General features: G+C 71.6%; 113 protein-coding genes and 1 pseudogene (2 of these 114 only partly in view). 45 read left to right on the forward strand and 69 right to left on the reverse strand.

Translation table 11 applies throughout. The features are described 5' to 3' along the window. Positions 1-87, reverse strand: the 5' end (the start) of a protein-coding gene (locus QRX60_RS00785) for a class I SAM-dependent methyltransferase (RefSeq protein ID WP_285998865.1). The gene continues 726 nt to the left of window position 1, outside the view; only the first 87 of its 813 coding nucleotides appear in the window; it begins with the start codon at positions 85-87; its stop codon lies off the left edge, out of view. A gap of 110 nt (positions 88-197) precedes the next feature. On the opposite strand from QRX60_RS00785, the gene QRX60_RS00790 reads away from it, so the two are divergent. Continuing rightward, positions 198-1043, forward strand: a complete 846-nt coding sequence (locus QRX60_RS00790; protein ID WP_285998866.1) for a VOC family protein — start codon at positions 198-200, stop codon at positions 1041-1043. On the opposite strand, the gene QRX60_RS00795 is transcribed toward QRX60_RS00790, so the two are convergent. From QRX60_RS00795 to rpsB, 6 genes are all read right to left on the reverse strand, one after another. After that, positions 1031-2350 (reverse strand): MFS transporter, encoded by a 1320-nt coding sequence (locus QRX60_RS00795; protein ID WP_285998867.1) that lies wholly within the window; start codon positions 2348-2350, stop codon positions 1031-1033. The two genes, QRX60_RS00790 and QRX60_RS00795, sit on opposite strands and share 13 nt — an antisense overlap. A gap of 80 nt (positions 2351-2430) precedes the next feature. Next, positions 2431-3483: a phosphatidate cytidylyltransferase gene (locus tag QRX60_RS00800; protein WP_285998868.1), complete on the reverse strand. Its 1053-nt coding sequence runs from the start codon at positions 3481-3483 to the stop codon at positions 2431-2433. Then, positions 3483-4040 (reverse strand): ribosome recycling factor, encoded by a 558-nt coding sequence (gene frr, locus QRX60_RS00805; protein WP_155545327.1) that lies wholly within the window; start codon positions 4038-4040, stop codon positions 3483-3485. The genes QRX60_RS00800 and frr overlap by 1 nt, the downstream gene beginning before the upstream one ends. A gap of 49 nt (positions 4041-4089) precedes the next feature. Then, complete coding sequence (gene pyrH / locus QRX60_RS00810) at positions 4090-4833, reverse strand: UMP kinase (protein WP_072480944.1); 744 nt, start codon at positions 4831-4833, stop codon at positions 4090-4092. 153 nt (positions 4834-4986) lie between these two features. Then, on the reverse strand, positions 4987-5802 hold the full coding sequence (tsf, locus tag QRX60_RS00815; RefSeq protein WP_285998869.1) for a translation elongation factor Ts: 816 nt from the start codon (positions 5800-5802) through the stop codon (positions 4987-4989). Between the two features lie 92 nt (positions 5803-5894). After that, a complete protein-coding gene (gene rpsB / locus QRX60_RS00820; RefSeq protein WP_285998870.1) occupies positions 5895-6767 on the reverse strand; it encodes a 30S ribosomal protein S2 in 873 nt (290 codons plus the stop codon). A gap of 751 nt (positions 6768-7518) precedes the next feature. Between rpsB and QRX60_RS00825 the strand changes: the two genes are divergently transcribed. After that, a complete protein-coding gene (locus QRX60_RS00825; RefSeq protein WP_285998871.1) occupies positions 7519-8016 on the forward strand; it encodes a M23 family metallopeptidase in 498 nt (165 codons plus the stop codon). On the opposite strand, the gene QRX60_RS00830 is transcribed toward QRX60_RS00825, so the two are convergent. The 18 genes from QRX60_RS00830 to ffh form a co-directional block, all read right to left on the reverse strand. After that, positions 8017-8865: a FliA/WhiG family RNA polymerase sigma factor gene (locus QRX60_RS00830; RefSeq protein WP_285998872.1), complete on the reverse strand. Its 849-nt coding sequence runs from the start codon at positions 8863-8865 to the stop codon at positions 8017-8019. It lies immediately after the preceding gene. 109 nt (positions 8866-8974) lie between these two features. Continuing rightward, the gene (locus tag QRX60_RS00835) at positions 8975-9958 is read right to left on the reverse strand and encodes a tyrosine recombinase XerC (RefSeq protein WP_285998873.1); all 984 of its coding nucleotides are present in this window, start codon (positions 9956-9958) and stop codon (positions 8975-8977) included. Positions 9959-10061: 103 nt separating this feature from the next. After that, positions 10062-11201 carry a DNA-processing protein DprA gene (gene dprA, locus QRX60_RS00840; protein WP_285998874.1) on the reverse strand — a complete coding sequence of 380 codons (1140 nt, stop codon included), beginning with the start codon at positions 11199-11201 and terminating at the stop codon, positions 10062-10064. A 176-nt stretch (positions 11202-11377) separates the two neighbouring features. Then, entirely contained in the window at positions 11378-12889 is a 1512-nt protein-coding gene (locus QRX60_RS00845; RefSeq protein ID WP_285998875.1) for a YifB family Mg chelatase-like AAA ATPase, read from the reverse strand. Beyond that, positions 12889-13266, reverse strand: coding sequence for a YraN family protein (locus tag QRX60_RS00850; RefSeq protein ID WP_285998876.1), 378 nt, complete (start codon positions 13264-13266; stop codon positions 12889-12891). Before QRX60_RS00850 ends, QRX60_RS00845 begins: the two co-directional genes overlap by 1 nt. Before the next feature lie 268 nt (positions 13267-13534). Further along, positions 13535-13858: a DUF2469 domain-containing protein gene (locus tag QRX60_RS00855; RefSeq protein WP_003096226.1), complete on the reverse strand. Its 324-nt coding sequence runs from the start codon at positions 13856-13858 to the stop codon at positions 13535-13537. After that, positions 13855-14697: a ribonuclease HII gene (locus QRX60_RS00860; RefSeq protein WP_286003465.1), complete on the reverse strand. Its 843-nt coding sequence runs from the start codon at positions 14695-14697 to the stop codon at positions 13855-13857. Before QRX60_RS00860 ends, QRX60_RS00855 begins: the two co-directional genes overlap by 4 nt. A 91-nt stretch (positions 14698-14788) precedes the next feature. After that, entirely contained in the window at positions 14789-15727 is a 939-nt protein-coding gene (gene lepB, locus QRX60_RS00865; RefSeq protein ID WP_285998877.1) for a signal peptidase I, read from the reverse strand. A gap of 31 nt (positions 15728-15758) precedes the next feature. Further along, positions 15759-16127: a 50S ribosomal protein L19 gene (rplS, locus tag QRX60_RS00870; RefSeq protein WP_155545319.1), complete on the reverse strand. Its 369-nt coding sequence runs from the start codon at positions 16125-16127 to the stop codon at positions 15759-15761. Positions 16128-16294: 167 nt separating this feature from the next. After that, a complete protein-coding gene (trmD, locus tag QRX60_RS00875) occupies positions 16295-17041 on the reverse strand; it encodes a tRNA (guanosine(37)-N1)-methyltransferase TrmD (RefSeq protein WP_285998878.1) in 747 nt (248 codons plus the stop codon). A gap of 4 nt (positions 17042-17045) precedes the next feature. Further along, positions 17046-17750, reverse strand: a complete 705-nt coding sequence (locus tag QRX60_RS00880) for a hypothetical protein (protein WP_285998879.1) — start codon at positions 17748-17750, stop codon at positions 17046-17048. Beyond that, the gene (gene rimM / locus QRX60_RS00885; RefSeq protein ID WP_285998880.1) at positions 17747-18259 is read right to left on the reverse strand and encodes a ribosome maturation factor RimM; all 513 of its coding nucleotides are present in this window, start codon (positions 18257-18259) and stop codon (positions 17747-17749) included. Before rimM ends, QRX60_RS00880 begins: the two co-directional genes overlap by 4 nt. A gap of 22 nt (positions 18260-18281) precedes the next feature. After that, entirely contained in the window at positions 18282-18521 is a 240-nt protein-coding gene (locus QRX60_RS00890) for an RNA-binding protein (RefSeq protein WP_003103110.1), read from the reverse strand. Further along, on the reverse strand, positions 18518-18961 hold the full coding sequence (rpsP, locus tag QRX60_RS00895) for a 30S ribosomal protein S16 (protein WP_043780385.1): 444 nt from the start codon (positions 18959-18961) through the stop codon (positions 18518-18520). The genes QRX60_RS00890 and rpsP overlap by 4 nt, the downstream gene beginning before the upstream one ends. 171 nt (positions 18962-19132) lie before the next feature. Further along, on the reverse strand, positions 19133-19936 hold the full coding sequence (locus tag QRX60_RS00900) for a CPBP family intramembrane glutamic endopeptidase (protein ID WP_285998881.1): 804 nt from the start codon (positions 19934-19936) through the stop codon (positions 19133-19135). A gap of 101 nt (positions 19937-20037) precedes the next feature. After that, on the reverse strand, positions 20038-20763 hold the full coding sequence (locus tag QRX60_RS00905; protein ID WP_285998882.1) for a CPBP family intramembrane glutamic endopeptidase: 726 nt from the start codon (positions 20761-20763) through the stop codon (positions 20038-20040). Between the two features lie 146 nt (positions 20764-20909). Then, on the reverse strand, positions 20910-21986 hold the full coding sequence (locus QRX60_RS00910) for an amidohydrolase family protein (protein WP_285998883.1): 1077 nt from the start codon (positions 21984-21986) through the stop codon (positions 20910-20912). Further along, entirely contained in the window at positions 21983-23518 is a 1536-nt protein-coding gene (gene ffh / locus QRX60_RS00915; protein WP_285998884.1) for a signal recognition particle protein, read from the reverse strand. The genes QRX60_RS00910 and ffh overlap by 4 nt, the downstream gene beginning before the upstream one ends. 218 nt (positions 23519-23736) lie before the next feature. Here ffh and QRX60_RS00920 point away from each other — a divergent pair, with 218 nt between their 5' ends. Both QRX60_RS00920 and QRX60_RS00925 read left to right on the forward strand, forming a co-directional pair. Then, complete coding sequence (locus tag QRX60_RS00920) at positions 23737-25527, forward strand: ABC transporter ATP-binding protein (protein ID WP_285998885.1); 1791 nt, start codon at positions 23737-23739, stop codon at positions 25525-25527. 10 nt (positions 25528-25537) lie between these two features. Further along, a complete protein-coding gene (locus QRX60_RS00925; RefSeq protein WP_285998886.1) occupies positions 25538-26002 on the forward strand; it encodes a MarR family winged helix-turn-helix transcriptional regulator in 465 nt (154 codons plus the stop codon). Between the two features lie 278 nt (positions 26003-26280). Here QRX60_RS00925 and ku read toward each other — a convergent pair whose 3' ends face one another. Next, on the reverse strand, positions 26281-27153 hold the full coding sequence (ku, locus tag QRX60_RS00930) for a non-homologous end joining protein Ku (RefSeq protein ID WP_285998887.1): 873 nt from the start codon (positions 27151-27153) through the stop codon (positions 26281-26283). 52 nt (positions 27154-27205) lie between these two features. Then, positions 27206-27574, reverse strand: a complete 369-nt coding sequence (locus tag QRX60_RS00935; protein WP_285998888.1) for a hypothetical protein — start codon at positions 27572-27574, stop codon at positions 27206-27208. A gap of 122 nt (positions 27575-27696) precedes the next feature. Here QRX60_RS00935 and QRX60_RS00940 point away from each other — a divergent pair, with 122 nt between their 5' ends. The 6 genes from QRX60_RS00940 (at position 27697) to QRX60_RS00965 (ending at position 33493) form a co-directional block, all read left to right on the forward strand. Next, on the forward strand, positions 27697-28284 hold the full coding sequence (locus QRX60_RS00940) for a TetR/AcrR family transcriptional regulator (protein ID WP_285998889.1): 588 nt from the start codon (positions 27697-27699) through the stop codon (positions 28282-28284). A 22-nt stretch (positions 28285-28306) separates the two neighbouring features. Next, the gene (locus QRX60_RS00945) at positions 28307-29059 is read left to right on the forward strand and encodes an SDR family NAD(P)-dependent oxidoreductase (protein WP_285998890.1); all 753 of its coding nucleotides are present in this window, start codon (positions 28307-28309) and stop codon (positions 29057-29059) included. Between the two features lie 421 nt (positions 29060-29480). Then, positions 29481-30785, forward strand: coding sequence for a GGDEF domain-containing protein (locus QRX60_RS00950; RefSeq protein WP_285998891.1), 1305 nt, complete (start codon positions 29481-29483; stop codon positions 30783-30785). Positions 30786-30856: 71 nt separating this feature from the next. Next, positions 30857-31459, forward strand: a complete 603-nt coding sequence (locus tag QRX60_RS00955; RefSeq protein WP_285998892.1) for a TetR/AcrR family transcriptional regulator — start codon at positions 30857-30859, stop codon at positions 31457-31459. Further along, positions 31456-32118 (forward strand): VC0807 family protein, encoded by a 663-nt coding sequence (locus QRX60_RS00960; protein ID WP_285998893.1) that lies wholly within the window; start codon positions 31456-31458, stop codon positions 32116-32118. Before QRX60_RS00955 ends, QRX60_RS00960 begins: the two co-directional genes overlap by 4 nt. Beyond that, entirely contained in the window at positions 32111-33493 is a 1383-nt protein-coding gene (locus QRX60_RS00965) for an FAD-dependent oxidoreductase (protein WP_285998894.1), read from the forward strand. Before QRX60_RS00960 ends, QRX60_RS00965 begins: the two co-directional genes overlap by 8 nt. A 10-nt stretch (positions 33494-33503) precedes the next feature. Here QRX60_RS00965 and QRX60_RS00970 read toward each other — a convergent pair whose 3' ends face one another. From QRX60_RS00970 to QRX60_RS00980, 3 genes are read right to left on the reverse strand one after another with little or no spacing between them, the layout of a single operon-like run. Beyond that, positions 33504-35816, reverse strand: coding sequence for a [protein-PII] uridylyltransferase (locus QRX60_RS00970; RefSeq protein ID WP_285998895.1), 2313 nt, complete (start codon positions 35814-35816; stop codon positions 33504-33506). A gap of 11 nt (positions 35817-35827) precedes the next feature. Then, on the reverse strand, positions 35828-36166 hold the full coding sequence (locus QRX60_RS00975; protein ID WP_086855863.1) for a P-II family nitrogen regulator: 339 nt from the start codon (positions 36164-36166) through the stop codon (positions 35828-35830). Then, positions 36163-37551, reverse strand: a complete 1389-nt coding sequence (locus QRX60_RS00980) for an ammonium transporter (protein ID WP_285998896.1) — start codon at positions 37549-37551, stop codon at positions 36163-36165. Before QRX60_RS00980 ends, QRX60_RS00975 begins: the two co-directional genes overlap by 4 nt. A 173-nt stretch (positions 37552-37724) precedes the next feature. Here QRX60_RS00980 and QRX60_RS00985 point away from each other — a divergent pair, with 173 nt between their 5' ends. Next, a complete protein-coding gene (locus tag QRX60_RS00985; protein ID WP_332845820.1) occupies positions 37725-38576 on the forward strand; it encodes a putative RNA methyltransferase in 852 nt (283 codons plus the stop codon). Positions 38577-38600: 24 nt separating this feature from the next. Beyond that, positions 38601-39227: a (2Fe-2S)-binding protein gene (locus QRX60_RS00990; protein ID WP_285998898.1), complete on the forward strand. Its 627-nt coding sequence runs from the start codon at positions 38601-38603 to the stop codon at positions 39225-39227. Positions 39228-39233: 6 nt separating this feature from the next. On the opposite strand, the gene QRX60_RS00995 is transcribed toward QRX60_RS00990, so the two are convergent. From QRX60_RS00995 to QRX60_RS01015, 5 genes are all read right to left on the reverse strand, one after another. Then, positions 39234-40091 carry a sigma-70 family RNA polymerase sigma factor gene (locus QRX60_RS00995; protein ID WP_285998899.1) on the reverse strand — a complete coding sequence of 286 codons (858 nt, stop codon included), beginning with the start codon at positions 40089-40091 and terminating at the stop codon, positions 39234-39236. A gap of 105 nt (positions 40092-40196) precedes the next feature. After that, entirely contained in the window at positions 40197-40634 is a 438-nt protein-coding gene (locus QRX60_RS01000) for a PPOX class F420-dependent oxidoreductase (RefSeq protein WP_285998900.1), read from the reverse strand. Positions 40635-40696: 62 nt separating this feature from the next. Then, positions 40697-41110: a VOC family protein gene (locus tag QRX60_RS01005; protein ID WP_286003466.1), complete on the reverse strand. Its 414-nt coding sequence runs from the start codon at positions 41108-41110 to the stop codon at positions 40697-40699. A gap of 20 nt (positions 41111-41130) precedes the next feature. Next, entirely contained in the window at positions 41131-42429 is a 1299-nt protein-coding gene (locus QRX60_RS01010; protein WP_285998901.1) for a serine hydrolase, read from the reverse strand. Positions 42430-42469: 40 nt separating this feature from the next. Continuing rightward, positions 42470-42919: a DUF3887 domain-containing protein gene (locus QRX60_RS01015; protein ID WP_285998902.1), complete on the reverse strand. Its 450-nt coding sequence runs from the start codon at positions 42917-42919 to the stop codon at positions 42470-42472. Between the two features lie 356 nt (positions 42920-43275). Here QRX60_RS01015 and QRX60_RS01020 point away from each other — a divergent pair, with 356 nt between their 5' ends. The 4 genes from QRX60_RS01020 to QRX60_RS01035 all read left to right on the forward strand — a co-directional run bounded on the left by QRX60_RS01020 (position 43276) and on the right by QRX60_RS01035 (position 46210). Further along, positions 43276-44562, forward strand: coding sequence for an O-acetylhomoserine aminocarboxypropyltransferase/cysteine synthase family protein (locus QRX60_RS01020; RefSeq protein ID WP_285998903.1), 1287 nt, complete (start codon positions 43276-43278; stop codon positions 44560-44562). Next, a complete protein-coding gene (locus QRX60_RS01025) occupies positions 44559-45035 on the forward strand; it encodes a CoA-binding protein (protein ID WP_285998904.1) in 477 nt (158 codons plus the stop codon). The genes QRX60_RS01020 and QRX60_RS01025 overlap by 4 nt, the downstream gene beginning before the upstream one ends. Before the next feature lie 35 nt (positions 45036-45070). Beyond that, positions 45071-45826 carry an MBL fold metallo-hydrolase gene (locus QRX60_RS01030; protein ID WP_285998905.1) on the forward strand — a complete coding sequence of 252 codons (756 nt, stop codon included), beginning with the start codon at positions 45071-45073 and terminating at the stop codon, positions 45824-45826. 210 nt (positions 45827-46036) lie between these two features. Next, positions 46037-46210: a hypothetical protein gene (locus QRX60_RS01035; RefSeq protein WP_285998906.1), complete on the forward strand. Its 174-nt coding sequence runs from the start codon at positions 46037-46039 to the stop codon at positions 46208-46210. A gap of 42 nt (positions 46211-46252) precedes the next feature. Here the strand turns inward: QRX60_RS01035 and alc are convergent, their stop codons facing one another. Together alc and allB are read right to left on the reverse strand one after the other, a co-directional pair. Then, positions 46253-47275 (reverse strand): allantoicase, encoded by a 1023-nt coding sequence (alc, locus tag QRX60_RS01040; protein ID WP_285998907.1) that lies wholly within the window; start codon positions 47273-47275, stop codon positions 46253-46255. Between the two features lies 1 nt (position 47276). After that, a complete protein-coding gene (allB, locus tag QRX60_RS01045) occupies positions 47277-48605 on the reverse strand; it encodes an allantoinase AllB (RefSeq protein ID WP_285998908.1) in 1329 nt (442 codons plus the stop codon). A 131-nt stretch (positions 48606-48736) separates the two neighbouring features. Here allB and QRX60_RS01050 point away from each other — a divergent pair, with 131 nt between their 5' ends. From QRX60_RS01050 to QRX60_RS01075, 6 genes are all read left to right on the forward strand, one after another. Next, on the forward strand, positions 48737-49279 hold the full coding sequence (locus QRX60_RS01050; RefSeq protein ID WP_285998909.1) for a helix-turn-helix domain-containing protein: 543 nt from the start codon (positions 48737-48739) through the stop codon (positions 49277-49279). 79 nt (positions 49280-49358) lie between these two features. Next, positions 49359-49838 carry a 2-oxo-4-hydroxy-4-carboxy-5-ureidoimidazoline decarboxylase gene (gene uraD / locus QRX60_RS01055; protein WP_285998910.1) on the forward strand — a complete coding sequence of 160 codons (480 nt, stop codon included), beginning with the start codon at positions 49359-49361 and terminating at the stop codon, positions 49836-49838. Beyond that, positions 49835-50152 (forward strand): hydroxyisourate hydrolase, encoded by a 318-nt coding sequence (gene uraH / locus QRX60_RS01060; protein ID WP_284743569.1) that lies wholly within the window; start codon positions 49835-49837, stop codon positions 50150-50152. The genes uraD and uraH overlap by 4 nt, the downstream gene beginning before the upstream one ends. Positions 50153-50155: 3 nt before the next feature. After that, on the forward strand, positions 50156-51037 hold the full coding sequence (gene pucL, locus QRX60_RS01065) for a factor-independent urate hydroxylase (protein WP_285998911.1): 882 nt from the start codon (positions 50156-50158) through the stop codon (positions 51035-51037). Positions 51038-51092: 55 nt separating this feature from the next. After that, complete coding sequence (locus QRX60_RS01070; protein WP_456298882.1) at positions 51093-51671, forward strand: TetR/AcrR family transcriptional regulator; 579 nt, start codon at positions 51093-51095, stop codon at positions 51669-51671. 115 nt (positions 51672-51786) lie between these two features. Next, complete coding sequence (locus QRX60_RS01075) at positions 51787-53370, forward strand: glycoside hydrolase family 27 protein (RefSeq protein ID WP_285998912.1); 1584 nt, start codon at positions 51787-51789, stop codon at positions 53368-53370. Between the two features lies 1 nt (position 53371). On the opposite strand, the gene pucD is transcribed toward QRX60_RS01075, so the two are convergent. Genes pucD through QRX60_RS01095 form a run of 4 tightly spaced genes read right to left on the reverse strand, consistent with a single transcriptional unit; the run spans position 53372 to position 58282 of the window. After that, positions 53372-55627 (reverse strand): xanthine dehydrogenase subunit D, encoded by a 2256-nt coding sequence (gene pucD / locus QRX60_RS01080; protein WP_285998913.1) that lies wholly within the window; start codon positions 55625-55627, stop codon positions 53372-53374. Beyond that, positions 55624-56964 carry an 8-oxoguanine deaminase gene (locus QRX60_RS01085; RefSeq protein ID WP_285998914.1) on the reverse strand — a complete coding sequence of 447 codons (1341 nt, stop codon included), beginning with the start codon at positions 56962-56964 and terminating at the stop codon, positions 55624-55626. The genes pucD and QRX60_RS01085 overlap by 4 nt, the downstream gene beginning before the upstream one ends. Beyond that, positions 56961-57428 (reverse strand): (2Fe-2S)-binding protein, encoded by a 468-nt coding sequence (locus tag QRX60_RS01090; protein WP_285998915.1) that lies wholly within the window; start codon positions 57426-57428, stop codon positions 56961-56963. Before QRX60_RS01090 ends, QRX60_RS01085 begins: the two co-directional genes overlap by 4 nt. Continuing rightward, on the reverse strand, positions 57419-58282 hold the full coding sequence (locus QRX60_RS01095) for an FAD binding domain-containing protein (protein WP_285998916.1): 864 nt from the start codon (positions 58280-58282) through the stop codon (positions 57419-57421). The genes QRX60_RS01090 and QRX60_RS01095 overlap by 10 nt, the downstream gene beginning before the upstream one ends. Positions 58283-58418: 136 nt before the next feature. On the opposite strand from QRX60_RS01095, the gene QRX60_RS01100 reads away from it, so the two are divergent. Both QRX60_RS01100 and QRX60_RS01105 read left to right on the forward strand, forming a co-directional pair. Beyond that, positions 58419-59750 carry a PucR family transcriptional regulator gene (locus QRX60_RS01100; protein ID WP_285998917.1) on the forward strand — a complete coding sequence of 444 codons (1332 nt, stop codon included), beginning with the start codon at positions 58419-58421 and terminating at the stop codon, positions 59748-59750. 8 nt (positions 59751-59758) lie between these two features. After that, a complete protein-coding gene (locus QRX60_RS01105; protein WP_332845821.1) occupies positions 59759-60247 on the forward strand; it encodes a MarR family winged helix-turn-helix transcriptional regulator in 489 nt (162 codons plus the stop codon). On the opposite strand, the gene QRX60_RS01110 is transcribed toward QRX60_RS01105, so the two are convergent. After that, on the reverse strand, positions 60244-60570 hold the full coding sequence (locus QRX60_RS01110) for a DoxX family protein (RefSeq protein ID WP_285998918.1): 327 nt from the start codon (positions 60568-60570) through the stop codon (positions 60244-60246). The two genes, QRX60_RS01105 and QRX60_RS01110, sit on opposite strands and share 4 nt — an antisense overlap. Positions 60571-60626: 56 nt before the next feature. On the opposite strand from QRX60_RS01110, the gene QRX60_RS01115 reads away from it, so the two are divergent. Next, on the forward strand, positions 60627-61820 hold the full coding sequence (locus QRX60_RS01115) for a DUF2786 domain-containing protein (RefSeq protein ID WP_285998919.1): 1194 nt from the start codon (positions 60627-60629) through the stop codon (positions 61818-61820). Positions 61821-61861: 41 nt separating this feature from the next. On the opposite strand, the pseudogene QRX60_RS01120 reads toward QRX60_RS01115, so the two are convergent. After that, positions 61862-63048, reverse strand: a pseudogene (locus QRX60_RS01120) (DUF6986 family protein). Beyond that, positions 63048-64625 carry a malate synthase A gene (gene aceB, locus QRX60_RS01125; RefSeq protein WP_285998920.1) on the reverse strand — a complete coding sequence of 526 codons (1578 nt, stop codon included), beginning with the start codon at positions 64623-64625 and terminating at the stop codon, positions 63048-63050. Before aceB ends, QRX60_RS01120 begins: the two are co-directional and overlap by 1 nt. A 113-nt stretch (positions 64626-64738) precedes the next feature. Here aceB and QRX60_RS01130 point away from each other — a divergent pair, with 113 nt between their 5' ends. Then, the gene (locus tag QRX60_RS01130; protein ID WP_285998921.1) at positions 64739-65515 is read left to right on the forward strand and encodes an IclR family transcriptional regulator; all 777 of its coding nucleotides are present in this window, start codon (positions 64739-64741) and stop codon (positions 65513-65515) included. Here the strand turns inward: QRX60_RS01130 and QRX60_RS01135 are convergent. Next, on the reverse strand, positions 65512-66012 hold the full coding sequence (locus tag QRX60_RS01135; protein ID WP_285998922.1) for a GNAT family N-acetyltransferase: 501 nt from the start codon (positions 66010-66012) through the stop codon (positions 65512-65514). The genes QRX60_RS01130 and QRX60_RS01135 overlap by 4 nt on opposite strands. A gap of 146 nt (positions 66013-66158) precedes the next feature. Here QRX60_RS01135 and QRX60_RS01140 point away from each other — a divergent pair, with 146 nt between their 5' ends. Continuing rightward, on the forward strand, positions 66159-66647 hold the full coding sequence (locus QRX60_RS01140; protein WP_285998923.1) for a hypothetical protein: 489 nt from the start codon (positions 66159-66161) through the stop codon (positions 66645-66647). Here the strand turns inward: QRX60_RS01140 and ftsY are convergent. Continuing rightward, positions 66644-67921, reverse strand: a complete 1278-nt coding sequence (gene ftsY, locus QRX60_RS01145; protein WP_285998924.1) for a signal recognition particle-docking protein FtsY — start codon at positions 67919-67921, stop codon at positions 66644-66646. The two genes, QRX60_RS01140 and ftsY, sit on opposite strands and share 4 nt — an antisense overlap. Before the next feature lie 139 nt (positions 67922-68060). Between ftsY and QRX60_RS01150 the strand changes: the two genes are divergently transcribed. From QRX60_RS01150 to QRX60_RS01165, 4 genes are all read left to right on the forward strand, one after another. Continuing rightward, entirely contained in the window at positions 68061-69269 is a 1209-nt protein-coding gene (locus QRX60_RS01150; RefSeq protein WP_285998925.1) for an anhydro-N-acetylmuramic acid kinase, read from the forward strand. Positions 69270-69284: 15 nt separating this feature from the next. Next, positions 69285-70853 (forward strand): sodium:solute symporter, encoded by a 1569-nt coding sequence (locus QRX60_RS01155; protein WP_285998926.1) that lies wholly within the window; start codon positions 69285-69287, stop codon positions 70851-70853. An 83-nt stretch (positions 70854-70936) separates the two neighbouring features. Continuing rightward, positions 70937-71437, forward strand: coding sequence for a DUF3455 domain-containing protein (locus QRX60_RS01160; RefSeq protein WP_285998927.1), 501 nt, complete (start codon positions 70937-70939; stop codon positions 71435-71437). 133 nt (positions 71438-71570) lie between these two features. Then, positions 71571-71792 (forward strand): hypothetical protein, encoded by a 222-nt coding sequence (locus QRX60_RS01165; RefSeq protein ID WP_285998928.1) that lies wholly within the window; start codon positions 71571-71573, stop codon positions 71790-71792. On the opposite strand, the gene smc is transcribed toward QRX60_RS01165, so the two are convergent. Together smc and QRX60_RS01175 are read right to left on the reverse strand one after the other, a co-directional pair. Continuing rightward, entirely contained in the window at positions 71789-75391 is a 3603-nt protein-coding gene (smc, locus tag QRX60_RS01170; protein WP_285998929.1) for a chromosome segregation protein SMC, read from the reverse strand. The genes QRX60_RS01165 and smc overlap by 4 nt on opposite strands. Before the next feature lie 169 nt (positions 75392-75560). Beyond that, positions 75561-75848: an acylphosphatase gene (locus QRX60_RS01175; RefSeq protein ID WP_285998930.1), complete on the reverse strand. Its 288-nt coding sequence runs from the start codon at positions 75846-75848 to the stop codon at positions 75561-75563. Between the two features lie 222 nt (positions 75849-76070). Here QRX60_RS01175 and QRX60_RS01180 point away from each other — a divergent pair, with 222 nt between their 5' ends. Beyond that, entirely contained in the window at positions 76071-76646 is a 576-nt protein-coding gene (locus tag QRX60_RS01180) for a hypothetical protein (RefSeq protein WP_285998931.1), read from the forward strand. Positions 76647-76750: 104 nt separating this feature from the next. Here QRX60_RS01180 and QRX60_RS01185 read toward each other — a convergent pair whose 3' ends face one another. After that, positions 76751-77392 carry a TetR/AcrR family transcriptional regulator gene (locus QRX60_RS01185; RefSeq protein ID WP_285998932.1) on the reverse strand — a complete coding sequence of 214 codons (642 nt, stop codon included), beginning with the start codon at positions 77390-77392 and terminating at the stop codon, positions 76751-76753. A gap of 65 nt (positions 77393-77457) precedes the next feature. Here QRX60_RS01185 and QRX60_RS01190 point away from each other — a divergent pair, with 65 nt between their 5' ends. Then, positions 77458-78597, forward strand: a complete 1140-nt coding sequence (locus QRX60_RS01190) for an acyl-CoA dehydrogenase family protein (protein WP_285998933.1) — start codon at positions 77458-77460, stop codon at positions 78595-78597. Here the strand turns inward: QRX60_RS01190 and QRX60_RS01195 are convergent. Genes QRX60_RS01195 through kdpF form a run of 7 tightly spaced genes read right to left on the reverse strand, consistent with a single transcriptional unit; the run spans position 78594 to position 86514 of the window. Further along, positions 78594-78821 carry a hypothetical protein gene (locus QRX60_RS01195; protein ID WP_285998934.1) on the reverse strand — a complete coding sequence of 76 codons (228 nt, stop codon included), beginning with the start codon at positions 78819-78821 and terminating at the stop codon, positions 78594-78596. The two genes, QRX60_RS01190 and QRX60_RS01195, sit on opposite strands and share 4 nt — an antisense overlap. A 21-nt stretch (positions 78822-78842) precedes the next feature. Then, positions 78843-79541 carry a response regulator gene (locus QRX60_RS01200; RefSeq protein WP_285998935.1) on the reverse strand — a complete coding sequence of 233 codons (699 nt, stop codon included), beginning with the start codon at positions 79539-79541 and terminating at the stop codon, positions 78843-78845. Further along, a complete protein-coding gene (locus QRX60_RS01205; RefSeq protein ID WP_285998936.1) occupies positions 79538-82072 on the reverse strand; it encodes a sensor histidine kinase in 2535 nt (844 codons plus the stop codon). Before QRX60_RS01205 ends, QRX60_RS01200 begins: the two co-directional genes overlap by 4 nt. Positions 82073-82076: 4 nt before the next feature. Beyond that, the gene (locus QRX60_RS01210) at positions 82077-82667 is read right to left on the reverse strand and encodes a potassium-transporting ATPase subunit C (protein ID WP_285998937.1); all 591 of its coding nucleotides are present in this window, start codon (positions 82665-82667) and stop codon (positions 82077-82079) included. Between the two features lie 4 nt (positions 82668-82671). Next, positions 82672-84717, reverse strand: coding sequence for a potassium-transporting ATPase subunit KdpB (kdpB, locus tag QRX60_RS01215; RefSeq protein ID WP_285998938.1), 2046 nt, complete (start codon positions 84715-84717; stop codon positions 82672-82674). Further along, positions 84714-86375 (reverse strand): potassium-transporting ATPase subunit KdpA, encoded by a 1662-nt coding sequence (gene kdpA / locus QRX60_RS01220; protein ID WP_285998939.1) that lies wholly within the window; start codon positions 86373-86375, stop codon positions 84714-84716. The genes kdpB and kdpA overlap by 4 nt, the downstream gene beginning before the upstream one ends. A gap of 37 nt (positions 86376-86412) precedes the next feature. Next, positions 86413-86514: a K(+)-transporting ATPase subunit F gene (kdpF, locus tag QRX60_RS01225; RefSeq protein WP_086837956.1), complete on the reverse strand. Its 102-nt coding sequence runs from the start codon at positions 86512-86514 to the stop codon at positions 86413-86415. 399 nt (positions 86515-86913) lie between these two features. On the opposite strand from kdpF, the gene asnB reads away from it, so the two are divergent. Next, positions 86914-88755 (forward strand): asparagine synthase (glutamine-hydrolyzing), encoded by a 1842-nt coding sequence (gene asnB, locus QRX60_RS01230; protein WP_285998940.1) that lies wholly within the window; start codon positions 86914-86916, stop codon positions 88753-88755. A 34-nt stretch (positions 88756-88789) separates the two neighbouring features. Continuing rightward, positions 88790-89092, forward strand: coding sequence for a hypothetical protein (locus QRX60_RS01235; protein WP_285998941.1), 303 nt, complete (start codon positions 88790-88792; stop codon positions 89090-89092). Here QRX60_RS01235 and QRX60_RS01240 read toward each other — a convergent pair. Beyond that, positions 89078-89551, reverse strand: a complete 474-nt coding sequence (locus QRX60_RS01240) for a GNAT family N-acetyltransferase (protein WP_285998942.1) — start codon at positions 89549-89551, stop codon at positions 89078-89080. The two genes, QRX60_RS01235 and QRX60_RS01240, sit on opposite strands and share 15 nt — an antisense overlap. Further along, entirely contained in the window at positions 89548-90051 is a 504-nt protein-coding gene (locus tag QRX60_RS01245; protein WP_285998943.1) for an SRPBCC family protein, read from the reverse strand. The genes QRX60_RS01240 and QRX60_RS01245 overlap by 4 nt, the downstream gene beginning before the upstream one ends. A gap of 58 nt (positions 90052-90109) precedes the next feature. On the opposite strand from QRX60_RS01245, the gene QRX60_RS01250 reads away from it, so the two are divergent. Continuing rightward, entirely contained in the window at positions 90110-90691 is a 582-nt protein-coding gene (locus tag QRX60_RS01250; protein ID WP_285998944.1) for a TetR/AcrR family transcriptional regulator, read from the forward strand. Positions 90692-90836: 145 nt separating this feature from the next. Here the strand turns inward: QRX60_RS01250 and QRX60_RS01255 are convergent, their stop codons facing one another. After that, complete coding sequence (locus tag QRX60_RS01255) at positions 90837-91838, reverse strand: Gfo/Idh/MocA family protein (RefSeq protein WP_285998945.1); 1002 nt, start codon at positions 91836-91838, stop codon at positions 90837-90839. After that, positions 91835-92854, reverse strand: coding sequence for a LacI family DNA-binding transcriptional regulator (locus tag QRX60_RS01260; protein ID WP_285998946.1), 1020 nt, complete (start codon positions 92852-92854; stop codon positions 91835-91837). The genes QRX60_RS01255 and QRX60_RS01260 overlap by 4 nt, the downstream gene beginning before the upstream one ends. A gap of 125 nt (positions 92855-92979) precedes the next feature. Between QRX60_RS01260 and QRX60_RS01265 the strand changes: the two genes are divergently transcribed. The 8 genes from QRX60_RS01265 to iolD are packed head-to-tail and all read left to right on the forward strand — an operon-like array spanning position 92980 to position 101237. Next, positions 92980-93858: a TIM barrel protein gene (locus tag QRX60_RS01265; RefSeq protein ID WP_285998947.1), complete on the forward strand. Its 879-nt coding sequence runs from the start codon at positions 92980-92982 to the stop codon at positions 93856-93858. A gap of 20 nt (positions 93859-93878) precedes the next feature. Further along, positions 93879-94874, forward strand: coding sequence for a sugar ABC transporter substrate-binding protein (locus tag QRX60_RS01270; RefSeq protein WP_285998948.1), 996 nt, complete (start codon positions 93879-93881; stop codon positions 94872-94874). A gap of 11 nt (positions 94875-94885) precedes the next feature. Continuing rightward, positions 94886-95929 carry an ABC transporter permease gene (locus tag QRX60_RS01275; protein ID WP_285998949.1) on the forward strand — a complete coding sequence of 348 codons (1044 nt, stop codon included), beginning with the start codon at positions 94886-94888 and terminating at the stop codon, positions 95927-95929. Continuing rightward, complete coding sequence (locus tag QRX60_RS01280; protein WP_285998950.1) at positions 95926-96705, forward strand: ATP-binding cassette domain-containing protein; 780 nt, start codon at positions 95926-95928, stop codon at positions 96703-96705. Before QRX60_RS01275 ends, QRX60_RS01280 begins: the two co-directional genes overlap by 4 nt. After that, entirely contained in the window at positions 96702-97631 is a 930-nt protein-coding gene (gene iolC / locus QRX60_RS01285; RefSeq protein WP_285998951.1) for a 5-dehydro-2-deoxygluconokinase, read from the forward strand. Before QRX60_RS01280 ends, iolC begins: the two co-directional genes overlap by 4 nt. After that, positions 97628-98518: a Cgl0159 family (beta/alpha)8-fold protein gene (locus QRX60_RS01290; RefSeq protein WP_285998952.1), complete on the forward strand. Its 891-nt coding sequence runs from the start codon at positions 97628-97630 to the stop codon at positions 98516-98518. Before iolC ends, QRX60_RS01290 begins: the two co-directional genes overlap by 4 nt. After that, a complete protein-coding gene (iolB, locus tag QRX60_RS01295) occupies positions 98515-99405 on the forward strand; it encodes a 5-deoxy-glucuronate isomerase (RefSeq protein ID WP_285998953.1) in 891 nt (296 codons plus the stop codon). The genes QRX60_RS01290 and iolB overlap by 4 nt, the downstream gene beginning before the upstream one ends. Next, positions 99402-101237 (forward strand): 3D-(3,5/4)-trihydroxycyclohexane-1,2-dione acylhydrolase (decyclizing), encoded by a 1836-nt coding sequence (iolD, locus tag QRX60_RS01300; RefSeq protein WP_285998954.1) that lies wholly within the window; start codon positions 99402-99404, stop codon positions 101235-101237. The genes iolB and iolD overlap by 4 nt, the downstream gene beginning before the upstream one ends. A 36-nt stretch (positions 101238-101273) precedes the next feature. Here the strand turns inward: iolD and QRX60_RS01305 are convergent, their stop codons facing one another. Next, positions 101274-102665 (reverse strand): cytochrome P450, encoded by a 1392-nt coding sequence (locus QRX60_RS01305; protein ID WP_285998955.1) that lies wholly within the window; start codon positions 102663-102665, stop codon positions 101274-101276. A gap of 78 nt (positions 102666-102743) precedes the next feature. Here QRX60_RS01305 and QRX60_RS01310 point away from each other — a divergent pair, with 78 nt between their 5' ends. After that, positions 102744-103316 (forward strand): TetR/AcrR family transcriptional regulator, encoded by a 573-nt coding sequence (locus QRX60_RS01310; protein WP_285998956.1) that lies wholly within the window; start codon positions 102744-102746, stop codon positions 103314-103316. On the opposite strand, the gene QRX60_RS01315 is transcribed toward QRX60_RS01310, so the two are convergent. From QRX60_RS01315 to QRX60_RS01350, 8 genes are all read right to left on the reverse strand, one after another. Beyond that, positions 103306-104250 carry a TolB-like translocation protein gene (locus tag QRX60_RS01315; protein WP_285998957.1) on the reverse strand — a complete coding sequence of 315 codons (945 nt, stop codon included), beginning with the start codon at positions 104248-104250 and terminating at the stop codon, positions 103306-103308. The genes QRX60_RS01310 and QRX60_RS01315 overlap by 11 nt on opposite strands. Then, the gene (locus QRX60_RS01320; protein ID WP_285998958.1) at positions 104247-105479 is read right to left on the reverse strand and encodes an MFS transporter; all 1233 of its coding nucleotides are present in this window, start codon (positions 105477-105479) and stop codon (positions 104247-104249) included. Before QRX60_RS01320 ends, QRX60_RS01315 begins: the two co-directional genes overlap by 4 nt. An 8-nt stretch (positions 105480-105487) precedes the next feature. Then, positions 105488-107092 carry a discoidin domain-containing protein gene (locus QRX60_RS01325; protein ID WP_408630197.1) on the reverse strand — a complete coding sequence of 535 codons (1605 nt, stop codon included), beginning with the start codon at positions 107090-107092 and terminating at the stop codon, positions 105488-105490. Positions 107093-107510: 418 nt separating this feature from the next. Then, a complete protein-coding gene (locus QRX60_RS01330) occupies positions 107511-108578 on the reverse strand; it encodes an NAD(P)-binding domain-containing protein (protein ID WP_285998959.1) in 1068 nt (355 codons plus the stop codon). 324 nt (positions 108579-108902) lie between these two features. Then, complete coding sequence (locus QRX60_RS01335) at positions 108903-110132, reverse strand: GGDEF domain-containing protein (protein ID WP_408630250.1); 1230 nt, start codon at positions 110130-110132, stop codon at positions 108903-108905. 595 nt (positions 110133-110727) lie between these two features. After that, positions 110728-111474, reverse strand: a complete 747-nt coding sequence (locus QRX60_RS01340; RefSeq protein WP_285998961.1) for an SRPBCC family protein — start codon at positions 111472-111474, stop codon at positions 110728-110730. A gap of 90 nt (positions 111475-111564) precedes the next feature. After that, positions 111565-112419: an FAD binding domain-containing protein gene (locus tag QRX60_RS01345; RefSeq protein WP_285998962.1), complete on the reverse strand. Its 855-nt coding sequence runs from the start codon at positions 112417-112419 to the stop codon at positions 111565-111567. After that, on the reverse strand, positions 112416-112703 hold the 3' end of the coding sequence (locus QRX60_RS01350; RefSeq protein ID WP_285998963.1) for a xanthine dehydrogenase family protein molybdopterin-binding subunit. 2154 nt of this gene lie beyond the right edge of the window; the window shows 288 of its 2442 coding nt (coding positions 2155-2442); its start codon lies off the right edge, out of view; the stop codon is at positions 112416-112418. The genes QRX60_RS01345 and QRX60_RS01350 overlap by 4 nt, the downstream gene beginning before the upstream one ends.

The following is a 112703-nucleotide window of genomic DNA, read 5'->3' on the forward strand; positions in this document are numbered from 1 at the left end:
CGCCCGGTTCTCCAGCTCGTAATCGGCCTGGTAGTACCAGATGTTCGGACTCGGCACGACCTCCGCGCGCCGGGACGACCACCGCACCGCTGCTCCTTCCGGGGCCTTCACCGCCGCCGGTGACTTTCCGGCGTCGAATCTTGGCGGAAAACTTACGGATCACGCCTAGAATTCGGTGGGTCTCGGGAGGAGCACCCATGGCGATCGACCCGTCCACCACCCCATCCCCGGTCCCGGCCGGAATTCCGTGCTGGATCGAGCTGGCCTGCCGCGAGCAGGCCGTGGCGGAAAGATTCTACGGTGCCCTCTTCGGCTGGACCTACACCACTCAGCGCGACCCGGCGACGTCCGACGGCCGGTACGCCATCGCGACGCTCGACACCGTCCCGGTGGGCGGTCTCTACCGCGCCGCCCAGGGCGCGCCACTGGGCTGGATGCCGCACCTGTCCGTGCCGCACACCGCGAGCGCGGCCGAATGGGTGGAGCACCTCGGCGGAAAGCTGACGCTCGGCCCGATGCCGATCCCGCAGCGCGGCACGATCCTGCACGCCTACGACGCGTGCGGCGCGCCGGTGGTGTTCTGGGAGGTGCCACCGGACTGGCAGTTCGTCACCGGGATCCCCAACACCTTCAGCGGCGCGGACCTCAACACCCACGACGGCGTCGCGGCGGATCACTTCTACACCAAGCTCTTCACCTACGGGAGCCACCAGATCGGCGACGGCGAATCGCTGGACTACGTCGAATGGCTCATCGAGCACGAGCCGGTGCTGTACCGGTACGTGATGGGCTCGGAGTACAGCCTCGACACCCCGCCGCACTGGCTCGTCTACTTCGACATCGACCCGGCGCGCGGGGTCGACGCGGTCGCCGGCGAAGCGCTGATGAACGGCGGCACCGTGGTGATCCAGCCCTACGACACGCCGTTCGGCCGGATGTCGATCCTCGCCGATCCCGAAGGCGCCGTCTTCGCGGTGATCGACCACTCGCGCGTGTCTGAGGACTGGGGCCGCGCCGAGGTCGACGACCCCTACGACGACTGACGCTCGGCCAACGCCAGCCCGGCGACGAGCGCGTACCCGCCCGCCACCAGCCACATCCCGGTGGCGGGCAACAGCGCGCCGACGAGCGCGACCCCGATCGCGCCGCCGGTCTGGCGGGACGCGTTGAGCACGCCCGCGGCCAGTCCGGCCTTGCCCGGCAAGGAATTCATCGCCAGTGACGTCATCGCGGGCATGGCCAGCGAACAGCAGCCGAACACGACCGAGGCCACGGCGAACGGCACGAGCGCGCGGTCCGCGGGCAGCAGCGCGAAGCCCGCTGAGCCGACGAGCCCGGCCAGCGCACCCGCGACCATCGGGACGCGCGGGCCGGCACGCCCGGTCAGGCGGCCGCTGAAGAAAGCGTTGAGCCCGACCACCACCGTCAGCGGCACCAGGGCGAACCCGGCGGCGAGCGCGCCGAGCGACCAGGCACGCTGCAGGTACAGCGCGAGGCAGAAGAGCGTGCCGTAGAGGCAGAAGTTGAACAGGCCGCCGATCCCGGTCGCCACCGCGAAGTTCCGGACCTTCAGGATCCCGAGCGGGAGCACGGGATCCGGGACGCGCTTCTCGACCGCCACGAACACCACGCCGGCCACCACTCCCCCGCCGAGCAGCGCGAGGGTCCCGGGCGCGGACCAGCCGGCGTGCCCGGACTCGATGAACCCGGCGACGAACCCCGCGAGCGATGCCGTGCCGGAGACCTGGCCGGCGAGGTCGAGGCGGGTCGTCTCGTGCCGGGGCGGTTCCGCGACCGCGCGCCGCGTCAGGACGATCGCGACGATGCCGACCGGGACGTTGACGGCGAAGACGAGCCGCCAGTCGGCGAGGCCGACCGCGAGCCCGCCGAGCATCGGCCCGGCCGCCAGCCCGACGCCACTCATACCGCCCCACACGCCCAGCGCACGCGCGCGCTCCCGCGCGTCCGGGAACTGGTGGACGATCAGCGCGAGGGACGACGGCAGCAGCGCAGCGGCGCCCGCGCCCTGCACCGCCCGCGCGGCGATCAGCCAGGTCGCCGAACCGGCCAGCGCGCAGGCGATGGACGCGACGACGAACACGGCGACACCCGTTTCGAAGACCCGGCGCGAGCCCCATCGGTCCCCGGCGGCGCCCCAGGTGAGCAGGAACGCGGCGAGCGTGACGGTGTAGGCGTCGACGACCCACTGCAGCGCCGCCGTCGACGGCTCGCCGAAGTCGGCGCCGATCGCGGGGAGGGCCAGGTTCACGATGGTCGCGTCGAGCGTGATCATCACGAAGCCCAGGCAGACGGCGGCGAGCGCGAACCGGGAGCGGGTTTCGGTGAGCATGCCCCGAGTCAAACCCGCCGAAGCTTCGGCGGTCCACGAACCATCGCCTACGGCTCTTAGGCGGAACCTCGCACCGCAGGTCAGCCGAGCGGCACGAACGCCGAAAGCAGCAGCCAGGAGACCACCGCGGAAGGCAGCAGCGAGTCGAGGCGGTCCATGATCCCGCCGTGGCCGGGCAGCAGCGTGCCCATGTCCTTGACGCCGAGGTCGCGCTTGATCAGCGACTCGACGAGGTCGCCCAGGGTCGCGGTCAGCACGATCGCGACACCGAAGAGCACGCCCTGCCAGACGTGGCCGTCCAGCAGCAGGCTGAGGGTCAGCGCGCCGGCCACGACCCCGCCGACCAGCGAACCCCCGAAGCCTTCCCAGGTCTTCTTCGGGCTGATGGTGGGAGCCATCGGATGCTTGCCGCCGAGCACGCCGGCGATGTAGCCGCCGGTGTCGGACGCGACGACGCCGATCAGGAAGGTCAGGACCCGCCCGACACCGTCCGAGGGCGGCACGAGCATCGCCGCGAAGGCGCCGAAGAGCGGCAGGTAGGCGGCGGCGAACGCCGACGCGCTGATGTCGAGCAGGTAGCCCTTCGCACCGCCGGGCAGGCGCCACAGCAGGCATGCGAGCACGGTGAGGACGAACGCCGTGAGCGCGCCTTCCCGGCCGAACGGCCAGGCCAGCCAGATCATCGCCTGCCCGCCGACGAGCACCGGGATCACCGCGACCCGGGTGCCGGCGACCCGGCGCAGCACCCCGGCGAACTCGAAGGTGCCGACCGCGATCGCGATCGCGATGATCCCGATGAACAGGAAGCGCACGGTGAGCAGGGAAACGATGATCGCGGCGCCGAGCAGCAGCCCGACGCCGATCGCCGCGGGCAGGTTCCGGCCCGCCTTCGAGGCCTTCTTGGCCTCCGGCGCCGGCACGCCCTGGTCCGGGGCCGCCGAAGGCTCCGCCGCGCTCACCGGCCCAGCCGGCACCGAGCCTCCCGGCCCCGCCGGGGTGACGGGCGCGCGGCCCGCCTCGGCGGTTCCCGGGAACTCCGGCGCGGCCGGCTCCGGTGTGCCGGGAGCGGCCGCCGGGTGCTCTTCCCCGGTGGCGTCCACCCGGTCCTCGCGTTCCTCGCTCACCTGTGCCATCAGACCTCGAGCAGCTCGGCTTCCTTGTGCTTGACCAGCTCGTCGACCTTGTGCGAGTAGGTGTCGGTGAGGTTCTGCAGTTCCTTCTCCGCGCGCACGACCTCGTCCTCGCCCGCTTCGCCGTCCTTGCCGATGCGGTCGAGCTCTTCCTTGGCCTTGCGGCGGATGCTGCGGATGGTCACCCGGGCGTCCTCGCCCTTGCTCTTCGCGACCTTGACCATCTCCTTGCGCCGCTCCTCGGTGAGCTGCGGGATGACGATCCGGATCACGTTGCCGTCGTTGCTCGGGTTGACCCCGAGGTCGGACTCGCGGATGGCCTTCTCGATGGCGTTCAGCTGCGTCTGGTCGTAAGGCTTGATCAACGCCATCCGGGCTTCCGGCACGTTCACGCTGGCCAGCTGGTTCAGCGGGGTCGGCGCGCCGTAGTAGTCGACCACGATGCGCGAGAACATCGACGAAGTCGCCCGGCCGGTGCGGACCGACGTCAGGTCGTCCTTGGCGACGGACACCGCTTTTTCCATCTTCTCCTCGGCGTCGAGGAGGGTCTCGTCGATCACGGCTACTCCCGGTGTTGTGATGGTGTGGCGCTTGCTGATCCCAGCAGGTCTAGGCCGGCACCCCGTCGGCGGGGGTACTGACCAACGTGCCGATTCTTTCACCACTCACCGCGCGGGCGATGTTCCCCTCGGTGAGCAGATTGAACACGATGATCGGCATGTTGTTGTCCATGCAGAGGCTGAACGCCGTCGCGTCGGCGACCTTGAGGTCCCGCTCCAGCACCTCGCGGTGGGTGATCTCGCGGAACATCTCGGCGGTCGGGTCGCTCTTCGGGTCCGCGGTGTAGACGCCGTCGACGGCCTTGGCCATCAGCACGGCCTCGCAGCCCAGTTCGAGCGCCCGCTGCGCCGCCGCGGTGTCGGTGGAGAAGTACGGCATGCCGACCCCGGCGCCGAAGATCACGACGCGGCCCTTCTCCAGGTGCCGCTCGGCGCGGCGCGGGATGTAGGGCTCGGCGACCTGGCCCATCGTGATGGCGGTCTGCACGCGGGTGGGCAGGCCCTCCTTCTCGAGGAAGTCCTGCAGCGCCAGGCAGTTCATCACGGTGCCCAGCATCGCCATGTAGTCGGCGCGGTCGCGGTCCATGCCGCGCTGCGAGAGTTCGGCGCCGCGGAAGTAGTTGCCGCCGCCGATCACGACCGCGACCTGGACGCCGGTGCGGGCGACGTCGGCGATCTGCTGCGCGACCGAGTGGACGACATCCGGATCGACGCCGATCGAACCACCGCCGAACATCTCGCCGCCCAGTTTCAGCAGCACCCGCCGGTAGCCACCTTCGACCCGGTCACCCATCTATGTCGCCTCCTGTGTTGTTGGCCGCCTCCGCGGGAGGGAGTACGTCGGCGGGTGCCCTTGACCCTTGTTCGCTGTCTAGACCTGACAGTGCCCCGTCCCCGATGGACGGAGACGGGGCACTGGGGGTGAAACCTACGCCCGGACCTGGCCTCAGGCCTGGCCGACCTCGAACCGCGCGAACTTGGTCACCGTCACGCCGGCCTCGTCGAGCAGGGCCTTGACGGTCTTCTTGTTGTCCTTGACCGACGGCTGCTCGAGCAGCACGTTGTCCTTGTAGTAGGCGTTGACCTTGCCCTCGATGATCTTCGTCAGGGCCTGCTCCGGCTTGCCCTCTTCACGAGCGGTCTTCTCCGCGATGGAGCGCTCGTTCTCGACGATCTCGGCGGGCACCTCGTCGCGGGTCAGGTACTTCGCGCGCAGCGCGGCGACCTGCATGGCGGCCCCGCGGGCGGCCTCGGCGTCGTCACCGGTGAACTCGACGAGCACGCCGACGGCCGGCGGCAGGTCGGAACCGCGACGGTGCAGGTAGGTCGCGGTCTGGCCCTCGAAGGACACGACGCGGCGCAGCTCGAGCTTCTCGCCGATGCGGGCCGAGAGCTCCTGGACGACCTCGTTGACGGTCTTGCCCTCCAGCTCGGCGCCCTTGAGGGCGTCCACGTCGCTGGTCTTGAGGGTCTTCGCGACCTCGACGATCTTCGCGGCGAGCGCCTGGAAGTCGGCGTTCTTCGCGACGAAGTCGGTCTCGGAGTCGAGCTCGATCAGGACGCCGCCATCGCCGGTGACCAGGCCCTCGGCGGTGGCGCGCTCGGCGCGCTTGCCGACGTCCTTGGCGCCCTTGATGCGGAGGAACTCGACGGCCTTCTCGAAGTCGCCGTCGTTCTCCTCCAGCGCCTTCTTGCAGTCCATCATGCCGGCGCCGGTCATCTCGCGCAGGCGCTTCACGTCAGCGGCGGTGTAGTTCGCCATTCTGGTAAATCCGTCCTTTTCAGGTACGTGAAATCTCTGGGTTGCTACACCCGTGCGGCCGGCCCCGGGGCCGGCCGCACGGGCAGTGGACATCAGGAGGAGGCGGTGGCCTGCTCGGTGGCGGGCTCGACCGGGGCCTCGACGGCCGCGGCCGCCTCGGTCGCGTCGGCGGCGGCGGTCTCGGAGCCGGCGAGCAGCTCCTTCTCCCACTCGGCCAGCGGCTCGTCGGTGGCGACACCCGGCTCCGGCTTGGAGTCGGCCGAAGCACCGTTGCGGCTGGAGCGCTGCATGAGACCGGCGGCCGCGGCCTCGGCGACGACCTTGGTCAGCAGCGCGGCCGACCGGATGGCGTCGTCGTTGCCCGGGATCGGGTAGTCGACCTCGTCCGGGTCGCAGTTGGTGTCCAGGATCGCGACGACCGGGATGTTCAGCTTCCGAGCCTCGCCGACGGCGATGTGCTCCTTCTTCGTGTCGACGATCCACACCGCGCTCGGCACCTTCGACATGTCGCGGATGCCGCCGAGGGTCTTCTCGAGCTTGTCCTTCTCGCGGGTCAGCGTCAGGATCTCGCGCTTGGTGAGGCCGGCGAAGCCGCCGGTCTGCTCCTGCGACTCGAGCTCCTTCAGGCGGAGGAGGCGCTTGTGCACGGTCTGGAAGTTGGTCAGCATGCCGCCGAGCCAGCGCTGGTTGACGTAGGGCATGCCCACGCGCGCGGCCTCGTTGGCGATCGCTTCCTGAGCCTGCTTCTTGGTGCCGACGAACATGATCGTGCCACCGTGCGCGACGGTTTCCTTGATGAACTCGAAGGCGCGGTCGATGTAGGTCAGCGTCTGCTGCAGGTCGATGATGTAGATGCCGTTGCGCTCGGTGAAGATGTAGCGCTTCATCTTCGGGTTCCACCGACGCGTCTGGTGCCCGAAGTGCACGCCGCTGTCGAGCAGCTGCTTCATGGTGACGACGGCCATTGCCGGAATCACACCTCTTCTGTGTCGTGCGCGCTCGCGGTGGCGCGCTGCTCGGTTTTGTCGCTCGCGGCCGGGTGGCCGTTCGCCCTGGTGCCCGTGCCGGTGCCCGGACCCTGGAGCGAGGACTTCAGGGACCGCCGGACACCGTGCGACTCGCCCGGCTGGTGCTGCGAAGCCGGGGGAACGCGCACGTGCACGCGAAGTCAGCCCGCTCACGCGGACCGCGGAAAAGATTCTACCCCCTGCCACCAGCCCCTCCCCCACCGGCGGCCGCGGACGGACGGAGTTGTCCACATCGGGTTCGGTTATCCACAGATTCCGCATCGGGTCCCCGCGGGGGTCTGCGGTGCCGCAGGCTGGGGACGTGGAGTTGATCAGGGGTTTCCGGTGCTGGGCATCGGGTCGTGGCTGGGCGGTGATCGCCCTGGTCACGGTCGGTTTTGTGGTCGCGGGCGGCGCTGGGGTATCGGTGGCTGCGTGGTCGGCCGGACAGAGTACGGAGGCCGACGCCGGACCGGCCCGATCAGGGGTGGTGGCGTCACCTGGGCTGGGGATGCCTGCCACCTGGGCGGCCGACTCCGGCCCAGCATCGGTGCCGCTTCCGAGTGAGCCGGCCGGGCCCGAGGACGAGGCGCGGCCATGGTCGGCCGAACGAGCGAGTGCCGGATTCGCAGCGCCAGAGGCTTGGATCTCCGCCTACGCGGCAGAGCCCGCCGAATCGGCAGCGTTGTCCTGGTCGACCGCGCGCACGGTGGGTCCCTGGCCGGCCTCCGCCTCGTCGGCCGAGCTCCGGAACCCGGCGGGCGGGTCGCGAGCCGTGCCGCAGGCGCGGTTGGCCTGGCCGTTGTCACCCGTTCCGGTGGTCACCAAGTACTTCGACGCCCCGGAAACGCCCTACGGCGCCGGGCACCGCGGCGTCGACCTGGCCGCCGTGCCCGGTCAGGACGTGCTCGCGGCCGATGCCGGGGTCGTCGTCTTCGCCGGCCTCGTGGCCGGGCGGCCCGTCATCTCCGTCGACCACGACGGCGGCCTGCGCACCACCTACGAGCCCGTCGAGCCGAAGGTGGCCGTCGGGGACCAGGTCTACCGGGGGCAGGTGCTCGGGTCCGTCCTCGCCGGGCACCCCGGCTGCGCGATCGCCGCCTGCCTGCACTGGGGCGTGCGGCGGGGCGACGAGTACGTCGATCCCCTCGCCCTGACCGGGGAGGTCGGCGAGTTCCGGCTCAAGCCGTGGGGAGGTGGTCCGTGATCAGGAGCCGGTCTGCTCGACCAGCTTGGCGCGCAGCCGCATGACCGCCCGCGTGTGCAGCTGGCTGACCCGCGACTCGGTGACCCCGAGGACCTTGCCGATCTCGGCGAGGGTCAGGCTCTCGAAGTAGTAGAGGCTGACCACGATCTTGTCGCGCTCGGTCAGCTGCGCGATGGCCTGCGCGAGCTGGCGGCGGTTGTCCTGGTCGACGAGCACCGCGACCGGGTCGACGGCGTCGTCGTCGGGCAGCGTGTCGACCAGCGAGCCGCTGTCCTTGCCCGCGGCCACCAGGTCCTCCAGCGCGACGACGCTGGTGAGCTGCAGCTGGCCGTAGAAGTCGCGCAGGTCGTCGAGGCCGATGCCGAGCTCGGCGGCGAGCTCCGCGTCCGTCGGGGTGCGGTTCAGGCGGGCGCCGAGGCGTTCCATCGCGCGCTCGGCCTCCTTGGCCTTGCTGCGGACGGCGCGCGGCACCCAGTCCTGCGAACGGAGGTCGTCGAGGATCGCGCCGCGGATGCGCTGCATCGCGTACGTCTCGAAGCGCAGGCCGCGCTCGGGGTCGAACTTCTCGATCGCGTCGACGAGCCCGAAGATGCCGGACTGCACGAGGTCGCCCACGTCGACGTGGGTCGGCAGGCCGGTGCCGACCCGGCCCGCGACGTACTTGACCAGCGGGGCGTAGTGCAGCACGAGCCGATCGCGCGACGTCTGGTCGGGGCTGTCGGCGAACTGCCGCCACAGCGCCGCGATCCCGGCGTCGACGTCGTAGCCGGCCCGCGCTTCCGCGGGCACGGCGGCGTCACCGCGAGTGGTCACTCCGGTGGCGTCGGTCACGTGCGGTCCTGCGGTCATTGCACAGTCGTTCTCGGCATGCGGCTCAGTGTCGTCTCCGTGCTCGTGCGGATGCGCGTGCGCCGCCGGGCCCGCTGGTGACGACCCCGGCGAGACTCCCCGGGCCGCCTCAGGCCCTGGGGTGCGCTCGGTCATGGATCGCTTTCAACCGGTCGACGGTCACATGAGTGTAGAGCTGCGTCGTGGCAAGCGTAGCGTGACCAAGCAGTTCCTGAACGCTCCTGAGATCGGCACCGCCCTCCAGCAGATGCGTCGCCGCCGAATGTCGCAGGCCGTGGGGCCCCATGTCGGTGGCTCCGGGCACCGCCGTGACGGCGTCGTGCACCACGCGCCGCACCGCACGCGGGTCGAGGCGTTTCCCCCGCACTCCGAGGAAAAGCGCAGGCTCGACGCCGTCACCGGCGCTTTCCGCGGCGATCTTCGGCCGTCCCTCGGTGATCCAGTCGTCCAGCGCTTGCCCCGCCGGGACGCCGAACGGCACCACGCGCTCCTTGCCGCCCTTGCCGAGCACCTTCACGACACGACGGGAGAAATCTGCCTCGCCGACGTCCAACCCGCACAACTCGGACACGCGGATGCCGGTTGCGTAGAGCAGTTCGACGATCGCGCGATCACGCAGTGCGACAGGATCGCGCTGGGCCGCGCCGGCCGCCGACGCCTGCATGACCTCCCCCGCCTGCCCGGCGCGCAGCACCCCGGGCAGGGTGCGGTGCGCCCGCGGGGCGGCGAGCCGCCCGCCCGGGTCGGTGGCGAGGACGCCGGTGCGGTGCGCCCAGGCGGTGAACGTCCGCGCCGAGGCGGCCCGCCTCGCGAGCGTCGTCCGGCTCGCCCCGCCGGCCTGCTGGGCGGCGAGCCACGCCCGCAGCCGGGCGAGGTCCAGCTCCGCGAGCTCGCCACCGCCGTCCACGACGAACGCCAGCAGCGACACCGCATCGCCGACGTACGCCCGGACGGTGTGCGCGGACAGGCCTCGTTCCAGCCCGAGGTGCCGTTCGTAGCCGGTGACGACGGCCTGGACCGGCTCGGGCAGCCCGGCCCGGAGCGCGCGCAGGTCCGGACGGCGGCCCTGGCCGGAGCGTGATGGCGGCGGCATGGATGTCACGCTGCGCGAACAACCGCCATCGGTCAAGGATCGCCACGCGGGCCCACCGGACCGGCCGAACACTTTCGACGATTTCGCCCGGAATTCGTGGCGTTCACGCGCTTTCCCTCCGTCGTCGCCACCCCGCTTCCCCGCGGACCGCGAATCCGTCGATCTCCAGCGCCGGCAGCAGGGCCCGCACTTTCCGCAGCGGGAGCCCGGATTCGGTCGCGATTTCGGCGTCGGACCGGTCGGCGCGCACGGCCAGCGCCTCGTACGCCCGCAACGCCTCGGGGCCCAGCCGGTCGGTGGGACGTTTCGGCCGGGCGGCCGGGTCCTCGGCGATGCCGAAGCGGCCCACGGTCTCGAGGACCTCGTCGACGGTCGAGACGAGCGTCGCCCGGGCGTCGCGGATCAGCTCGTGGCAGCCGACGGACATCCCGGACGAGACGGGCCCCGGCACCGCCATCACCACCTTGCCGAGCGCGCCGGCGGTGCTCGCGGTGTTGCGCGCGCCGCTGCGGCGTCCGGCCTCGACGACCAGGGTGCCCTCGGTGAGCGCGGCGATGAGCCGGTTGCGGACGAGGAAGCGGTGCCGGGCCGGCGGGGTGCCGGGCGGGTACTCGCTGACGACCGCGCCGCCGTTGCGGACGATCCGGTTCAGCAGCCCGACGTGGCCCGCCGGGTAGCCCGCGTCGACGGCGCAGCCGAGCACCGCGACGGTGACCCCTTCCGCGGCGAGTGCCCCACGGTGGGCGGCACCATCGATGCCGTAGGCCGCACCCGAGAACACCGGGACGCCCCGGGTGGCCAGCCCGTACGACAGCTCGGCGGCGTGGTGCTCGCCGTACTCGGTGGCTGCCCGCGCTCCGACCACGGCGACGGCCCGATCGGCAGCGGTACCGAGCGCGACGTCGCCGGCGACCCACAACGCCACCGGAGGCGCGGCTTCGGACACCCCGCGCCGGGCCGCGAGTTCAAGGGCGAGCAGGGGCCAGGCGGGCCACTCGTCGTCCTCCGGCACGACCAGCCGGGCACCGGCCGCGGCGGCCCGCGCGAAGTCCTGGCCGACGAGGTCGTACTCACGACGCGCTTCGGTCGCCTTGAGCACCTCCGGCGGACAGTCGCCTCGGCGGACCCGGGCGGCTGCGTCGATGGGGCCGTGTTGGGCCACGAACGCGACCAGCGCCGCGGCTGGGGGCTCCGCTACCCGCAGGAGGTAGGCGCGGGCTCGGCGCAACTCGTCGAGGCTCATGCGGCTACCTGCAGCGGCAGGCGCCGAACGAGGGCTGTCGCGACTCACGTCGCCACCTGCAGCGGCAGGCGCCGGGCGGGAGTTGTCGGGGCTCACGGCGCCGCCTGCCGCGTGGCACTCGCCGGGAGTCACGCCGTCGCCCACGGGCAAGCGTGCCTCGTGCTGCTCGCCGGAACTCATGCCGCCACCCGCTCACGGAAGGCCAGCGCCGAGCCGACCTGGTCGGTGCCGGGGCGTCCCTCGCCGTCCAGGTCGGCCAGGGTCCAGGCGATGCGCAGGCAGCGGTCCGCGCCCCGGCCGCTCAGGGCTCCGCGGTCCATCGCCCGGTCCAGCAACTGCGTCGCGGCCGGCGAGAGCGTGAACTCGCGCCGCAAGGCCGGGCCCGGGACCTCCGAGTTCGATCGCCAGCCGTGGGCCTGCCAACGGTGGGCCGCCCGGTCGCGGGCCTGCAGGACCCGGGCGCGGACCGTTTCCGAGGACTCCGCCGTTCCCGTGTCGTGAGCGTTGATCGCGCTCAGGGGCCGTAAGCGGACTCGGAGGTCGACGCGGTCCAGCAGCGGGCCCGACAGCCGGCCGAGGTAGCGGCGGCGGGCTGTCGGCGAGCACACGCAGTCGGCGTCCTTCGGGGGTGCGCACGCGCACGGGTTGGTGGCCAGGATCAGCTGGAACCGCGCCGGGTACGTGATCGAGCCCTTGACCCGGGCGATGCGGACCTCGCCCTCCTCGAGGACCGTGCGCAGCGACTCCAGGCGCTGGCCGCCGAACTCGCAGACCTCGTCCAGGAACAGGACGCCGCGGTGGGCTCGGCTGATCGCGCCCGGTGCGGCCAGGCCACTGCCGCCGCCGATCAAGGCCGCCACCGTGATCGAGTGGTGCGGGGCCACGAACGGCGGCACCGTGACCAGGGGCGACGACTTCGACAGCGAGCCGTCGACCGAGTGCACCGCCGTCACCTCCAGAGATTCCTCGTGGGACAGGCGCGGCAAGAGTCCGGGCAGACGACGGGCGAGCATCGTCTTGCCGACGCCCGGTGGCCCGGTGAGCAGGAGGTGGTGCCCGCCCGCCGCCGCGACCTCCAGCGCCCAGCGCGCCTCCGGCTGGCCGACGACGTCGGCGAGGTCCGGCACCGCCGGTGGTGTCGGCGGCGCCGGGGGTTCCGGAGGCACCAGGCCGGCCTCGTTCTTCAGCCACGCCACCAGGTCGCGCAGGTGGGCCGCGCCCGCGACGTCGATACCGTCCACCAACCCCGCTTCGACCAGCGAGTCCGCCGGGACGACGGCTCGTTCGCAGCCGGCCGCGCGGGCCGCCAGGAGGCCCGGGAGGATCCCGCGGACCGGGCGGACGCGGCCGTCGAGAGCGAGCTCGCCCAGCAGCACCGTGCCGAGCAGCCGCGTCGCCGGGACCGAACCCGTCGCCGCGAGCACCGCGGCCGCGATGCCGAGGTCGTACGCCGAGCCGACCTTCGGGAGGTTCGCCGGGGACAGGCCGAGCGTCACCTTGCCGTCCGGCCAGGGTTGGCCGGAGTTGCGGACGGCCGAGCGCACGCGGTCCTTGGCCTCGCGCAGCCCGGCGTCGGGCAGACCGACCAGGGTGACGCGGCTCAGCCCGCCGCCGAGGTCGGCCTCGATCTCGATGACCCGGCCGTCGATGCCCAGCAAGGCGACACTCCAGGCTTTGGCGATGGGCATCAGAACGCCGCCTCGATGTGCTGGACGCGGGGGCGCGTGCCGGGCTCGGCGAGGATCGTCACGACGTCGTAGCGGACCGGGCACCAGCCGATCCGGAACTCGCGCAGCCAGCGTTGGGCGGCGCGGCGCACGCGCCCGGCCTTCTCCTCGGTGACGGTCTCCGACGGCAGGCCGAACTCGGTGCCGGTGCGGGTCTTCACCTCGCAGAAGACGACGCGGGTGCGGTCGGTGAGGATGAGGTCGATCTCGCCTTCGCGGCAGCGCCAGTTGCGGCCGAGCAGGACGAGGCCGCGGTCCTGCAGGTGCCGGGCGGCGAGGTCTTCGCCCCACGCGCCCAGGTCGCGGCGGTGTCTTGCGAGCTGGTCGGTGCCCGTCATCGTGTTCGCCCCCTCGTCGGTGCGCCGGTCACCGGGGCGGTCCCGGCGATCACGGTGCGTGTGCGTTCGACGATGCCAGGGGGCGAGGCGGCGAAACCAGACCGGGATCGCCGGACTGTGGACAACCGGGGGTATGTGGACAACCGGTCCACGGAAAGCGCCGGAAAGCGCGGAACTGTCGGCCCGCTGTGCTAGGGCGCGAAAAGATCACGCAAACGAACCGCGCCGGCCCGTCACGAGGACGAGCCGGCGCGGTGAAAGAACCGGTTCAGCCCGAGAACGGGCCGTCTTCGGGCAGCCGGAGGTCCGGCTTGTCGAGCTCCTCGACGTTGACGTCCTTGAACGTGATGACCCGGACGTGCTTGACGAAGCGGGCCGGGCGGTACATGTCCCAGACCCACGCGTCGGACATGCGGACCTCGAAGTACACCTCGCCGCCGCCGTCGCGGACCTGGACGTCGACCGCGTTCGCCAGGTAGAACCGCCGCTCGGTCTCCACCACGTACGAGAACTGGCCGACTATGTCGCGGTACTCGCGGTACAGCGAGAGCTCCATCTCGGTCTCGTACTTCTCGAGATCCTCTGCGCTCATGAAATCCGCGCCCCTCCTCGGGATCGTGCTGCTGCTCCGCCGGCGGAGCGTTCATTGTGACCCACTCCCGCGGCCGGGGCATGCAGCGGCAGGCTGAGTTGTGGCTCGAGTGCCTCGTCGAGGGCCGCGGCGAGCCCCGCGGCGGCGCCGGCCTCCATGGCCTTTTCCAGCGCCGCGTAGGTCAGCAGGACCGGCCGCGCGGGCCGCACGCCGTGCTTGACGGCCACCGTGGCGACGTTCGTGTACGACCACCGGTGGACGTCGCTGGGACCGTGCTCGCGCAGCGCCGCCAGGTGGTCGCTCGTGCTGTAACCCTTGTGCACGTCGAAACCGTAGTGCGGGAGGTCGTCGTGGTAGCCCGCCATGATGCGGTCGCGCGTCACCTTCGCCAGCACCGACGCGGCCGCGATGCACGCCACCGAGCGGTCGCCCTTGATCACCGCCGCGTTCGGGGCCGTGAGGCCCGGGACCCGGAAACCGTCGGTGAGGACGTAGCCCGGGGACACGCGCAGCGCCGCCGCGGCGCGCCGCATGCCCTCCAGGTTCATCACCCGGATGCCGTAGAGGTCGACCTCCTCCGTGGGGATGACGATCACGGAGTAGTCGACGGCCCGGGCGAGGACCAGGTCGTAGACCCGGTCGCGCGCCTTGGCCGTCATCAGCTTGGAGTCCGTCAACTCGGTCAGCTTCGCCGCGTCGCCCTGCTTGAGCACGCACGCCGCGACCACCAACGGCCCCGCGCACGCCCCGGCGCCTGCTTCGTCCACACCGGCGACCGGGCCGAGGCCACGGCGGTCGAGCGCGCCCTGCAGACCCCAGAAGAGGTCGCCGCGCACCACGGCCCGCGGCGGCCGGATCGGCTCGGCCGCGGTGAGGGGAACGGGAAGAGTCAAGGCTGGATCACCCGTCTGCCGGCACGGATCGGGGTGGCTAGCGTTTCCGCCCGGCCGCCCGGCGTACTCCGGACTTGAGCTTGCGCCCGACGAAGAGCGTCGGCCACGCCGCCGCGATGCCGGCCCCGAGCGGGAGGCCACTCTGCCAGGCCGGCGCACCGAGCGCCGCCGGCTGAGCCGCTTCCTGCGGGTTGTGGTCGGTGATCCCGCCCCACCGGCTCGGCGGCAGGACGATGATCCGCGCCTTGCCGATGATGTTGTCCACGGGGACCGCGCCGTTCACGCCGCCGCCGCCCTGGAACCGGGAGTCGTCGGAGTTGTTCCGGTTGTCGCCCATGACCCAGACCGTCCCGGCCGGGACCTTGACCGGCTCGAAGGCGCGTTCCGTCTGGTTGGAGGGGTCTTCCCAGTGGACGTACGGCTCGTCGAGCCCCTTGCCGTCCACGACGACCCTGCCCTGCGTGTCGCAGCACTGGACGGTCTGGCCGCCGACCGCGATCACGCGCTTGACGAAGTCGCGCTCGTCCGGCGGGGCGAACCCGACCAGCGAGCCAAGACCGCGCAGGCCCTGGACGATGATGTTGCTCGACTCCTGCGGCGCGATCTCGTTGTTCACCCACGCCGGCGGACCCTTGAACACGATCACGTCACCCGGCGAGGGCTCGGTGAAGTCGTAGGTGACCCGGTCGACGAGAATCCGGTCACCGGTGCATCCGGGGCACCCGTGCAGGGTGGCCTCCATGGACCCCGAGGGGATCATGAAGACCTTCGCGAGGAATGTCTGGATCAGGATCGTGAGCACCAGGGCGATCACGAGCAGGATCGGCAGTTCCTTCCAGAACGACCGTTTCTTGGCGGGCTTGGCTCGCCGCCGTCGGGATCCCCCGCGCTCCTCGGAGCGGGACCGCCTTGGCTGGTCCTCCTCGGAGCGATCGGGGTCATCCTCAGGAGCGTTCTGGGACACGGGTTCGGCCACGTCGTCAGGCTACCGGTAACCGGGTTGTGACTCAGTTAGCCGACGCCGTCTCGCGGTTCTCGCGGCGCTCCTTGATCTTGGCCTTCTTGCCGCGCAGGTCGCGCAGGTAGTACAGCTTCGCGCGCCGCACGTCACCGCGCTTGTGGACCTCGACCTCGGCCACGTTCGGCGAGTGCACCGGGAAGGTGCGCTCCACGCCGACACCGAAGGAGACCTTGCGAACGGTGAAGGTCTCCCGGATGCCGCCGCCCTGACGGCGGATCACGACGCCCTGGAAGACCTGGTTGCGCTCACGGTTGCCCTCGATGACGCGGACGTGCACCTTGAGCGTGTCGCCCGGGCGGAAGGCCGGGATGTCGGAACGCAGTGACTGCTTGTCCAGCGCGTCCAGGGTGTTCATCGGTGGTCCGTCCTCGTCTTCGTATGGCTTGCGTACACATCCCCCAGGCGCGCAACGACGCCGCTGCGGGCGACCCAGGGGGCTGATGGCGGGCTCGTGAACGAGGAAGTCCACTCACGCCAACCTGTCAAGTATTACAGACGCCGGCACCGGTCGAGTAACCGGCCCTAAGCCCGCTCGGGGTCCAAGCCCTCCAGGACCCCGCGATCATGCTTGTCGAGACTACCTTCCGGCAGGGCCGCCAGGAGATCGGGGCGGCGGCGGGCGGTGCGCTCCAGGGCCTGGTCACGCCGCCAGCGGTCGATCAGCGCGTGGTTGCCGGACCGCAGGACGTCCGGCACCGCCAGGTCCCGCCAGACCTCCGGGCGGGTGTAGCTCGGCCCTTCGAGCAGGCCGTCGGAGAACGAGTCCTCGGCGGCGGACCGCGCGTTGCCGAGCACGCCGGGCAGGAGCCGGACGACGGCCTCGACGATGACCAGCACCGCCGCCTCGCCGCCGACCAGCACGTAGTCGCCGATCGACACCTCGTCGACCGGCATCCGGCGGGCGGCGTCGTCGACGACCCGCTGGTCGATGCCCTCGTAGCGGCCGCAGGCGAAGACCAGGTGCTTCTCCTCGGCGTAGGCGTGCGCGAGCTCCTGGGTGAACGGCCTGCCCGCCGGCGTCGGCACGACCAGACGCGTCTCCGGCCGGCAGACGTCGTCCAGGGCCGGCCCCCAGATCTGCGGTTTCATCACCATGCCGGGCCCGCCGCCGTACGGCGCGTCGTCGACCGCGCGGTGGACGTCGTGGGTCCATTCACGCAGGTCGTGCACGCCGACCTCGATCAGGCCGCGGTCGATGGCCCGGCCCAGCAGCGCGGCGCGCAGCGGGTCGAGGTATTCGGGGAAGATCGTGACGACGTCGATGCGCAAGCGGTCACCACTTCCAGTATTCGGTGGCCTCGGCGTGCCAGGGAGACTCGACCTGCTGGTCGATCGTGAAGGCCATGCCGAGCCCCTGGGCGATCCGGATGTCGCGGCGCTTCGTCTCGCGGAGCGGCGAGCCGGCGGGCAGATCCTGGTCGGACGACCAGGACTCGCTCTGCGTGATGCACGTCCGGGCACCGAAGCGGGCCGAGCTGCACGGTGCGGGCGCGTGCCAGGTCTGCACGTGCTTGAACCGGAAGGACTTGCCGCTGCTCTGCTCCGTGACGGTCCCCTCGGCGACCAGCTGGTAGTCCGAAGACGGGACGGCCCAGCGGACGTAGTGCTGTTGTCCCCCGTGCGAAGGCAGCGGCGCGCAGGTGCCGCCCTGGCAGAGGGACTCGCTGGTGACGCGCTCGGTGTAGTAAGTGCTGTTGTCGCCCCAGCCGTCGAGGAGCACCCAGTCGCCGTCGCGGACGAAGTGCTCCGCGTACGAAGGCGGCCAGGTGACCGGGTCGCCCCAGGAGATCCGCGACTCGGTGGCCGACTGCGGCGACCAGGCCCACTGGTAGGCCTTCTCCCCCGGCGGCGCGTACTGGCCGGCGCTGCGCTGGAACATCAGCGAGAAGTCGCCGTACGTGGGGCTCGCCGCCTGAGCGGGCGCCGCCGTGGCCACGACGAAGAGCAGCGCACCGAGCGCGGCCTGCCAGGCTCTCATGCGTCGAGGAGCCCTTCCGGGGGGTCGAGCACGACCCGGCCGCCCGCGACGTCCACCGTGGGGACGATCGCGCGGACGAACGGCACCAGGACTTCGCGGCCCTCGACGTCGAGCTCCAGCAGTTCGCCCGCGGGCGAGTGGACGACCTCGACGACCTTGCCGACGACCGTCCCGTCGGTCAGCTCGGCCCGCAGGCCGGCCAGCTCGTGGTCGTAGAACTCGTCGGGGTCCGAAGTCGGCGGCAGCGTGTCCGTGTCGGCGAGCAGGAGTGCCCCCCGCAGCGTCTCGGCGACGTCGCGGGTCAGGACCTCCTCGAAACGCACCAGCAGCCGCCCGCTGTGTTCGCGGGCGGCTGCGATGGTGAGTTCCCTCTTGCTGCCGTCACGCAGCTTCGTCGTCACGGCCACACCGACCCTGAACCGCTCGTCCGGCGAGTCCGTGCGCACGTCCACCGCGAGTTCCCCGCGGATGCCGTGCGCCTTGGCGATTCGGCCGACTACGACGTCCATCCTGACCGTTTCCGAAAGGGGCTCAGCGATCGGTGTCGACGACGTCCACCCGGACGCCGCGGCCACCGATGCCGCCCATGACGGTGCGCAGGGCGGTCGCCGTGCGACCACCCCGGCCGATCACCTTGCCGAGGTCGTCGGGGTGCACGTGCACCTCGAGCGTGCGGCCACGACGGGTGGTCAGCAGCTCGACCCGGACCTCGTCCGGGTTGTCGACGATCCCGCGCACCAGGTGCTCGAGGGAGTCCGCGAGGAAACTCACTCGGACTTCTCGCCCTCAGCGGCCTCCGCCTTCTCGGCCTCGGCCTTCTTCGGGGCGGACTTCTTCTTCGGCGTGGTGGCCTCGGTGGAGGGCTCCTCGCCGGCCGCGGCCAGGGCCGCGTTGAACAGGTCCTGCTTGGACGGCTTCGGCTCGGCCACCTTCAGGGTGCCCTCGGCGCCCGGCAGGCCCTTGAACTTCTGCCAGTCACCGGTGATCTCGAGCAGGCGCTGGACCGGCTCGGTCGGCTGCGCGCCGACACCCAGCCAGTACTGGGCGCGCTCGGAGACGACCTCGATCAGGCTCGGCTCTTCCTTCGGGTGGTACTTGCCGATCGTCTCGATGGCCTTGCCGTCCCGGCGGGTGCGCGCGTCGGCGACGATGATGCGGTAGTACGGCGCACGGATCTTGCCGAGGCGCTGCAGCTTGATCTTGACGGCCACGGGTGTGGGTTCTCCTCGAATCTCTCTGGTGCTGGGCTGGGCGCACGCGGGCCGAGTGGGGACACGGACGCGGGCACCCGAAGGTCAGGAGCTTTCGCACGGTGAGAGGGTCCGGCGGAAGCAGGCAGTGCACCATTCTGCCAGACGGTCCCCGCGCACCGGGAAAGAGGCTCAGAAAGAGGCCACTCCGAGCGCCCCGAGCAGGATGGTCAGCGCCGGCAGGAAGTTGTTCACCTGGTGCGCGACGATGCTGCCCGGCAGCCGTCCGGTGACCAGCCGGGCCAGGCCGATCGGTACCGCGATGACCAGCAGCAACGTCGTGCGCAGCGGCTCCAGGTGGCTCGCCGCGAACACCGCCGTGGACAGCAGGAACGCCGCGACCCGGCCCCAGCGCTCGCTGCGCCACTGCAGCTGTTCGGCGGCGCCCCAGAGCAGCCCCCGGTAGATGACCTCTTCGCAGATCGGGCCGAGCAGCCACAGGTAGACGAACATCACGACGGCCGCCGAGACGGACATCTTCCGGTCCTCCACCAGTGCGCTGATCGCCGACGTCGCGTTGGCGTTGCCGACCAGCTGCGTCCAGAGGTAGGCGCCGATGGTGGTGAAGACGAGCCCGACGCAGCCGAAGCGGAACCCGGTCTTCACGTCGGCCCAGCGCCACTCCAGCCGCAGGTCTGCGAAGGGGCCGTTGCCCCGCACGTACGTGATCAGCACCGCGACGCCGGCCGCGATCATCGTCGGCAGCATGGTGCCGAGCAGCACGACCCGGATCGGCAGCGGGCCGGGCCCGGTGTCGCCGACCAGCACGGACACGAACGCGGCCGAGGCCAGCAGCACGGCCTCGACGAGCAGGAAGGCCCCGAAGCCCCAGCGGTGGCGCTGGGCGGGCGGCAGGAAAGCGGTCGCGGCGGGCTCCTCGGGCTCGGGGAACGGCGCGGCGTCGGGAGCCGGGTCCCGGGGCTGGGAAGTGGTCACGCGTTGCCCTCCGCGATCGTCGGCTCCTGTCCCGAGCCTAGCCGCCGGAGAGTGATCACACAGTATCCGTCCGACTACTGTCCATCGATCTTCGCAACCGCTCAGTGCGCGACGAACAGCAGGACGGCGGGCGGCAGGTTGTTGGCCGCGTGGGCGATCACCCCGGCGCTCACCCGGCCGGACAGGTGCCGGGCCAGCCCGATCGCGATGCCCTGGCCGAAGAGGGCGATCGTGCGGGTCGGCTCGCCGTGCAGCTGGGCGAACACCAGCGAGGTCAGGATGAGCACCACCCACGGCGGTACCCGGTGGAACTGCAGCGCGTTCCACAGCGTGCCGCGGACCAGCAGCTCCTCGGTGATCGGCGCGCCGGCGATGACGATCACCGCGGCGAGCACCAGCCAGACGGTGTCGCCGTCGAAGGTGTCGGCGAGGTCGCTCAGCGGGCTGTCGGAGACGTCGTCGGCGCCGTAGACGGCGATCAGCATCAGGTTGAGCCCGTAGCCGACGACCAGCGCCAGCGCGCCGCAGGCGAGGCCGATCCGGACGTCGCGCCAGGTCGGCTTCAGCCCGAAGTCGGCGCGCAGGCCCTCGCCCCAGCGCCACGAACCCACCGCCGGGCCGAGGCCGAGCAGGAGGTTGGGCACGAACGCGAGGAGCAGCAACGGGCCGATGTCGTGCAGCTCGAGGGGGTCGAACTCGCCGACGTTGCGGTTGACCGCCGCGGCGATGACGAGGTTGATCAGGTAGTAGCCGGCGATCCCCACGAAGAACGCCACGAAACACCAGTGCGCCCCCAGCACGCGCCGTGCGCCGTCGTCGTCCGTCACGGACCCAACGCTACTGTGCCGTTGATTGCCGATCCGACAGCAGCCACGGCGGAAACCGGTGCCTTGCGCTGACCGGCCGCGGAACGTGTCCGCCTGCTTTTGGTCGGATCGACAACGTGCCGACCCCGCAAGGAAAACGGCGGGGGTCACGCGTAGACGACGCCGCCCAGCACGATGTGCTCCGGATGCCGCAGGACGCCCAGGTCCTCGCGCGGGTCGCTCGCGTAGACGAGCAGGTCGGCGGGTGCGCCGTCGGCGATGCCCGGGTGACCGAGCCACTCGCGGGCACCCCAGGACGCGCTCGCCAGCGCCGCCTCGCGGGTCATGCCCGCGCGGTGCAGCGCCTCGATCTCGTCGACGAGCCGGCCGTGCTCGACCATGCCCCCGGCGTCGCTGCCCGCGAAGACGCGTACGCCCGCTTCGATGGCCGTGGCGACCATCTCGCCGACGCCGGCGTGCAGCGCCCGCATGTGGTCCGCGTACGCCGGGTACTTGCCGGCCTTGTCCGCGATGCCCGGGAAGTTCTCGATGTTGATCAGGGTGGGCACCAGCGCGACGTCGTTGCGGGCCAGCTCGGACAGCTGATCGGCGCGCAGGCCCGTGCCGTGCTCGAGGCAGTCGATGCCGGACGCGATCAGCCCCGGCAGCGCGGCTTCGCCGAACACGTGCGCGGTGACGCGGGCGCCGTGGTCGTGCGCGACCTTGACGGCTTCGGCCAGGACGTCGTCCGGCCACAGCGGTGCGAGGTCGCCGACGCCGCGGTCGATCCAGTCGCCGACCAGCTTGACCCAGCCGTCGCCCTCGCGGGCCTGCTCGGCGACGGCCGCGGGCAGCTGCGAGGGGTCGTCCAGCTCGATGCCGAGCCCCGGGATGTAGCGCTTGGCCAGCGCGAGGTGCCGGCCGGCGCGGATGATCGTCGGCAGGTCGGCCCGCTCCTGCAGCGGCCGGACGTCGATCGGCAGGCCGCAGTCGCGGATCAGCAGCGTGCCCGCGGCGCGGTCGGCCAGCGCCTGCTCGGTCGCCTCTTCCAGTGACACGGGCCCGCCGACGCCGATGCCGGGGTGGCAGTGCGCGTCGACCAGGCCGGGCACGAGGAAGACGTCCCGGCCCAGCGTCTCGGCGTCCGGCACCGGCTCGAACGAGATCCGGCCGCCGGTGATCCAGAGGTCCCGGGACTCGCCGCCGGGCAGGACCACCCCGGCGGCGTGCAGTGCCGTGCTCAATTGTCCTTGGGGTTCTTCGGCAGCTTGAACTTCGACGGGTCGAAGCCCGGGACGTCGTTCATGCCGCCGAGCTGCGACAGGTCGGGCATGCCGCCGGGCATCTGGCCACCGGGCGGCAGCATCGGCATGCCACCGGGGAAGCCGCCGCGGACCTTGGGCTGCGTCGGGCCGCGGCCCTTCTTGCCCTTCTTGCCCTTGCGGGACTTGGAGCCGCCCCCGCCGCCGAAGCCGAACCGGCCGGCCATCTGGGCCATCATCTTGCGGGCCTCGAAGAACCGGTTGACCAGGTCGTTGACCTCGCGGACGGTGACGCCGGAGCCGTTGGCGATGCGCAGCCGGCGCGACCCGTTGATCATCTTCGGGTTGTCGCGCTCGGCGGGCGTCATGCCGCGGATGATCGCCTGCAGCTTGTCCAGGTGCTTGTCGTCGACCTGGGCGAGCTGGTCCTTCATCTGGCCGGCACCCGGGAGCATGCCGAGCAGGTTGCCGATCGGGCCCATCTTGCGGACCGCGAGCATCTGCTCGAGGAAGTCCTCCAGGGTGAGCTGGCCGCTCGACAGCTTCGCCGCGGCCTGCTCGGCCTGGTCCTGGTCGAAGGCCTGCTCGGCCTGCTCGATCAGGGTCAGCACGTCACCCATGCCGAGGATCCGCGACGCCATCCGGTCCGGGTGGAAGGTGTCGAAGTCCTCGAGCTTCTCGCCGTTGGAGGCGAAGAGGATCGGCTGGCCGGTGACCTCGCGGACGCTCAGCGCGGCACCACCGCGGGCGTCGCCGTCGAGCTTCGTGAGCACCACGCCGGAGAAGCCGACGCCGTCTCGGAACGCCTCGGCCGTGGTCACGGCGTCCTGGCCGATCATCGCGTCGACGACGAACAGGGTCTCGTCCGGCTGCACGGCGTCGCGGATGTCCGCGGCCTGCTTCATCAGCTCTTCGTCGACGCCCAGGCGGCCCGCGGTGTCGACCACGACGACGTCGTGCTGCGCGTGCTTCGCCTCGGCGATGGCGCGGCGGGCGACGTCGACCGGGTCGCCGACGCCGTTGCCCGGCTCGGGGGCGAAGGTGACGACCCCGGCGCGCTCGCCGACGACCTGCAGCTGTGTGACGGCGTTCGGGCGCTGGAGGTCGCAGGCGACCAGCATCGGCGCGTGGCCCTGCTTCTTCAGCCACAGCGCGAGCTTGCCCGCGAGCGTCGTCTTGCCGGCACCCTGGAGGCCGGCGAGCATGATCACGGTGGGCGGGTTCTTCGCCAGGTTCAGCCGGCGCGTCTCGCCGCCGAGGATGCCGACGAGCTCCTCGTTGACGATCTTGACGACCTGCTGCGCGGGGTTGAGCGCCTGGGAGACCTCGGCGCCCTTCGCCCGCTCCTTGATCCTCGCGATGAAGGTCTTGACCACGCCGAGGGCGACGTCGGCCTCCAGCAGCGCGATGCGGATCTCGCGCGCGGTGGCGTCGATGTCGGCGTCGGACAGCCTGCCCTTGCGCGTGAGCGTCTGCAGGGCGGCGGTGAGCCGATCGGAGAGGGTGTCGAACACGGGTGTGCACGCTCCAGCTGGGTCGAGAGTGGCGCGCCGGACGAGGCCGGCCCTCCCGAGGGTAGTCGCTCCGGCTCCCCCACCTCGCGGGTACGCGAAGGTCACCCACGCAATCAGTACGCATACGTTTACTACTTCACGCGCAAGACTTGAGTAAAACCGGCTTTACCTGCCGAAATTTGCTAGCCACCGATGCGGCAGTCGGTAAACATGCGTGTATGACTTCCGCGACCAGACCCCGGCCGTCGCTCGCCGAACCGGCCGCCGACACCGACGAACCGGTCCCCCTCCGGCGGATCGCCGGCCTGTTCCGCCCGCACCGCGGACCCCTCGCCGCGCTGTTCGCGCTGATCGTGCTGCAGGCCGGCCTCGGTGTCGTCTCCCCGTTCCTGCTGCGCGAGATCCTCGACGACGCCCTCCCGCACCGCGACACGCTCCTGATCAGCGTCCTGGCCGCGGGGATGATCGCCTGCGCGGTCGGCAGCGGCTCCCTCGGCGTCGCGACCACCGGGCTGTCCAACACCATCGGCCAGCGGGTGATGAACGAGCTGCGCGTCACCGTCTACGGCCACCTGCAGCGGATGTCGCTCGGCTTCTTCACCCGGACGAAGAGCGGCGAAGTGCTCTCGCGGGTGTTCAACGACATCGGCGGCGTCGACAACGTCATCACCACGACCGCGGGGTCGATGGTCCAGAACGCGACCACCACGATCGCCATCACCGTCGCGCTGTTCGCGCTGGACTGGCAGCTCGCCGCGCTGTCGCTGATCGTCGTCCCGCTGTTCCTGCTGTTCACGCTGCGGCTGGGCAAGCGGCGGCGGACGCTGGCCCGCGGCCGGACCCGGCGGATGGCCCGGCTGACGACGATGGTCGAGGAGTCCCTGTCGGTCACCGGCGTGCTGCTCGCCAAGACGATGGGCAACGAACGGGCGATGCGCGAGCGGTTCGGCGCCGAGTCGCGGGAGATCGCGTCGCTGGAACGCGCGGCGGCGCTGGCCGGGCGCTGGCAGATCGCGTCGCGGTCGATGAGCCTGACCGTGATCCCGGCGCTGGTCTACTGGATCGCCGGGCTGGCGCTGGCGGGCGGCGCGTCGCCGTTCTCGCTCGGCACCGTCGTGGCGTTCACCAGCATGCTCAACCGGCTGGTCGCGCCGGCCAGCGCGATGCAGACCATCGGGCAGAACGTGGCGACGTCGAAGGCGCTGTTCGGGCGCATCTTCGAGGTGCTGGACCTGCCGGTGGAGATCAGCGACAAGCCGGGCGCGAGGACCCTGGACGTGCGCCGTGGCGACGTCTCGATGCGCGGGGTCTCCTTCCGCTACGACGACGAAGGCCCGCTGACGCTGAAGGACATCGACCTCGACGTCCCGGCCGGGACCACGACCGCGCTGGTCGGCTCGACCGGCTCGGGCAAGACGACGCTCGCGTACCTGGTGGCGCGGCTGTACGAAGTGAGCGAAGGGTCCGTGGCGATCGACGGGACGGACGTCCGCGACGTCACCCTGGCCTCGCTCGCGGCGGGCGTCGGGATGGTGTCACAGGAGACGTATCTGTTCCACGACACCGTCCGGGAGAACCTGCGCTTCGCGAAGCCGGACGCGACCGACGACGAGATCGAGGCGGCGGCGAAGGCGGCGCACATCCACGACACCCTGGCCGGGCTGCCCGAGGGGTACGACACCGTCGTCGGCCAGCGCGGCTACCGGTTCTCCGGCGGGGAGAAGCAGCGGATGGCGATCGCGCGGATCCTGCTGCGCAACCCGCCGGTGCTCATCCTCGACGAGGCGACCAGCGCGCTCGACACGCGCACGGAACGCTCGGTGCAGGCCGAGCTCGACCGGCTCGCCGCGGGCCGCACGACGCTGACGATCGCGCACCGGCTGTCCACTGTGGAGCGCGCCGACCAGATCGTGGTGCTGCACGAGGGGCGGATCGTGGAACGCGGGACGCACGAGGAGCTGCTGGCGCGCGACGGGCGTTATGCCCGGCTGGTCCGGGGAACCGCCTAACCTGGGGGCCATGCAGCCCGAACCCGACGTCGCCGCACCGGTCAGCGCGGACCCCGAGCTCGCCGACCTGGCCTGGCGGGTGCGCGAGGGCGTCGGGCGGCTGAACTGGCGGATGCGCGCGGAGCGGGACCCGAACGGCCCCGGCCCGGCGGTGCTGGCGGTGCTGAGCCGGCTCTACCGGGCGGGCACGCACACGCCGACCGAGCTGGCCGAGGCCGAACGGCTGCAGCCGCAGTCGCTGACCCGGATCCTCGCGTGGGTGACCGAACGCGAGCTGGTGACGCGCTCGCCGGACCCGGCGGACGGGCGCCGCTCGCTGGTGAGCATCACGCCGGCGGGGCTGGCGGTGCTGCGCGAGTACAGCGTCCGCCGGGAGCGCTGGCTGGCCGGCGCCATCGAGACGACGCTCTCGCCGACCGAACGGCAGCTGCTGAAACTGGCTTCGGAGCTGATGCTCCGGGTCGCGGAAGCCTGAAAGCCGCCGCGGAGACCCCTCGATCCCTCCACGGCGGCTTTCGGGCCACCCCTCGTTCGCGCCGCCTCCCCGCGGTGCGACACGGGTTCCGGGCACGGACCGCTCCTCCGTCGGCCCGCCCCGGAACCCTGGTGCCCGGACGGCTCACCTCCCCAGGGGCCGTCCGGTTTCCTCCCCCCTCGCCAGCGATCCGGTATCCGCTGACAGGACGAAGTCTGCCGCGCCGGAGCACCCGGCCAGCAGTGGGAGAACCCTCAATTACCCGTGGGTAGTAATACTCAGGACGTCTTCGTGCGACCGCGCGTCGCGGCCCTCTTCGCCGTCGTACGCGCCTTCGCCGCCCGCGACGCGGCGGCCTTGGCCTTCGCGACGGCCGCGTTGCGTGCGTCCTCGGCTTCGGACGCCGACTCCTGCAGGGCTGCCAGCAGCCGCGTGACGCCCTCCGTCTGCTCGGCGGCCGTCGGCTGGACGACTTCGGCGCCGTCGATCTTCGCCTGGACCAACGCCTGGAACGCCTCGCGGTAACGGTCGGGGTACCGGCCGGGGTCGAACTCGCCGGTCAGCTCCTCGACGAGGTTCACCGCGCGCCGCAGCTCACCGGGCCGGATGTCGACGTCGGCGTGGCGGAACGGGAAGTCGGGCGCGCGCACCTCGTCCGGCCACAGCATCGTCTCCAGCACGATCACCTGGTCGCGCACGCGCAGCGCCCCGAGCGTCTCGCGGCGGCGCAGGGCGACCGTGACCAGCGCGATCCGCCCGGACTGCTGCAGAGCTTCGCTGAACAGCACGTACGGCTTCGTGCCCGCCGGCTCCGGCTCGAGGTAGTAGCTCTTCGCGAACCAGATCGGGTCGACGTCCGCGACCGGCGCGAACCCGCGGATGGCGATCGTGCGGCCGGGCATCGGGAGCGACGCGAGCTCGTGGTCGGACAGCAGCACGACGTCACCGCCGGGGACGGCGTACCCGCGGACCATCTGCTCGGGCGGCACCTCGGCGCCGTCGACCTCGCACACCCGCTTCACCCGGACGCGGCCGCCGTCGGCCTCGTGCACCTGGTGCAGCGGGATCTCACGCTCCTCGGTCGCGCTGTACGCCTTCACCGGAATGGCGTAACTGCCGAATCCGATCGTGCCCGTCCACACTGCGCGCATGCGAGCCACCTCCGCAGCTCCAGGCTAGACAGGCGGCCGCGCGCCCCGACAGCTACAAACGGGTGTCAGGCGCGACGGATTCGCTCACACATTCGAACGACGGCGTGACCTCGTCGAGCGCTTCGGCCGCGCACCGGGCCGCGATGGCCGCCTCGCGCAGCACCTCGGTGACGACCTCGACGTCCACGGGCGGGGCCGCCGCGAGCGCGTTCGCCCCGCCTTCGACGCGGGCGGCGAGGCCGGCGAGCGCGTGGGAAATGGCTTCCTGGCCCGCGACCAGGTGCGCGACGACGTCGGTGAGCTCGGCGGTCGTGGCGCCCGGGCCGCCGCAGCGCAGGCTCGCGGCGAGCTCCTCCGCACAGGAGCGCAGATGGGTGGCGACGACCGTCGGCGGCAGGGTGAGCCGCGGCAGGTCCTGCATCGCTCACCCCTTCCGGACCGGTCAGATCAGCCATGGTGCCACCGCACTCGCCGTCATCGGAGCCGACACACCGCCACTCGCTTATTTGACCGATCGTTCTCGAAACAGCTAGGGTTTCGATCATGTCCCGGGTCAAGGAGTTCGACGTCGACGAAGCCTGCGACGCCGCGCTCGGGCTCTTCCGGCGTCAGGGCTACGAAGCGACGTCGGTGAGCGACCTCGTCACGCACCTCGGCGTCGCCAAGGCGAGCCTGTACGCCACCTTCGGCACGAAGCACGACCTCTACGTGACGGCGTTGAAGCGCTACGCCGAGCGGACCGACACCCGGGTCGTGTCCGAGCTGTCGAAACCGGGCTCGGGCGTAGCTGCGGTGCGGCGGCTCCTCGACGGCTACACCGCGGACATCCTGGGCGAAGACGGGCCCATCGGCTGCTTCGTCGTCAACGCGGCGATCGAGCTGCTCCCCCGCGACCCGGCGGTCGCCCGGATCGTCGAGCGCAGCTGGGACACCCTCGAGGTCGCCCTGACCATGGCGCTCGAACGCGCCAAGACCCAGGACGAACTCCCCGGCGGCAGCGACCCGGCGACGCTGGCGCGGTTCCTGCTCACCGTGCTCCAGGGACTACGCGTCCTGGGCAAGGGCACGGACGCGGCGAGCCGGCTGAACGCGGCCGTCTCGCAGGCGATGCGCATACTCATTCGAGACTGATCAGACCAGAAAGAAGGCACGTATGGGGGCACGGTTCGCAGGCAAGGTCGTGCTGGTGACCGGCGGTGGCTCGGGCATCGGGCTGACGACGGCGAAGGCGTTCGCCGCCGAGGGCGCGACGGTCGTCGTCGCGGGCCGGGACGAGCAGCGGCTCGCGTCCGCGGTGAAGGAGATCGGCGACGCGGCGAGCGCGGTGCAGGTCGACGTGACCGACTCGGCGGACGTGGCGCGGATGGTCGCCACGGTCGTCGAGCGGCACGGTGGGCTGGACGTCGCGGTCAACAACGCGGGCGTCCTCGGGTCGCCGGCCCCGGTGGCGGACCTCGACGAGGACGACTTCGGCGCGGTGATCGGCACGAACCTCACCGGCACCTGGCTGTGCCTGAAGCACGAGGTCGCGCACATGCGGGCGCACGGCGGCGGCGCGATCGTCAACATGGCCTCGAACATCGGCGCGCACGGCCGGCTGCCGCGCATGGCGGCCTACGCGGCGTCGAAGGCCGCGGTGAGCGCGCTGACCCGCACGGCGGCGCGCGACCACATCGCCGACGGCGTCCGCATCAACGCGGTCAGCCCCGGGGCGACTGCCACGGACATGTCGCTGCGTCCCGGTGAGACGGACGCGGACCGCGCCGCGCGGTTGAAGGACGCGATCCCGCTGGGCCGGGTGGGGGCCACCGCCGAGGTGGCCGCCGCGGTGCTGTGGCTGGCTTCGGACGAAGCGGCCTTCACCGTGGGGCACGACCTGGTGGTCGACGGCGGCGCGACCGCCTGAGCGGCCCCACCCGGGCCCGCGGTTCTTCAGGACTCACGGTTGCGCATGGTGACGTTCCCCTCTCGTGCCGGGACGGACTCGGGTGCACGGCGTGGTCAGGACTCGCGGTTGCGCACGGCTGCTCTCCTTCCGGACGTGGTGACGGGCGGGCGCGGGCTCAGGACTCGCGGTTGCGCACGGCAGGCTCCTCCCGGACGTGGTGGTGACGGGCTGCGACGGCTCAGGACTCGCGATTGCGCATGACGACCTCCTCGCTGCTGCACGGCGAAAATGCGGGCTTCGGCGGCTCAGGACTCGCGGTTGCGCATGACGGCCTCCCTTCACTGGTCCGATCGTGTGGCAATCGTCGATCGAGGTCGCCCGATGTGGTGAAGTGGACGCGGATCGTCGGATCACCCAGGGGAGTTGCACCGCCTTGAGTATGGACGGCGCCCGTCCGGCCGAACCCCGCGTGGGCCGGATCCGTGGGGCGCTTCTCCCTGCTCACTGGACCCTGTGGCGGCAGCGCGGGTCGCTGGTCTTCTACTGCTTCCTCGTCGAGTCCGTGGCGCTCGTGGCCACCGCCTGGACCGCCGTCTCGGTGCCCGTGGACGGGTGGGACCTGGTCGTCTTCGGCGTCCTCGCCGGCCTCGGCGTGCTGCAGGCGGAGCTGGGCCGGCAGATCGAGCGCGTCCGGCGGCTGGTGTCCGACACCCCGCACATCAACCTGACGTCGGTCTGGACGTTCGCCGGCGTGCTGCTCCTGCCGCCCGCGCTCGTCACGGCCCTGGTCGCCGTCCTCTACCTGCACCTGGCGACGCGCAGCCTCGCGCGGATGAAGCGCGTCCCGCCGTTCCGGACCACGTTGAACGCGACGCTGGTCGTCGTCACCTGCTACTCGGCCGAGCTCGTGCTCGCGCGCCTGGGCGTCCCCGACATGTACGCCGCGCTGACGTCGGGCTGGCGCGGCGTCACGGCCATCGCGCTGGCCGCGGTGACGTACTTCCTGGTCGCGGCGATCACGATCCTCCCGGCGCTGACGATCACGAAGCGCACGGTGAAGGCGTTCTTCGGCGGCCTCGGCGACAACCTCCTCGAGGTCGCGACGCTCTGCCTGGGCCTGCTCACGGCGTTGACGCTGGCGACGCTGCCCGCGCTCGCCGTCGCGATCGTGCCGCCGCTGCTGGTGCTGCACCGGGCGGTGCTGATCAAGCAGCTGGAGATCGCCGCCACGACCGACGAGAAGACGGGCCTGTTCAACACGACCGGGTGGCACCTGCTCGCTTCGCGCGAACTGGCCCGCGCCCAGCGCAGCACGCGAAGCACGTTCGGCGTGCTGATGATCGACCTGGACTACTTCAAGCTGATCAACGACGAGCACGGGCACCTGGCGGGCGACACGGTGCTACGGGCGGTCGCGGCGACGATCAAGAGCGCGGTGCGCGACTACGACTCGGTCGGCCGCTTCGGCGGCGAGGAGTTCGTGGTGCTGCTGCCGGACATCGGTCCGGCGGCGGTGCTCGCGGTGGCCGAGCGCATCCGGTCGGCGATCGAATCCCTGAAGGTCGAGTACGAGGACGGCAGCCGCATCCGCGTCATCGACGCCCTGTCGGCGTCCATCGGCGTGGCGACGTACCCGGACGGCGGCACGGCCGTCGAACGGCTGCTGCAGGCCGCGGACAAGGCCCTCTACCGGGCCAAGGACGCGGGCCGCAACCAGGTGGTCGACGGCACCGCCACCGCCTGACCCACTCCCCCCGTTTCCGGCCCTTGACCAGGCGACTTGTCATTTTTGCTCGGGCGAGCTAAATTTTGCTCATGCGAGCAAGAACGTTCACCGAGTCCGGCAGGCGGGCCCAGATCGTGCGGGCGGCGATCGAGGTGATCGCCGAGGCCGGCTACGCCAAGGCGTCGTTCAGCCGGATCGCAAAGCAGGCGGGCCTGTCGAGCACCGGCATGATCAGCTACCACTTCGCGGGCAAGGACGACCTGCTCGCGGCGTGCGTCGCCGAGATCGAGCTGGTCACCGGGGCGTTCATGCAGCCGCGCATCGACGCCGCCGTCGGGCACGTCGCGCAGCTGCGCGCCTACGTCGAAGCGAACGTCGCCCTCGTCGGGGAGCACCCCGCCGAGGTCCAGGCGCTGATCGACCTGGTGAAGAACGCCGGCTCGCGGAGTGACGCCGTCAACGGGCGGCTCGCGCTGTTCGAAGAGCACTTCCGCACCGGGCAGGCGGCCGGCGTCTTCGGCGCCTTCGACGCCCGGACCGCGGCGCTCTCCCTCACCGCCGGGCTCGACGCCGTGGTCGCCACGGCGGCCGCGGCCGTGCCCGGCCCCACCGAGCTCGCGCGCGTCGGCCGCGAGCTCGCCGACCTCTACGTGCGGGCGACCGCACCCGAATCCGCTGGGGGATCCGCATGATGATCGAAGCGAAGACCGAACCCGACGCCGGCCTGCGCCGGGTGGTCCGCGCCAACGTGCTGAACGTCGTGTTCGAAGTGATCGTGCCGATGGCGCTGTTCTACGGACTGCGCAGCGCGGGCGTGAGCCAGTGGTGGGCGCTGATGGCCGGCGTCCTGGTGGCCGCGCCGTACGTGCTGTGGACGATCGCGCGGAACCGCAAGATCGACCTGATCGCCCTGGTCACGCTGAGCGTCCTGGTGCTGTCGGTCGTGCTGGGCCTGCTGTCGGACGACCCGCGCACGCTGGCGATCCGCGAGGGGTGGACCGCCGCGCTGGGTGGCCTGTTCGGCGCGTGGATGCTCGTCACGGTCTTCGTCGGCCGGCCGGCGCAGCTGACGCTGGGCCGCACGATCGCCGAGGTCAAGCGCGGCGCCGAGGGCGCGGCCGCGTGGGCGGCCCGTTGGGACACCGACGCCCGGTTCCGGCGCGGCCTGCGGATCGACACGGCCGCCTGGGGTGGCGTGCTGGTGATCAGCGCGGTGACGCACATCGTGCTCGTCTACACGCTGCCGATCGACCTCATCTCCCTGGTCACCACCGTGCAGTGGTTCGCCATGCTGGCCGCGCTGATCGTCTGGCACGTCTGGTACCTCAAGAAGGAGAACCTCGATGCCTGACGTCCTGGTCGCGGGCGCCGGCCCGACCGGCCTGCTGACGGCGTTCGAACTGGAACGCGCCGGGCTCGACGTGCTGGTCCTGGAACGGGACGCCCGGCCCACCACGCAGTCGAAGGCCCTCGGCCTGCAGCCCCGGTCGGTCGAGGTGCTCGCGGACCGCGGCCTGCTCGCCGCGATCGAGCCGCACGTCCAGGCGAAGCTGCCCGCCGGGCACTTCTCGGGTCTCCCGATCGACTACACCGACCTGCCGACGTGCTTCCCGTACCAGCTCGGCGTGGAGCAGGCCCACGTCGCGGCGGCGATCGAGGCGCGGCTGCGCACCCCCGTGCTGCGCGACGCGGCCGTCACCGCCGTGGCGCAGGACGACGAGGGCGTCACGGTCACCGCGGGCGGGCGCGACCACCGGGCCGGCTGGCTCGTCGCCGCCGACGGCGGGCGCAGCACGGTGCGCACGCTGCTGGGCGCCGCGTTCCCGGGCACGCCGGCCCGGATCTCGCTGGTCGTCGCCGACATCAGGCTGTCGGCCAAGCCCGCCGGCCTGGCCGACGCGTGGCAGCTGCCGTCGTCGGGATCGGGATACCTGCTGCCGCTCTCCGGTGGCCGCCACCGCACGATCGTCTTCGGCGAGGAGCAGCAGCGGCTCGGCCGCGGCGAGCCGGTCACGGCCGGCGAGGTGCAGCGGGCCCTGACCGCCGCCCACGGCCCGGACATCGAGGTGGGCGAGGTGCTGTGGGCGTCGCGCTTCGGCGACGCGGCCCGGCAGCTGGAGCGCTACCGCCACGGCCGGGTGCTGTTCGCCGGCGACGCCGCGCACGTCCACCTCCCGGTCGGCGGCCAAGGCCTCAACCTGGGCTTGCAGGACGCGGTGAACCTCGGCTGGAAGCTGGCCGCGACGGTCCGCGGCACCGCTGCCGACGGGCTGCTCGACAGCTACCACGACGAACGCCACCCGGTCGCCGCCCGCGTGCTGGTCAGCACCCGGGCCCAGGCGGTGCTGGGCGTGCCCGACCCGGACGCGGCGGCCGTCCGGGAGGTCGTCACGGGACTGCTGGCCGTCCCCGAGGCCCGCCGAGCCGTCGCTGCGGAGCTCTCGGGCATCGCGGTGACCTACCCCGGGATCACCGGCCGCGCCACCGATGTGCCGGCCGCCGCGGACGGCCGCGCCGTCCTGGTCGGCGCGGCGCTGCCGGCGGGGTGGGCGGACCGGGTCGAGACTCGTGACGGCGCCGGGCCGCGGCTCGTCCGGCCGGATGGTTACGTGGCCTGGGCCGGCGGCCCGGGGCTGGCCGAGGCGCTGCTGCGGTGGTTCGGGCCGCCCGCGGCCGAACGGCCCGCCCCCGAGCGCGCGACGAGCACCGCCGGCGCGACCACGTGACCCGATCCGGTCACGAAGCCGCGGCCAGGATCGCCTGCTCCACCTCGCGCCGCCAGCCCGGCTCGATGCGGCCGCTGCGGGGCGTCACCGCGAACGAGTCCACCACCGCACCACCCAGCGTCGAGACCTTCGCCCAGCGGACCTCCGCGTCACAGCGGCGCAGCGCACCCGCGACCCGGAACAGCAGGCCGATCCGGTCGGCGGCGCGCAACTCGAGGACCACCGTGTCGGGGCCGCTCGTCTCGTCGTCGAACCAGAGGACCTTCGGCGCGACCGGGGCGTCCGGCGAACCGTAGTCGCGTTCCTTCGCCGCCAGGCGCTGGGTGAGCGGGAGGGTGCCGGCGACCGCGCGGGCGAACTGCTCGCGCAGCAGCGTCGCGTCCGGCAGGGAGCCGAACTTCGGCGACGCCGTGAACACTCCGGCGCGCCCGCCGTCGTGGCCGCGCAGGACCGCCGAGTGCACCTCCATCGAGTTCAGCGCCAGCACGCCCGCCGCCGGCGCCAGGAGCTCGGCGCGGGCCGGCACGGCGAGCAGCACCGTGACGACCTTGCCGTGCGCGCGGATCCGGATCTCGCCGGTGCCCGAAGCCACGGCCTGGGCGACGAGCTCGCGCTGTTCGTCGTCCATCGGCTCGGGCGCGGTGAAACCCTTTCCGCGCAACACTTCTTCGCAGCCGGTGACGAGCTCGGCGAGCAGCCGGGCCTTCCAGTCCGTCCAGACGCCGGGGCCGGTGGCCAGCGAGTCGGCCTGGGTGAGCGCGTGCAGCAGCTCGACCAGGACGAGGTCGCTGTCCAGGGTCTTGACCACCCGCGCCACCGTGGCCGGTTCGCTGATGTCGCGCCGGGTCGCGGTGTGCGGCAGCAGGAGGTGGTGGCGGACCATCGCCGACACCGTCGCCGCGTCCGCCGGGCTCAGCCCGAGCCGCGTCGCGACCTGGGCGGAGATCTTGGCGCCCAGCTCCGAGTGGTCGGCGTCGCGCCCCTTGCCGATGTCGTGCAGCAGCGCGCCGACCAGCAGCAGGTCCGGGCGCGACACCGTGGTGGTCAGCTTGGCGGCCTCGACGCAGGTGCGCACCAGGTGCCGGTCGACCGTCCACTGGTGCACCGGCGAGCGCGGCGGCAGGTCGCGGACCGCGCCCCACTCGGGGAACAGCCGGGCCCACAGCCCGGTCCGGTCGAGCGACTCGACCGCGTCGACCATGCCCTCCCCCGCACCCAGCAGTTCGACCAGGGCGTTCAACGCGTCGGGCGGCCACGGCGCCCGCAGCTCCGGCGCCGATTCCGCCAGCGCCTTGAGCGTGCCGAGCGCGATGGGCTTGCCCGTGCGCGCCGACGCGGCGGCGACCCGAAGCAACAGCGCCGGGTCTTTCGCCGGGACGGCGTCGCGGGCCAGCGCGACCTCGTTCCCGTGCAGCACCACACCTTCGGCGAGCGGGGTCCGCGACGGACGCCGGCCGAACCGCGGCTTCGGTGGCTCCACAGTGGACCGGAGCGCGACGTCCAGCGCGTACGCGATCGTGCGACCGGCGCCGGAAAGCTTGCGGGCCAAGGTGAAGCGGTCACCGAAACCGAGTTCGGCGGCCACCAGCTCGGCCTCCGGCGCGGACAGGATGTCCCGTTCGCGCCGGATCTCGCGTCGCAGCTCGGTGCGGACGTCGAGCAGGAGCTCCTTGGCTTCCAGGAGTTCTTCGCCGGGGCGCGCGGTGAGCTGCGCCGCGGCCAGTGCTTCCAGGACCGCGAAGTCCCGCAACCCACCGCGCCCGTGCTTGAGGTCGGGTTCGGCGGACTGCGCGATCTCGCCGCTGCGGGCCCAGCGCTGCCGGACCGACGCCGTCATGTCCGGGATCAGCTTGCGCGCGGTGCGGCGCCACTGGTCCCGCGCCGCGGCGACCAGGCGGCCGGTCAGCTCGGCGTCCCCGGACAGGTGCCGGGCGTCGAGCAGGCCCATGGCCGTGCGAAGGTCCTCCGAAGCGACCTTCAGTGCTTCGCCGGGTGTCCGGACCGAGTGGTCCAACCCGACTTTCGCGTCCCACAAGGGATACCAGAGCGCGTCCGCGATCTCGGCGATGCCGCTGGTGCCGTTGTGCACCAGCAGCAGGTCGAGATCGGAGAACGGCACCAGCTCCCGGCGGCCGAGCCCGCCCACGGCGACCAGCGCGACACCCGGTTCCGCGGTGTCGACGCCGGCCGCCGAGGCTCCCCTGCCCAGCCAGAACTCGTAGAGGTCGACCAGGGCCGCCCGCAGTGCGGACGCCCCCAGCCTCCCGTGCCTGCCCTCGAGCAAACGCTCGGTGGCTTTGACCAGTTCGCCCCCGTCGGCCATGTCCCGGACGCCTATAGCGCGTCCGTGCCGCGCTCGCCGGTCCGTACCCGGATCACCGTCTCGACCGGGGTCACCCACAGCTTGCCGTCACCGATCTTGCCGGTGTGCGCGGCCGTGGTGATGGCCTCGAGGACCTTCTCCACGTTGGTGTCGTCGGTCACGACCTCGATCTTCAGCTTGGCCACGAAGTCGACCGAGTACTCGGCGCCGCGGTAGACCTCGGTGTGGCCCTTCTGCCGGCCGTAGCCCTGGACCTCGCTGACCGTCATGCCCAGCACGCCCAGCTGCTCCAGCGCGGAGCGGACGTCGTCCAGCGTGAACGGCTTCACAATCGCCGTGATGAGCTTCATGCCTTGCTCTCCTCGAGTTTCGCGGTGCCGGTGGCGGACTTGACCGGGATCGTCGTCGGCTGGCCGATGCCGCCACTGGACCCGGTGAAGTCATACGCGCTCTCCGCGTGCTGGGCCTCGTCGATGCCGCTGATCTCGTCCTCGGTGCTGACGCGGAAGCCGCCGGCCTTCTTGATCACGAAGCCGATGATGAAGGACAGGACGAAGGAGTACGCGAGCACCGCACCGGCGGCCGCGGCCTGACGCCCCAGCTGGGTGAACCCACCGCCGTAGAACAGGCCGTCGGCGCCGAGCGCGTTGACGCTCGTGGTGCCGAAGAAGCCGATGAGCAGCGTGCCGACGATGCCGCCGACCAGGTGGACGCCCACGACGTCGAGCGAGTCGTCGAAGCCGAACTTGAACTTGAGCGAGATGGCGAGCGCGCAGAGGACACCGGCGATCAGGCCGATCGCGATGGCCCCGATCGGGCTCACGAAACCACAGGCCGGGGTGACGGCGACCAGGCCCGCGACCGCGCCGGAAGCCGCGCCGAGGGTGGTCGGCTTGCCGAACTTGAGCTGCTCGACCAGCAGCCAGCCGAGGACGGCGGCCGCGGTCGCGACGGTGGTGTTGGTGAACGCGACGGCGGCGAGGTCGTTGGCGGCCAGCGCCGAACCCGCGTTGAAGCCGTACCAGCCGAACCACAGCAGGCTGGCGCCCAGCAGGACGAACGGCACGTTGTGCGGACGGCCGGTGTCCTTCGGCCAGCCCTTGCGCTTGCCGAGCACGATCGCCAGGGCGAGGCCCGCGGCACCGGCGTTGATGTGGACCGCGGTACCACCGGCGAAGTCGAGCGCCTTGAGGTTGTTGGCGATCCAGCCGCCGACCGCGTTCTCGCCGACGAAGCCGTTGAACGAGAACACCCAGTGCGCGACCGGGAAGTACACGATCGTCACCCAGATGACGACGAACAGCGTCCAGCCCCAGAACTTCGCGCGGTCGGCGATCGCGCCGGAGATCAGCGCGGGCGTGATGATGGCGAACATCAGCTGGAACATGACGAACGCGAGCACCGGCAGCGCGTCCGTACCGGGCCAGGCCACGGCGGGCGCCGAATCGGTGGCGGCGACCGCGAAGCCGGCGAGCTTGCCGAAGGTGTTTTCCAAGCCGGCGAAGTGGAAGTTACCGACCAGGCCGCCGAAGGCGTCGTCGCCGAACGACATCGAGAAGCCGTACAGGGCCCAAAGCACCCCCACCACGGCCAGCGCGATGAAGTTCATCATCAGCATGTTCAGGACGCTCTTCGCGCGGACCATGCCGCCATAGAAGAACGCCAATCCTGGGGTCATGAGCATGACCAGCGCGGCGCTGGCCAGTACCCATGCGGTGTCTCCTGCGTTCAGCACATCGTCCTCCCGTGCCCTGGGTCCGTGCGATGGCAGTTTTGGCGCGCGGTGTTTCACGGGGCGGCGCGTGAGGTTTCGCCCGCGTGAACTGTCCGCGCCCGGTTGTTACGGCCAGGTTTCCCGGGACGTGTCCTGGAGTGTCCGGTTGCGTTACGTCGTGGTCGAATATCCCCATGACCTCGAGTGACCACGGGAATGACCCACTGCCACGCCAGGTCGGGGAAGCATTGCGCTGTTCGGTGTGCGGTACGCCGTTGGAGGCCGTCGATCGCACGCTGCGTTGCGAAAACGGCCACTCGTTCGATCTAGCCCGCCAGGGTTACGTGAACCTGTTGCACGCGCGAATCCCGGCCGGGACGGCGGACACGGCACCGATGGTCGCAGCCCGCGCGGACTTCCTGGAGTCGGGCGCTTACCGGCCGCTCGCGGACGAGCTGGCCCGCGTGTGCGCGGAGACCGGCGGTCTCGTGATCGACGCGGGCGCCGGGACGGGCTACTACCTCGCGCACGTGCTGGAGACGGCGCCCCAGGCGTTCGGCCTGGCGCTGGACGTCTCTGCGGTGGCCCTGCGACGCGCGGCCCGCGCCCACGCGCGCCTGGGCGCGGCGGTGTGGAACCTGTGGGAGCCGTGGCCGGTGGGCGACGAGGTGGCGTCGGTGGTGATGAACGTCTTCGCGCCGCGCAACGGGCCGGAGTTCCACCGCGTGCTGCGGCCCGGAGGCCTGCTGGCGGTCGCGTCCCCGGCCGCCGACCACCTCCAGGAGCTGGGCGACTTGGTGCTGTCGGTGGACGACCGCAAGGAGGAGCGCCTGGACGGCACCCTCGGCGAGTACTTCGCCCGCACCGGGCGGACGGAGGTCCGTCGGACGGCGCAGCTGACACCGGGGCAGGTCCGCCAGGCGGTGGAGATGGGCCCGACGGCGTTCCACCTGGACCGCGGCGATCGTCGTGCCCGCCTGGACGCGCTGACCGAGCCCCAGGCGGTGACGGTGTCGTTCACGGTCTCCACCTACCGGCGGCGGTGAACGCGTTCTGGAAGGCTGGGTGACGTGAAGCCCGACTGGACCGCGTCCGCGACGCTGCTCGCGGACGCGGAGTGGGTACGTGCCCGCATCGGCGGCGCGGCGAAGCTCTACGGCTGTGCCCGGCCGGAGGTGCTCGGCACGATCTGGTGGTACTCGCTGTCGTCGGTGCTCGTGGCTCCCGCGCTCGAAGGCCTGGTCGCCGGGGCACCGGCCGACCCGTCGCTCGACGCCATGGAGCTCGACCTCCTCGCCGACGGCCGGTTCCTCGGAGCTCGGTCCACCCGTCCCTTCTCGGGCGGGCTGCCCGAGCTGGGCGCCGCGTTCGGCGAGGCACTCGGCACCGCCATCACCACGATCGCCACCGTCACCGGCGCCCGGGCGCGTGCCCTCGGCGCCATCGCCACCGACTCGATCGGCAACCGGCTGCTGTGGACGCCCGACCCCGGGCGCGCGATGGCCCTGGCCGAGCCGCTCGTGGCCGCGATCGGCCTGGACCTGCCGAAGCCCCGCTTCCAGCAGGTCGGCCGGACGCCCGCCGTGCGGCGCGCGTCGTGCTGCCTGATCTACGAGGTCGGCAACCCGAAGTGCGTGAGCTGCCCGCGTCAGACACCGGCCGAGCGCGACGCGCGGCTCCGCGCCGCCCTGGGCTGACCCGCGTCAGTCGAGGACGGCCAGCTCCAGCCCGCGCAGCCGCTCCGGGTCGGCGATGACCTCGATGCCGGTGATCCGGTTCTCGTCCACCTGGAACGCCAGGACGACCGACAGCCGCCCCTCGCGCACCCACAGCAGCCCGGGCGAGCCGTCGACGAGCGCCAGCTCGCTGGCGCGAGCCCGTTCGGACGCCAGGACCGCGCCCTTGCGCACGTTCTCGACGCCGCGCAGCACGACCGGCGCCGGGCTCGGGCCGACGAACCGGTCCGCGTGCAGCACCACGTCCGGGTCGAGCAGCGCGAGCAGCGCTTCGAAGTCGCCAGCCCGCGACGCGGCCAGGAACGCCTCGACGACCTTGCGCCGCCGCGGCAGGCCCGCGTCCGCCGCGGTGCCGCCCTTGACCCGCCGCCGGGCGCGGCTCGCGAGCTGCCGGGCCGCCGCCGGGGTCTTGTCGATCATCGGCGCGATCTCGTCGAACGGCACGGCGAACATGTCGTGCAGCACGAACGCGACCCGCTCGGCCGGCGCCAGCGCGTCGAGCACCACCAGCAGCGCCAGCCCGACCGAGTCGGCCAGTTCGGCCTCCTGCTCGGGGTCGCGGCGGTCCTCCCCCTGCTCGGGCCGGCCGTCCAGCGGCTCCTCACGGTGATTGCGACGCGTCCGGAGCATCGACAGGCACACCCGCGCGACGACGGTCGTCAGCCACGCGCCGACGTTCTCGACCTCGCCCGTGTCGGTGCGGTCGAACCGCAGCCAGGCCTCCTGGAGAGCGTCGTCGGCCTCGCTCGCCGAACCGAGCATCCGGTAGGCGACCGCCCGCAGCCGCGCTCGCTCCTGCTCGAACCGATCGGTCAGCGTGTCCACCGTGTCCCGTTCCTTCCGCGCCGCAGTCGTAGCAGTAGACCCCGCGCCGGCGGCCGATGTGACGAGAACGCGCGACGCCGTGCGTGACCTCGGTCATCCCGGCGGTCAACCGCGCGTGGAACCGATCACCTGCCCATGTACCGCCCTCCTCGGCTCGTACCACGTCTCGCCCGCGGGCTCCCCCGCCATGTTCCAGCTCCATGAAATCCGCGGGGTGATCCGGGAGTACTGCCCGGGCCCGACCAGGCCGGTCCGTTCCACGGGCTCGTCCGCGTCGCCGTACACGCGGATCGCCCGGGCGATGAACGGCTGCAGCGACACCAGGTCGTCCACCACCAGCGCGACCTTCCGGCGGCCGGCGGCGACGTTCCGGAACTTGCGGGTCGCCGCCACCGCCGCGCCGACACCGCCGACCCAGAAGTGCTCGCCGTCGAACTCGAACGCGAGCGGGACGACGTCCGGCTGTCCACCCGCACCGAGCGTCGCCACTCGGGCCAGCGGTTGCGAACGCAGGTAGTCGATCTCTTCGGTGGTGAAGCTCATGAGCGCTCCTTCGTGATCCGGATCCACCTCCTACACGAACTCGTGAAGCCCGGATCGACAGCTCAGAGCACGCAGAACTCGTTGCCCTCCGGATCCGCCATCACGACGTGGTCAGGGCGGCCGTCCAGCTCGCTTTCGTACAGCACCGTCGCTCCCGCCGCGGTGATGCGGGCGACCGCTTCGACGACCCGCTCCCACCGCGTGTCCCACGGAACCTCGCGTCCGCCGCCCGCCTGGATGTCCAGGTGCAGCCGGTTCTTCGCGACCTTCCCCTCAGGCACCTTGAGGAAGCTCAGGCTCGGCAGGACGCCCTCCGGATCGCTCAGGTACGTGCCGTCGTCCCACTCCGCCTCGGGCACGCCTTGCTGGGCGAACCACGCTTCCCAGCTCGCGAACCCCGCCGGCGGCGGCCGCTCGATGTAGCCGAGGGCCACCGCCCAGAACCTCGCCAGCGCGCGGGGTTCCGCGCAGTCCATCGTCAGGCTCCACCGCACCGTCACGGGCGAAGCGTAGCCGCGAGAAGCGCGAATGAGCCCTTCGCGACGGCGATGCCCAGCGCCGCGACGTGGTCCTCGTTCAGCGGCGCGGCCGGGTCCGAAACCATGACGCTGGTGACCAGCGAGCGGCCGTCCGCGGTGCGCGCCAGGTAGTTCAAGGTCAGCACGCCGGGTTCGCTGCCGCCCTTGAACCAGACCTCCGGGAACTTCGCCCGGTCGAGTCCCAGGCCGCCGTCGTTCAGCGACAACGCGTGCCCGATCTCCGGCTGGTTTTCCTTCTGCAGCCCGGAGAACGCGCGGCACAGGTCGGCCGGCGAACCGAACCACTCGATGTCGTCGATCTTCTCGGGCGCCTGCCAGCCCTGGAGACCGGTAAGCGGAAGGCGTTCCAGCCCCGCGACCGCCGCGGAACGCGCCCAGCGTGGCAGCGCCAAGTAGGCATCCGCCCGAGCCGGGTACTGCGTGGCCTTGAGCTCGAACATCGCCTTCGTGGTCAGGAACGGGACGTTCGCCGACGGCCGCTGGTTGCCGAACGCGACGACCTGCCGCTGCACGGCGTCCCGGCCGAGCCGGTGGATCAAGTGGTCGGTCGCGGTGTTGTCGCTGATCGAGATCATCTTGTCGGCATACGCGGACAGCGGGAGCCGCGTGCCGGCCGGCTCGTTCTGCAGCACCCCGGACGGCAGGCTCTTCCAGTCGTCGCGGATCGCCAGCTGTTCACTCCAGGACGCCTTGTGCTCGGCGACCGCCTTGCCGAGCGCGCCCAGGACGTAGAGCTTGAAGGCCGAGCCCAACGGCCGCTGCACGTCGTCGTGCACACCGTGCACGGCCTGGCAACGCCCGTCCGGGAGGATCTCCGACGCGCCGAACGACACGCGGGCGCCGAGCGTCGCGAGCTGCGTGTCGACCTCCGGCCAGGACACCGGGACCGGGTCGTCCGGGCTCGCCCTGAGCCCGTCGATCAGCCCGGCCTGGTCCACGTGCAGGTCGAGCAGGTAGTCGTCGACGGGCCCGTGGACCGCGGCCGCCACGTGGTCCGGTGCCTCGGCGACGATCTGTTTCAGCTCGATGGGACCGAGCTTCGCGAGCGCGCCGTTGATGCCCGCCGTACCGCCCGCGGCGGTGAGCAGGACCTGGGCGATGTGCTCGCGCACCTCGGCATCGGACACCGGGACGCGGCCGGTCGCGTCGACCACCCACTCGAGCTGCTGCGTCGCCGTGGGCACTTCGGCGGCCTGGGCGGCCGGAGCCACCAACGGCACCAGGACCGCGACCACGCCCGCTATCGCTGTCTTCATCTATCCCCCTGTGTTTCCATCGTTCCCCCTTGGTCACCGGCTACTGTTCGGGCGGCCGGATCCACAGCCCGGCCACTCGGCCGTCTTCGCGGTAGGTCACCTGCACGGTCCGCTCGCCGGCCTCGAAGGCCAGCGGCATGTGGACGACCGTGTAGTCGCCTGTGGACCGCGCATACGGTTCCCCCATCCCCTCGTAACTTCCGACCGATCCGGCCACCTGGGCCCAGGCGAGCCGCAGCTCGTCCTCGCCGACCGCCGCCTGCATCCGGTCGTCGAAGTCGCGCCGCACCTCGTGCCACTGGCAGCCGACGAGCTCCGCCACGAGCCCCTCCGCACGGTGGATCGCGTCCGGCGGCTTCAGCTCCGTCATGGACGCTCCCGTCGCCGGATCGACCGGCCGGCCGAACCGCTGGAAGGCGGCCTGCCGGCTGGTGCCCAGCAGATCGCCGATCTCCTGCCACGTGTGCCCGGCCACCCTGGCCGCGTCCACGGCGTCCCGCAGTGTCCCTTCGGCGTCACGGACTTTCCGCAACGCCTCACCGACCGCGGCCAAAGGCCCTCCCGGCACAACGTCAAGAGTGGATTGACGCGGCTGGGTTGTCAAGTCATTCTTTACGTGCACTCGCTGCCGGCGGGCAGCGCTCCGGCAAGTGGCGTCGCAGTACTGGCGATTTCGACCAGCTCCGCGCCGAGGTGGCAGCGGCTTGCCACAGGAAGCACATTTCATGCTTTCGAGTGTAGCGCACGGAATTTCAAAGCGTGCTACGCTCGGCAGCACGAAATGGTCGCGCCCAGCACCTGAGAGGCGTGGCCATCGGAAGGGGAGGACGGTTACGGTGAGAACCGATGAGTGAACGCACCTGGGGCTTCCGCACCCGAGCGCTGCACGCGGGCGGGACCCCCGATCCGGCGACCGGCGCGCGGGCCGTGCCGATCTACCAGACCACGAGCTTCGTCTTCGAGGACGCCGCCGACGCGGCGAACCTCTTCGCGCTGCAGAAGTACGGCAACATCTACAGCCGCATCGGCAACCCGACCGTGGCCGCGTTCGAGGAACGGATCGCCAGCCTCGAAGGCGCCATCGGCGGCGTCGCCACCGCGAGCGGGCAGGCCGCGGAGTTCCTCACCTTCAGCGCGCTCACCGAGGCGGGTGACCACATCGTGTCGGCGAGCGGCCTCTACGGCGGCACGGTCACCCAGCTCACGGGCACGCTCCGGCGGTTCGGCGTGGGGACGACGTTCGTCAGCGGCGGGATCGACGACTACGCGGCCGCGATCACCGACCGGACCCGGCTGCTCTACACCGAGGTGATCGGCAACCCCGGTGGCGGCATCGCCGACCTCGCGGCACTGGCGGATCTCGCGCACTCCCACGACATCCCGCTGGTGGTGGACACGACGCTGGCGACGCCGTACCTGTGCCGGCCGATCGAGCACGGCGCCGACATCGTGCTGCACTCGGCGACGAAGTTCCTCGGCGGCCACGGGACGACGCTCGGCGGGATCGTCGTCGAGTCGGGGAAGTTCGACTGGGGCAACGGGAAGTTCCCCCGGATGACCGAGACCGTCGAGAGCTATGGCGGCCTGCGGTACTGGGAGAACTTCGGCGAGTACGCGTTCTGCACCCGGCTGCGTGCCGAACAGCTGCGGGACATCGGCGCGGTCCTGTCGCCCCACTCGGCTTTCCTGCTGCTGCAAGGGGTCGAGACGCTCCCGCAGCGGATGGACGCGCACGTGGCCAACGCCCGGGCGGTCGCCGAGTACCTCGAAGCGGACCCACGGGTGGCTTGGGTGTCGTACGCCGGGCTGCCCTCCCACCCGCACCACGCCCTGGCGAAGAAGTACCTGCCGGCCGGGCCGGGCGCGGTGTTCTCGTTCGGCATCGACGGCGGCCGGGCGGCGGGCGAGAAGTTCGTCGAATCGGTGGAGCTGCTGTCGCACCTGGCGAACGTCGGGGACGCGCGGACGCTCGTGATCCACCCGGCGTCGACCACGCACGCGCAGCTGTCGGAAGACCAGCTTGCGGCCGCGGGTGTCGGGCCCGACCTGGTCCGGCTGTCGATCGGCCTGGAAGACGTCGACGACATCCTCTGGGACCTCGACCAGGCCCTGGGCAAGGCGGTGGCCGGATGACCCATGCGGTGGGCGCCGTCGAGCGGCGGGCGATCCTCAACCGGACGAAGTCGGTGACGCTGGTGGGCGCGTCCGCCAACCCGGCGCGGCCCAGCTACTTCGTCGCGACGTACCTGCTCTCGTCGACGCGTTACGAGGTCACCTTCGTCAACCCGCGGCTGGACACGCTGTTCGGGAAACCGGTGTACGCCTCGCTCAAGGACGTACCGGGAGAACCGGACCTGGTCAGCGTGTTCCGCAAGCACGACGACCTGCCTCAGGTGGCGGAAGAGGTGATCGACGCCGGCGCGCGGACGCTGTGGCTACAGCTCGGCCTGTGGCACGAGCCGGTCGCCGACCGGGCGCGGGAGGCCGGGCTGGACGTCGTGATGAACCGGTGCGTGAAGATCGAACACGCGCGCTTCGCGGGCGGGCTCCACCTGGCCGGGTTCAACACCGGCGTGATCAGTTCCCGGAGGCAGTCGGCACCCTAGGGAAGAGAACGCCCGTTCCCGCTGTTGGCCGGGGTATGACCGAGAACCTGGGGATCACCTTGTCCGGCGGCCCGACCGCCCTCCTGGAACTGGGCGGCGTCCGGCTGCTCACCGACCCGACCTTCGACGCGCCCGGCGACCACGCCGTCGGTGAGCGCGTGCTGGTCAAGACCGAGGACTCGGTGCTGACCGAGGGCACGGTCGGCGTGGTGGACGCCGTGCTGCTGTCCCACGACCAGCACCCCGACAACCTGGACGACCGCGGTCGTGCGTACCTCGGGACGGTCCCGCTGACCCTGGTCACGCCCAGCGGGGCCGAGCGACTGGGCGGGACCGCGCGGGGGCTGAAGCCGTGGGAGGAGACGCGGGTCGGACCGCTGACGGTGACCGCGGTCCCGGCACTGCACGGGCCGGAGGGCGCCGAGCCGACGACCGGCGAGGTCACCGGGTTCGTGCTGAGCGGCGATGGCCTGCCGACGGTGTACGTCAGCGGGGACAACGCGTCGGTCGAGCTGGTGCGAGAGATCGCGTCGCGGTTCCGCGTCGACATCGCGGTGCTGTTCGCCGGCGCCGCCCGGACGGCGCTCTTCGACGGCGCTCCCCTGACACTGACCAGCGCGAACGCCGTGGAAGCGGCGAAGGTGCTCGGCGCGGCGAAGGTGGTGCCGCTGCACTTCCGCGGCTGGCAGCACTTCAGCGAAGGGCCGGACGCGCTGCGGAAGGAGTTCGAGGGGGCCGGCCTCACCGACCGTCTCGTGCTGCTCGAACCCGGGGAGCGCGCGGAGGTCTGACGCCCCCGGCAGCGCGGCGGCCCGCTGCCTGCCCGCGCACCGGACGACCGCCATCGCCCCGCAAGGGCCGGCGTCGGTCCACACCCGAGCTCAGGCGGTCGGCCACAGCCGACCTGAGCCCGGATGGCTCCCACCGGGGCGCGCGGCGGCCGGAGATGCCTGCTCCTGGGCCCGCGGCAGTTCGGCTCGCGCCCGTGAGAGGCTGGTGGCATGGCCAAACCCACCCCGCTGCAGTTCCGGAACATCCTCGTCGCCGTGCTGGCGGCGGCGGCCTTCGTCTGGAGCGTCGTGGCCGGGCTGCAGTGGTGGGTGAGTGCGATCATCGGCTGCGCTTGCGTGCTGTCGCTGGCCTCCGCCTACCTCAACCGCCCGGACGCGGGCTGATCGCGAGCCGTCGGCGACGGCCGACGGCTCGCGAAGCGAACGTCACCGCGTCTTGGCGAAGCGGGCCTTCACGTTGGTCCGGCCCGCTTCGGTGAGCCGGCCGAACAGGCGCAGCCTGGCCAGCCCGCCGTCCGGGTAGATGTCCAGGCGCGCCTCCGTCACCTCCGGGCCGTCCTTCACCGCGAAACGGTGGCGGGTGTCCGGCTGCAGGCGGGTCTTCGGCAGCAGGTCGACCCACTCGCCGTAGGTGCCGCGGCCGCTGATCGAGGCCCAGCCCGGGGCGTTGCCCTTGAGGTTGCTCGTGTCCAGCTCGGCGAACCGGACGATGCCCGCGCCGGCGAGGCGGAGGGTCACCCAGTCGTTGCCGTCGTCGCGGCGGCGGGCCGTCTCCCAGCCCTCGGCCTGGTGGGCTGCCAGGCCCGGGGAGAGCAGGTTGTTCGGCGACGAATAGAACTTGTTGCTGCACCCGGTGACCAGGGCGCCGTTCTCCAGCGCCGCCAGGTCGAGCGCGTCCAGGTCGAGCAGGTCCGGGTCCGGGATCGGCGTGCCGTGCACTCGCAGGCGCGCGACGCCGCCGTCCGGGTGCTGCGTCAGCCGCACGTGCGTGTAGCGGCGCGAACCGTTGACCGCGTAGAAGTTCTCCGTGTGGCCGGCCGCCGGCGCGCGGTCGACCAGGACGTCCCAGTCCGCCGACGCCAGCTCCGTGGCGCTCGGGTAGCCCGGCACCGAAGCCGCCTCGACCGACACGAACGGCGGGTAATTGCCCTTGAAGAACGCCGTGTCGACGATGACGCCGGTGACCGTGCCGGCCAGGCCGAGGCGCAAGATCGCCTGGTCGTCGCCCGGTTCGCGGTGGCGGCGGGTCTCCCAGCCGTCGTAGACCTGGCCCTTCGGGCCGAACGTCTCGGCGCGGTGCGCCGGCGTCCACGGGTTGACCAGGTTCTCCTTCTCGGCGAACAGCTCGTCGGTCGCCCACATCACCGTCCCGCCGAAGCGGCGTGACGCGAGGTCGGGCAGTTCTGTCCACTCAGGACGGACAGGGTGGTCGGACAAGGCAGCCTCCATTTCAGCAGTCCCCCCGGGTCAGCAACGTGCCGCGGGGCTCGTCGCCGGTGATTTCGGTGCCCCGCAACCACGTCGAGCGCACGACGCCGGCGAGCGGGCGCCGGTCGTACGCGCTGACCGGGTTGCGGTGCTTCAGCTTCGCGACGTCGACCACGAACGCCTCCTCCGGCGCGAACACGCAGAAGTCGGCGTCGTAGCCCACCGCGAGATGCCCCTTGCGGCGCATCCCGGCCTGCGCGGCCGGGCGCTCGGCCATCCAGCGGACGACGTCGGTGAGCGCGAACCCGCGTTGCCGCGCCTGCGTCCAGATCGCCGGCAGCCCCAGCTGCAAGCTGGAGATCCCGCCCCAGGCAAGCCCGAAATCGCCGCTGTCGAAGCGTTTCAGCTCCGGCGTGCACGGCGAATGGTCGCTGACGACGGTGTCGATCACGCCGTCGGCGAGCCCCTGCCAGAGCAGCTCGCGGTTGGCCGCCTCCCGGATCGGCGGGCAGCACTTGAACTGCGTCGCACCGTCGCGGATCTCCTCGGCGACGAAGCTGAGGTAGTGCGGGCAGGTCTCGGCCGTCAGCGCCACGCCGTCGCGGCGTGCCGACGCGATCAGCGGCAGGGCGTCCGAAGAGGACAGGTGCAGGATGTGCGCCCGCGCGGAGTTCCGCCGAGCCGCCTCGATCACGTGCGTGATCGCGAGGTTTTCCGCCTGCCGCGGCCGCGAGTGCAGAAAGTCGACATAGCGACCGCCATGCGGTTCCGGCGCCGAGTCGATCTCGTGCGCGTCTTCGGCGTGGACGATCATCAGCGCGTCGAAGGAACTCAGCTCCCGCAACGCTTCGTCGAGCCCGGCCGGGTCGAGCGGCGGGAACTCGTCGACGCCCGAGTGCAGCAGGAAGCACTTGAAGCCGAACACCCCGGAGTCGTGCAGGCCGCGCAGATCCCCGACGTTGCCGGGAATCGCGCCGCCCCAGAACCCGACGTCGACGTGCACGCGGCCGGTCGCCGCCGCGCGCTTGACCTCCAGGGCCGCGACGTCGACCGTCGGGGGCAGGCTGTTGAGCGGCATGTCCACGATCGTGGTCACCCCACCGGCCGCGGCCGCGCGGGTCGCCGTCTCGAAGCCCTCCCACTCGGCGCGGCCGGGATCGTTGACGTGGACGTGCGTGTCGACGAGTCCCGGCAGCAGCACGACGTCGTCGCCGAGGTCGAGCACGCGGTCGCCGGACAGCGAAGCGCCACCGGGTTCGACCGCGACGATCCGGCCGCCGTCGACACCGACGGTCGCCGGAACCTCGCCCTCGGCCGTCACGGCCCGGGCCGCGCGCACCACAAGATCCATCCGAAAACCCTTCTCCGGGAGGATTGAACCACCGCCGATTTCACAGTACGGAAAGGCGGTTTCGCACAACGACAGTAACCACGGCGCGCGCCGCTCGTCAACGACAGACCCGGCGCGTTACGGTCATCCTCGTGCGGCTTGAAGCGGAGTTCACCAGCGAACCGTTCCACGGCGAGGGTTCGCCGCCCGAGCACGCCCTCGCCGCACGGGACGCCGCCGCGGAAGCCGGGCTGGAGACCGACTTCGGCCCGCTCGGGACGCTCGCGCGAGGCGAGGCGAAGGCGCTGCTCGACGCCATCCCGGCCATCGCGAAGGCGGCGCTCGAGGGCGGCGCGACGCAGGTGACGCTGCAGGTGCGCCAGGTCGGCGCGAGCCAGGCCGTCGAACCGGCCGGCACGAGAACGCCGGAAAACCCGAGCGAACCGCACGACACGAGGAAAGCGTCCGAAACCGTCGTCGAACTGACCGACGCGCTCGCCCGGCTCATCGCCGATGTCGAGCGGGAACTCGGCGCGAAACTCGGCGAGCTCGACCGTCCCGGGAAGCAGCGCGCCGTCCGGCTGCTGCGGGAACGCGGGGCCTTCGGCCTGCGGAAATCCGTCTCGTCGGTGGCCGACGCGCTGGGGGTCACGCGGTTCACCGTCTACAACTACCTCAACCGAGAAGCCGACTGACCAGGGCTTTCAACAAAATGTTGACGGAACTCCGGCGCCGACGTACGGTCAGCGAGACGCCACTCACGAGGAGTTCCCCGTGCCGCTCACCCTCACCGACTTCAACGCCGCCGACGCCGACGACGTCCGTCCGGCGCTGACCGCCTGTCTCGCCGTCCCCCGCTGGGTGGACACGATTCTCGGCAACCGGCCCTACGCCAGCTGGGACGCGCTGACCGCCGCCGCCGAGCTGCCGTTGAGCAGCGACGAAATCCGGCAGGCCATGGCCGCCCACCCCCGGATCGGCGAGAAGCCGAAACAGGCGGGCACCGAAGGCGAGTGGTCACGATCGGAACAGTCCGGTGTGGACAATGCCGACGCGTTCGCCGCGGCGAACGCCGAGTACGAAGCCAAGTTCGGGCACGTCTACCTGGTGTGTGCCAGCGGCCGCAGCGGGGAAGAGCTGCTGAAGATCCTCGAAAGCCGGCTGGACAACGATCCCGCGACCGAACTCGCCGTCGCCGGGCGGGAACTGCTGAAGATCGCCGAACTCCGACTCGCGAAAGCGGTGACCGCGTGAGCCTCGTGACCACCCACGTCCTCGACACGGCGACCGGCCGCCCCGCGAAGGGGATCGCCGTCCGGTTCGAGACCGCCGAGGGGAAGCCGATCGCCGACGGGCGCACCGACGACGACGGCCGGATCCGCGACCTCGGCCCGGAAACCCTGGACCCGGGCGCCTACCGGCTGGTCTTCGACACCGGCGCCTACCTGGGCCCGGACGCCTTCTTCCCGGAGGTGGCGCTCACCTTCCGGATCTCCGACGGCGCCGCGCACCACCACGTGCCGCTCCTGCTCAGCCCGTTCGCCTATTCGACCTACCGAGGGAGCTGAACCGTGGCCATCACCCTGGGCCCCAACCAGTACGGCAAGGCGGAGGTCCGCCTGGTGACGGTGCGCCGCGACGGCCCCGTGCACCACCTGAAGGACCTCACCGTGTCGACGTCGCTGCGCGGTGAGCTCGCCGCGACGCACCTCACCGGCGACAACGCGGGCGTGCTCGCGACCGACACGCAGAAGAACACCGTGTACGCCTTCGCGAAGGAGGCGCCGGTCGGCGAGATCGAGGACTTCGCCCTGCGCCTGGCGCGGCACTTCACCGGCACGCAGGGGAACATCACCGGCGCGCGGATCAAGATCGACGAGCACGGCTGGGACCGGATCGCCGTCGGCGGCGAGCCGCACGACCACGCGTTCAGCCGCTCCGGCGACGAACGGCGCACCACGGCCGTGACGGTCCGGGACGGCCGCGCGTGGGTCGTGTCCGGCATCGACGGCCTGACGCTGCTCAAGTCGACGGGTTCGGAGTTCCACGGCTTCCCGCGCGACCAGTACACGACGCTCGCCGAGACCGACGACCGGATCCTCGCGACGGCGGTCACAGCGAAGTGGCGCTACCAGGGCGAGGGCATCGACTGGGCCGAGAGCCACCGCGAGATCCGGCGGCTGATGCTCGAGACGTTCGCGACGAAGCACAGCCTTTCGCTGCAGCAGACGCTGTACGCGATGGGGTCGGCGGTGCTCGAGGCGCGGCCGGAGGTCGCCGAGGTGCGGCTGTCGCTGCCGAACAAGCACCACTTCCTGGTGGACCTGAGCCCGTTCGGGCTGAAGAACGCCAACGAGGTGTTCTACGCGGCGGACCGGCCGTACGGGCTGATCGAGGGCACGATCCTGCGCGACGACGCCGAGGACCCGGGCCCCGCCTGGGACATCCACTGAGCCACCACGCCCGGATTGATAGAACGCTCTACCGATCCGGGCGTATCGTGGCGTCGTGGCAGGGACCAAGGAACGCATCATGGCCGCCGGCGCGGAACTGTTCCGGCGCAACGGCTACAGCGGCACCGGGCTGAAGCAGATCGTCACCGAGGCGAACGCTCCCTTCGGGTCGCTCTACCACTTCTTCCCCGGCGGCAAGGAGCAGCTCGGCCAGGAGGTCATCCGCACCTCCGGGCTCGCCTACATCCAGCTCTTCGACCTCTTCATCGCGCCCGCACCCGACCTCGTCAGCGGGATCGAGGCCTTCTTCGCCGCCGGGATCGCGACGCTCGAAGCCACCGACTACGTCGAAGGCTGCCCGATCGCGACCGTCGCGCTCGAGGTCGCCAGCACCAACGAGCCGCTGCGGGAAGCCACCGCGGACGTCTTCACCGCGTGGATCGAAGCCGGGACCGAGAAGTTCGCGAAGTTCGGGCTCAGCCGGGAGGCCGCCCGGACGCTCACCATCTCCGTCGTCAACAGCCTCGAAGGCGCGTTCGTCCTCTGCCGCGCGCTCCGGGACACCGAGGCCATGGCCGTCGCGGGCGCGACCAGCGTGGACATCGCCAGGCGGCTCCAGGACGAGCAACTTTAGTCGGGAATCCAACAAGAATACTCAACATGGCGCTTGACCGCGCAGCATCGGACATCGAAGCTACGCAGTGGTCTAGTCCTCCTGCCTTCAACACCGTCGTTCGGTTGGAGCCGCCATGCGCCGATTCCTCGCTGTCCTCGCCACCGCCGTCGCCGCCGCCGGGCTGGTGAACCCGTCCGCGGAAGCCCTCGAAAACGGGCTCGCCCGAACACCCCCGATGGGGTGGAACACCTGGAACACCTTCGAGTGCGACATCAACGAAACCCTGGTCAAGCAGACCACCGACCTCATGGTCAGCTCCGGGATGCGCGACCGCGGCTACACCTACGTCAACCTCGACGACTGCTGGATGACGCACAGCCGCGACGCCGCCGGCAACCTCGTCGCCGACCCCGCGAAGTTCCCCAGCGGCCTCAAGGCCCTCGGTGACTACATCCACGCGCACGGGATGAAGTTCGGCATCTACGAGAGCGCCGGCACCGAAACCTGCCAGCACTACCCCGGCAGCCTCGGCCACGAGCAGACCGACGCGAACAGCTTCGCGAGCTGGGGGGTCGACTACCTCAAGTACGACAACTGCGGCAGCCCCGCCGGCGAAACCCAGCAGGACTACGTCCGCCGCTACTCCGCCATGCGCGACGCGCTGAAGGCCACCGGCCGCCCGATCGCCTACAGCATCTGCGAGTGGGGCAACTTCTCCCCCTCGACCTGGGCCCCCGACGTCGGCAACCTGTGGCGCACCACCGGGGACATCACCAACAACTGGGGCAGCATCGACTCGATCTACCACCAGAACGTCGGACTCGCGTCCGCCGCGAAGCCCGGTGCCTGGAACGACCCCGACATGCTCGAGGTCGGCGACGGCATGGACTTCCAGGAGGACCGCGCCCACTTCACGCTCTGGGCCGCGATGGCCGCGCCCCTGATCGCGGGCGCCGACCTGCGCTCCGCCAGCGTCGCCACCTTCTCGACCTACCTCAACGGCGACGTCATCGCCGTCGACCAGGACCCGCTCGGCAAGCAGGCCACGCGGATCTCGTCGAGCGGCGGCCTGGATGTCTTGGCGAAGCCGCTCCAGGGCGGGGACGTCGCCGTCGTGCTGTTCAACGAGAACGGCACCACGAAGACCGTCTCGACGACGGCCGCCGCGGCCGGGCTGCCCGCCGCGTCGAACTACCGGCTGACCAACCTCTGGTCCAAGGAGCTGACCACGAGCACCGGCACGATCAGCGCGAACGTCCCGTCGCACAGCACGGTCGTCTACCGCGTCAAGGCCAACGCGAGCGGCAGCAGCATCGACACCGCCCACCCGCTGCCGGGTGCGTCGTCGTCACGCTGCATCGACATCAACGGCAACGTCACCACGCCCGGCACCAAGGTCGACATCTGGGACTGCGACGGCGGCCCGAACCAGTCCTGGACGTTCACCAGCGCCGGCGAACTCAAAGCCGCCAACGGCCTCTGCCTCGACGCCAACGAGGGCGGCACCACCGCAGGCACCCAGCTCATCGCCTGGACCTGTCACGGCGGCGCGAACCAGAAGTTCAAGCTCAACCCGGACGGCTCGATCACCGGCACGCAGACCGGCCTGTGCGTCGACGTCACCGGCGGCGACAAGCCCGCCGGCAACGTCAACGGCGTCCAGCTCGAGCTCTGGGGCTGCAACGACGACGCCAACCAGAACTGGCAGCTCAGGTAGCTCAGGTGTCCGTGAGGTGCTCCGGCCGCACCGGGACGCGCGTGAGCGCGAGCCCGGTCGCGGCCCGGATCGCGGCCACGATCGCCGGGGTCGACGAGATCGTCGGGGGCTCGCCGACCCCGCGCAGGCCGTACGGCGCGTGCGGGTCCGGGCGTTCCAGGACGTCGATGCTCATCGGCGGCATGTCCAGGACCGTCGGGATCAGGTAGTCGGTGAAGGAGGGGTTCCGGATCTTCCCGCCGGAGGTCTGGATCTCCTCCATCACCGCCAGCCCGAGGCCCTGCGCCGAACCACCCTGGATCTGGCCCAGCACGGCCTGGGGGTTCAGCGCCTTGCCGACGTCCTGGGCGCAGTCCAGTGCGACCACCTTGACCAATCCCAGCTCGGTGTCGACGTCGACGACTGCCCGGTGCGCGGCGAACGCGTACTGCACGTGGGCGGTGCCCTGGCCGGTTTCCGGATCCAGTGCGGAAGTGGGCCGGTGCCGCCACTCCACGGTTTCGTCGTAGACGTCGTCACCGAGGACGTCCACCAGGTCGGCGAGCACCTGGCCGTCGGCCGCGACGAGCTTGCCGCCCTCGACGCGCACCTTCCGGTCGAACCGGGAAAGCAGCCGCGCCCGCACCGCCACGCAGGCGGCTTGCACGGCGCCGCCGGTGACGTAGGTCTGGCGCGACGCCGACGTCGAGCCGCCGTTGCCGATCGAGGTGTCCATCGGCAGGATCGTCACCTGCTCGACGCCCAGCTCGGTCCGCACGATCTGCTGCATGATCGTCACCAGGCCCTGGCCGACCTCGCAGGCCGCGGTGTGCACCGTGGCCGCCGGCTCGCCGCCGACCAGCTGCAGGCGCACCCTCGCCGTCGAGTAGTCGTCGAAGCCTTCGGAGAAGCAGACGTTCTTGATGCCCACGGCGTACCCGACCCCGCGGACGACGCCTTCGCCGTGCGTCGTGTTCGAGACGCCGCCCGGCATGTGCCGCAGGTCGAACGGCCGCTCCGGCGGCATCGGCTTGTCCCGGACCAGCCCCAGCAGCTCCGCGACGGGCGCGGCGGAGTCGACGACCTGCCCGGTCGGCATCAGGTCGCCCTCGGTCATCGCGTTGCGGACGCGGATCTCGACCGGGTCCAAGCCGCAGGCGGCAGCGAGCTTGTCCATCTGCGACTCGTAGCCGAACGCCGCCTGCACCGCGCCGAAGCCGCGCATCGCGCCGCACGGCGGGTTGTTCGTGTAGGTGCCCCAGCAGTCGACCGACACACTGTCCACTGTGTACGGCCCGACGCCGAGCGTCGCGGCGTTCGCCACCACGGCACCCGTCGAGGACGCGTACGCTCCGCCGTCGAGGTACAAGCGCGTGCGCACGTACACGAGCCGGCCGTCGCGAGTGGCGCCGTGCTCGTAGTACATCTTCGCCGGGTGCCGGTGGACGTGGCCGTAGAAGGACTCTTCGCGGTTGTAGACCATCTTCACCGGCTTGCCGGTGTGCAGCGCGAGGAGGCACGCGTGCACCTGCATCGACAGGTCCTCGCGCCCGCCGAACGCTCCCCCGACGCCGCCGAGGGTCAGCCGCACCTTCTCGGCCGGCAGGCCCAGCGCGGCGACGATCTGCTGCTGGTCGACGTGCAGCCACTGAGTCGCGACGTACAGGTCGACGCCGCCTTCGGTGTCCGGCACGGCGAGCCCCGACTCCGGCCCGAGGAACGCCTGGTCCTGCATGCCGACCTCGTAAACGTCCGAGACGACGACGTCGGCCGAGACGTCCTGAGGACCGCGGCGGATCTTCACGTGCCGGACGACGTTGCCACCGTCGTGCAGCGAAGCACCTTCGCCCGCGACGGCTGCTTCGGAGTCCGTCACCGGAGAAAGCTCTTCGTAGGTGACGGTGATCCGCTTCATCGCGCGGCGCGCGGTCTCCGGGTGGTCGGCGGCGACCAGCGCCACCGGCTCGCCTTGGTACCGCACGACTTCGGAGGCGAGCACCGGCTGGTCGGAGTGCTCCAGGCCGTAGCGGTTGACGCCGGGGACGTCCTCGTGCGTCAGCACCGCATAGACGCCGGGCACTTTCAAGGCTTCGGTGATGTCGATCGCCGTGATCCGCGCGTACGGGTGCGGGCTGCGCAGGGTCACGCCCCACACCATGTCCTCGTGCCACAGGTCCGAGGAGTACGCGAACTCGCCGCGGACCTTCACGATGCCGTCCGGGCGCTGCGGCGACGTGCCGACGCCGCCGCCCGTCCGGGTGCCGACGGTGGTGGTCATCGGGCCTCCCTCAGCCGGGCGCTCGCCGCGGACAGCTCGCCGGCGATCTCGGACTCGTCCGCCTCGCGCAGCGTGCCGTCCTCGACGACGGCCTTGCCGCCGACGAACAGCCGGCGCACCGGCGGCGTCGTGCCCAGCACCAGCGCCGCGACCGGGTCGGTGATGCCGGCGTAGTTCAGGCCGGACAGGTCCCAGACGGCGAGGTCGGCGAGCTTTCCGGGCTCGATCGACCCCAGGTCGTCCGCGCGGCCGAGGCAGCGCGCGCCCCCCATCGTGCCCATCCACAACGCTTCCCGCGTGGTCAGCCCGCGCGGGCCGCCGCGCTGGCGGGCCTGCAGCAACGCCTGGTGCAGCTCTTCGCCGAGGCCGCCGGACTCGTTGGACGCGGCCCCGTCGGCGCCGAGCCCGACCGGGACACCCGCGTCGAGCAGGTCGCGGACCGGGGCGATGCCCGCGCCGATCCGGCCGTTGGACGTCGGGCAGTGCGCCGAACCGGTGCCGGTCGCGCCGAAGCGGCGGATGGCGTCGGGCGCGAGGTGGATGGTGTGCGCGAGCCAGACGTCGTCGGCGAGCCAGCCGAGCTTGTCGGCGTACTCGGCGGGCGTGCAGCCCACCTCGGCGAGGCACTGCTGCTCCTCGTCGAGGGTCTCGGCGAGGTGGGTGTGCAGGCGGACGCCCGTGCGGCGGGCCAGCTCGGCCGCGCCGGACATCAGGCGTTCGGTGACCGAGAACGGCGAGCACGGGCCGACGGCGATCTGCAGGTGCGCCCCGGCCGAGTCGTCGTGGAAGCGGCCGATCGCGGCTTCGGTGCCGGTCAGCGCCTCCTCGGTCGACTCGACGAGGTTGTCCGGCGGCAGGCCGCCGTCGGACTCGCCGCGGTCCATCGACCCGCGCACGACGTGCAGCCGGACGCCGATCCGCTGGCGGGCCGCGGCCAGCGCCGCGACCTGGTCGCCGCCGTCGCGCGGGAAGACGTAGTGGTGGTCGGCGACGGTCGTGCAGCCGGTCAGCGCCAGCCGGGCCATCCCGGCCGTGCCCGCGGCGTGCGTGATCTCCGCGTCGAGCCGGCCCCAGACCGGGTAGAGCGCGACCAGCCACTCGAAGAGCGTGTGGTCGGCGGCCATCCCGCGGGTGGCCCACTGGTAGAGGTGGTGGTGGGTGTTGATCAGGCCGGGCGTGACCAGGCAGCCCGACGCGTCGACGCGCTCGTCGAACTCGCCCGTGTAGACGCCTTCGCCGACCTCGGCGATGCGGTCGTTCTCGACGACGACGTGCCCGCTGGCGTACTCCTCGCCGCTGACGGTGGCGATCGCCCCGCCGGTGATGAGCGTCCTCACGCGACACCACCCTTCGCGACCGCGCGCACCGCGTCGAGGATCTTCTCGTAGCCGGTGCAGCGGCACAGGTTCCCGGCGAGTGCTTCGCGGATCTCCTCGTCGCTCGGATCGGGTACGCGGTTCAGCAGGTCGTGCGCGGCGACGACCAGGCCCGGCGTGCAGAAGCCGCACTGCACCGCGCCCGCGTCCACAAAGGACTGCTGGAGCGGGTCGAGCGTGTCGCCGTCGGCCAGGCCCTCGACCGTGCGCACTGTCCGGCCCTCGGCCTGCCCGGCCGCGACCAGGCAGGCGCACACCGGGACGTCGTCGAGGTAGACCGTGCAGGAGCCGCATTCCCCCTGCTCACAGGCGTTCTTCGAACCGGGGAGGCCGAGGCGCTCCCGCAGTACGTAGAGCAGGCTCTCGCCCTCCCAGACGTCGTCGGCCTGCCGCTGCTCGCCGTTGATCGTGACATTCAGGCGCATGCCCGCTCCCCCGTCCGGTGTTCGTCCCAGGCCCACGTCAACGTACGCCGTGCGAGCACCGACAGCGCGTGCTTGCGGTACGCGGCGCTGCCGCGGACGTCGTCGATCGGCGACGTCGCTTCGGCCACCAGCTCGCCGAAGCGGCGCTTCAGGGAGTCCGGCACCGCGTCCGGCGAGCCCCACGGCAGTTCGGCGGCCAGGAACTCTTCGGCGGCGCGAGCGCGGCGCGGGGTCGGCGCGGCGGACCCGATCGCGGCGCCCGCCCGGCCGTCGCGCAGGGCCAGTGCGAAGGAGCAGACCGCGATGACCATCGCGTTGCGCGTGCCGACCTTGGCGAACTGCTGCGGCCCGGCGTGCGCGGGCAGGTGGACGGCGGTGATCAGCTCGTCCGGGTCGAGCGCGTGCCGTTTCACGCCGACGTAGAACTCCTCCGCGCGGAGGATCCGGGTCCCCCGGACGGAGGCCACCTCGATCCGCGCGTCCAGGGCGAGCAGCACCGGGTGCGTGTCGCCGGCCGGGGACGCGGCGCCGAGGTTGCCGCCGACCGTGCCGCGGTTGCGGATCTGGGGCGACCCGACCGTGCGCGAGGCCATGGCCAGCGCCGGGACGGATTCACCCAGATCGGCGATGACGCGGGTGTAGGGGACGCCGGCGCCGAGCCGGACGGTGCCGTCCGATGTGGACCACTCCGTCAGCTCGGGGACCGTGGTCAGGTCGAGCAGGGCTTCGGGACGCCGGTGGTCGAAGTTCAGCTCGACCATGACGTCGGTGCCGCCGGCGATCGGCACGGCGCCGGGCCGTTCGGCCTTGAGGGCCAGGGCCTCGGCGAGCGTCGCGGGACGCAGGAACTCCACTCTCGCTCCTTCGTGACGGCGCCCTTCGTGAGGGCGATAGACCAGTAGACGCCGAAGGGACCACGGGCGGCAACGGCACCGAGCATGAAACGCACAGGAGCGAAACCCCGCGCGTTTGTGCTTTCCTACAAGCCTGATGACGACCGTGAAAACTCTGCTGGGCCTGCCGGGGCTGCGGCTGCGCCCACGGGCCGGAGCCGACCTGCTCGACCGGCCCGTGACCCGCATCTACGTCACGGAACTGCCCGATCCCGGACGGTACCTGTCGGCCGGTGAGCTGGTGCTGTCCGGCCTGCTCTGGTGGCGGCGCCCGGGCGACGCCGAGCCGTTCGTGGCCGCGCTGGCCCGGGCGGGCGCGGCGGCGCTGGCCGCCTCCGGCGCCGACTCCGGCGACATCCCCGGCGACGTCGTCGAGGCCTGCGAGCGGCACCGGATGCCGCTCCTGGAAGTGCCCGCCGACCTGTCGTTCTCGGTGATCACCGAGCAGGTGGTGCTGGCGCTCGCGGCTGCCTCCGAGAGCGCGCGCAAACGTTTGCAGGCCGCCGCGGACGCGCCCGTGGAGACGTTGCTGGAGAGCGCGTCGGCGGAGCTCGGGCTGCCGTGCTGGGTGCTGTCGGGCCTCGGCCGGGTGGTCGCCGGGGCTTCCCCGCTGCCGGTGCCGGCGGCGGAGGTCGTCCGCCGGTACGCGGCCAAGGAGTCCGGGCCACTGACGGTGGTCCCGGTCGAAGGACGGCACGCCGTGCCGTGGCTGGTCGCCGCCGGCGGCCCGCTGAGCACGGCGCAGGCGGAGCTGGCCGAAGAGCTCGCCGGACTCGTGGGAGTCACGCGGGCGCGGGCGGCCGCCCCCGAGGCCGAGGTGCCCGGCGAGGCGCGCGTCGTCGCGTTGCGGACCGAAGGCAGCGACGAGAGCCGGGACGTCCTGCGCGAGCTGCTGCCGGACGGGCGTCTGCTCGAGTCCGTCGGCGACACGTCGTACGCGGCGACCGCCCTGGTGCCGTCCACCACCGAGCTGTCCACTGTGGAGCCGCTGCTCCGCGCGTCGCGGATCCTCTGCGGTGTCGGCGATCCCGCGCCCCGCGACGAGGCGCGGGACGTCGCGGCGTACGCGCTCGCGGTGGCGGCCCGGCGCCCGGGCCGCGTCTCGGTGGTCCCGGCCGGCGAGGTGGACGTGCACCGGCTGCTGGTGGCCGGCGCCCCGGACGGGCTGCGCGCCGCGCTGCGCCGCCGGGTGCTCGGGCCGCTGCTCGAGTACGACGCCGAGCAGCACACGGACCTCGTGCACACGGTGCGGGTGTTCCTGGAGTGCTCGGGGTCGCCGACCCGGGCGGCGAAGGCGCTGCACGTCCACGTCAACACGCTGCGCTACCGCATCGGCCGGGCGGGCGAGCTGCTCGGCGCGGACCTGACGGAGTTCACCGACCAGCTCGACGTCTACCTCGCCTTGCGCGCCGGGGACCAGGCAGGATGATGGGCGGCGTGGAACCCGAAATCACTTCGGCCCGGCAGGCGGGGCACGACCCGCGCGTGCTGGCCTTCGGGCGGCTGCAGGGCGCGGCGAACCGGCTCGAGTACCTGCTCGGGCGGGCGCTGGAACGCGAATGCGGGGTCACGCACCTGATGTACGAGGTGCTGCTGATCGTCGGCCGCGCGGGTGCGGACGGGTTGACCATGCGCTCGATCGCGCAGGAGCAGGTGCTCACGACCGGCGGGGCGACCCGGCTGGTCGACCGGATGGAATCGCTGGGCCTGGTGACGCGGACGGCGTCCCCGCGCGACCGGCGCGTCCAGCTCGTGCGGCTGACTTCGCTGGGCGAAGAGACCACGGTGCGGGCGAGCCGGCTGCACGTGGAGAACATCGAGCAGTTCTTCTTCCGGCCGTTGCCGCCCGAGCACCACGAGCGGTTCGCCGAGGACCTGCGGACGTTGAGCCACTTCGCGCGGGACGCTCTCCCGCGGCTGCGTTAAAGCAGCGTCGCCGCGGCCAGCCCGAGGAAGAGCAGCGGAGCGGCGCCGGTGGCGAACTTGCGGGCTTTCAGGTGCGCGACGATCGCGCCCACGTAGAACAGGACCAGGCCGATCCCGGCGGCGACCCCCAGGACGGGCACGCCGAGCAAGCCCAGTGTGAGGCCCGCCGCGCCGGCGAGCTTGAGGGTGCCGAGCAGGGGCAGCCAGCTCGGCGGGACGTCGACGGCTTTCGAGGTGGCCAGGACGAACGGCGCCTTGACCAGGTCGGCGATGCCGATTCCGGCGTTCAGGACGATCACGGTGAGGACGACGGCGGTGTGCATGCCTTTCCGACGGGGCGGCCGCCGGGAAGGTGACCGGGCTGCGGCACACTCGCCCCGTGGGCAAGCAGAAGCGGCGCGTTCCGGCCGAAGAGACCGCGCGGCCTCGGACCGCCGAAGAATTCGGCGACGCCCTGCTGGCCGCGGCCTCCGAGGTCGCGCGGGGAGTCCGGGGTGCGGCCGGGAAAAGCGCGAACCGGCTGGCGCCGGACCTCGAACTGCCCGCCGAGGCGGCCGAAGGTGCCCACCGCGCCGGGCAGCACCTGATCGCCCGCGTCTGCCGGGGCGGCTGGCTGCCCGAAGACCTCCAGCAGGCGGCCCGGCGGCGCGTCGACGAGTTCGCCCGGTCCTTCGTGCTCGACGCCCTGGCCGCGTACGGAGAGCAGTTCCCAGGCCGGCAGGACCAGCTCGATGAGGTGGGCGCCGTCCGCTGGTGGACGGAGTCCGAACCGCACCTGCCGCAGTGGGCGGCGAAGCACATCCTGACCCCGGCCGAGGCGCTGACCTCCGTCATCGAAGCCCTGGGCTTCCTGATGACCCTGCCGGCGCTGACCCCGCCGGGAACTGCGACGCCGGCTCGCCCGGCGCACCACGCCGTCGACGAGAAGAAGCTGAGCCGGGTCCGCGCACTGCTGGCGAAAGCCGAGTCGAGCTCGTTCCCGGAGGAGGCCGAAGCTCTCTCGGCGAAAGCGCAGGAGCTCATGACCCGGTACGCCTTCGACCGGGTGCTGGTCGAGGCCGGCGAGGCCGGGCACGACGTGCCCGCGTCGCGCCGGATCTGGCTCGAGACCCCGTACGTCGACGCCAAGTCGCTGCTGGTCCACGTGGTCGCGAAGGCGAACCGCTGCCGGGCCGTCTTCGACCCGCGCTGGGACTTCGTCACCGTGGTCGGCGACGAGGACGACCTGGACTCCGTCACATTGCTGACGACGTCCCTGCTCGTCCAGGCGACGCGGGCGATGATCACCGACCCGGCCGGCCGGGACCGGGCGTTCCGGAAGTCGTTCCTCGTCTCCTACGCCACCCGGATCGGCGAGCGCCTGGAAAAGGCCGCCGCGGTCACGCTCACGGCCACGCCCGACGCGGACCGGCTGCTGCCGGTGCTGGCGTCGCACGAGCTGAAGGTGAACGCGGCCTTCACCACGCTCTTTCCCCAGGTGGTGGGCAAATCGGTGACCGTGCGCAGCCACGAGGGCTGGCACGCCGGACGGTCGGCCGCGGACCGCGCCCGCCTTCACGAGCCGGGGTCGTGAGTGGGAAACAGGGTTAGAACACTGTTTCCCACTCACGACCCTCAGGCGAGCCGCAGCGCGTACTTCTCCAGTTCCGGCCGCCCGAACGGCAGCTCGCTCTCGTCGAGCGCGCCGCAGTCGAGGCCGCGCAGCAGGTACACCGCCAGCGCCTGGGCCGTCGCCGGTTCGTCCAGGACACCCCCGGCCTGCTTGTCCGCATACGCCCGCAGCCGCTCCACCGCGGCCGGGAACCCCTCGCGGTAGAACGTGTACGTCGCCGCGAAGCGCGTCGGCAGCTGGTGCGGGTGCAGGTCCCAGCCCTGGTAGAACCCGCGCTCCAGCGACCGGCGGACCAGCCGCAGGTGCTCGGCCCACGCGTCCGGGAGCGCGTCGCCGACCGGCAGGCGGTTGGTCGAACCGTCCGACAGCCGGACGCCGGTGCCCGCCGCCGCGACCTGCATCAGGCCCTTCGCCAGGTCCGCCGCCGGGTGCTCCATGCTCTGGTACGCCGCCGCGATGCCCAGGCCCGCGCTGTAGTCGTACGTCCCGTAGTGCAGGCCCGTGCACCGGCCCGACGCGGCCTGCACGATCCGCGCCACCGACAGCGTCCCGTCGAGGTCCACAATGGACTGCGCGGTTTCGATCTGGACCTCGAAGCGCAGGGTGTTCTCGGGCAGGCCGTACGCGGATTCCAGGCGCGCCAGGACTTCCGCGGCCACCGACACCTGCTCGACCGCCGTCACCTTCGGCAGCGTGACGACGAACCCGGGCGGCAGCGGCCCGTTCTCGAGCAGCGCACCCAGGAAAAGGTCCAGGGTGCGGATGCCCCGCCGGCGCGTCGCCGCTTCGAAGCTCTTGAAGCGGATGCCGCAGAACGGCGTCCCACCGGTGGTGGCCAGAGTCTGGCCGGCCGCCCGCGCGGCCGCGTCCTCGACGTCATCGGGCACGCGGCCGAAGCCGTCTTCGAAGTCGATGCGCAGATCCTCGATGGGCTCGGTCAGCAGCTTCGCGCGGACGCGTTCGTACCCGCCGGCGTCGACGCCGAGGAGCTCGGCGTGCTCGATGAACACGCGCATCGCCTGCTTGCCCCAGTCGGCGACCAGGCGGGTGCGGTACTGCGACGCCGGCACGTACACCGTGTGCACCGGCTGCCGCCCCGGCCGCTCCCCGGGTACGACGCCGCGACGCGCGCGTCGGCCTCGGCCAGGCGCGCGTCGGCGGCGGCGTAGACGTCTTCGGGAAGACGCACTACTTGATCCGCTCGTAGGCGGGCAGCGTCAGGAAGTCCGGGAACTCGTCGGCCAGCGCGACCTGCTCGAACAGCTCGACGGCCGGCAGCAGCCGGTCGGCGGGGAGCTCGCGGGCCAGCTCGCCGCGGACGTCCGTCAGCACACCGCGCACCAGCTCCGACGTCACGACGTCGCCGGTGTCCAGCGTGGTGCCGTTCTTGACCCACTGCCAGACCTGCGAACGCGAGATCTCCGCCGTCGCCGCGTCCTCCATCAGGTTGTGGATCGCCGCCGCGCCGTTGCCGCTCAGCCAGGACGCGATGTAGCGGACGCCGACGTCGACCGCGGCGCGCAGGCCGGCCGCCGTCGCGCCGCCCGGCGTCGAGGCGACGTCCAGCAGCTGGTCGGCGGTCACGCTGACCTCGTCACGGGTGCGCTCGAGCTGGTTCGGCCGCTCGCCGAGGACCTTGTCGAACTCCTCCTTGCAGAGGGCGACCATGCCGGGGTGCGCGACCCAGGAGCCGTCGAAGCCGTCCGCAGCCTCGCGCGCCTTGTCGTCGTGGACCTTCTTGAACGCGCCCTCGTTGACCTCGGGGTCCTTGCTCGGGATGAACGCGGCCATGCCGCCGATCGCGAAAGCGCCGCGCTTGTGGCAGGTGCGCACCAGCAGCTCGGTGTAGGCGCGCATGAACGGCGCGGTCATGGTGACCGAGTTGCGGTCCGGCAGCACGAACTTCTCGCCCGCGTCGCGGAAGTACTTGATCACGCTGAACAGGTAGTCCCAGCGGCCGGCGTTGAGGCCCGACGCGTGCTCGCGCAGCTCGTAGAGGATCTCCTCCATCTCGAACGCGGCCGGGATGGTCTCGATCAGCACGGTGGCGCGGACGGTGCCGTGCTCGATGCCGAGCGCCTTCTCCGAGTGGGTGAAGACGTCGTTCCAGAGCCGCGCTTCGAGGTGGCTCTCCATCTTCGGCAGGTAGTAGTACGGGCCCTTGCCGCGCTTCAGCTGCTCGGCCGCGTTGTGGAAGAAGTGCAGGCCGAAGTCGACGAGCGCACCGACGGCTTCGCGGCCGCCGAAGGACAGGCCGCGCTCGGGCAGGTGCCAGCCGCGCGGGCGGACCACGATCGTCGCGTGCTCGACGTCGTCCTTGAGCGCGTAGCTCTTGCCGCCGCTCTCGAGCGTGATCGTCTCGCGAACGGCGTCGTACAGGTTGACCTGGCCGGACACGACGTTCGCCCAGTGCGGCGTGTTGGCGTCCTCGAGGTCGGCGAGCCACACCTTCGCGCCGGAGTTGAGCGCGTTGATGGTCATCTTGCGGCTGGTCGGCCCGGTGATCTCGACACGCCGGTCGCGCAGCGCGGGCGGCGCGCCGGCGACCTGCCAGTCCCCCTCGCGGATCTCCTTGGTCTCCGGCAGGAAGTCGAGCCTGCCGGTGGTCCGGGCCTCCTCACGACGCTTGCCGCGCGCCTGGAGCAGCTCGTCGCGGCGGCCCGCGAACGCGTCGTGCAGGCCGGCGAGGAAGTCGAGCGCCTCGGGCGTGAGGATCTCGTCACCGCGCTCGACCGGCTCGCCCAGCACCTGGACTTCAGAAGACATGGGGAAACACCTCGAAGGTTCGGATCTTTGGATAACGGCCCTACGGTTTTCTACCAGCCGGACTATAGTTTCTGCATAGCGGAACCTCAACGCCAACGTAAGGAGGGCCACCGGTGGCAGCGGAGAAGAACGGGCGCGACGGCGGCGTCCAGTCCCTGCAGCGCGCCTTCGAGCTGCTGGAACACCTGGCGGACACCGGCGGGGAGGCCAGCCTGTCCGAGCTCGCGACGCTGTCCGGGCTGCCGATGCCGACGATCCACCGGCTCATCCGCACCCTGGTCGACCTCGGATATGTGCGGCAGAACACCAACCGCCGCTACGCGCTGGGCGCGCGCCTGATCCGGCTCGGCGAGAACGCGAGCATGCAGTTCGGCGCCTGGGCGCGGCCGCTGCTGGCGGAGCTGGTCGAGGAGGTCGGCGAGACGGCGAACCTGGCGGTCCTGGAGCGCGACGAAGTCGTGTACGTGGCCCAGGTGCCCTCGAAGCACTCGATGCGGATGTTCACCGAGGTCGGGCGGCGGCTGCTGCCGCACGGCACCGGCGTCGGCAAGGCGATGCTGGCCCACCTGCCCGAGGCCGACGTCCGCGCGTTGCTGGAGCGGACCGGGATGCCGGCGTACACCGAGCACACGTTCACCGACGCGGACGCCCTGGCCGTCGAGCTTTCGCGTATCGCTTCGCAGGGGTACGCGCTCGACGAGGCGGAGCAGGAGCTGGGTGTGCGGTGCGTCGCGGTGGCGGTACCGGGCGCGCCGGTGCCGGCGGCGGTGTCGGTGTCCGGCCCGTCGGGCCGGCTGACCGCCGAAGCGGTGGCACACATCGCCCCGGCGGTGCAGCGGGTGGCGGACGCGTTGGGCGCGAGCCTGTCCCAGTCGGCGGTCACCGTCTAAGCCAGCTCACCCTTCAGCAGGTCCATCAACAGTCCGTCGTGCCAGGTGCCGTCCGGGGCGCGCTCGTAGTCGCGCATCAGCCCCACCGGGCGGAATCCCACCTTCGTGTACACCCGGATCGCCGTCTCGTTCGACGCCGCCGGGTCGATCGTCAGGCGGTGGTGGCCGGCGTCGAGCAGGTGGCGGGCCAGCGCCCGGAGCGCGTCCGTGCCGATGCCGCGGCCGTGGAAGTCCGGGTGCACCGAGATGTCGATGCCCGCGTGGCGGTACTGCGGCTCCAGCTCCTCGCAGCTCTGGATCAGCCCGACCACCACTCCGCCGAGTTCGATCACGTAGCACGTGTACCCGTCCTCGACGGCGTACAGGCCTTCGGTCTCGTGGTCCGGGTCGCCCCACCAGCGGGCGACCTCCGGCGTGGCCAGGATCTCGCGCACCCGGGCGCGGTCCGTTGCGGCGATCGGGCGCAGTCGCACCCGCTCGCCGGTGATGACAGTCATGATGGGTCCTCTCTTCGTAGCGAATGACGGCTTTGGCGCGTCTGCTACGAGGAGGGGCACGAGCGGAAGTGCGTCAACCCGGCATGCCCGGAGTGTGCGCCGCCGCACCGCCGCCCGTCATCCGATTTTCGCCGGAGGGACCGCCGATGGACCCGCACACCGGCGGCGCACTCGCCTGGCTCGCGCAGGGCGCCGCCTCGAACCTGCTGGACCGGCTCGTCGACCGCGCCCTCGACGGCTCACCGCAGTCACCCGCGTGGCCGCGCCCAGCCGGGGCACCCGCCGGGACGGTCGAGATCAGCGTGCGCCACCACGTCACCACCAAGGGGCGCACGCCGGTGATCCTCACGCTGCAGGAGGACGGCGGGCACACGGGCACGGTGTTCTCGGTCGTGCTGGGCCACACCGCCCGCATCGCGGTGCCGGGCGGCCGCTACTTCGGGGCGGCCATGGTGATCGACCCGCAGCGGCGCACCCGCTCCGGCCCGACGCTGCAGGGCATCGGCTGGTCCCGGCTGACGGTCGCGGCCCGCCGGACGTCGCCGTTCCTCATCCCGGTCCAGCGCCCGACGGCACCGGTGCTGCTGCAGCTGGGCCTGCGCAAGGCGGACGGGACGCCGCTCTTCCGGCTCTAGCCGAGCAGGGCGTCCACGAAGGCGCCCGGCTCGAACGGCGCCAGGTCGTCCGGCCCTTCACCGAGCCCGACGAGCTTCACCGGCACGCCCAGCTCACGCTGGACCTGGAAGACGATGCCGCCCTTGGCGGTGCCGTCCAGCTTCGTCAGCACGATGCCCGTCACGTCGATGACCTCGGCGAACACGCGCGCCTGCATCAGGCCGTTCTGGCCCGTCGTCGCGTCCAGGACGAGCAGGACCTCGTCGACCTTCGCCAGCTTCTCCACGACGCGCTTGACCTTGCCCAGCTCGTCCATCAGGCCCGTCTTCGTGTGCAGCCGGCCCGCCGTGTCGACCAGGACCGCGTCCACGCCCGTGTCCACGCCGCGCTTGACCGCGTCGAACGCCACCGCCGCCGGGTCGGAGCTCTCCTTGCCGCGGACGACCTCCGCGCCCACGCGCTCGGCCCACGTCTGCAGCTGGTCGGCCGCCGCCGCGCGGAACGTGTCCGCCGCGCCCAGCACCACCGTCTTGTCCTGGGCCACCAGGACGCGGGCGAGCTTGCCCGTGGTCGTCGTCTTGCCCGTGCCGTTGACGCCGGCCACCAGGACCACCGCGGGCTGCTTCTTGCCGTCGACGATGTGCGGCAGCGCCCGCACCGCGCGCTCGCTGTCGGTGGACAGCTCCGCCGTCAGCACCTCGTGCAGCACCTCGCGAGCCTCGGCGGGGTTCCGCACCGCACGGCGGGACAGCTCGTCGCGCAACCGCTCGACGATGTGGTTCGTGGTCGCCGCGCCGAGGTCGGCCATCAGCAGCGTGTCTTCGACGTCCTGCCAGGAGTCTTCGTCGAGGTCACCGGCGCCGAGCAGGCCGAGCAGGCTCTGGCCGAACACCGACCGCGACTTCGACAGCCGGCCGCGCAGGCGCTCCAGGCGGCCGGTCGCCGGGTCGATCTCTTCGACGACGGCCGCGGGTTCTTCGGCCTCGGGCAGCTTGACGTCGCGCACCGTGCGCTGCGGCGAGTCGCGCGGCACGGCGGCGTCGTCGCCCACCGCGGGCTGGCCGTCGACCTCCGGCCGATCTTCGACCGGGTGCTCGGGTGCCTCCGCCGTGCCGCCGGGCGCGAGCGCGATGCCCCCGCTGGCCGCGTAGCTGCCGCCCTTCGGTTTCTCCTCGACCTCGCGCCGGGCGTCCAGGCTGATCCGGCGCTTGCGCGCGACCAGCAGGCCGACCACCAGGACGGCGACCAGCACGACGACGGCGAGGACTACGAACAGGAACCAGGTGCTCGACACCCGTCCATCCTTTCATCCGCACCGCAGCGGCCCGGACACCCCGTCCGCACAGGCAATTCGTAACGATGTAGATCCCGATTGGGCCAAGACTTCACCACGCGGGTTGCGCCACCAGGAGGCCTGCACTAAACCCCTCCGGATGGGGATGCGCGCAAGCCACGGCTTCCGGGTGATCGGGCTGATTTCGGGCACGTCGGTCGACGGCATCGACGTGGCCGCCGCCGACCTGCACGCCGAAGACGGCACCGTGGTCCTGACCCCGCTGGGCGAGCTCGACGTCCCCTACCCGGACCCGCTGCGCGAAGGCCTGCTCGCCGCGTTGCCGCCGGGCTCCTGCACCGCCGGCGAGCTGACGCGACTCGACACCGGCGTCGGCCAGGCGTTCGCCGACGCGGCCGCCCGCGGCGTCGAAGAGCTCGCCGGCGGCCGGGCGGACCTCGTCGCCTCGCTGGGCCAGACGGTGTTCCACTGGGTCGAGGACGGCCACGTCCGCGGCACGCTGCAGCTCGGCCAGCCCGCCTGGATCGCCGAGCGCACCGGGCTGCCGGTGCTGGCCGACCTGCGGGCCCGGGACGTCGCCGCGGGCGGCCACGGCGCTCCCCTGGCGAGCACGTTCGACCAGCTGTGGCTGCGCGGGCTGGCCCAGGACACCGGTCACCCGGTCGCCGCGCTGAACCTCGGTGGGATCGCGAACATCACCGTGGTCGCCGACGGCGAGCCGGCGATCGCCTACGACACCGGGCCCGCCAACGCGCTGCTCGACGTCGCCGCCCACCGCGTCACCGGGCGGCCCAGCGACGTCGACGGCCGGCTCGCGCTCAGCGGGTCGGTGCGCTCCGACCTGCTCGCGCGACTGCTCGCCGACCCGTACTTCACCGCCGCGCCGCCGAAGTCCACCGGCAAGGAGTACTTCCACGCGCCCTACCTCGACGCCGCCCTCGCCGGGCTGCCGCCGGTCGACCCCGCGGACCTCCTGGCGACGCTGACCGAGTTCACCGCGGTGACCGTCGCCGACGAGTGCAAGCGCCACGGCGTCACGACGGTGATCGCCTCCGGCGGCGGCGTCGCGAACCCGGCCCTGTTGGCGGCACTGGCGCGGAACCTGCCCTCGGCGGTGCTCAAGACCAGCGACGACCTCGGCCTGCCCGGCGCCGGCAAGGAGGCGTACCTCACCGCGCTGCTCGGCTGGCTCACCTGGTGCGGCGTGCCCGGTACGGTGCCGTCCGCGACCGGTGCCCGCGGGCCGCGCCTGCTCGGCGCGCTCGTTCCCGGTGCCGGGCCCCTGATCCTTCCCGCCCCGCTGGGGGGCACCGTGACGCGGTTGCGAGTCGCGGAGAAGGCCGGATGACAGTAGGAGAAGTCCATGCGCGGTGTTGACCTCGCCATCATCGTGGTCTACCTGGCGGCGATGCCGCTGATCGGCGTGCTCGTCGGCCGCAAGCAACGGTCGGCGGCCGACTACTTCGTCGGCGAGCGCAGCCTCCCGTGGGGTGCGGTGATGCTGTCCGTGGTCGCCACGGAGACCTCGACGCTGACCGTGATCAGCACGCCGGGGCTGGTCTTCGGCAACGCTTTCCTGTTCCTGCAGCTGGCCTTCGGCTACATCATCGGCCGGACGATCGCCGCGTTCGTGCTGCTGCCGCGGTACTTCCGGGGCAACCTCGTGAGCGCGTACGCGTTCCTCGGGAAGCGGTTCGGCTCCGGGCTGCAGGGCACCGCGTCGGTGACGTTCGTGATCACGCGGCTGCTCGCCGAGGGCGTGCGCCTGTTCGCCGGCGCGATCCCGATCAAGGTGATCCTCGGGCACTACAACATCCACCTGGACTACTGGGTGATCGTCGTCATCCTGACCGCGCTGACGCTGATCTACGCCTACATCGGCGGGATCAAGGCGGTCGTCTGGGTCGACGTCATCCAGCTGTCGCTCTACCTGGGCGGCGCGGCGGTGGCGGCGATCGTGCTGCTCAACAAGCTGCCCGGCGACTGGTTCACGCAGGCGTCCGACGACGGCAAGTTCATGCTCGTCGACTTCTCGAAGAACCTGCTGACCAGCCCGTACGCCTTCGTGACGGCGGTGCTCGGCGGCGCGGCGCTGTCGATGGCCTCGCACGGCGCCGACCAGCTGATCGCCCAGCGGCTGATGGCCACGCGCAGCCTGCGCGACGGCCAGAAGGCGCTCATCGGCAGCGGCATCATCGTCACCATCCAGTTCGCGCTGTTCCTGCTGGTCGGCGCGATGCTGTGGGTGTTCAACGGCCGCAAGTCGGTCGCGCAGCTCGGCCTGCAGAGCCCGGACGACGTGTTCTCGCGGTTCATCATCGACGACCTGCCGGTCGGGGTGTCGGGCCTGCTCATCGCGGGTGTGCTGGCCTCGACCATGGGCGCGCTGGCCTCGGCGCTCAACGCGCTTTCGACGTCGACCGTGGCCGACCTCTACCAGCGGTTCACCAAGCGCTCGCCGGAGGATTCGAAGCTGCTGCAGCACGGTCGCATGTGGACCCTGATCTGGGCGGTCGTGTTCGCGGTGTTCGCGTCGCTGTTCTCGACCACGAAGAACTCGGTGATCGAGCTCGGCCTGGCCATCACCGGGTACACCTACGGCGCGCTGCTCGGGTCGTTCCTGCTCGGGCTGCTGATCAAGAAGGCTCGGCAGGCGGACGCGATCGTCGCGTTCGTCACGACGGTCGTGGTGATGGCGTTCGTCATCCTCGGCGTGAAGTTCAGCGCGAAGACCGGCGGTCTCCTCGGGATCGACTTCAGCAAGGCGGCCGGGGACAAGGTCGCGCTGGCCTACCCCTGGTACACCCTGCTCGGCGTGGTGATCACGCTCGTCGTGGGCGGGTTGCTCTCGCTGCGGCACCGGACGCCGGACCCGAAGGCGGCCGAATCGGAAGCCGCGGGCGAGGCGGAAGCGGAAGTTCCCGCCGCCTGATCCTTCTGAACCGCTTCCGGCGGGCGCCCGTGTCGATCTGCGGGAGCCCGCCGGTGAGCGGCGGGAGAATCGAAGGTGGGTTCATGAAACGGATGACGGTGGCGCTCGCGGTCGGTGCCCTGGTGCTCGGCGGCGCGGCGACGGCTTCGGCCAGCCCGGCGGCCCCGAAGGTGCCGGACGCGATCAAGGTCCCGGCCGGCAACCACGCGCTGGCGACCTACGCGGCCGAGGGCGTGCAGATCTACGGGTGCACCGCCGGCGCGTGGATGCTGATCCAGCCCGCGGCGGTGCTGTCGAAACACGGAAAGCCGGTGGCGCTGCACAGCAAAGGGCCGGTCTGGACGTCCATTGTGGATGGAAGCACGGTCGGCGCGGCGGCGGTGGCGAACGCACCGCGGGACGGCGCGATCCCGGAGCTGCTGCTCAAGGCGAACCTGAACACGGGTGACGGGGTGTTCGGCAAGGTGACGTACGTCCAGCGCCTCAACACGCGCGGCGGCGTGGCTCCGGCCGGGAGCTGCACGGACGGCGCCCAGACCGCGGTCCGCTACTCGGCCGACTACGCCTTCTGGGTCGCCGACTAGCCGGCGCCCCAATGTGGCGTTCGGTGCGTCTCACGCACCCAATGTGGCGTTCGGTGCGTCCCACGCACCCGACGCCACATTGGGGCGTTGTGGCCCAGGCCGTCGTAAGGTGGTGCGGGGACAGGGGGGTCACATGGGGTTCTTCATCGGCATCGGCGTTGTGCTCGCCGCGGTGCTCGTCGTCGCCTTGGTGCTCGACCGGTCGGACCGCAAGCGCGGGGTCAAGCGCGGGATGATCACGCCCCGCGGACGCCGGCCGCGGATCGACGACGCGCGGTGGATGGGCAGCGACCTCACCACCTACGAGCACCGGGCCCGGCCGGACGACCGGGCACCGCGGGACGACGCGTCTTAGCCGACCGCGACCGGTTCGTCGTCGGCCGTGCGCAGGCGCTGCGAGATCACCTTCGTGATGCCGTCGCCCTGCATGCTCACGCCGTAGAGCGCGTCGGCGATCTCCATCGTCGGCTTCTGGTGGGTGATGATGATCAGCTGCGACGAGTCGCGCAGCTGCTCCAGCAGCCCGATCAGCCGGCGCATGTTGGTGTCGTCCAGCGCGGCCTCGACCTCGTCCATGACGTAGAAGGGTGAGGGCCGGGCGCGGAAGATCGCGACCAGCATGCCGACCGCGACCAGCGACTTCTCGCCACCGGACAGCAGCGACAGCCGCTTGACCTTCTTGCCCGGCGGGCGCGCTTCGACGTCGACGCCGGTGCTGAGCAGGTCGTCCGGCTCGGTGAGGACCATCCGGCCCTCGCCGCCAGGGAACAGCACGCTGAACACCGTCTCGAACTCGCGGGCCACGTCCGCGTAGGCGCCGGCGAAGACCTCGAGGATCTTCTCGTCGACCTGCTTGATGACGGCTTCGAGGTCCTTGCGGGTGTCTTTGAGGTCTTCCAGCTGCGTGGAGAGGAACTTGTACCGCTCCTCCAGCGCCGCGAACTCCTCCAGCGCGAGCGGGTTCACCTTGCCCAGCAGGGAAAGGTCCTTCTCGGCGCGCTTGGCGCGGCGGGCCTGGGTGTCGCGGTCGTACGGCATCGGCGGCGGCGGGGTGACGTCCTCGCCGCGGTCCTTGGCCGCCTCGTACTCGGCCATCTCGCCCGCGCTCGGCGGGACCGGGACGTCCGGGCCGTACTCCTGGACCAGGTCGGTGAGGCCGATGCCGAAGTCCTCGGCGATCTTCGCTTCCAGCGTCTCCAGCCGGAGCCGCTGTTCGGCGCGCAGCACCTCGTCGCGGTGGACGGCGTCGGTCAGCTTCTCCAGCTCGCCGGTGAGCTCGCGGACCTTGGCGCGGACGCCGGTCAGCGCCGCCTCGCGGCTCTGGCGGCGGGCCTGGACCTGGTCGCGCTCGGTGGCCGCGCGCTGGACTGAGTGCTCGATGCGTTCCAGCGCGATCTCGCCGCCGTTGACGACGGCGTTGGCGATCTCGGCGCCGCGCTTGCGGTTCGCCGCGGCGCGCTCGGCGCGTTCGCGGGCCTGCTGCTCGGCGTGCGCGGCGCGGCGGAGCCCTTCGGCCTTGCCCGCGATGCTGCGTGCCCGCTCTTCGGCGGTGCGCTGCGCGAGCCGCGCCTCCATCTCCTCCTGCCGGACGACGGCCAGCTCCTCGACGGCGGCGTCGCGCTCGGCGGTGTCCGGGTCGTCCTCGACGGGCTGCTCGGCGACGGCGGCGAGCCGTTCCTCCAGCTCGGCGAGCTGGGCCAGGGCCTGCACGCGGCTCTGCTCGACCTTCGCGCGCTGGCCGCTGAACCGTTCGACCTCGGCCTGGGCCTGGCGGGCCGCCTGCTGCAGCCGGCTGAGCCGCTCCGACGAGCGGGCCTTGCGGACCTTCGCCTCGCCGAGGGCGTCCTTGGCCTGGGAGACCTCTTCGCGACGGGCCTGCTGCTCGGCGCGGGCGCCTTCCAGCTCGGCCGCGTACCGCTCCAGCGAACGCTCGGCCGTGCGGAGCCGCTCCCCGGCCTCGTCGACGGCGGCCTGGACCTCGATCACGCTCTCGCGCTTGCCGGAGCCACCGATCGCCCAGCGGGCGCCGAAGACGTCGCCTTCGGCCGTGACCACCCGGACCTCCGGGTGCGTCGCGACCAGGTGGCGGGCCGCTTCGAGGTCGGGGACCAGGGCCAGCTTGTCGAGGGCCTGTTCGACGGCGGGCCGCAGCTGCGGGGGCGCCGTGACGACCTCGCGGGCCCAGCGCGCACCTTCCGGCAGCGACGGCCACGAGTACGTGTCCACAGTGGACTCGGGTCCGCCGAGCAGGATGCCGGCGCGGCCGGAGTCGGTGTCCTTCAGGTACTTCAGCGCGCGCAGGGCGTCTTCGCCGCCCGAGACGGCGACCGCGTCGGCCACCGGGCCGAGCGCCGCGGCCAGCGCGACCTCGTGGCCGGGTTCGACGGTCAGCAGCGCGGCGACCGAGCCGAGCAGGCCCGGCAGCTCGTGGGATGCGCCGAGGAGCGCGCCCGCGCCGTCCTTGCGCCGCAGGCCCATCGACAGCGCCTCGACGCGCGCCTTCTCCGACGCGATCTCGCGCTCGGCGGTGCGTTCGGCCTTGACCAGCTCTTCGACGCGCGCCTTGGCCGCGTTGTTGGCCTCGACCGCGCGGTCGTGGCGGTCCATCAGGCCGGCGTCGTCGGACTCCTCGGCGCCGCCCTCGGCCTTGGCCATTTCGAGCTCTTCGACGGCGATCTCGGCGCGTTCGGCGGCCTCTTCGAGGGAGACGCTGAGGCGGTCGATCTCGTCGGAGGTGGCGCCGTTCTTGCTGCGCAGCGCTTCCACCTGGCCGGTCAGCTTGGCCATGCCCTCGCGGCGGTCGGCGATGGCGCGGACGGCGGCCCAGTGCGCGCGCTCGGCGGCCTGCACGCGCTGTTCGAGGTCTTCGCGCCGCAGGACGGTCTGGGCGAGCAGCTCCCGGGCCTCCATGACGGCCTCGTTGAGCTCTTCCTCCTGCTCGGCGACGCGCTCGGCCTCTTCGAGGAGCTCTTCGGGGTCGCGGCCGCCGGTCGCCGTCGAGACGTCGGCCGAGAGGTGGCGCTGCCGCTCGATCGCGAGCCGGACGGTGCCGCGCAGGCGCTCGGCCAGCGCGGACAGCTTGTACCAGGTCTCCTGGGCGGTCTGCAGCAGCGGCGCGTCCTCGGCGAGCGAGGACTCCAGCTCGGCTTCTTCGGCGGAGACGACTTCGAGGGTCTGCTCGACCTCGGCGCGGCGCTGGCGGGCGGTCTTCTCGTCCGCCTCTTCGCGGGCGATCGCGTCCCGCTGGGTGACCAGGTCGTCGGCGAGCAGCCGCAGGCGGGAGTCGCGCAGCTCGGACTGCACCGACTGGGCCTTGCGGGCGATCTCGGCCTGCTTGCCCAGCGGCTTGAGCTGGCGGCGCAGCTCGGTGGTGAGGTCGCCGAGGCGGTCGAGGTTGCCCTGCATGTTGGCCAGCTTGCGCAGGGTCTGTTCCTTGCGCTTGCGGTGCTTGAGGACGCCGGCGGCCTCTTCGATGAAGGCGCGGCGCTCCTCGGGCTTGGACTCGAGGATCGCCGAGAGCTGGCCCTGCCCGACGATGACGTGCATCTCGCGGCCGATACCGGAGTCCGACAGCAGCTCCTGGACGTCCATCAGGCGGCAGCGGTCGCCGTTGATCTCGTACTCGCTGGCGCCGTCGCGGAACATCCGGCGGGTGATGGACACCTCGGCGTACTCGATGGGGAGCGCGCCGTCGGCGTTGTCGATGGTGAGGGTGACCTCCGCGCGGCCGAGCGGGGCGCGGCCCGCGGTGCCGGCGAAGATGACGTCCTCCATCTTGCCGCCGCGCAGGTCCTTGGCGCCCTGGGTGCCCATGACCCAGCGCAGCGCGTCCAGCACGTTGGACTTGCCCGAGCCGTTCGGCCCGACCACGCAGGTGATGCCCGGCTCGAAGCGCAGCGTGGTGGCCGAGGCGAAGGACTTGAAGCCCTTGAGCGTCAGGCTTTTCAGGTGCACTGGGTGCTGACCCCTCTGGCTGCCGGTACTGGCGATTCAATCGTCCCAGGCTACCCGGGGGCCGCGGGGGACCGCCGGACGCGCCCCCTCATCGGCGCGCCTTAGCACATCCCGGAGGGCCCCAGCAACCTCACGAACCACACCGGCCCCGGATGTACCAAGCCGCCGGCTACCGCTCGGCGAACCCGCTGAGTCCCCCTTTCGGGTCGGACCAGCGCTCGACGACGCTGTCCACACTTCCGGGTGATTCTCCGGACCGCAGGATGGCCAGCAACCGCTCACAGTGGTCTCGATCACCCTCCGCTATGACCTCGACACGCCCGTCGGGCATGTTGCGGGCGCTGCCGACCAGCCCGAGTTCGAGCGCCCGGCTGCGGGTCCACCAGCGGAAACCGACGCCTTGCACCCGTCCGCGGACCCACGCCGTCAACCGGGTGTTCGTTTGTTCCTCACGCACGCTTTCATCCTTTCCGGACAGATCGACTGCGCACAGTGATCGCGCAGGCCTACTACCTGGGCGAATAGGGCACCGACGGTGATAGCCTCGCCGCCGAGGTCGTCCTCCCGGGTTCCCCCACCGGGGGAAGCAGTGATCGATTCACGGCCTCGCACCGCGCCCTCCCGAACCCCCGAGGAGCCTGTAATGCCCCGCCCCGACGGGTCCGCATCGAGCTCGCACGTGACCAGGATCGACACCGCCCCGCCGAAGAGCAGCAAACCGAACCGCACCGGGTACGTCGTGCTCGGGGTGGCCGGCCTGGTGGTCGCGACCGCGTTCGCCGCGGTCGCCGAGCTCGCCGGCCCGGACCCCGCCACCACCGCGGGCGGCACCGGCGGCACCGGTGGCCAGGGCACCTCGCAGGCCGGCCTGCAGACGGTGCCGAGCACCCCCTCGTCGTCCGGCCCGTCGACCGCCGGCGCGCCGACGTCGGAGTCGGCGCCCAAGTCCTCGACCCCGCCGAGCACGGTGGTGTCGATCAGCCCGGACGGCAAGACCACGACCACCGTGGTGACCCACGCCGACCCGCCCCCGCCCCCGCGCGACGACACGGGCAACCCGCCGCAGTCGACGCCGAAGACCACTCCCCCGCCGACGACCAAGACGACGCCGCCGACCACGACACCGGACCCGACGACGACGCCCCCGACGACGACACCGTCGCCGACCGGGGGCGGCACGAGCACCGCGGGCTCGCCGTCGCCGACCACGAGCGACTCCCCGGGCGTGACCGGAAGCACCACGCACGCGCAGTAGGAACACCGTCCGCCCCAAGGCGGCCTTGGGTGCGTCCAACGCACCGAAGGCCGCCTTGGGTGCGTTGGACGCACCGAAGGCCACATTGGGGCGCTCGGTGCGGATCAGGCGAGGATCGCGGCGACGACCGCGTCGCGCAGGAACTTCCCATAGCGCTCCGGCGGCCACCCGCGCTCCAGGCACAACAGTTCGTACTGCTCCGGCCCGTGGTACGCCCACAGGACGTCGCGCACGTCGTCGGCGGCCAGGTCCGGCTTGACCTGCCCGGTCGCCAGCAGATCGGCCGAGAAGTACGTCATCGCGGTGAGCATCTCGCCGCGCATCTGCGCCCACACCTCGGCAGCCGCCGGGTCCGCCGCGGCCGCTTCCCTGGCCAGCAGCTGGACCGGGACCACCACCGGCGCGATCGCCGCGAGGTGGTCGAAGTACATCCCGATCTTGCGGGCGGCGTCCGGCTCGGCCTGGATCGCCGCGATGAAGTCGCGGCCGGCGATCGGGACGTCCTCGTCGTCGCCCGCGACCGTCACGTCGAAGACCGCCTTGAGCAGCGTCGCCTTGTTCGCGAACGCCTTGTAGACCGTCTGGACCGCGACGCCCGCCGCCTTCGCCACCTCGGGCATCGACGTGCCCGCGTACCCCTTCTCCCGGAAGAGCCCCGACGCCGCCGTCAGGATGCGGCGGCGGTTCTCGCGCGCCTGCTCTTGGCGTCGCGACGTGTCGTAACGGCGCTTGACAGGCTCGACCATTTAGGTAAAGACTCCTCTATCGAATAGACGTCCATCTATCATGACACCCTGAGGGGGCGCTGACCATGATGGGACAAGCCACCACCGACGCCGTGACCGCCGCGCGGGAGCTCGCGCCCGAGCTGAGCGCGCGGGCCGTCGAGGCCGAACGGCTCCAGACGCTGCCGCGCGACCTCGTCGAGCGGGCGCGGGAAGCCGGGCTCTTCCGCCTGGCGACGCCGCGCGCCCTCGGTGGGCAGGAGCTGCCGCCTGCCGAGCTCGTCGAAGTGATCGAGGAGCTGTCCCGCGCCGACGGGTCCGCGGGCTGGACGATCACCATCGGCAACGGCTCGGCGTTCCTCGCCTGGCTCGACCCCGCGGTCGCCGCGGAGCTCGTCGCCGGCACGCCGGACCCGATCGGCGGCGGCGTCTTCGCGCCGATGGGCCGCCTCACCCCGGACGGCGCCGGGAAGTTCTCGTTCGCCGGCCGGTGGGGGTTCTGCAGCGGCAGCCCGCACACCGACCTGTTCTTCAACGGCGCCTTCGCCGGCGGCGACCCGCGGGACTGGCGGCTCGCCGCCGTCCCGGCCGCCGAAGTGCGGGTGGTCGGGAACTGGGACGTCAGCGGCCTGCGCGGCACCGGCAGCCACGACGTCGAGATCGAAACCGTCGTGCGCGAGGAGCACACGATCTCGCCGTTCACGAACCCGGCGCGCCACGACGGGCCGTTGTGGCGGTTCCCGTTCTTCACGTTCATCGGCACGCTGATGGCGGGCGTCCCGCTCGGCATCGCCCGGCGCGCGCTGGACGAGTTCACCGAGTTCGCGCCGGCGAAGTTCCGCCCACCGGGCCCGGGCCCGATCGCCGAGGACGGCGACGTCCAGGTCGCCCTGACCCGGGCTGAGGGAGAGCTGCGGTCGGCGCGCGCGTTCGTGTTCGACGCGCTGGGCGCGCTGTGGGAGACGGCGTGCGCGGGCGACGTCCCGGACGTCGGTGAGCGGGGCCAGTTCCTGCTGGCGACCCAGCAGGCGATGCGGGCTTCGCTGAGCGCGGTGAACACGGTGACGGGTCTGGCGGGCGCGGGGGCGTTGCACGCGGATCAGCCGGTCCAGCGCTGCTTCCGCGACCTGCACGCGGCTTCCCAGCACATCTACTTCTCCGCGGCGGCGGCCAAGCGGTACGCCAAGCTGCGGTTCGGGATCGAGCAGCCGACCTTCTGGTTCTAGCGACGGCGCCGCAGGCGGTGGGCGAACAGCGCCCACAAATAGACCGTCAGCAGGGCACCGGCGCCCGCCGCCGCCACGCGCAGCCACGTCACCCCGCTCACGCCGCCGTCGAACGCCGTGAAAAGCCAACCGAGGGCGCCGAACGTCGCTCCCACCGCCAGCGTCAGCACGATCACCGGCGGGATGCGCTCACCGCCCTGCAGCCACGTCTTCGTCCCGGCCATGGCCTTGGGGTACCCACGCCGCTACACCTCGAAGCGGTACCCCATGCCGGGCTCGGTGAGCAGGTGCCGGGGCCGGGACGGCTCCGGTTCCAGCTTGCGCCGCAGCTGGGCCAGGTACACCCGCAGGTAGTGGGACTCCCGCTCGTACGACGGGCCCCAAACCTCGTGCAGCAGCTGCTTCTGCGCCACCAGCCGGCCGCGGTTGCGGACCAGCAGCTCCAGCACGCCCCACTCCGTCTTCGTCAGGTGGACCTCCACGCCGTCGCGGCGGCGGACCTTCTTCGCGGCCAGATCCACGCTGAACGACGACGTCTCCACCACCGCGTCCGCGTCGTCGGCGCCCGTCACCGCCGAGCGGCGGACCGCCGCCCTCAACCGGGCCAGCAGCTCGTCCATCCCGAACGGCTTCGTGACGTAGTCGTCCGCGCCCGCGTCGAGGGCCTGGACCTTGTCCGCCGAGTCGCCGCGCGCCGACAGCACGATGATCGGGACCGTCGTCCAGCCGCGCAGGCCGGCGATCACCTCCGTGCCGTCCAGGTCCGGCAGGCCGAGGTCGAGCACGACGACGTCGGGCTTGGTCTCGGCCACCGCCTTGAGCGCGGCCGTGCCGTCGTGCGCGGTGATCACCTTGTAGCCGCGGGCGTTCAGGTTGATCCGCAGCGCCCGCACGATCTGCGGCTCGTCGTCCACCACCAGCACGGTGGCACCCGGGTCACTCATCGCACCCCCTCCTCGACTTCTTCGAACGTGACGCTGTGCTCGGGCAGCGAGACCACGACCGTGAGCCCGCCGCCCGGGGTGTCCTCGGCGCGGATCGTGCCGCCCATCGCCTCGGTGAACCCCTTCGCCACCGACAGCCCGAGCCCGACCCCCGGCGTCGCGTCGCGGTCGCCGCCGAGGCGCTGGAACGGCGCGAACGCCGAGTCCGCGGTCCCCTTCCGCAGTCCCTTGCCGTGGTCGACGATCCGCAGCTCGACGTGGCCGGAGTGGGCCGAAGCCCGCGCGGACACCGGTCGCCCGCCGTGGCGCAGGGCGTTGTCCAGCACGTTCGCCACCACTCGTTCCAGCAGGCCCGGATCGGCCAGCACCGGCGGCAGCCGGTCGTCGACCGCGACCTCGACCGCCTCCGACGAGTCTACAGTGGACAGAGCGTGGGCGACGACCTCGTCGTAGCCGACCGGGCGCAGGTGCGGGCGCACCGCGCCGGTGGCCAGCCGCGAGGAGTCCAGGAGGTTGTCGATCAGCCCGGCCAGCCGGTCGGCCGACAGCTCGATGGCCTCCATCAGCTCGGCGGTGTCCTCTTCGGACAGTGCGAGGTCGGGGGCGCGCAGGCTGCCGATCGACGCCTTGATCGACGTCAGCGGCGTCCGCAGGTCGTGCCCGACCGCCGACAACAGCGTCGTGCGCAGCTCGGTGGCCTCGGCCTTGCGCTCGGCGCGGGCCGCGGCGGCGGCGCTGCGCTGCTGGCGCAGGGCGAGCAGCGCCTGCCCGGCCACCGCTTCCAGCACGCGCCGGTCGGCCGCGGGCAACGCCCGTCCCCGCAGGGTCAGGTGGACGTCGGCGGTGACGGCGATGTCGACGTCGGCCTCGTCCGGGTCGGCGCACGGGTGCTCCCCCGCCGTCGCCACCCCGCGCCACTCGCCGTCCTGCTTCTCCAGCAGGGTCACCGACGTCAGCGCGAAGTTCTCGCGGACCTTCTCCAGCAGCCGCTCGATCGGGTTCGCGTGGGTCAGCACGGTCCGGGCGTAGGAGGCGAGCAGCGCCGCCTCGGTCCGCGCCCGCGCCGCCTGCGTGGCCCGGCGCGCCGCCTGGTCCACGACCAGCGCGACGAGCACCGCGACCACGACCATCGCGATCAGCGTCACGAGGTTCTGCGGGGTGTGCACGGTCAGCGTGTACAGCGGTGGCGTGAAGAAGAAGTTCAGCAGCCCGGCACCGAGCACGGCCGCGACCAGCGCCGGCCCGAGACCGCCGACCAGCGCCACGACCACGGTCGCCAGCACGTAGGAGATGACGTCGGTGGCGAAGTCGAGCCCGGCCGGGACGAAGAACCCGACGGCGGTGACCAGTACCGGCAGGACGACGCTGAGCACCCAGCCCGCGACCAGCCGCGAGAACCCCAGCGGGCTCGCGCTGAGCCGGGCCCGCAGGCGCCCGCCGGCCTCGGAGTGGGTGACCATGTGCACGTCGATCGACCCGGACTGCCGCACGACGCCGGCGCCGATGCCCTCGTCGAACAGCCGCGCCACGCGCGAACGCCGCGAGGTGCCGATCACCAGCTGGGTCGCGTTGACGCCGCGGGCGAAGTCCAGCAGGGCGGTCGGCACGTCGTCGCCGACGACGGTGTGGAAGGTCGCGCCGACCTCCTCGGCCAGCGTCCGGCAGCGGGCGATCGCGGCGGGCCCGAGCCCGGACAGGCCGTCGCCGCGCAGGATGTGCACCACCTGCAGCTCGGCGCCGGCCCGGGTGGCGATCCGGCTGGCGCGGCGGATGAGCGTCTCGCTCTCCGTGCCGCCGGTGATGGAGACGACGACGCGTTCGCGTGCCTCCCAGGTGTCGGTGATGCTCTGCTCGGCGCGGTAGCGCTGCAGGGCGACGTCGACCTGGTCGGCCACCCAGAGCAGGGCGAGCTCGCGCAGCGCGGTGAGGTTGCCCGGGCGGAAGTAGTTGCCGAGCGCGGCGTCGATGCGCTCGGCCGGGTAGACGTTGCCGTGGGCGAGCCGCCGCCGCAGCGCTTCGGGGGTGATGTCGACCAGCTCGAGCTGCTCGGCGCGGCGGACGACCTCGTCCGGCACGGTCTCCTGCTGGGTGACGCCGGTGATCCGCTCGACGACGTCGTTGAGGCTCTGCAGGTGCTGCACGTTGACCGTGGACAGCACGTCGATGCCGGCTTCGAGCAGCTCCTCGACGTCCTGCCAGCGCTTGGCGTGGCGCGAACCCGGCACGTTGGTGTGCGCGAGCTCGTCGACGACGGCGACCTCGGGCGCGCGGGCGAGGATGGCGTCGACGTCCATCTCGTCGAACTCGCGGCCGCGGTGGCCGGCGTGCCGCCGCGGGACGACCTCGAGGCCGTCCAGGAGGTTCGCGGTCATCTCGCGGCCGTGCGTCTCGACCAGCCCGACGACGACGTCGGTGCCGCGGTCGAGACGCCGCCGCGCTTCGCCGAGCATGGCGAAGGTCTTGCCGACGCCCGGAGCCGCGCCGAGGTAGATCCTCAGTTCCCCTCGGCGCGGCTTCTTCGTACTGGTCACGCTGTCAGTGTGCCCCTCCGGCCGCACCTTGCACGGCCAAGTTGAGCTGGAGCACATTCACGCCCGGAACGCCGATCCCGGCCCCCGTCGTGTTCTGCTCGACCAGCTGCTTCACCCGGTCCACCGGGAGCCCGGTGTTCCGGGCCACGCGGGCGATCTGAAGGTCCGCGTAGGCCACGCTGATCGACGGGTCGAGGCCGGAGCCCGACGCCGTCACCGCGTCCGGCGGTACCTGGTCGGGTGACACGCCTTCGCGCTTGGCGATGGCGTCCTTGCGCTCCCCGATGGTCTTCACGAGATCCTCGTTGTACGGGCCCTTGTTGGACGCACCCGACGGCATGTCGGGGCTGACCGCCGACGGCCGGGTGTGGAACCACGGGTCGTGCGCCGGGTCCGCGGGCACCGGGTCGACGCCGATGAGCGACGACCCGACCGCCTGGCCGTTCTGCGTGACGACCGAGCCTTCGGCGTTGCCTTCCAGCCCCGGGATGCGGGCGATGGCCCACACGGCGAGGGGGTAGAGGACGCCGAGCAGGACGGTCAGCACGACGAGGACGCGCAGCCCGGCCCAGGTCTGCTTGACGAGAGTGTTCACGAGGTCACCCGATTCCAGGGATGAGGCGCACCAGCAGGTCGATCAGCCAGATCCCGAGGAAGGGGCTGACGATCCCGCCGAGGCCGTAGACGAGCAGGTTGCGGCGCAGCAGCGCCGAGGCCGACGACGGCTTGTACCGCACGCCGCGCAGGGCCAGCGGGATGAGCACGACGATGATCAGCGCGTTGAAGATGACCGCGGACAGGATCGCCGACTTCGGCGTGGCCAGGTGCATGATGTTCAGCGCGCCGAGCTGGGCGAAGATGCCGGTGAACATCGCCGGCAGGATCGCGAAGTACTTCGCGAGGTCGTTCGCGACGCTGAACGTCGTCAGCGCGCCGCGGGTGATCAGCAGCTGCTTGCCGATCTCGACGATCTCGATCAGCTTCGTCGGGTCGCTGTCGAGGTCGACCATGTTCCCGGCCTCCTTGGCGGCCGAGGTACCGGTGTTCATCGCGACGCCGACGTCGGACTGCGCGAGCGCGGGGGCGTCGTTGGTGCCGTCGCCGGTCATCGCGACCAGGCGCCCGCCCTCCTGCTCCTGCTTGATGAGCGCCATCTTGTCTTCCGGCTTGGCCTCGGCGAGGTAGTCGTCGACGCCCGCGTCCGCCGCGATGGCCTTGGCGGTGAGCGGGTTGTCGCCGGTGATCATCACCGTCTTGATGCCCATCGCCCGCAGTTCCCGGAAGCGCTCCTTCATGCCCGGCTTGACGACGTCGGACAGCCGGATCACGCCGCGCACCACCGCGTCTTCGGCGACGACGAGCGGAGTGCCGCCCTGGGCGGCGATCTCGTCGACCACCCGCTCGGTCTCGTCGGGGAACTCCCCGCCGTGGTCGCGCACCCAGGCGCGGACCGCCGAAGCGGCGCCCTTGCGGATCCGCCGGCTCCCGATGTCGATCCCGCTCATCCGGGTCTGCGCGGTGAAGGGGACGAACTCGCCGCGTTCGTCCTGGCTCGCGTGGTCCGACGTCAGCTCGACGACGCTGCGCCCTTCAGGGGTTTCGTCGGCGAGGCTGGCCAGCCGGGCGGCCCGCGCCAGCTCGTCCGGAGTGGACGATCCGACCGGGATCAGCTCGGTGGCCCGGCGGTTGCCGAAGGTGATCGTGCCGGTCTTGTCGAGCAGCAGCGTCGAGACGTCGCCCGCGGCCTCGACCGCACGGCCGCTCGTCGCGAGGACGTTGCGCTGCACCAGGCGGTCCATGCCCGCGATGCCGATGGCGCTCAGCAGCGCGCCGATGGTCGTCGGGATCAGGCAGACGAGCAGTGCCGTCAGCACGATCACCGACTGCTCGGACCCGGAGTAGCGGGCCATCGGCTGCAACGCCACGACGGCGAGCAGGAAGATGATCGTGAGGGTCGAGAGCAGGATCGTCAGCGCGATCTCGTTCGGCGTCTTCTGCCGGGAAGCGCCTTCCACCAACGCGATCATGCGGTCCACGAAGGACTCGCCGGGCTTGGTGGTGATCTTGACGACGATCCGGTCGCTCAGCACGGTCGTGCCGCCGGTGACGGCGCTGCGGTCGCCGCCGGACTCGCGGATGACCGGGGCCGACTCGCCGGTGATGGCCGACTCGTCGACGGTCGCGATGCCCTCGACGACGTCGCCGTCACCCGGGATCACCTCGCCCGCCTCGACGACGACCAGGTCGCCGATCTTCAGGTCGACCCCGGGTACCTGCTCCTCGCCGTCCGAGGTGAGCCGGCGGGCGACGGTTTCCTTCTTCGACCGCCGCAGGCTTTCCGCCTGTGCCTTGCCGCGTCCTTCGGCGACGGCCTCGGCGAGGTTCGCGAACAGCACCGTGAACCACAGCCAGACGGCGATCAGGATCGTGAACACGCTCGGGTCGGTGATCGCGAAGACGGTGGTGAGCGCGGAGCCCACCCACACCACGAACATCACCGGGTTGCCGAGCTGGTGCTTCGGGTTGAGCTTCCGGACCGCGTCGGGCAGTGACGTCCAGAGCTGGCGGGGGCTGAAGACCCCGGCGCCGACCCGGCCGGTGTGCTCTTCGTGGGTCACCTGGGGTCGTTCTTCGGTGACGGTCATGCGAGTGCCTCCGCGATGGGCCCGAGCGCGAGCGCCGGGATGAACGTGAGGGCCGCGACGAGCACCACCGTGCCGGTGAGCATGGTGGCGAACAGCGGCCCGGTGGTGGGCAGGGTGCCGGCGGTTTCGGGCACCTTGCGCTGCGCGGCCAGGGAGCCGGCCAGGCAGAGCACGGCGAGGATCGGCACGAACCGGCCGATCGCCATCGCGACGCCGAACGACGACTGGAACCAGTCGCTCGTCGCGGTCAGCCCGCCGAACGCGCTGCCGTTGTTGTTGCCGGTGGACGCGTAGCCGTAGAGGATTTCGGACAGGCCGTGCGCGCCGCCGTTGCCCAGCGCGCCCGCCGTGCCCGGCAGCAGCAACGCGATCCCGGAGCCGAGGAGCACCACGGTCGGCATCGCCAGCATGGCGATCGCCGCGCAGGTGACCTCGCGCTTGCCGAGCTTCTTGCCCAGGTACTCCGGCGTGCGCCCGACCATCAGGCCGGCCAGGAACATGGCGATGATCGCCATGACCAGGATCCCGTAGAGACCGGTGCCGACACCGCCGGGCGAGATCTCGCCGTAGAGCATGTTCAGCAGCGGGCCCCCGCCGCCGAGGCCCGACAGGCTGTCCTGGGCGCCGTTGACCGCACCGGTCGACGTGCCGGTGGTGGTGTCGGCGAAGATCGACGTCAGCCCGATGCCGAACCGCTGTTCCTTGCCCTCCATGCTCGCGCCCGCGGCCAGCGCCGCCGGGTTGTTCGCGGTGGCCTCGGAGAGCCAGATGAGCGCCAGCGACGCGGCCCACAGCACGCCCATCACGCCGAGCAGGACGTACCCCTGCTTGGGCTTGCCGACGAGCTTGCCGAACGCCCGGGTGAGGCTGACCGGGATCACCAGGATCAGGAACAGCTCGATGAGGTTCGTCCACGCGGTGGGGTTCTCGAACGGGTGCGCGGAGTTGGCGTTGAGGATGCCCCCGCCGTTGGTGCCGAGTTCCTTGATCGCCTCCTGGCTCGCCGCGGGCGCCAGGGCGATGGTGCTCTGGCTGCCGTCGGGATTGGTGACGGCGACGCCGGCCTTGAGGCTCTGCACGACACCGAGCGCGATCAGCACGATCGCGAACACGAACGCCATCGGCAGCAGGACGCGGATCGTGCCGCGCGTGAGGTCCACCCAGAAGTTGCCGAGCCGGTCGGTCTTCGCCCGGACGAACCCGCGGGTCACCGCGATCGCCACGGCGAGGCCGACGCCGGCGGACAGGAAGTTCTGCACGGTCAGCCCGGCCATCTGCACGAAGTGGCCCATCGTCGTCTCGGGGACGTAGGACTGCCAGTTCGTGTTGGTGACGAACGAAACCGCCGTGTTGAAGGCGACGCCGGGGCTCACCGCGCCGCGGCCCAGGCTCCACGGCAGGAGCGACTGCAACCGCTGCAGCAGGTAGAGCAGGACGATCGAGACGAACGAGAAGCCGAGCACGCCCGCGGCGTAGGTCGGCCACCGCTGCTCGGAGTCCGGGTCGACGCGGAAGAGCTTGTAGAGACCCTTTTCGAGCTTCAGGTGCTTCTCGGTGGAGAAGACGCGCGCCAGGTAGTCGCCGAGCGGCTTGTAGACCACGGCGAGGGCGGCGAGGAGGAGGCCGAGCTGGATGAGCCCGGCCGCGGTGTCGGTCATTCTTGCCCCTCCGCGGGGGTGAGTACGTCGGGGCGCATCAGAATTTCTCCGGCCTGATCAAGGCGACGAACAGGTACACGAGCAGGCCGAGCGCCAGCAGTCCGCCGACGACGTTGGCCACGGCCCCGGCGCCGCTCACAGCTTCTCCAGCCCGCGCAGCGCCAGCGCGAGCACCACGAACACGCCGATCAGCAGGGCGGCGTAGAGCAAGTCGGCCACAGGGCACCTCTCAAGACGGGTCACCGGGTTCGGTGACCGGACGCGTTCACTGTGCGGCCGGGAGAGCCCGTCCCGACCTGCGGCTGACGGCCTCTTGATGCGTTCCTGACACCCATTTACGCCGTCTTTATGGCAGGTGGCGGCGGTCACGCAAACGTTTGCCCCGCACTCACTGTATGCAGTTGGTTAGTGACTCGCGACACAACGAGTGACCGAACAAGTGCGGAACGTGCAATTCGGGCAGACAAGATCTTCGGCCCGTGTTACACCTGTGTTACCGATAGTTGTATCGGCTAAGCAAATCTTGGGAGGGGTACACATGTGCGGTATCGCCGGCTGGGTTTCCTACGACGCCGACCTCACCCGCCGCCGGGACGTGGTCGACGCCATGACGGAGACCATGGCCTGCCGCGGCCCGGACGACGTCGGCACGTGGGTGCGCACGCACGTCGCGCTCGGGCACCGGCGGCTGGCCATCATCGACCTGCCCGGCGGCCGTCAGCCGATGTCCGTGCACACGCCGAACGGCGACGTCGCGATGGTCTACAGCGGTGAGGCCTACAACTTCACCGAGCTGAAGGAAGAGCTGACGAAGCTCGGCCACCGGTGGGAGACCGACAGCGACACCGAGGTCGTGCTGCACGGCTACCTGCAGTGGGGCGACGAGGTCGTCGACCACCTCAACGGCATGTACGCCTTCGCGATCTGGGACGAGCGCGACGACCGCCTCGTGATGATCCGCGACCGGATGGGCATCAAGCCGTTCTACTACTACCCGACGCGCGACGGCGTGCTGTTCGGCTCCGAGCCGAAGGCCATCCTGGCGAACCCGCTGGCCGGCAAGGTGGTCGACACCGACGGCCTGCGCGAGCTGATGGCGTTCACCAAGCGCCCCGGCTGGTCGCTGTGGAAGGGCATGGAGGAGGTCCAGCCGGGCACGATCGTCACCGTGTCCCGCGAGGGCGTCCGCACCCGCACGTACTGGAAGCTCGACGCGAAGCAGCACACCGACGACCAGGAGACCACGGTCGCCCGCGTCCGCGAGCTGATGACCGACATCGTCCACCGCCAGCTGGTCGCGGACGTCCCGCGCTGCGTGCTGCTCTCGGGCGGCTTGGACTCCAGCGCCGTCACCGGTCTCGCCGCCGCGCACCTCGCCGAACAGGGCGAGCAGCTGCGGACGTTCTCCGTCGACTTCTTCGGCCAGGAAGAGAACTTCAAGCCGGACGAGATGCGCGACACCGCGGACTCGCCGTTCATCCGCGACGTCGCGGACCTGGTCGGGTCCGCGCACCAGGACGTCATGCTCAACCCGGCGGAGCTGAGCGACCCGGCGGTGCGGCGCGCGGTGCTGAAGGCCCGGGACATCCCGGCCGGGCTCGGCGACATGGACACGTCGCTGTACCTGCTGTTCAAGGCGATCCGCGGCGAGTCGACGGTGGCGCTGTCGGGCGAGTCGGCCGACGAGGTGTTCGGCGGCTACCGCTGGTTCCACGACGAGCAGGCCGTCAACGCCGACACGTTCCCGTGGCTGGCGTTCCGGACGTCGATGATGGACGAGCGGGCATCGCTGTACACGACCGAACTGCGGCAGAAGCTGGACCTGGAGGCGTACATCGCGGACCAGTACGCGTCGGCCGTCGCCGCGGTCGACCACCTGGACGGCGAGTCCGAGCGCGAAGCGCGGATGCGGACCATCTGCAACCTCCACCTCACCCGCTTCGTGCGGATGCTGCTCGACCGCAAGGACCGCGCTTCGATGGCGGTGGGCCTGGAGGTCCGCGTGCCGTTCTGCGACCACCGGCTGGTCGAGTACGTCTACAACACGCCGTGGTCGCTGAAGACGTTCGACAGCCGGGAGAAGAGCCTGCTGCGGCACGCGACCAAGCATGTGCTGCCGGACTCGGTGCGGGACCGGGTGAAGAGCCCGTACCCCTCGACGCAGGACCCGGGCTACGCGGCGGCGTTGCAGCAGCAGGTCAAGGAGGTCCTGGCCGAGCCGGGTCACCAGGTGTTCGGCCTGGTGGACAAGACGTGGGCGCACCGGGTGTCCGAAGTGGACCCGGCGACCATGGACCCGGCGGCGCGCGTCGGGCTGGACCGGCTGCTCGACCTCTACCACTGGATCGAGATGTACTCCCCCACGCTCGAACTCTCTTGACCTCGAGTGCCCTTGAGGTGTGAGCCTGGGCGGCATGAAGGTGCTGCTGTTCGGCCGCAACCCGGCCACGGTCTCGAGGGTGACGGCGGCGCTGTCCGCGGCGGGTCTGGCCGCGGACGGCGTCGCTACGGAGGAAGCTGTCCTGACGCGCCTGGGCGTCGTGGACGCGTTGGTGCTGGGTGCCGGGGTGGCGGGGCCGCTGCGCGAGCGGGTCACGGCCGCGGCGCGGCGGCACGGGGTGATGTGGGTGCAGGGGCCGCACATCCTCCCGGAGCGGGACGCGCTGGAGTACGTGCGCACGGAGATCCTGCCGAAGCTGCGGTCAGCTCAGCGGTAGGTCCGCCGCGACCTCCTCCCCTGCTACGGTGAGTGCCGCTCCGATCCCGCCCAGCAACGACCGGGCGCTGTGGTTGTCCGCCGTCGTCGAGGCGATGAAGCGGGCCGCGCCCGACCGCTGCGCTTCGGCCAGCAGCAGCGCCGTGACCTGCGTGCCGATCCCGCGGCCGCGGACGTCGCGGCGCAACCAGATGCCCGCCTCCACAGCGTCACCGTGGCGCTCCAGGCGGGCTGCACCCACGGCGACCCCGTCCACGTCGACCACCCAGGTGCGCTCCACCGCGGTCGCCGGGTTCAGGGACCGGGCGTGGTGGAAGGCGAGGAACGCGGCGCGGCGGGCAGCGGTCCAGCCGGGCGGGCCCTCGACCGGCGGCATGACCTCGAGCGGGTCGGCTCCGGCGACGGCGGCTTCGAGCAGCCGCACCAGGGCCGGCTCGTCCAACGGCGTCAGAACGGTCACGTCCGGAGTTTCGCCGCCGGACGCCCCACGCGCGACCCGATTTTGCCCAGGGCCCGCAGGAACCGGACGTAGGGCGACCACCGGACCGGCCGCGCCACCCGGCCGGTCAGGTCCCGCTCGGCCCGGTCCAGCAACCCCTCCAGCAGCGCGTCGTGCAGTGGGCGGAAGAACAGCGGCCACGTCAGCCGGGCCCGGCCATGGAGCGACGCCTCCAGGACGTGCGTCAGCGCACCGCCGTCGATCGTGAACTCGTGGTGGCCGTCCACCCCCGCCGGAGCCGTGAACCGGCACCGCAGGCGGTCCGGCGAAACCTCTTCCACGACGTAGCGGACCGGGCCGTGACCGGCCGGGGTGCCCGGGGTGCGGGGGCCGTCGAGGCGGGTCGGGGGCCAGTCGGCGACCGGCCAGAGGCGGTCGTGCGGGGTGCCGAGCGTGTCCAGCAGGGAGACCAGCCGGTCGGCGGAGACCGGGAACCGACGGGTGTGGACGTTGCGGACCATGAGACCCTCCGTTCTGGAGATTATCCTCTAGAACTTATTAGAGCATAATCTCTACAACATGGGCCGCCCCGCGACGCACACCACAGCACAGTTCCTCGGTGCCGCCACCACCCTCTTCGCCGCGGGCGGGGCTCGCGCCGTGACCATGGCCGCCACCGCGAAGGCCGCCGGAGCGCCCAACGGCTCGATCTACCACCGCTTCCCGGACCGCCCCGCCCTGCTCACCGAGCTCTGGCGCCACACCCTCCGCGACTTCCAGGACACCTTCACCGAGAGCCTCGGCGAAGCGACGACGATCGAGGCGGCCGTCCAAGCCGCGACGAGCGTCGTCCACTGGTGCCGCAAGCACCCCGAGGGCGCGCGGGTCCTCGACGCCGGCAAGCACGCCTTCGGCCCGGCCGACTGGTCACCCGAGGCCGCGAAGGCCGTCGCGAAGGACGAACAGGAACTGCGTGACACGCTCAAGCGCGCCACGCACGCCCTGCCGACGCTCACCGGCTGCACGGACGAAGAGGTCGTCCTCGCCCTCGTCGAGATCCCGCGCGCGGTCGTCCACCGCTACCTCTCGACCGGCCGGACTCCCCCGCCGAAGGCCGCGGCGCTGGTCGAACGCACCGTCCGGAAGCTGCTGCGCCCGTGATCGGAAGGTCGACACGCGTGATCAGAGGGTCGACTCGCGTGATTGAAGGGTCGACACGGCGAGGCTCTCGACCCCGCGCCGTGTCGACCTCCTGATCACGCGTGTCGGCTCCGCAATCACGCGTGTCGACCCGTCCGCAAGCTGCTCAGCGCCTGACCTCCGCCAGCCCCACCGGCCGCCGCTCGCGGCGGGACAGCTCGCACGCCTCCGCGATGTAGAACGCTTCGAGCGCATCCGCCGCGACGCACGGCGAAGGCGCCCGGCCGGCGACGACGTCGAGGAACGCCCGCAGTTCCGTCGTGTAGGCCGGGCGGAACCGCTCCATGAACCCCGGGTACGCCGGGCCCGGCAGCGGGGCCACCCCCGGCTCGACCGACCGCAGCGGCGCCCGGTCGTCCAGGCCGACGACCACGCCGGACACCGATCCCAGCGCCTCGAGCCGCACGTCGTAGCCCGCGCCGTTGTAGCGGGTCAGCGACACCGTCGCCAGCGTGCCGTCGTCCAGGGTCAGCGTCGCCGCCGCCGTGTCGACGTCACCCGCGTCGGCGAAGAACCGCTCGCCGCGGTTGGCACCGATCGCGTAGACCTCGGCCACTTCACGGCCGCTCACCCAGCGGATGATGTCGAAGTCGTGCACGCCGCAGTCGCGGAACAGCCCGCCCGAGTGGGCGACGTACTCCGCGGGCGGGGGCGCGGGGTCGAACGTCGTCGCGCGCAGCGTGTGCAACCAGCCCAGCTCGCCCGACGCGACCGCCGCCCGCGCCGCCGCGTAGCCCGCGTCGAACCGGCGCTGGAAGCCGATCTGGACCGGGACGTCCGAGGCGCCGATGCGGTCGATGACGGCCAGCGTGCCCGGGATGTCCGCCGCGACCGGCTTTTCGCAGAACACCGGGATGCCCGCGTCGACCGCCGCGATGATCAGGCCCGGATGCGCGTCGGTGGCGGCCGTGACGACCAGGCCGTCCAGCCCCGCGGCGAACAGCTCGTCGAGGGAAGCCGCCACCTCGACGCCCAGCTTCGCCGCGGCCGACCGGGCCCGCCCGGTGTCGACGTCGGCCACCACGACCGACTCCACTTCCTCGAAGCCCTTCAAGGTCTCCGCGTGCGCGGTGCCGATCCGGCCGGTGCCCGCCAGTCCCAACCTCATCGTCGTGCTCCTCCTGTCTCAGTCATCTCGGCGGTGGTCGCGCGGACCACCAGGGACGGGTGCAGCAGGTGCCGGACCGGCTCCGTGCGCTCCCCGCGGACGCGTTCGATCAAGGCTTCGAAGGCCAGCCGGCCCATTTCGGTCCGCGGCTGGTCCACTGTGGTCAGTGAGAGGTGCCGCAGCGCCGCGAGTGACGTGTTGTCGTAGCCGACGACCGAGACGTCCTCGGGCACGCGCAGCCCGGCTTCTTCGAGTGCCGAAATGGCGCCGACGGCGTTGAAGTCGTTGCCTGCCACCAGACCCGTGGGCAGTTCGGCGCGCGAGTACGTCGCCAGCAGCTCCCGCACGGACTTCTCGCCGCCGGTGTCGGTGTGCTCGCTGCGCACGACGATCGGCTCCAGCCCGTGGCGCCGCATGGCCGCCTGGAACCCGCGACGGCGCTGGGCCGCCCCGGCCGCACCGCCGCCGTCGAGGTGGGCGATGCGCCGGTGCCCGAGGCCGGCGAGGTGGTCGACGGCCAGCGCGGACCCCGCTTCGCCGTCGTCGTTCACGGTGTCCACACCGGACGCTCGCGAGGTGCGGGAGACCAGCACCACCGGGCACTGCCGGGCCGCGGCTTCGATGGCCGACGCGGGCACGACCGGCGAGAGCAGGATGACCCCCGCCGGGCGGAAGGAAAGCAGGCTGCGCAAGGCGTTCCCCTCGCGCGCGGGGCTGCGGCCGCCGGTGTTGAGGACCAGGTCGAAGCCCGCGGCCTGCGCAGCCGCGTCCAGGCCCTCGACGACGTCGGCGAAGAAGGCGTTGCGCAGGTCGTTGACCATCACACCGAGCACAGTGGACGTCCGGCTGGCCAGGGACCGCGCCATGACGTGCGGCTGGTAGCCGAGTTCTTCGGCCGCACGCAGCACAGCGGTGCGCCGGGCGTCGGAGACCTTCGGTGAATTCCTCATCACCAGGGAGACCAGTGCGCGGGAAACCCCCGCCCGCGCGGCGACGTCCTCCATGGTCGGACGCATCCGGCGCACCTCCCCTGATCACCGAAAACTCAGCCTTGACTTGCTGTGACGGACGCTACAAGATTAGAGCGCTCTAATCAATAGAGCGCTCCAACGCATCCGATCAGAGCAACGGAGTCCTCCCTATGACAGCGAAGATCCGCGTGGCCGCCGCTCCGATCTCCTGGGGCGTCTGCGAAGTCCCCGGCTGGGGCCGGGTGCTGGACGCGGCGACGGTGCTCGGCGAGATGGCGGAGCTGGGCGTCCAGGCGACCGAGCTGGGCCCGCCCGGGTACCTCCCCCGCGACCCGGCGGAACTCCGGGAACTGCTCGGGAAGCACGGCCTGACGCTCGTCGGCGGCTTCCTCGCCGTCGTCCTCCACGAAAACCGGGAAAACACCCTCGCGGAAGCCGAGGAGTCCGCCGCGCTGTTCGCCGCGTGCGGCGGCGACGTCCTCGTGCTCGCCGCCGCCACCGGGCTCGACGGCTACGACGAACGCCCGAAGCTCACCGACGCCGAATGGGCGGCGCTCGTCGACACCGCCGGCGAGATCCGCGACATCGCGGCAGCTCACGGCCTGCGGACCGTGCTGCACCCGCACGTCGGGACGCACGTGGAGCAGCAGGCCGAGGTCGAGCGCTTCCTCGCCGATTCCGATCTCGGCTTGTGTCTCGACACCGGGCACCTGATGATCGGCGGGACGGATCCGGTCGAGCTGGCGAAGCGGTATCCCGAACGGGTGGGGCACGTGCATCTCAAGGACGTCCGAGAAGACCTGGCGGCCGAGGTCCGCGCGGGACGGCTCGGCTACACCGAAGCGGTCGGGCGGGGCATCTACACCCCGCTCGGCGAGGGGGACGTGGACGTGGCGTCGATGGTGCGCTCCGTCCAGGCGGCCGGCTACGACGGCTGGTACGTCCTCGAACAGGACACCGCCCTCGGCGACTCGAGCCCCGACGACCTACCCCGGCGGGACACCGAGCGCAGCCTGGCCCATCTCACGAAGATCATCGACTCCCTGTAACTGGTCCCAAAGGAGTGACTGTGTTCTCTATGAAGAAGCTGGCCGGAGTGGCGGCGATCGCCGCCACCGGGCTGGTGCTCGCCGCCTGCAGCGGTCCCAGCGCCGACAACTCGAACAGCAGCTCAAGCTCGCCGTCGGCCGCCGCGCCGAGCTCGGGCGGCCCGCTGAAGGTCGCCGTGGTCACCCACGGCAGCGCCGGCGACGCCTTCTGGAACGTCGTGAAGAACGGCGCCGAGCAGGCGGGCAAGGACCTGAACGTCGGCGTCGACTACTACGCCGACGGCGACCCGGGCAACCAGGCCAAGCTGATCGACAACGCCGTCGCGCAGAAGGTCGGCGGCCTGGTCGTCTCCATGGCCAACCCGCAGGCCCTGCAGACGTCGATCCAGAACGCGGTCAAGGCCGGCATCCCGGTCGTCACCATCAACTCCGGTGAGGACTCCAGCGCGGCGTTCGGCGCGATCGCGCACGTCGGGCAGAGCGAGGGCCTCGCGGGCCAGGGCGCGGGCCAGCGCCTCAAGGCGGCCGGCAAGACGAAGCTGCTGTGCGTCATCCACGAGGCCGGCAACATCGGCCAGAACCAGCGCTGCGACGGCGCGAAGCAGACCTTCGGCACCGTCACCACCCTTCAGGTCGACATCTCCAACCCGACCGACGCGCAGTCGCGGATCCGCGGCGCGCTGCAGTCCGACCCGTCGATCGACGCGGTGCTGGCGCTGAACTCGCAGGTCGCGGCGCGCGCGGTGAGCGCGGCGAAGGAGGCGAGCTCAAAGGCGCAGGTCGCCACCTTCGACCTGAACGCCGACGTCGTCGCGGCCATCAAGGACGGCAGCATCCTCTTCGCCGTCGACCAGCAGCAGTACGAGCAGGGCTACCTGCCGATCGTGTTCCTCAAGCTGTACAAGGAGAACGGCAACACCATCGGCGGCGGCCACCCGGTCCAGACCGGACCCGGCTTCGTCGACAAGACCAACATCGACACCGTCGCCCCGTACGCGCAGCGCGGCACGCGCTGAGGGGGACGGCGATGACCGCAGCGATCCAGGGACAACCCGACGAACGCGTGGGGAAGAAGAGCCTCACCGACCGCCTGGTGGTCCGGCCCGAGATCGGCGCGCTGCTCGGCGCCGTGCTCGTGTTCGTCTTCTTCTCCGTCGTCACCAGCCAGTTCCTCAGCCCGCTGGGCGTGGCGACCTGGCTCGACGACTCCTCGACCCTGGGCATCATGGCCGTCGTGGTCGCGCTGCTCATGGTCGGCGGCGAGTTCGACCTCTCGGCCGGCGTGCTGACGGCGTCGACGTCGCTGGTCACGGCGATCCTGGCGACTCAGGCGGGCTGGAACGTCTGGGCGGCGCTGCTGGTCTCGCTCGCGTTCGCGCTCGGTGTCGGCGCGTTCAACGGCTGGCTGGTGATGAAGACCGGGCTGCCCAGCTTCATCGTCACGCTGGGGTCGTTCCTCGCCCTGCAGGGGCTCAACCTCGGCGTGACGCGCTGGGTGACCAACACCGTCCAGGTCTCGGGCATGCGCTCGACCAGCGGCTACGAGTCGGCCGGGGCGCTGTTCGCGTCCACGTTCGACGTCGGCGGCACCGAGTTCCAGTCGTCGATCATCTGGTGGGTCGTCGTCACGGCGATCGCGGCGTGGCTGCTGGTCCGGACCCGGTTCGGCAACTGGATCTTCGCGGTCGGCGGGTCGCAGGTGTCGGCCCGTTCGGTCGGCGTGCCGGTGGTGCGCACGAAGATCCTGCTGTTCATGGGCACCGCGCTCGGCGCGTGGCTGGTCGGCTCGATCAACATCCTGCGCTTCGCGAGCGTGCAGGCCAACCAGGGCATCGGGCTGGAGTTCCAGTACATCATCGCGGCGGTGATCGGCGGCTGCCTGCTCACCGGCGGGTTCGGCTCGGCGGTGGGCGCGGCGATCGGCGCGCTGATCTTCGGCATGGCGCGCCAGGGCATCGTGTTCGCGCAGTGGAACAGCGACTGGTTCATGCTGTTCCTCGGGATCATGCTGCTGGCCGCGGTCCTGGTCAACAACGCCTTCCGGCGCCGCGCGGAGAGGGTACGCCGATGAGCTTGCTCGAAGTGAAGGACATCGGGAAGACCTACGGCAGCGTCATCGCCCTGCGCGATGTGTCCACTGTGGTCAACGCGGGCGAGGTGACCTGCGTGCTCGGCGACAACGGCGCCGGGAAGTCCACGCTGATCAAGATCCTGGCCGGCGTGCACCAGCACGACCGCGGCGAGTTCCTCGTGGAAGGCGAACCGGTGCGGTTCGCCTCTCCGCGCGATGCCCTCGACCGCGGCATCGCGACCGTGTACCAGGACCTCGCCGTGGTGCCGCTGATGAGCGTCTGGCGGAACTTCTTCCTCGGCTCCGAGCCGACGACCGGGTTCGGCCCGTTCAAGATGCTCGACCGGCGCAAGGGCCGCGAGACGACCAAGAAGGCGCTGTTCGACATGGGCATCGACCTGCGGGACGTCGAGCAGCCGGTCGGGACGCTGTCGGGCGGGGAACGCCAGTGCGTGGCGATCGCGCGGGCGGTGTACTTCGGCGCGAAGGTGCTGATCCTCGACGAGCCGACCGCCGCGCTGGGCGTCAAGCAGGCCGGGGTGGTGCTGAAGTACGTGGCACAGGCTCGTGACCGCGGGCTCGGCGTCGTGCTCATCACGCACAACCCGCACCACGCCTACCCGGTCGCCGACCGGTTCCTGCTGCTCAAGCGGGGTGCCCCGCTCGGTTCGTACGAGAAGGCGGACATCGACATCAACGAGCTGACCCGGCAGATGGCGGGCGGTGCGGAACTGGAAGCGCTGGAACACGAGCTTCGGCAGGCGGAGAAGGCGTGAGTCTCGAAGCGCTGACGATCGGCCGGGTGGGGGTCGACCTCTACCCCGAGCAGAGCGGCGTCCCCCTGGCCGGCGTCAGCACGTTCGCCAAGTCGCTCGGCGGCACCGCGACCAACGTCGCGGTCGCCGCCGCGCGGCTCGGCCGGCGCACGGCGGTGCTGACCAAGGTCGGCCCGGACGGCTTCGGCGACTACGTCCGGCAGGCCCTCGAGGGCTTCGGCGTGTCCCCGGCGCACGTGGGCACTTCGCCGGATCTCCAGACGCCGGTGGTGTTCTGCGAGCTGAACCCGCCCGCGGACCCACCGCTGCTGTTCTACCGCTCCCCCCTCGCCCCCGACCTGACGCTCACCGACGACGACGTGCCCTGGGACGTCGTCGAGTCGGTGCCGCTGCTGTGGGTCACCGGCACCGGCGTCTCCGCCGAACCCGCCCGGACCACCCAGCGGAAGATCCTGGAAGCCCGGGGACGCCGGGAGCACACGGTGCTGGACCTCGACTACCGGCCGATGTTCTGGCCTTCGGCCGAGCAGGCCCGGGAAGAGATCGGCGGGATGCTCGACCACGTCACCGTCGCGGTCGGCAACCGGACCGAGGTGGAGGTGGCCGTCGGCACCGCGGACCCGGACGCCGCCGCGGACCGCATGCTCGAGCGCGGCCTGCGGCTCGCGGTGATCAAGAAGGGCGCGGACGGCGTCCTCGTGGCCACCGCGGAAGGCCGGTGGACCGTGCCGCCGCAGCGCGTCGAGGTCGTCTGCGGGCTCGGCGCCGGCGACGGCTTCGGCGGGGCGCTGATCCACGGGCTGCTGTCGGGGTGGGACCCGGTGCGCATCGCGGCGTACGCGAACGCGGCAGGCGCGCTGGTGGCGTCCCGGCTGGCCTGCGCCGACGCCATGCCGACCGCCGCCGAGATCGAGGAGCTGCTGTGATCCTCACCGACGACCGCTGGAAGGAGCTGCTCCACGTCCGCGCCACCGACCCGGGCGCGATCCGGCAGGCCTACGCGACGCGCAGACGCCGGTCGACGCTCCTGTCCGACAACGGAACGCTGTTCCTGGTCGCGGCCGACCACCCGGCACGAGGTGCGCTGGGTGTCGGCGAAGACCCGCTCGCCATGGCCGACCGGCGAACGCTCCTCGAACGGCTGCTCGTCGCCCTGGCCAACCCGGCGGTCGACGGCCTCCTCGGCACCCCGGACGTCGTCGAGGAGCTGCTGCTGCTCGGCGCGCTGCACGGCAAGGTCGTCTTCGGCTCGATGAACCGCGGCGGCCTCGCCGGCGCGGACTGGGAGATCGACGACCGCTTCACCGGTTACGACGCCCGCACGCTGGTCGACTGCGGCCTCGACGGCGGCAAGATGCTGCTGCGGCTGGTCGACGCCGACCCGGGCACGATCCCGACGCTGCAGGCCTGCGCCGACGCCGTCACCGAGCTGGCCTCGTACGGATTGGTCGCGATGGTCGAGCCGCTGCCCTACGCCCGCTCGGACGGGAAGCTGGTGCTGCAGAAGGACCCCGGGTCGCTGGCGCGGGCGGTCACGGTCGCGTCCGGGCTCGGGACGACGTCCGCGCACACGTGGCTGAAGCTGCCGTCGACGGACTCGGCGGCGGTGCTGGGCGCGACGACGCTGCCGGTGGTCGTGCTCGGCGGCGTGCCGTCCGGCGACCCGGCCGCCGACCTGGCCTCGTGGGGCCGGACGCTGCGCCACGACGTCGTGCGCGGCCTGGTCGTCGGCCGCACCCTGCTCTACCCGCCCGACGGCGACGTCGCTGCCGCCGTCGAAGCCGCCGCGAAGGTCTTGGAGGCCGCGAAGTGAGCAAGCTGCACCGTCCACTGGGGACACTTTCCGACGACGCCGACCCGGTCCGGCTGACCCCGGATTCGGCGGGCTGGACGTACACGGGGCTGCGGGTGCTCCGGATCGGCACCCGGCTCCCGCGCACGGTCAAGACCGGCGAGTTCGAGGCGTTCGTGCTCCCGCTGTCCGGCTCGCTCACGGTCCGCGTCGACGGCGAGGAGTTCGAGCTGGAAGGGCGGGAGTCGGTGTTCACCCGGGTCACGGACTTCGTCTACGTCCCCCGCGACGCCGAGGTCGAACTGACTTCCGAGACCGGCGCGCAGGTGGCGCTGCCGATGGCTCGCTGCACCCGGCGGCTGGAGGCGAAGTACGGCCCCGCCGAGGACGTCCCGGTCGAGGTCCGCGGCGCCGGGCAGGCGACGCGGCAGGTGACCAACTTCGGCGTGCCCGGGGTGTGGGACCACGCCGACAAGCTCATCGCGTGCGAGCTGATCACGCCGGGCGGCAACTGGTCGTCGTACCCGCCGCACAAGCACGACGAAGCGAGCGAGTGCGAGGTCGTCAACGAGGAGATCTACTACTTCCGGATCGCCGGCCGCGACGGGGTGACGCCGGCGCGCGAGGGGTTCGGCCTGCACCGCACGTACACCGCCGACGGCGAGCTGGACGAGGACGTCGCCGTGCGCGACCAGGACGTCTTCCTGATCCCGCGCGGCTACCACGGGCCCTGCGTCGCGGCTCCCGGTTACCCGATGTACTACCTGAACGTCCTGGCCGGACCGGCCGACGAACGGTCGATGGCGTTCTGCGACGACCCCGCGCACGGCTGGGTCCGCGAAACGTGGGAGTCGCAGGAGCTGGATCCGCGGTGCCCCGTCACGAGTCACGAAGGGCGTGTTCAGTGAAGCTGACGACGGCACAGGCGCTGGTCCGCTGGATCCTCGCGCAGCGGTCGGAAACCCTGGACGGACGCGAGGTCCCGCTCTTCCCCGGCGTCTTCGCGATCTTCGGCCACGGCAACGTCCTCGGCCTCGGCACGGCGCTGGAAGAGCACCGCGGCGAGATCCCGGTGTGGCGCGGGCACACCGAGCAGGGCATGGCGCTCGCCGCGGTCGGGTACGCGAAGGCCACGCACCGGCGGCAGGTCGGCGTCGTGACGTCGTCGATCGGGCCGGGCGCGCTGAACATGGTCACCGCGGCCGGGGTCGCGCACGCGAACCGGCTGCCGGTGCTGCTGCTGCCGGGCGACACGTTCACCGGCCGCGCGCCGGATCCGGTGCTGCAGCAGATCGAGCCCTTCGGCGACGCGACCGCGACGGTCAACGACGCCTTCCGCGCGGTCTCGCGCTACTTCGACCGGATCACCCGGCCCGAGCAGCTGATCTCGACGTTGCCCCAGGTCGCGCGGGTGCTCACGGACCCGGCGGACAGCGGGCCGGCCGTCCTGGCGCTGCCGCAGGACGTCCAGGCCGAGACCTACGACTTCCCGGACGCGCTGTTCGCACCGGTGACGCACCGGCCGCTGCGGCCGCGTCCCGACCGGCGCTCGGTCACCGAGGCGGCCGGAGTCCTGCGCGCGTCGAAGAGGCCGCTGCTCGTGCTCGGCGGCGGCGTCCGGTACTCCGGTGCCGGGCGGCGCGCCCTCGACTTCGCCGAGCGGCACGGGATCCCCCTCGTCGAGACCACCGCGGGCCGCACCCTGGTGCCCCACGACCACCCCCTGCACGCGGGCCCGCTGGGCATCACCGGCTCGACGTCGGCCAACGTCGTCGCGGCGGAGGCGGACGTCGTGCTCGCGGTCGGCACGCGGCTGCAGGACTTCACCACGGCGTCCTGGACGGTCTTCTCCCCCGACGTCCGCCTGGTCGCGCTCAACGCGGCCCGCTTCGACGCGGTGAAGCACGGCGCGCTCTCGGTGGTCGCGGACGCCGACGCGGGGCTGACGGACCTGGCCGCCCAGCTGGAGAGCTGGCGGGTCGACCCGTCGTGGACTTCGCGAGCGGCGGCCGAGCGGGCGTCCTGGGACGCGCACGTCGACTCGCTGCGCTCGGCCGCGGGTTCCGTCCCGTCGTACGCCCAGGTCGTCGGCGTGGTGAACGACCTGTCGGCGCCGGAGGACTACGTGATGACCGCGTCCGGCGGGCTGCCGGGCGAGCTGATCGGCGGCTGGCGCGGCTCCGGCTCGGTCTCGATGGACGTCGAGTACGGCTTTTCCTGCATGGGTTACGAGCTGTCCGGCGCGTGGGGCGCGGCGATCGCGCACCCGGGCCTGGTCACGACCCTGCTGGGCGACGGCTCGTACCTGATGCTGAACTCCGAGCTGTTCTCGGCCGCCTTCGCGGGTCACCCGTTCGTCGCGGTCGTGTGCGACAACGACGGCTACGCGGTGATCGCGCGGCTGCAGGAAGGGCAGGGCGGGAAGCCGTTCAACAACTTCTACGCCGACTGCACGACTTCGCACGCTTCGCCGCCGCGGGTGGACTTCGCCCGGCACGCGGAATCGCTGGGCTGCCTGGTGTTCCCGGCGTCCGATGTGGACTCGCTGCGCACTGCTTACGCGGCGGCACGGGAGGCAGCCGTGGCCGAGCAGCGGCCGGCCGTGGTCGTCGTGAAGACGCAGCCGTCGGCGTGGACCGAGGCCGGCGCGTGGTGGGAGGTCGGCGTGCCGGAGCACCTCGCCGGCCACGACGAGTACGAACGGGCCAAGTCAGGACAGGTGCGCTACCTCCGCTCCTAGGTCTGCCGCAGCTGGTCGTGAGTGAGAAACAGTGTTCTAACCCTGTTTCTCACTCACGACTGCCGAGCGCGTGCGGACCCGCGGCGTCAGCGTGAACCCGCTCGGCTTGAGCGTCAGCGACTCGACGATCTTCAGCTCGTACGTCGGGTCGACGTCGAAGTCGTAGCGCTGCAGCACCATCCCCAGCGCCAGCACGGCTTCGTGCAGCGCGAACTGGCGGCCGATGCAGGCGCGCTCGCCCGTCCCGAACGGCTTGTACGCCTGCGCCGGCCGCTTCTTCACCGCGGCGGGCTCGAAGCGGTCCGGGTCGAACCGCTCGGGGTCCGGCCAGACCGCGGGATCGCGGTGCACCAGAGGAAGCGGCACGATCACCCAATCCCCCTTGCGCATCCGGTACTTCCCGCCGAGCACGACGTCTTCGCGTGCTTCGCGCGAGTAACCCGGCGCGGTCGGCCAGAGCCGCATCGCCTCGTCGAGGCAGCGACGCACGTAACGCAGCTTCGCGACGTCTCCGAAGGCGGGCTCGCGGTCACCCCACACCGCGTCGACCTCGGCGCGGGCCTTCGCCAGCAGCTCGGGGTGGCGCGTCAGGTAGTACAACGCGAACGACAGCGCGCCGGACGTCGTCTCGTGGCCGGCGACGACGAACGTGATGGCCTGGTTGCGGATGTTCACCGGGTCCAGGCGTTCCCCCGTCACCGGGTGGCCTTGGGTGAGCATCAGGCCGAGCAGGTCACGGCTCTCCTCGCCGTCCCTGCGCCGGGCTTCGACGACTTCGTCGACCAGGTTCGTCATGGTCGCGATGTCGGCCTGGTTCTGCTCGGCCGTCCCGGCGAACGCGCGCCGCACGAACGGCAGCTTGGCGTTCTGCAGCTGCGCGTACCGCAGCGCGCGGATCATCGCGGTGACGAACGGGTGCGGCTCGGCGCGTTCGAACGAGCCGAACCGGTAGCCGAACCCGGCCAGGCCGATCGTCTCCAGGGTCAGCCGCGTCATGTCGGCGGCGACGTCGACCGGCCCGCTCGCGGCGTCCCAGCGTGCGACCAGCTCGTGGGCGACCTCCAGCATGACCGGGTGGTAGCGGCGCATCGCCTCGGCGGAGAACGCCGGCTGCAGGATGTCGTGCGCGAGCCGCCAGTTCGGCTCGTGGGTGTGTGCGGTGAACAGGCCGTCGCCGGCGAGCGCGCGCAGGTTCTCGATGCCCATGCCGACGTGCTTGCCGAACTTCGTCTCGTCGTTCAGCTCGGTGACGAGGTCGACGCCGCCCACGAAGACGATCTCGAAGCCGAAGATCTTGCGCGTGAAGATCGGGCCCAGCCGCTTGCCGATGCGCAGCGTGTCCTGCAGCGGCGTGCGCGGGTTGGCGCCGATCAGGTCGCCGATCACCGGCAGGCGGCCCGGCCGGTGCGGAAGCGCGGTCGTGTCCACGGCGTACCCCTTATTGAACTGGCATTCAATAGGGTCACGATCCCCCGCTACTGAACCCGTGTCAAGTAAGGTCGGGGGATGCGGACGAGGCTGAGCACCGAACAGCGGCGCGAGCAGCTCCTCACGATCGGGGCCGGGCTGTTCGCGAAGCGGCCGTACGACGAGGTGTGGATCGAGGAGGTCGCCGAAATCGCGCAGGTCTCGCGCGGCCTGCTGTACCACTACTTCCCCACCAAGAAGGACTTCTTCGCGTCGATCGTCCGCGGGCAACGCGACCAGCTGCTGGCGATGAGCGAGCCCGACCCGGCGCTGCCCGTGGCGGAGCAGCTGCGGGCCGGGCTCGATGTCTACCTCGAGTTCGCGCGCACGCACCCCGACGGCTACCGGATCGTGCACCGCGCCACCGGCGGCGCCGACGGCGAGATCCGGGAGATCCGCGAGGCCGGGATGGCCGCGAACGCGGCACGCATCCTGGCCGCGGTGAGCCTGCTGACCCCGGTCACCGAGGTGACGCGGCTGGCCGTCCGCGGCTGGCTCGCGTTCGTCGCGACGATGATCCTCGAGTGGCTCGACCAGCCGACGGTCACCCAGGAGGAGCTGCGCGACCTGTGCGTCCGGACGCTGTTCGCGGCGGTCGGCGTCACCCCGTGACGGCCGGCGAGGCGGCGCCGTCCACCAGCTTCCGCGGCGCGCCGGAGCCGTCCGCCGGGACCGCCCAGACCGCGTTGTCCAGCCCGTAGAGGACCGTGTGGTCGTCCTGCCACAGGGCCTGGTCGTCGACGCTGCGCTGGTCCGCCAGTGCGGTTTCCTTCATCGTCTTCAGATCGAGGACCGACAGCCGCCAGACGCCCTCGCCCACCTTCTTCTTGAACGCGATCCGCGTCGCATCCGGCGAGAGCGACGGGCACTCGACGTTCTCGCGCAGGGTTTTCCCGCGGTAGCGCCGGTAGTCGGCCTCGACGAGGTACGTCTTGCCCTTGCTGCCGAGGGTCGCGTAGAAGCGGTTGCCGTCCGGGGCGAACGTGATGCCCCAGTAGTTGACGTCGGCGGCGAAGTACCGCTTGTCGCCGGCGAACACCGGGAGTTCCTCGATCGTCTTGACGAGCCGCCCGGTGTCGACCTCGTAGAGTCCCGCGCGCGTCGAAAAGCCGGTCTCCGCGTACGAGTCGCCGGTGACGAACAGCGTCCAGTAGACGCGTTTGCCGTCCGGGGACACCCGGGCGCGGCTCGGCGTGCCGGGCAGGGTTTCGGTGTGGCGGACGGCGAGGTGGTCGTCGAGGACGAGGACGTCGGTCACCGCGGGAAGCGTCCCCGGCTGCACGGCCAGGCACACCGCCGTCTGCTCCGCCACCGCGAACCGGTCGCACTTCAGGCCACTGAGCTGGGGTTTCTTCCCGGGTTCGGCGAGCGGCACGGCGCCGACGCGGCCGGTGGCGGTGTCGCGGAACAGCAGCTGGCCGGGGCTCAGCGTGAGCGGGGCGGCCGGTTCGGCGTCGGCGGGGTCGTGGCGGGAACTGACGGTGTAGGCGACGGCCGCGGCGATCAGGAGCGCCGTGCCGAGGAGGGCGAGGACGAGTTTCTTCACGGGCGCACCGGTTTCGCGAGAGCGGCGGCGAGGGCTACGGCGGCCAGGCAGACCGCGGCGACGAGCACCGCGGGCCGCAGGTCCCAGAGCGTCCAGGCCAGTCCGAAGAGGACGGACGAGAGCATGCGGGCCACGGCCTGCCCGGTCTGCACGACGGCCATCCCGGTGGCCCGGAGATCACGCGGGATGAGCGGGCCGGCGGCGGCCATGAGGACGCCGTCGGTGGCCGCGTAGAACACACCGTGCAGGCCGAGCGCGACCACGGCGAGCCAGATCCCGGCCTGCGGGCCGCAGAGCAGCACGAGCGCCAGGCACAGCGCGACGTGCCCGCCGAGGAACACCGGCCAGCGGCCGACGCGGTCGGCGAGCCTGCCGAGCGGCACGGCGAGCACCAGGTAGACCCCGGCGGTGCCCAGCGGCAGCAGGGGGAAGAACGTCGCCGCGATCTCCCAGCGCCGCTGGAGGACGAGGTAGACGAACGAGTCGCCGACCGTCACCAGGCCCAGCAGGGCCGCCCAGATCGTCACGCGCCGGAAGTCGCTCCGTTTCAGGAGGCCGAACGCGGCCCTCGCGGACACCGCGGCGCGGTCGACGCTGCCGGGGTGGTCACGGACGAACAGGGCCAGCAGCAGCACGGCGATCGCCGCGACGCAGAAGCTGGTGAAGAACACGCTCGGGTAGCTGCCCAGGCTCAGGGCGAGCACCGCCATCGCGACCAGAGGGCCGAGGAACGCGCCGACGGTGTCGAGCGCGCGGTGCACGCCGAACGACCGGCCGAGCGTGTCCGGAGTGCTGCTGAGGGAGATCAGGGCGTCGCGCGGGGCGGTGCGCACGCCCTTGCCGGTGCGGTCGGCGGCGAGGACGACGCCGATCGCCGCGACCGACGACCCGGCGGCGATCAGGCCGAGCTTGCACACCGCGGACAAGCCGTACCCGAACCCGGCGACGGCCTTGAGCCGCCGCCACCGGTCGGCGAGGTGCCCGCCGAGCACCCGCACGACCGCGGTGGCGCCCGCGTAGAGCCCGTCGAGCAGCCCGAACTGCAGCGGGTTCAGGCCGAGACCGAGCACCAGGTAGAGCGGGAGGACGGCGGTGACCATCTCCGAGGAGACGTCGGTGACCAGGCTGACCACGCCGAGCGCCACCACGTTGGCGGACACCCGTTTCAGCGCGGGCTTCCGGTCGGTGCCGGCCGCGAGGTCCGAGGTACGGCTTGCCGCGATGTACATGCCCGCTCCTACTGGTGGCAGGCGTAGGTCGGGCTGCTGTCGAGGACCTTGCCGTCGACGCCGATGAGCTGCGACTGGAACGAGGTGTCCGTCATCGACAGCTTGAGGACGCCGTAGGTCTTCAGCAGCTTGGCGGTCGTCGGGTGGGCGGGGCTCAGGTCGTAGAGGTTCGCGCCACCGGAGCCGCCGACGATCTCGACCGGGCCGTTGGCGTCGGCTTTGCCGTCGGCGTTCTGCGGGAAGAACCGCTCGTAGTCGTGGTCGTGGCCGTTGAGGACCAGGTCGACCTTGTTGGCGGTCATGATGTTCCACAGCTCGGTGCTGTCGGGGTTGTCGCCGTGGTCACCGGAGCTCCACCGCGGGTGGTGGTAGTACGCGGCGACGCAGCCCTTGGTGTTGGCGGCCAGGTCCTGCTTCAGCCAGGCCAGCTGCTCGCTCGGGCCGAAGTCGTGGGTGGCGAAGTCGTTGGAGTCCAGGGCGATGAAGTGCCAGTTGCCCATCTCCCAGCTGTAGTAGCGCTGGCCCTGCGGCTTCGCGATCGCGCCGAAGTAGTCGTCGTAGCCCTTGTACGGCGTGTCGTCGTAGGTTTCGTGGTTGCCCGGGATCGGGTGGGTCTTGCTCTTGAACTTGCCCCAGGTCGTGTCGTAATAGGACTTGAAGTCCGAGAGGTGGGCGTCGTCGTACTGGTTGTCGCCCATGGTGATCACGGCCGCGGGGTTCATGTTCTCGACGAGCTTCGCGGTCTTGGGGTGGACGCAGCTCGAACTGCTCGCGGTGCAGCGTTCGGCGATGTCGCCGGCCGCGGCGAGGACGAAGCCGGTTCCGTTGCCCGCCGCGGTCTTCACGGTGATCGGGGCGCTCGCCGGCGAGGTGTTGCCCGCGGCGTCGCGGGCGCGGACGGCGTAGGTGTAGCTGGTATCGGGCGTGAGGCCGGTGTCGGTGTAGGACGTGGTGGTGCTGGTCGCGACGGCGGTGCCGTTGCGGAGGATGTCGTACCCGGCGACGCCGACGTTGTCCGTGGCGGCGCTCCACGTCAGGGCGGCGCTGGTGGCGGTGGCCGTGCCGGCGGTGAGGCCGGCCGGGGTGGTCGGGGCCTGGGTGTCGCCGGAGGAGTCGGTGGAGCCGAAGACCTGCATCTCCCAGAAGGAGTAGCCGTAGCTCGTCGCGCGGGTGACGCCGACGAAGCGGACGTACCGGCCGTGGGCGTTCACGGTGAGGTCGTCGGTCTTGCCGTCACCGTTGTCGATGCTGGTGGCGGCGGTGAAGTTCGCGCCGTCGTCGGAGACCTCGATGCGGTACTTCTTGGCGTAGGCGGCTTCCCAGTTGAGGAGCACGCGGTGGATCGCGGCGGACTGGCCGAGGTCGATCCGCAGCCACTGCGGATCGGCGCCTTCGACGCTGGCCCAGCGGGTGGTGGCGCTGCCGTCGACGGCCTTCGCGCCGGCGTAGGTCGAGCTCTCGACGGTGGAGGTCGCGACGGGCTTCCCCTGGGAGAGCAGGACATCGGCGGCCTGGGTGGCAGGACTGGCGGCGGCGATCGCCGAGGGCAGCAGGGCGATCACCGCCACCACGGGTGTGAGGCGGGTGAATGTTCGTAGGCGGGTCGACGGCACGTCGCGCTCCTTCTGGGCCTGGCGGTGGCTGGTGGGCTGCGGCGTCGGTGAACGAGAATCAAACTGTTAAGAAACTTTCCTAACTAATCGGACTGTATCCGTGGCCGGTTTCGGCTGACAAGACGTGTCTGGTCGTTGAATCGGTCAAGAGGGTGAGTTTCACCGGGTTTTCCCAGCTCAGGGCCCGTTTCGCTGATCGGGACACTGCTCCGGGCTCCGGGACGGCGACTGCAGACCCCCGACCTTTCCCGGTTTTGTCGGTGGTCGCGGGTAGCGTGGAGACCGGGGGCAGCGCCCATCCGCTCTCGCCCAATCCCCTTGTTTCACACCACAAATCGAGTCGTGCGCAGCCGCCGCAGTTCACCCGGTCCAGCGATGATCATCGCACGGGTGTTCGGGTAGCTTCGGATGCATGACCTCAGCCGTCCGAACTCAGCAGCCCCTTGATCTCGGTGACCGCGGCGCGTCCCGCCCGGTTCGCCCCGACCGTGCTCGCCGATGGCCCGTACCCCACGAGGTGCAGCCGCGGCTCCCGCACCACGCGCGTGCCGTCCATCCGGATCCCGCCCCCGGGTTCGCGGACGTGCAGCGGCGCGAGGTGGTCGATCGCCGCGCGGAACCCCGTCGCCCAGAGGATGACGTCGGCGTCGAAGCGCGAGCCGTCGGCCCAGACGACGCCGCCGGGCGTGATGCGCTCGAACATCGGCCGCCGGTCGAGGATCCCGGCGGCGCGCGCGGCCCGCACCTCCGGCGTCACGGCGAGGTCGGTCACGCTCACCACGCTCTCCGGCGGCAACCCGGCCCGCACCCGCTCGTCGACCTTGGCGACGGCGTCGCGTCCCCAGTTCTCGCTGAACGGCTCGTCACGCCACACGGGCGGGCGCCGGGTCACCCACGCCGTCGCGCGGGCGAGCGGGGCGAACTCCATGAGGAGCTGAACGGCCGACGCCCCGCCCCCGACCACGACGACCCTCTGACCACGGAAGTCTTCGGGGCCGGTGTAGTCCGCGGTGTGCACCTGACGGCCGGCGAAGGTCTCCTGGCCGGGGTAGCGCGGCCAGAACGGCCGGTCCCACGTGCCGGTAGCGCTGATCACGGCCCGGGCCGCCCAGGACTCGGCCGGGCTCGACACCACCAACCGCTCCCCCTCCCGCGTCACGGACTGGACGTCGACGGGCCTGAACACCGGGAGGTCATAGACGCTTTCGAAGCGCGCGAAGTACTCCGAAACGACTTCGGAGGCGGGACGTGTCACGTCCGGGCTGCCGAAGGCCATGCCCGGCAGGTCGTAGATGCCGTGCACCTTGCCGAGCACGAGGGAGGGCCACCGGTACTGCCACGCGCCCCCGGCCCGCTTCCCGTGATCGAGCACGACGAACCCGGCCCCGTTGGCGAACCCGGCCCGGCGCAGGTGATAGGCGGCCGAGAGTCCCGCCTGCCCCGCGCCGATCACCACCACGTCGGTCTCGTGATCCGCACCGCTCATGTGGGGTTCAACGGCTGACCGCCGAGGGTATTTCGCGCCCTGGATCACACGACGCCGCGGTTGCGCCCGCCATCACCGGGAGCGCGCGGTCCGCCCGGCCGCCTCGCGCAACCAGCCCCGCGATCGTGCGCAGTTCACCAAGCTGCAGCGGCAGCACGATCGCACCCAGCCATGCCAACCGAGCCGACCGCGCACTGCCGCTCACACGGCAACGCGGCTTCGCCCAGCACCCCACGCCCGCCTCACCCGGCACGATCGCGCCCGGTCACCCAAGCCTCAACCCCACCAGCCCCGCAACCAACCGAATCGTCCACACACCACCGCTCACACGGCAACGCGGTTACGCCCGGCCTCCTTGGCGCGATACAGAGCAGCGTCGGCCGCGCGGAGCACGTCGTCGAGCGTTGGGCCCGTGTCCGGGTGGCGGGCCACTCCGATCGACACCGACAAACCGCTCACCCGGACCGTGCCGCTGCCGGTCGAGATCACGACGTTCAGCTCCCCCACCGCCACCCGCACGCGTTCGGCGATGCCGAGCACGTCGGCGCGGCCGACGCCCGGCAGCAGCACCACGAACTCCTCGCCACCGAACCGGCCGACCGTGTCGCCCTGGCGCACCGAACCGGAGATCGCCACCGCGACCGCGGCCAGGACGTCGTCGCCGGTGAGGTGGCCGTACGTGTCGTTGATGCGCTTGAAGTGGTCGAGGTCGATCATCAGCACCGCGAAGCCGCCGCCGGGGGTGCCGGCGCGCCGTTGCGCGCGGGTGTGTTCGCGCACCGCGGAATCGTGCCAGCCGGCGGTGTTGAGCAGCCCCGTCTTCTCGTCGGTGACGGCCGCGACCTGCAGCTGCTGTTTCAGCAGCAGGTAGCGGTGCAGCAGCAGCAACGGCGCGACGACGAACAACACCAGCACCGGCTGCTCGGCCAGTGCCAGCGCGGCGAGGCCGCCGAGGCACAGGGTGGCCAGCTCGAAAGCGTTGTCTTCCCAGGTGCCGATCAGGTCGGCCGCCGAGCGCTGGCTCGTGTACAGGTAGATCCCGGCCGCGACGAGGCCGATGTTGACCAGCTCGAACACCGCGGCGGCCAGGCAGAGCGCGAACAGCCCGCGCGCCGTCTGCAACGGCGTCCCGTGCAGCCCCGACACCGCGAGAACGGACGAAGCCGCGAAGCACGAAAGCATCGCCCAAGCCGTGCTGGCGACGAAACGGTGCGCGGGCCGCGTACGGACCTGACGCCACACGCGCACCCACAGATGCGTGTAGAGCACGACGGCCAGCAGCGCCACCCAGGCCGGCGGCAGCAGGACGACGCCGGCGAGGTACCAGACCGACGTGACGTTGATGTGGGTCTGCCCGCTCATCCACCGCCGCAGCCGCTCGATGCGGCGGGACATCTCGGCCTGCGCGACGCCGAGCGCGACCAGCACCGCGAACCAGACCGGCCGCACGGGCCCGCCGAACCCGGTGACCAGCGCGGCCCCGGTCGCCACGACGGCGATCAGCTCACAGCCGAGCGCGTAGGTGATCCAGCGGGCTTTCGCCCCGGCCCACATCTCCCACCGCGCGGGCCAGCCCGGCCAGGCGGAAAGCGCTTCCCGGCGCACGGCGGCCTGGGCTCTCAAGAGCCGAAGCCACGGAAGTGACGGACCGGCATCGTGACGTACCCCTCGCGCGAAGTTCGGCCGACCAAGTAGCCCAGCGTAGCCGTTCCGGCGTCGCGCGTCGCCAGTCCGGGCGAATTGCGGGCAACGCACCTGCCCGAACACCCGCGCAGGGTAGATCCGCCCAGCTCAGCGGCTCACTGACGGATCATCGCTCCGGGAAGGCAGATCTGAGAACGCGGAGGTGGGAATCCCGGCCACGCGCTCCCCAAGGCGAGAACGACCGATCGCCGCGACCACCGAGCACAGGATCTCGCGACAGCGGGTGGCCCGGGCTCGGATGCGGCGCATCGCCGCCGACCAACACGGGGCCTGCTCAGTTGTGCATCGGACAAGAACCGGCGCAACGACAGCTCACCAACGCACGAACACCAGCGGGGAATCCGACTCGGCGCCGCAGCACACGAACCGACTCAGGTGCACGGCGCGCACCACGAGCAGGCTGAGTTGCACGGCGCGCAACACGCCCCGCTCAGCGCCGATCTCGCTACTTGCGCAGCGCCCGGATGATCGCCACCAGCCCGACCACCGCCGCGATTCCCAGCACCACCGGCACCAGCCGCTTCAGCACCGGCTGCCCCGCGTAGCCCAGCAGGTCGATCGCTTCCGTCTCCGGGGCCGCCGGGACACTGCGCAGCTGCGGACGCTCCGTGGCCGGCCTCGAGTCCGTGTTGATCTCGGCCGTTGTCGGGGCGGGCTTGACCGCCGGCTTGGCCACCGGCTCCGGGGTCGCCGTCGGCTCGGGCGTCGCCGCCTCGGGCTTCGGTGCGGGGGCCGGCGTGGCCTCCGGTGACGGGGCCAGCTTGCCCGACAGGCACCCCGCGAACGTGTCGAGGATCTTGCCGCCCACCTCGCTGATCAGGCCGCGGCCGAACTGGGCCGGCTTGCCCGTGATCGACAGGTCCGTCGACACCGTGCCGTGCGTTCCGCCCTCGGCCTCCGTCAACGTCACCGTCACGGTCGCCGCCGCCGTGCCCGCTCCGCGGGCGTCCTTGCCCGACGCCTTGATCATGATCTTGTGAGCGGCGTCGTCCTTCTCCAGGAACTCGCCGTGTCCCTTGTACAGCAGGGAAATCGGCCCGAGCTTGACCTTCACCGTCCCGCTGAACTTGTCGCCTTCGACCTTTGTCAGCGCGGCGCCCGGCATGCACGGCGCGACGCGCTCGGGGTCGACGACCGCCTGCCAGACCTCGCCGATCGGAGCCGGGACGGTGAATTCGTGGTCGAGCCGCACGGGCCGACCTCCTCTCTCTGCCAGACCTGAGGTGTCCGATGCCCACCCTAGCCGCCGCCGGAGCGGCGGCCAGGGTGACGAACCGGAACGTCAGGCGCCCGCCGCCGCCGCGATGGCGCGGCCCGTCAGGACCTGGGCCAGGTGGCGGCGGTATTCGACATCGGCGTTGCTGTCGACCGGCGGATTCGTGCCCTCCGCCGCGTGCGAGGCCGCCGCGGCGATCGAGTCGGCCGAGGCCTGGACCCCGACCAGCGCCGCTTCGACGCCCGAGGCGCGCACCGGGGTCGAGCCCATGTTCGTCAGCGCGACACGAGCCTCCTCGATGACTCCCGCTTCGGTGCGGACGGTGACCGCGACCGCGACCATCGACCACGCCTGGGCGACGCGGTTGAACTTCTCGTAGTGCGCCCGCCACCCGGTGTGCTTGGGCACGCGGATCTCGACCAGCAACTCGTCCGCGGCCAGCGCCGTGGTGAACAGGTCCTGGAAGAAGTCCGCGGCCGGCACCGTCCGGCGACCGGACGGCCCGGCCACCACCAGCGAAGCGTCCAGCGCCAGCACCGGCGCGAGGAGGTCCCCCGCCGGGTCGGCGTGCGAGATCGCGCCGCCGAGCGTGCCGCGGTGGCGGATCTGCGGGTCGGCGACCGTGTCGGTCGCCTCCTTGAGCAGCGCCGCGTGCTCGGCGATCAGCGGGTCGCGCTGGACGTCGTAGTGCGTGGTCATCGCGCCGATCACCAGCGCGTCGCCGTCGTCGCGCACGCCGCGCAGCTCCGCGACGCGCCCGAGGTCGATCAACGTCGTCGGCGTGGCGAGCCGCATCCGCAGCACCGGCAGCAGGCTCTGCCCGCCGGCCAGCACCTTGGCGTCCTCGCCCGCCGACGCCAGCGCCTGCACCGCTTCGTCCACTGTGGACGGGCGGAGGTAGTCGAAGGAAGCCGGGATCACTGCGCACCTCCGGTAGCGTCGATCGAACCGAGCCCGCCACCGGCCTCGTCGCGGCCGGGGCCGCCGGCGTCGGTGGTGCCGTGCCGCATGGCGTGCCACACCCGCATCGGCGTCAACGGCATCTCGATGTCGTTGACGCCGAACTGCCGCACCGCGTCGATCACCGCGTTGACCACCGCCGGGGTGGACGCGATGGTCCCCGCTTCGCCGACGCCCTTGGCGCCGAGCGGGTTAGTCGTCGACGGCGTTTCCGTGCGGTCGGTGGTGAACGAGGGCAGATCGGC

The sequence above is a fragment of the Amycolatopsis mongoliensis genome (assembly GCF_030285665.1).
Taxonomy (GTDB): domain Bacteria; phylum Actinomycetota; class Actinomycetes; order Mycobacteriales; family Pseudonocardiaceae; genus Amycolatopsis; species Amycolatopsis mongoliensis.

Coding starts and splice junctions, on each gene's coding strand:
- QRX60_RS00790 (WP_285998866.1), top strand. CDS start 198: ATGGCGATCGACCCGTCCACCACCCCATCCCCGGTCCCGGCCGGAATT.
- QRX60_RS00795 (WP_285998867.1), bottom strand. CDS start 2,350: ATGCTCACCGAAACCCGCTCCCGGTTCGCGCTCGCCGCCGTCTGCCTG.
- QRX60_RS00800 (WP_285998868.1), bottom strand. CDS start 3,483: ATGGCACAGGTGAGCGAGGAACGCGAGGACCGGGTGGACGCCACCGGG.
- pyrH (WP_072480944.1), bottom strand. CDS start 4,833: ATGGGTGACCGGGTCGAAGGTGGCTACCGGCGGGTGCTGCTGAAACTG.
- tsf (WP_285998869.1), bottom strand. CDS start 5,802: ATGGCGAACTACACCGCCGCTGACGTGAAGCGCCTGCGCGAGATGACC.
- rpsB (WP_285998870.1), bottom strand. CDS start 6,767: ATGGCCGTCGTCACCATGAAGCAGCTGCTCGACAGCGGCGTGCACTTC.
- QRX60_RS00830 (WP_285998872.1), bottom strand. CDS start 8,865: ATGACCGCAGGACCGCACGTGACCGACGCCACCGGAGTGACCACTCGC.
- QRX60_RS00835 (WP_285998873.1), bottom strand. CDS start 9,958: ATGCCGCCGCCATCACGCTCCGGCCAGGGCCGCCGTCCGGACCTGCGC.
- dprA (WP_285998874.1), bottom strand. CDS start 11,201: ATGAGCCTCGACGAGTTGCGCCGAGCCCGCGCCTACCTCCTGCGGGTA.
- QRX60_RS00845 (WP_285998875.1), bottom strand. CDS start 12,889: ATGCCCATCGCCAAAGCCTGGAGTGTCGCCTTGCTGGGCATCGACGGC.
- QRX60_RS00850 (WP_285998876.1), bottom strand. CDS start 13,266: ATGACGGGCACCGACCAGCTCGCAAGACACCGCCGCGACCTGGGCGCG.
- QRX60_RS00855 (WP_003096226.1), bottom strand. CDS start 13,858: ATGAGCGCAGAGGATCTCGAGAAGTACGAGACCGAGATGGAGCTCTCG.
- rplS (WP_155545319.1), bottom strand. CDS start 16,127: ATGAACACCCTGGACGCGCTGGACAAGCAGTCACTGCGTTCCGACATC.
- QRX60_RS00880 (WP_285998879.1), bottom strand. CDS start 17,750: ATGAGAGCCTGGCAGGCCGCGCTCGGTGCGCTGCTCTTCGTCGTGGCC.
- rimM (WP_285998880.1), bottom strand. CDS start 18,259: ATGGACGTCGTAGTCGGCCGAATCGCCAAGGCGCACGGCATCCGCGGG.
- QRX60_RS00920 (WP_285998885.1), top strand. CDS start 23,737: ATGACTTCCGCGACCAGACCCCGGCCGTCGCTCGCCGAACCGGCCGCC.
- QRX60_RS00925 (WP_285998886.1), top strand. CDS start 25,538: ATGCAGCCCGAACCCGACGTCGCCGCACCGGTCAGCGCGGACCCCGAG.
- ku (WP_285998887.1), bottom strand. CDS start 27,153: ATGCGCGCAGTGTGGACGGGCACGATCGGATTCGGCAGTTACGCCATT.
- QRX60_RS00935 (WP_285998888.1), bottom strand. CDS start 27,574: ATGCAGGACCTGCCGCGGCTCACCCTGCCGCCGACGGTCGTCGCCACC.
- QRX60_RS00940 (WP_285998889.1), top strand. CDS start 27,697: ATGTCCCGGGTCAAGGAGTTCGACGTCGACGAAGCCTGCGACGCCGCG.
- QRX60_RS00945 (WP_285998890.1), top strand. CDS start 28,307: ATGGGGGCACGGTTCGCAGGCAAGGTCGTGCTGGTGACCGGCGGTGGC.
- QRX60_RS00950 (WP_285998891.1), top strand. CDS start 29,481: ATGGACGGCGCCCGTCCGGCCGAACCCCGCGTGGGCCGGATCCGTGGG.
- QRX60_RS00955 (WP_285998892.1), top strand. CDS start 30,857: ATGCGAGCAAGAACGTTCACCGAGTCCGGCAGGCGGGCCCAGATCGTG.
- QRX60_RS00960 (WP_285998893.1), top strand. CDS start 31,456: ATGATGATCGAAGCGAAGACCGAACCCGACGCCGGCCTGCGCCGGGTG.
- QRX60_RS00965 (WP_285998894.1), top strand. CDS start 32,111: ATGCCTGACGTCCTGGTCGCGGGCGCCGGCCCGACCGGCCTGCTGACG.
- QRX60_RS00970 (WP_285998895.1), bottom strand. CDS start 35,816: ATGGCCGACGGGGGCGAACTGGTCAAAGCCACCGAGCGTTTGCTCGAG.
- QRX60_RS00975 (WP_086855863.1), bottom strand. CDS start 36,166: ATGAAGCTCATCACGGCGATTGTGAAGCCGTTCACGCTGGACGACGTC.
- QRX60_RS00985 (WP_332845820.1), top strand. CDS start 37,725: ATGACCTCGAGTGACCACGGGAATGACCCACTGCCACGCCAGGTCGGG.
- QRX60_RS01000 (WP_285998900.1), bottom strand. CDS start 40,634: ATGAGCTTCACCACCGAAGAGATCGACTACCTGCGTTCGCAACCGCTG.
- QRX60_RS01005 (WP_286003466.1), bottom strand. CDS start 41,110: ATGGACTGCGCGGAACCCCGCGCGCTGGCGAGGTTCTGGGCGGTGGCC.
- QRX60_RS01010 (WP_285998901.1), bottom strand. CDS start 42,429: ATGAAGACAGCGATAGCGGGCGTGGTCGCGGTCCTGGTGCCGTTGGTG.
- QRX60_RS01020 (WP_285998903.1), top strand. CDS start 43,276: ATGAGTGAACGCACCTGGGGCTTCCGCACCCGAGCGCTGCACGCGGGC.
- QRX60_RS01025 (WP_285998904.1), top strand. CDS start 44,559: ATGACCCATGCGGTGGGCGCCGTCGAGCGGCGGGCGATCCTCAACCGG.
- QRX60_RS01030 (WP_285998905.1), top strand. CDS start 45,071: ATGACCGAGAACCTGGGGATCACCTTGTCCGGCGGCCCGACCGCCCTC.
- QRX60_RS01035 (WP_285998906.1), top strand. CDS start 46,037: ATGGCCAAACCCACCCCGCTGCAGTTCCGGAACATCCTCGTCGCCGTG.
- alc (WP_285998907.1), bottom strand. CDS start 47,275: ATGGAGGCTGCCTTGTCCGACCACCCTGTCCGTCCTGAGTGGACAGAA.
- allB (WP_285998908.1), bottom strand. CDS start 48,605: ATGGATCTTGTGGTGCGCGCGGCCCGGGCCGTGACGGCCGAGGGCGAG.
- QRX60_RS01075 (WP_285998912.1), top strand. CDS start 51,787: ATGCGCCGATTCCTCGCTGTCCTCGCCACCGCCGTCGCCGCCGCCGGG.
- pucD (WP_285998913.1), bottom strand. CDS start 55,627: ATGACCACCACCGTCGGCACCCGGACGGGCGGCGGCGTCGGCACGTCG.
- QRX60_RS01090 (WP_285998915.1), bottom strand. CDS start 57,428: ATGCGCCTGAATGTCACGATCAACGGCGAGCAGCGGCAGGCCGACGAC.
- QRX60_RS01100 (WP_285998917.1), top strand. CDS start 58,419: ATGACGACCGTGAAAACTCTGCTGGGCCTGCCGGGGCTGCGGCTGCGC.
- QRX60_RS01110 (WP_285998918.1), bottom strand. CDS start 60,570: ATGCACACCGCCGTCGTCCTCACCGTGATCGTCCTGAACGCCGGAATC.
- aceB (WP_285998920.1), bottom strand. CDS start 64,625: ATGTCTTCTGAAGTCCAGGTGCTGGGCGAGCCGGTCGAGCGCGGTGAC.
- QRX60_RS01135 (WP_285998922.1), bottom strand. CDS start 66,012: ATGACTGTCATCACCGGCGAGCGGGTGCGACTGCGCCCGATCGCCGCA.
- QRX60_RS01140 (WP_285998923.1), top strand. CDS start 66,159: ATGGACCCGCACACCGGCGGCGCACTCGCCTGGCTCGCGCAGGGCGCC.
- QRX60_RS01150 (WP_285998925.1), top strand. CDS start 68,061: ATGGGGATGCGCGCAAGCCACGGCTTCCGGGTGATCGGGCTGATTTCG.
- QRX60_RS01155 (WP_285998926.1), top strand. CDS start 69,285: ATGCGCGGTGTTGACCTCGCCATCATCGTGGTCTACCTGGCGGCGATG.
- QRX60_RS01160 (WP_285998927.1), top strand. CDS start 70,937: ATGAAACGGATGACGGTGGCGCTCGCGGTCGGTGCCCTGGTGCTCGGC.
- QRX60_RS01165 (WP_285998928.1), top strand. CDS start 71,571: ATGGGGTTCTTCATCGGCATCGGCGTTGTGCTCGCCGCGGTGCTCGTC.
- QRX60_RS01185 (WP_285998932.1), bottom strand. CDS start 77,392: ATGGTCGAGCCTGTCAAGCGCCGTTACGACACGTCGCGACGCCAAGAG.
- QRX60_RS01190 (WP_285998933.1), top strand. CDS start 77,458: ATGATGGGACAAGCCACCACCGACGCCGTGACCGCCGCGCGGGAGCTC.
- QRX60_RS01195 (WP_285998934.1), bottom strand. CDS start 78,821: ATGGCCGGGACGAAGACGTGGCTGCAGGGCGGTGAGCGCATCCCGCCG.
- QRX60_RS01200 (WP_285998935.1), bottom strand. CDS start 79,541: ATGAGTGACCCGGGTGCCACCGTGCTGGTGGTGGACGACGAGCCGCAG.
- kdpB (WP_285998938.1), bottom strand. CDS start 84,717: ATGACCGTCACCGAAGAACGACCCCAGGTGACCCACGAAGAGCACACC.
- kdpA (WP_285998939.1), bottom strand. CDS start 86,375: ATGACCGACACCGCGGCCGGGCTCATCCAGCTCGGCCTCCTCCTCGCC.
- asnB (WP_285998940.1), top strand. CDS start 86,914: ATGTGCGGTATCGCCGGCTGGGTTTCCTACGACGCCGACCTCACCCGC.
- QRX60_RS01235 (WP_285998941.1), top strand. CDS start 88,790: ATGAAGGTGCTGCTGTTCGGCCGCAACCCGGCCACGGTCTCGAGGGTG.
- QRX60_RS01245 (WP_285998943.1), bottom strand. CDS start 90,051: ATGGTCCGCAACGTCCACACCCGTCGGTTCCCGGTCTCCGCCGACCGG.
- QRX60_RS01250 (WP_285998944.1), top strand. CDS start 90,110: ATGGGCCGCCCCGCGACGCACACCACAGCACAGTTCCTCGGTGCCGCC.
- QRX60_RS01255 (WP_285998945.1), bottom strand. CDS start 91,838: ATGAGGTTGGGACTGGCGGGCACCGGCCGGATCGGCACCGCGCACGCG.
- QRX60_RS01260 (WP_285998946.1), bottom strand. CDS start 92,854: ATGCGTCCGACCATGGAGGACGTCGCCGCGCGGGCGGGGGTTTCCCGC.
- QRX60_RS01265 (WP_285998947.1), top strand. CDS start 92,980: ATGACAGCGAAGATCCGCGTGGCCGCCGCTCCGATCTCCTGGGGCGTC.
- QRX60_RS01275 (WP_285998949.1), top strand. CDS start 94,886: ATGACCGCAGCGATCCAGGGACAACCCGACGAACGCGTGGGGAAGAAG.
- QRX60_RS01280 (WP_285998950.1), top strand. CDS start 95,926: ATGAGCTTGCTCGAAGTGAAGGACATCGGGAAGACCTACGGCAGCGTC.
- QRX60_RS01310 (WP_285998956.1), top strand. CDS start 102,744: ATGCGGACGAGGCTGAGCACCGAACAGCGGCGCGAGCAGCTCCTCACG.
- QRX60_RS01320 (WP_285998958.1), bottom strand. CDS start 105,479: ATGTACATCGCGGCAAGCCGTACCTCGGACCTCGCGGCCGGCACCGAC.
- QRX60_RS01330 (WP_285998959.1), bottom strand. CDS start 108,578: ATGAGCGGTGCGGATCACGAGACCGACGTGGTGGTGATCGGCGCGGGG.
- QRX60_RS01335 (WP_408630250.1), bottom strand. CDS start 110,132: ATGTGGGCCGGGGCGAAAGCCCGCTGGATCACCTACGCGCTCGGCTGT.